This window comes from Cohnella cellulosilytica (genome assembly GCF_042431195.1).
Taxonomy (GTDB): Bacteria; Bacillota; Bacilli; order Paenibacillales; family Paenibacillaceae; genus Cohnella; species Cohnella cellulosilytica.
The window spans coordinates 56054-171396 of record NZ_JBHMDN010000028.1 but is presented as its reverse complement, the minus strand read 5'-3'; the positions used below and the strand labels follow the sequence as shown (position 1 = coordinate 171396).

General features: G+C 57.6%; 116 protein-coding genes and 3 riboswitches (2 of these 119 running past the window's edge). Of the genes, 99 read left to right on the top strand and 17 right to left on the bottom strand.

Going from position 1 to position 115343, the window contains the following annotated elements:
• From spoIIIAF to spo0A, 20 genes are all read left to right on the top strand, one after another.
• Positions 1-696: the 3' portion of a stage III sporulation protein AF gene (gene spoIIIAF / locus ACFFT4_RS20535; protein ID WP_378050685.1), read on the top strand. It extends 51 nt beyond the left edge of the window; the window shows 696 of its 747 coding nt (coding positions 52-747); its start codon lies beyond the left edge, outside the window; its stop codon occupies positions 694-696.
• Between the two features lie 12 nt (positions 697-708).
• Positions 709-1362, top strand: a complete 654-nt coding sequence (gene spoIIIAG / locus ACFFT4_RS20530; RefSeq protein WP_378050684.1) for a stage III sporulation protein AG — start codon at positions 709-711, stop codon at positions 1360-1362.
• 41 nt (positions 1363-1403) lie between these two features.
• On the top strand, positions 1404-2048 hold the full coding sequence (locus ACFFT4_RS20525; RefSeq protein WP_378050683.1) for a SpoIIIAH-like family protein: 645 nt from the start codon (positions 1404-1406) through the stop codon (positions 2046-2048).
• Positions 2049-2289: 241 nt separating this feature from the next.
• On the top strand, positions 2290-2781 hold the full coding sequence (gene accB / locus ACFFT4_RS20520) for an acetyl-CoA carboxylase biotin carboxyl carrier protein (RefSeq protein WP_378050682.1): 492 nt from the start codon (positions 2290-2292) through the stop codon (positions 2779-2781).
• Positions 2782-2800: 19 nt separating this feature from the next.
• Complete coding sequence (accC, locus tag ACFFT4_RS20515; RefSeq protein WP_378050681.1) at positions 2801-4150, top strand: acetyl-CoA carboxylase biotin carboxylase subunit; 1350 nt, start codon at positions 2801-2803, stop codon at positions 4148-4150.
• 147 nt (positions 4151-4297) lie between these two features.
• Complete coding sequence (locus ACFFT4_RS20510; RefSeq protein ID WP_378050680.1) at positions 4298-4705, top strand: Asp23/Gls24 family envelope stress response protein; 408 nt, start codon at positions 4298-4300, stop codon at positions 4703-4705.
• Between the two features lie 155 nt (positions 4706-4860).
• Positions 4861-5424, top strand: a complete 564-nt coding sequence (amaP, locus tag ACFFT4_RS20505) for an alkaline shock response membrane anchor protein AmaP (protein ID WP_378050679.1) — start codon at positions 4861-4863, stop codon at positions 5422-5424.
• 15 nt (positions 5425-5439) lie between these two features.
• Positions 5440-5670 (top strand): DUF2273 domain-containing protein, encoded by a 231-nt coding sequence (locus ACFFT4_RS20500; RefSeq protein WP_094050926.1) that lies wholly within the window; start codon positions 5440-5442, stop codon positions 5668-5670.
• Positions 5671-5761: 91 nt separating this feature from the next.
• Positions 5762-6223: a transcription antitermination factor NusB gene (nusB, locus tag ACFFT4_RS20495; protein ID WP_378050678.1), complete on the top strand. Its 462-nt coding sequence runs from the start codon at positions 5762-5764 to the stop codon at positions 6221-6223.
• On the top strand, positions 6220-7071 hold the full coding sequence (gene folD / locus ACFFT4_RS20490; protein WP_378050677.1) for a bifunctional methylenetetrahydrofolate dehydrogenase/methenyltetrahydrofolate cyclohydrolase FolD: 852 nt from the start codon (positions 6220-6222) through the stop codon (positions 7069-7071). The genes nusB and folD overlap by 4 nt, the downstream gene beginning before the upstream one ends.
• 10 nt (positions 7072-7081) lie before the next feature.
• Positions 7082-8449: an exodeoxyribonuclease VII large subunit gene (xseA, locus tag ACFFT4_RS20485; RefSeq protein ID WP_378050676.1), complete on the top strand. Its 1368-nt coding sequence runs from the start codon at positions 7082-7084 to the stop codon at positions 8447-8449.
• Complete coding sequence (xseB, locus tag ACFFT4_RS20480; protein WP_378050675.1) at positions 8442-8726, top strand: exodeoxyribonuclease VII small subunit; 285 nt, start codon at positions 8442-8444, stop codon at positions 8724-8726. The genes xseA and xseB overlap by 8 nt, the downstream gene beginning before the upstream one ends.
• Before the next feature lie 47 nt (positions 8727-8773).
• A complete protein-coding gene (locus ACFFT4_RS20475; RefSeq protein ID WP_378050674.1) occupies positions 8774-9685 on the top strand; it encodes a polyprenyl synthetase family protein in 912 nt (303 codons plus the stop codon).
• A 180-nt stretch (positions 9686-9865) separates the two neighbouring features.
• Complete coding sequence (gene dxs / locus ACFFT4_RS20470; protein ID WP_378050673.1) at positions 9866-11761, top strand: 1-deoxy-D-xylulose-5-phosphate synthase; 1896 nt, start codon at positions 9866-9868, stop codon at positions 11759-11761.
• Positions 11761-12624: a TlyA family RNA methyltransferase gene (locus ACFFT4_RS20465; RefSeq protein WP_378050672.1), complete on the top strand. Its 864-nt coding sequence runs from the start codon at positions 11761-11763 to the stop codon at positions 12622-12624. Before dxs ends, ACFFT4_RS20465 begins: the two co-directional genes overlap by 1 nt.
• A 185-nt stretch (positions 12625-12809) precedes the next feature.
• The gene (locus ACFFT4_RS20460; protein ID WP_378050671.1) at positions 12810-13277 is read left to right on the top strand and encodes a hypothetical protein; all 468 of its coding nucleotides are present in this window, start codon (positions 12810-12812) and stop codon (positions 13275-13277) included.
• Positions 13274-13723: a transcriptional regulator AhrC/ArgR gene (ahrC, locus tag ACFFT4_RS20455; RefSeq protein ID WP_378050670.1), complete on the top strand. Its 450-nt coding sequence runs from the start codon at positions 13274-13276 to the stop codon at positions 13721-13723. Before ACFFT4_RS20460 ends, ahrC begins: the two co-directional genes overlap by 4 nt.
• 29 nt (positions 13724-13752) lie before the next feature.
• Positions 13753-15438 carry a DNA repair protein RecN gene (recN, locus tag ACFFT4_RS20450; RefSeq protein WP_378050669.1) on the top strand — a complete coding sequence of 562 codons (1686 nt, stop codon included), beginning with the start codon at positions 13753-13755 and terminating at the stop codon, positions 15436-15438.
• A 127-nt stretch (positions 15439-15565) separates the two neighbouring features.
• On the top strand, positions 15566-16897 hold the full coding sequence (gene spoIVB, locus ACFFT4_RS20445; RefSeq protein WP_378050668.1) for a SpoIVB peptidase: 1332 nt from the start codon (positions 15566-15568) through the stop codon (positions 16895-16897).
• A gap of 240 nt (positions 16898-17137) precedes the next feature.
• Positions 17138-17953 carry a sporulation transcription factor Spo0A gene (gene spo0A, locus ACFFT4_RS20440; protein ID WP_378050667.1) on the top strand — a complete coding sequence of 272 codons (816 nt, stop codon included), beginning with the start codon at positions 17138-17140 and terminating at the stop codon, positions 17951-17953.
• Positions 17954-18083: 130 nt separating this feature from the next.
• On the opposite strand, the gene ACFFT4_RS20435 is transcribed toward spo0A, so the two are convergent.
• The 4 genes from ACFFT4_RS20435 to ACFFT4_RS20420 all read right to left on the bottom strand — a co-directional run bounded on the left by ACFFT4_RS20435 (position 18084) and on the right by ACFFT4_RS20420 (position 24083).
• A complete protein-coding gene (locus ACFFT4_RS20435) occupies positions 18084-19112 on the bottom strand; it encodes an iron-hydroxamate ABC transporter substrate-binding protein (protein WP_378050666.1) in 1029 nt (342 codons plus the stop codon).
• Between the two features lie 146 nt (positions 19113-19258).
• Positions 19259-20872, bottom strand: a complete 1614-nt coding sequence (locus ACFFT4_RS20430) for a helix-turn-helix domain-containing protein (RefSeq protein ID WP_378050665.1) — start codon at positions 20870-20872, stop codon at positions 19259-19261.
• 110 nt (positions 20873-20982) lie between these two features.
• Complete coding sequence (locus tag ACFFT4_RS20425) at positions 20983-22242, bottom strand: helix-turn-helix domain-containing protein (RefSeq protein WP_378050664.1); 1260 nt, start codon at positions 22240-22242, stop codon at positions 20983-20985.
• The gene (locus ACFFT4_RS20420; protein WP_378050663.1) at positions 22239-24083 is read right to left on the bottom strand and encodes a sensor histidine kinase; all 1845 of its coding nucleotides are present in this window, start codon (positions 24081-24083) and stop codon (positions 22239-22241) included. The genes ACFFT4_RS20425 and ACFFT4_RS20420 overlap by 4 nt, the downstream gene beginning before the upstream one ends.
• Positions 24084-24362: 279 nt before the next feature.
• On the opposite strand from ACFFT4_RS20420, the gene ACFFT4_RS20415 reads away from it, so the two are divergent.
• From ACFFT4_RS20415 to ACFFT4_RS20375, 9 genes are all read left to right on the top strand, one after another.
• Positions 24363-25682 carry an ABC transporter substrate-binding protein gene (locus ACFFT4_RS20415; RefSeq protein WP_378050662.1) on the top strand — a complete coding sequence of 440 codons (1320 nt, stop codon included), beginning with the start codon at positions 24363-24365 and terminating at the stop codon, positions 25680-25682.
• A 99-nt stretch (positions 25683-25781) separates the two neighbouring features.
• The gene (locus ACFFT4_RS20410) at positions 25782-26654 is read left to right on the top strand and encodes a carbohydrate ABC transporter permease (RefSeq protein ID WP_378050661.1); all 873 of its coding nucleotides are present in this window, start codon (positions 25782-25784) and stop codon (positions 26652-26654) included.
• 22 nt (positions 26655-26676) lie between these two features.
• Positions 26677-27507, top strand: coding sequence for a carbohydrate ABC transporter permease (locus ACFFT4_RS20405; RefSeq protein WP_378050660.1), 831 nt, complete (start codon positions 26677-26679; stop codon positions 27505-27507).
• Positions 27508-27590: 83 nt separating this feature from the next.
• Complete coding sequence (locus ACFFT4_RS20400) at positions 27591-28610, top strand: glycoside hydrolase family 88/105 protein (protein WP_378050699.1); 1020 nt, start codon at positions 27591-27593, stop codon at positions 28608-28610.
• Between the two features lie 2 nt (positions 28611-28612).
• Entirely contained in the window at positions 28613-29761 is a 1149-nt protein-coding gene (locus ACFFT4_RS20395) for an alpha/beta hydrolase (protein WP_378050659.1), read from the top strand.
• A 266-nt stretch (positions 29762-30027) separates the two neighbouring features.
• On the top strand, positions 30028-31203 hold the full coding sequence (locus ACFFT4_RS20390) for a peptidylprolyl isomerase (protein WP_378050658.1): 1176 nt from the start codon (positions 30028-30030) through the stop codon (positions 31201-31203).
• A 213-nt stretch (positions 31204-31416) separates the two neighbouring features.
• Positions 31417-32115, top strand: coding sequence for a response regulator transcription factor (locus ACFFT4_RS20385; protein ID WP_378050657.1), 699 nt, complete (start codon positions 31417-31419; stop codon positions 32113-32115).
• Entirely contained in the window at positions 32105-33238 is a 1134-nt protein-coding gene (locus tag ACFFT4_RS20380) for a sensor histidine kinase (RefSeq protein ID WP_378050656.1), read from the top strand. The genes ACFFT4_RS20385 and ACFFT4_RS20380 overlap by 11 nt, the downstream gene beginning before the upstream one ends.
• Positions 33239-33344: 106 nt before the next feature.
• Positions 33345-33629, top strand: a complete 285-nt coding sequence (locus ACFFT4_RS20375) for a hypothetical protein (protein ID WP_378050655.1) — start codon at positions 33345-33347, stop codon at positions 33627-33629.
• Between the two features lie 29 nt (positions 33630-33658).
• Here the strand turns inward: ACFFT4_RS20375 and ACFFT4_RS20370 are convergent, their stop codons facing one another.
• Positions 33659-34003 carry a DUF2627 family protein gene (locus tag ACFFT4_RS20370; RefSeq protein ID WP_378050654.1) on the bottom strand — a complete coding sequence of 115 codons (345 nt, stop codon included), beginning with the start codon at positions 34001-34003 and terminating at the stop codon, positions 33659-33661.
• A gap of 558 nt (positions 34004-34561) precedes the next feature.
• Positions 34562-35491: a transposase gene (locus ACFFT4_RS20365; RefSeq protein WP_378050653.1), complete on the bottom strand. Its 930-nt coding sequence runs from the start codon at positions 35489-35491 to the stop codon at positions 34562-34564.
• A 627-nt stretch (positions 35492-36118) separates the two neighbouring features.
• On the opposite strand from ACFFT4_RS20365, the gene lpdA reads away from it, so the two are divergent.
• The 5 genes from lpdA to lipB all read left to right on the top strand — a co-directional run bounded on the left by lpdA (position 36119) and on the right by lipB (position 41981).
• A complete protein-coding gene (gene lpdA, locus ACFFT4_RS20360; RefSeq protein WP_378050652.1) occupies positions 36119-37552 on the top strand; it encodes a dihydrolipoyl dehydrogenase in 1434 nt (477 codons plus the stop codon).
• 193 nt (positions 37553-37745) lie between these two features.
• Entirely contained in the window at positions 37746-38774 is a 1029-nt protein-coding gene (locus tag ACFFT4_RS20355; RefSeq protein ID WP_378050651.1) for a thiamine pyrophosphate-dependent dehydrogenase E1 component subunit alpha, read from the top strand.
• Entirely contained in the window at positions 38774-39760 is a 987-nt protein-coding gene (locus ACFFT4_RS20350) for an alpha-ketoacid dehydrogenase subunit beta (RefSeq protein ID WP_378050650.1), read from the top strand. The genes ACFFT4_RS20355 and ACFFT4_RS20350 overlap by 1 nt, the downstream gene beginning before the upstream one ends.
• Positions 39761-39795: 35 nt before the next feature.
• On the top strand, positions 39796-41184 hold the full coding sequence (locus ACFFT4_RS20345; RefSeq protein WP_378050649.1) for a dihydrolipoamide acetyltransferase family protein: 1389 nt from the start codon (positions 39796-39798) through the stop codon (positions 41182-41184).
• A 107-nt stretch (positions 41185-41291) separates the two neighbouring features.
• A complete protein-coding gene (gene lipB, locus ACFFT4_RS20340) occupies positions 41292-41981 on the top strand; it encodes a lipoyl(octanoyl) transferase LipB (RefSeq protein ID WP_378050648.1) in 690 nt (229 codons plus the stop codon).
• Here the strand turns inward: lipB and prli42 are convergent.
• Positions 41956-42048, bottom strand: a complete 93-nt coding sequence (gene prli42, locus ACFFT4_RS20335) for a stressosome-associated protein Prli42 (RefSeq protein WP_378050647.1) — start codon at positions 42046-42048, stop codon at positions 41956-41958. The genes lipB and prli42 overlap by 26 nt on opposite strands.
• 76 nt (positions 42049-42124) lie before the next feature.
• Here prli42 and ACFFT4_RS20330 point away from each other — a divergent pair, with 76 nt between their 5' ends.
• Positions 42125-43255 carry a M20/M25/M40 family metallo-hydrolase gene (locus tag ACFFT4_RS20330; RefSeq protein WP_378050646.1) on the top strand — a complete coding sequence of 377 codons (1131 nt, stop codon included), beginning with the start codon at positions 42125-42127 and terminating at the stop codon, positions 43253-43255.
• Between the two features lie 82 nt (positions 43256-43337).
• Here the strand turns inward: ACFFT4_RS20330 and mciZ are convergent, their stop codons facing one another.
• Positions 43338-43493 (bottom strand): Z-ring formation inhibitor MciZ, encoded by a 156-nt coding sequence (gene mciZ / locus ACFFT4_RS20325; RefSeq protein ID WP_378050645.1) that lies wholly within the window; start codon positions 43491-43493, stop codon positions 43338-43340.
• Positions 43494-43600: 107 nt separating this feature from the next.
• On the opposite strand from mciZ, the gene ACFFT4_RS20320 reads away from it, so the two are divergent.
• The 4 genes from ACFFT4_RS20320 to fur all read left to right on the top strand — a co-directional run bounded on the left by ACFFT4_RS20320 (position 43601) and on the right by fur (position 46639).
• Positions 43601-44170 (top strand): NUDIX domain-containing protein, encoded by a 570-nt coding sequence (locus ACFFT4_RS20320; protein ID WP_378050644.1) that lies wholly within the window; start codon positions 43601-43603, stop codon positions 44168-44170.
• 3 nt (positions 44171-44173) lie between these two features.
• Entirely contained in the window at positions 44174-45382 is a 1209-nt protein-coding gene (locus ACFFT4_RS20315; RefSeq protein WP_378050643.1) for an endonuclease Q family protein, read from the top strand.
• Between the two features lie 69 nt (positions 45383-45451).
• Positions 45452-46111 (top strand): stage II sporulation protein M, encoded by a 660-nt coding sequence (gene spoIIM / locus ACFFT4_RS20310; protein ID WP_378050642.1) that lies wholly within the window; start codon positions 45452-45454, stop codon positions 46109-46111.
• Between the two features lie 72 nt (positions 46112-46183).
• Positions 46184-46639, top strand: a complete 456-nt coding sequence (fur, locus tag ACFFT4_RS20305) for a ferric iron uptake transcriptional regulator (RefSeq protein WP_378050641.1) — start codon at positions 46184-46186, stop codon at positions 46637-46639.
• An 82-nt stretch (positions 46640-46721) separates the two neighbouring features.
• On the opposite strand, the gene ACFFT4_RS20300 is transcribed toward fur, so the two are convergent.
• On the bottom strand, positions 46722-47198 hold the full coding sequence (locus ACFFT4_RS20300) for a glutathione peroxidase (protein ID WP_378050640.1): 477 nt from the start codon (positions 47196-47198) through the stop codon (positions 46722-46724).
• A 170-nt stretch (positions 47199-47368) separates the two neighbouring features.
• Between ACFFT4_RS20300 and ACFFT4_RS20295 the strand changes: the two genes are divergently transcribed.
• Both ACFFT4_RS20295 and ACFFT4_RS20290 read left to right on the top strand, forming a co-directional pair.
• Positions 47369-47854: a MarR family winged helix-turn-helix transcriptional regulator gene (locus ACFFT4_RS20295; protein WP_378050639.1), complete on the top strand. Its 486-nt coding sequence runs from the start codon at positions 47369-47371 to the stop codon at positions 47852-47854.
• Entirely contained in the window at positions 47851-48315 is a 465-nt protein-coding gene (locus tag ACFFT4_RS20290; protein WP_378050638.1) for a glutathione peroxidase, read from the top strand. The genes ACFFT4_RS20295 and ACFFT4_RS20290 overlap by 4 nt, the downstream gene beginning before the upstream one ends.
• A 65-nt stretch (positions 48316-48380) precedes the next feature.
• Here the strand turns inward: ACFFT4_RS20290 and ACFFT4_RS20285 are convergent, their stop codons facing one another.
• Together ACFFT4_RS20285 and ACFFT4_RS20280 are read right to left on the bottom strand one after the other, a co-directional pair.
• The gene (locus ACFFT4_RS20285) at positions 48381-49493 is read right to left on the bottom strand and encodes a response regulator (RefSeq protein WP_378050637.1); all 1113 of its coding nucleotides are present in this window, start codon (positions 49491-49493) and stop codon (positions 48381-48383) included.
• A gap of 114 nt (positions 49494-49607) precedes the next feature.
• On the bottom strand, positions 49608-50729 hold the full coding sequence (locus tag ACFFT4_RS20280; RefSeq protein ID WP_378050636.1) for a S8 family peptidase: 1122 nt from the start codon (positions 50727-50729) through the stop codon (positions 49608-49610).
• Positions 50730-50889: 160 nt separating this feature from the next.
• Here ACFFT4_RS20280 and ald point away from each other — a divergent pair, with 160 nt between their 5' ends.
• The 5 genes from ald to ACFFT4_RS20255 all read left to right on the top strand — a co-directional run bounded on the left by ald (position 50890) and on the right by ACFFT4_RS20255 (position 55370).
• Positions 50890-52014, top strand: coding sequence for an alanine dehydrogenase (ald, locus tag ACFFT4_RS20275; RefSeq protein WP_378050635.1), 1125 nt, complete (start codon positions 50890-50892; stop codon positions 52012-52014).
• 56 nt (positions 52015-52070) lie between these two features.
• Complete coding sequence (locus ACFFT4_RS20270) at positions 52071-52304, top strand: DUF4227 family protein (protein ID WP_378050634.1); 234 nt, start codon at positions 52071-52073, stop codon at positions 52302-52304.
• 93 nt (positions 52305-52397) lie between these two features.
• Entirely contained in the window at positions 52398-53306 is a 909-nt protein-coding gene (locus ACFFT4_RS20265) for a tyrosine recombinase (protein ID WP_378050633.1), read from the top strand.
• A gap of 35 nt (positions 53307-53341) precedes the next feature.
• Positions 53342-54517 (top strand): phosphopentomutase, encoded by a 1176-nt coding sequence (locus ACFFT4_RS20260; protein WP_378050632.1) that lies wholly within the window; start codon positions 53342-53344, stop codon positions 54515-54517.
• Positions 54518-54545: 28 nt separating this feature from the next.
• Positions 54546-55370: a purine-nucleoside phosphorylase gene (locus ACFFT4_RS20255; RefSeq protein WP_378050631.1), complete on the top strand. Its 825-nt coding sequence runs from the start codon at positions 54546-54548 to the stop codon at positions 55368-55370.
• Between the two features lie 59 nt (positions 55371-55429).
• Here the strand turns inward: ACFFT4_RS20255 and ACFFT4_RS20250 are convergent, their stop codons facing one another.
• Complete coding sequence (locus tag ACFFT4_RS20250) at positions 55430-55729, bottom strand: hypothetical protein (protein WP_378050630.1); 300 nt, start codon at positions 55727-55729, stop codon at positions 55430-55432.
• Positions 55730-56023: 294 nt separating this feature from the next.
• Here ACFFT4_RS20250 and ACFFT4_RS20245 point away from each other — a divergent pair, with 294 nt between their 5' ends.
• Together ACFFT4_RS20245 and ACFFT4_RS20240 are read left to right on the top strand one after the other, a co-directional pair.
• Positions 56024-61966, top strand: coding sequence for an SdrD B-like domain-containing protein (locus ACFFT4_RS20245; protein WP_378050629.1), 5943 nt, complete (start codon positions 56024-56026; stop codon positions 61964-61966).
• Between the two features lie 116 nt (positions 61967-62082).
• Positions 62083-62170, top strand: a riboswitch (cyclic di-GMP riboswitch).
• A 34-nt stretch (positions 62171-62204) separates the two neighbouring features.
• Positions 62205-62290: riboswitch (cyclic di-GMP riboswitch) on the top strand.
• A 15-nt stretch (positions 62291-62305) separates the two neighbouring features.
• Positions 62306-63121 (top strand): transglutaminase domain-containing protein, encoded by an 816-nt coding sequence (locus ACFFT4_RS20240; protein WP_378050628.1) that lies wholly within the window; start codon positions 62306-62308, stop codon positions 63119-63121.
• A gap of 76 nt (positions 63122-63197) precedes the next feature.
• Here the strand turns inward: ACFFT4_RS20240 and ACFFT4_RS20235 are convergent, their stop codons facing one another.
• The gene (locus tag ACFFT4_RS20235; RefSeq protein ID WP_378050627.1) at positions 63198-63884 is read right to left on the bottom strand and encodes a class D sortase; all 687 of its coding nucleotides are present in this window, start codon (positions 63882-63884) and stop codon (positions 63198-63200) included.
• A 240-nt stretch (positions 63885-64124) separates the two neighbouring features.
• On the opposite strand from ACFFT4_RS20235, the gene ACFFT4_RS20230 reads away from it, so the two are divergent.
• From ACFFT4_RS20230 to ACFFT4_RS20075, 32 genes are all read left to right on the top strand, one after another.
• On the top strand, positions 64125-65576 hold the full coding sequence (locus tag ACFFT4_RS20230) for a polysaccharide deacetylase family protein (RefSeq protein WP_378050626.1): 1452 nt from the start codon (positions 64125-64127) through the stop codon (positions 65574-65576).
• A gap of 30 nt (positions 65577-65606) precedes the next feature.
• On the top strand, positions 65607-66923 hold the full coding sequence (locus ACFFT4_RS20225; RefSeq protein ID WP_378050625.1) for a nucleotide sugar dehydrogenase: 1317 nt from the start codon (positions 65607-65609) through the stop codon (positions 66921-66923).
• Between the two features lie 29 nt (positions 66924-66952).
• Positions 66953-68833, top strand: a complete 1881-nt coding sequence (locus tag ACFFT4_RS20220) for a glycosyltransferase family 2 protein (RefSeq protein WP_378050624.1) — start codon at positions 66953-66955, stop codon at positions 68831-68833.
• Positions 68834-68872: 39 nt separating this feature from the next.
• Positions 68873-70609: a polysaccharide deacetylase family protein gene (locus ACFFT4_RS20215; RefSeq protein WP_378050623.1), complete on the top strand. Its 1737-nt coding sequence runs from the start codon at positions 68873-68875 to the stop codon at positions 70607-70609.
• 27 nt (positions 70610-70636) lie between these two features.
• Positions 70637-71764, top strand: a complete 1128-nt coding sequence (locus ACFFT4_RS20210; protein WP_378050622.1) for a glycosyl hydrolase family 18 protein — start codon at positions 70637-70639, stop codon at positions 71762-71764.
• A 244-nt stretch (positions 71765-72008) separates the two neighbouring features.
• Entirely contained in the window at positions 72009-73148 is a 1140-nt protein-coding gene (locus tag ACFFT4_RS20205; RefSeq protein WP_378050698.1) for a D-alanyl-D-alanine carboxypeptidase family protein, read from the top strand.
• Between the two features lie 164 nt (positions 73149-73312).
• Positions 73313-73666 (top strand): anti-sigma F factor antagonist, encoded by a 354-nt coding sequence (spoIIAA, locus tag ACFFT4_RS20200; RefSeq protein WP_378050621.1) that lies wholly within the window; start codon positions 73313-73315, stop codon positions 73664-73666.
• Complete coding sequence (spoIIAB, locus tag ACFFT4_RS20195) at positions 73663-74109, top strand: anti-sigma F factor (RefSeq protein WP_378050620.1); 447 nt, start codon at positions 73663-73665, stop codon at positions 74107-74109. Before spoIIAA ends, spoIIAB begins: the two co-directional genes overlap by 4 nt.
• A 24-nt stretch (positions 74110-74133) precedes the next feature.
• The gene (gene sigF / locus ACFFT4_RS20190) at positions 74134-74892 is read left to right on the top strand and encodes an RNA polymerase sporulation sigma factor SigF (protein WP_378050619.1); all 759 of its coding nucleotides are present in this window, start codon (positions 74134-74136) and stop codon (positions 74890-74892) included.
• A 198-nt stretch (positions 74893-75090) separates the two neighbouring features.
• Positions 75091-75741: a stage V sporulation protein AA gene (locus ACFFT4_RS20185; RefSeq protein WP_378050618.1), complete on the top strand. Its 651-nt coding sequence runs from the start codon at positions 75091-75093 to the stop codon at positions 75739-75741.
• Positions 75734-76159, top strand: coding sequence for a stage V sporulation protein AB (locus ACFFT4_RS20180; RefSeq protein ID WP_378050617.1), 426 nt, complete (start codon positions 75734-75736; stop codon positions 76157-76159). Before ACFFT4_RS20185 ends, ACFFT4_RS20180 begins: the two co-directional genes overlap by 8 nt.
• A 14-nt stretch (positions 76160-76173) precedes the next feature.
• Positions 76174-77832, top strand: a complete 1659-nt coding sequence (locus ACFFT4_RS20175; protein ID WP_378050616.1) for a spore germination protein — start codon at positions 76174-76176, stop codon at positions 77830-77832.
• A 256-nt stretch (positions 77833-78088) separates the two neighbouring features.
• Positions 78089-79420 carry a diaminopimelate decarboxylase gene (lysA, locus tag ACFFT4_RS20170; RefSeq protein WP_378050615.1) on the top strand — a complete coding sequence of 444 codons (1332 nt, stop codon included), beginning with the start codon at positions 78089-78091 and terminating at the stop codon, positions 79418-79420.
• A gap of 355 nt (positions 79421-79775) precedes the next feature.
• Positions 79776-79973, top strand: a riboswitch (FMN riboswitch).
• Between the two features lie 265 nt (positions 79974-80238).
• Positions 80239-81405, top strand: coding sequence for a bifunctional diaminohydroxyphosphoribosylaminopyrimidine deaminase/5-amino-6-(5-phosphoribosylamino)uracil reductase RibD (gene ribD / locus ACFFT4_RS20165; RefSeq protein ID WP_378050614.1), 1167 nt, complete (start codon positions 80239-80241; stop codon positions 81403-81405).
• On the top strand, positions 81406-82074 hold the full coding sequence (gene ribE, locus ACFFT4_RS20160; RefSeq protein WP_378050613.1) for a riboflavin synthase: 669 nt from the start codon (positions 81406-81408) through the stop codon (positions 82072-82074).
• A 25-nt stretch (positions 82075-82099) separates the two neighbouring features.
• A complete protein-coding gene (locus tag ACFFT4_RS20155) occupies positions 82100-83329 on the top strand; it encodes a bifunctional 3,4-dihydroxy-2-butanone-4-phosphate synthase/GTP cyclohydrolase II (RefSeq protein ID WP_378050612.1) in 1230 nt (409 codons plus the stop codon).
• A 14-nt stretch (positions 83330-83343) separates the two neighbouring features.
• Entirely contained in the window at positions 83344-83814 is a 471-nt protein-coding gene (gene ribH / locus ACFFT4_RS20150; protein WP_378050611.1) for a 6,7-dimethyl-8-ribityllumazine synthase, read from the top strand.
• A 57-nt stretch (positions 83815-83871) separates the two neighbouring features.
• Entirely contained in the window at positions 83872-84663 is a 792-nt protein-coding gene (locus ACFFT4_RS20145; protein WP_378050610.1) for a segregation and condensation protein A, read from the top strand.
• On the top strand, positions 84632-85249 hold the full coding sequence (gene scpB / locus ACFFT4_RS20140; RefSeq protein ID WP_378050609.1) for an SMC-Scp complex subunit ScpB: 618 nt from the start codon (positions 84632-84634) through the stop codon (positions 85247-85249). Before ACFFT4_RS20145 ends, scpB begins: the two co-directional genes overlap by 32 nt.
• 70 nt (positions 85250-85319) lie before the next feature.
• On the top strand, positions 85320-86012 hold the full coding sequence (locus ACFFT4_RS20135) for a DUF2953 domain-containing protein (RefSeq protein WP_378050608.1): 693 nt from the start codon (positions 85320-85322) through the stop codon (positions 86010-86012).
• Positions 86013-86100: 88 nt separating this feature from the next.
• Positions 86101-86580, top strand: a complete 480-nt coding sequence (gene ytfJ, locus ACFFT4_RS20130) for a GerW family sporulation protein (protein WP_378050607.1) — start codon at positions 86101-86103, stop codon at positions 86578-86580.
• Between the two features lie 165 nt (positions 86581-86745).
• Entirely contained in the window at positions 86746-87936 is a 1191-nt protein-coding gene (locus ACFFT4_RS20125; protein ID WP_378050606.1) for a D-alanyl-D-alanine carboxypeptidase family protein, read from the top strand.
• A 4-nt stretch (positions 87937-87940) separates the two neighbouring features.
• On the top strand, positions 87941-88600 hold the full coding sequence (locus tag ACFFT4_RS20120; protein WP_378050605.1) for a nucleoside recognition domain-containing protein: 660 nt from the start codon (positions 87941-87943) through the stop codon (positions 88598-88600).
• Between the two features lie 5 nt (positions 88601-88605).
• The gene (locus ACFFT4_RS20115) at positions 88606-89145 is read left to right on the top strand and encodes a spore maturation protein (protein ID WP_378050604.1); all 540 of its coding nucleotides are present in this window, start codon (positions 88606-88608) and stop codon (positions 89143-89145) included.
• 19 nt (positions 89146-89164) lie between these two features.
• Entirely contained in the window at positions 89165-89899 is a 735-nt protein-coding gene (locus tag ACFFT4_RS20110; protein ID WP_378050603.1) for a pseudouridine synthase, read from the top strand.
• A gap of 145 nt (positions 89900-90044) precedes the next feature.
• Positions 90045-90431: a hypothetical protein gene (locus ACFFT4_RS20105; protein ID WP_378050602.1), complete on the top strand. Its 387-nt coding sequence runs from the start codon at positions 90045-90047 to the stop codon at positions 90429-90431.
• Positions 90432-90562: 131 nt separating this feature from the next.
• A complete protein-coding gene (locus ACFFT4_RS20100; protein WP_378050601.1) occupies positions 90563-91156 on the top strand; it encodes a class F sortase in 594 nt (197 codons plus the stop codon).
• A 182-nt stretch (positions 91157-91338) separates the two neighbouring features.
• A complete protein-coding gene (locus ACFFT4_RS20095) occupies positions 91339-91872 on the top strand; it encodes a redoxin domain-containing protein (protein ID WP_378050600.1) in 534 nt (177 codons plus the stop codon).
• A 23-nt stretch (positions 91873-91895) separates the two neighbouring features.
• Positions 91896-93611, top strand: coding sequence for a cytochrome c biogenesis protein ResB (gene resB / locus ACFFT4_RS20090; protein ID WP_378050599.1), 1716 nt, complete (start codon positions 91896-91898; stop codon positions 93609-93611).
• A complete protein-coding gene (gene ccsA, locus ACFFT4_RS20085; protein ID WP_378050598.1) occupies positions 93608-94870 on the top strand; it encodes a cytochrome c biogenesis protein CcsA in 1263 nt (420 codons plus the stop codon). The genes resB and ccsA overlap by 4 nt, the downstream gene beginning before the upstream one ends.
• 42 nt (positions 94871-94912) lie before the next feature.
• Positions 94913-95626: a response regulator transcription factor gene (locus ACFFT4_RS20080; protein ID WP_378050597.1), complete on the top strand. Its 714-nt coding sequence runs from the start codon at positions 94913-94915 to the stop codon at positions 95624-95626.
• Positions 95627-95629: 3 nt separating this feature from the next.
• Positions 95630-97078 (top strand): ATP-binding protein, encoded by a 1449-nt coding sequence (locus ACFFT4_RS20075; protein WP_378050596.1) that lies wholly within the window; start codon positions 95630-95632, stop codon positions 97076-97078.
• Between the two features lie 94 nt (positions 97079-97172).
• Here ACFFT4_RS20075 and ACFFT4_RS20070 read toward each other — a convergent pair whose 3' ends face one another.
• Entirely contained in the window at positions 97173-97328 is a 156-nt protein-coding gene (locus ACFFT4_RS20070; RefSeq protein WP_378050595.1) for an IS3 family transposase, read from the bottom strand.
• A gap of 1 nt (position 97329) precedes the next feature.
• On the opposite strand from ACFFT4_RS20070, the gene lepB reads away from it, so the two are divergent.
• Positions 97330-97965, top strand: coding sequence for a signal peptidase I (lepB, locus tag ACFFT4_RS20065; protein WP_378050594.1), 636 nt, complete (start codon positions 97330-97332; stop codon positions 97963-97965).
• 205 nt (positions 97966-98170) lie between these two features.
• Here lepB and serA read toward each other — a convergent pair whose 3' ends face one another.
• Positions 98171-99763 (bottom strand): phosphoglycerate dehydrogenase, encoded by a 1593-nt coding sequence (gene serA, locus ACFFT4_RS20060; protein WP_378050593.1) that lies wholly within the window; start codon positions 99761-99763, stop codon positions 98171-98173.
• A gap of 222 nt (positions 99764-99985) precedes the next feature.
• Positions 99986-100906: a hypothetical protein gene (locus ACFFT4_RS20055; protein WP_378050592.1), complete on the bottom strand. Its 921-nt coding sequence runs from the start codon at positions 100904-100906 to the stop codon at positions 99986-99988.
• A gap of 102 nt (positions 100907-101008) precedes the next feature.
• On the opposite strand from ACFFT4_RS20055, the gene ACFFT4_RS20050 reads away from it, so the two are divergent.
• Positions 101009-101605 (top strand): CPBP family intramembrane glutamic endopeptidase, encoded by a 597-nt coding sequence (locus tag ACFFT4_RS20050; RefSeq protein ID WP_378050591.1) that lies wholly within the window; start codon positions 101009-101011, stop codon positions 101603-101605.
• Complete coding sequence (locus ACFFT4_RS20045) at positions 101602-101901, top strand: hypothetical protein (protein ID WP_378050590.1); 300 nt, start codon at positions 101602-101604, stop codon at positions 101899-101901. The genes ACFFT4_RS20050 and ACFFT4_RS20045 overlap by 4 nt, the downstream gene beginning before the upstream one ends.
• Before the next feature lie 11 nt (positions 101902-101912).
• Here the strand turns inward: ACFFT4_RS20045 and ACFFT4_RS20040 are convergent, their stop codons facing one another.
• The gene (locus ACFFT4_RS20040) at positions 101913-102791 is read right to left on the bottom strand and encodes a polysaccharide deacetylase family protein (protein WP_378050589.1); all 879 of its coding nucleotides are present in this window, start codon (positions 102789-102791) and stop codon (positions 101913-101915) included.
• A gap of 145 nt (positions 102792-102936) precedes the next feature.
• Here ACFFT4_RS20040 and ACFFT4_RS20035 point away from each other — a divergent pair, with 145 nt between their 5' ends.
• The 16 genes from ACFFT4_RS20035 to ACFFT4_RS19960 form a co-directional block, all read left to right on the top strand.
• Positions 102937-103305, top strand: coding sequence for a hypothetical protein (locus ACFFT4_RS20035; protein ID WP_378050588.1), 369 nt, complete (start codon positions 102937-102939; stop codon positions 103303-103305).
• A 190-nt stretch (positions 103306-103495) separates the two neighbouring features.
• A complete protein-coding gene (locus ACFFT4_RS20030; protein ID WP_378050587.1) occupies positions 103496-104095 on the top strand; it encodes a genetic competence negative regulator in 600 nt (199 codons plus the stop codon).
• A 170-nt stretch (positions 104096-104265) separates the two neighbouring features.
• Positions 104266-104961 (top strand): glutamic-type intramembrane protease PrsW, encoded by a 696-nt coding sequence (prsW, locus tag ACFFT4_RS20025; RefSeq protein ID WP_378050586.1) that lies wholly within the window; start codon positions 104266-104268, stop codon positions 104959-104961.
• 55 nt (positions 104962-105016) lie between these two features.
• On the top strand, positions 105017-105175 hold the full coding sequence (locus tag ACFFT4_RS20020) for a hypothetical protein (RefSeq protein WP_378050585.1): 159 nt from the start codon (positions 105017-105019) through the stop codon (positions 105173-105175).
• Positions 105176-105283: 108 nt separating this feature from the next.
• Complete coding sequence (gene ypeB / locus ACFFT4_RS20015; protein ID WP_378050584.1) at positions 105284-106639, top strand: germination protein YpeB; 1356 nt, start codon at positions 105284-105286, stop codon at positions 106637-106639.
• Between the two features lie 319 nt (positions 106640-106958).
• Positions 106959-107609, top strand: a complete 651-nt coding sequence (locus ACFFT4_RS20010) for a flagellar brake protein (protein WP_378050583.1) — start codon at positions 106959-106961, stop codon at positions 107607-107609.
• Positions 107610-107652: 43 nt separating this feature from the next.
• Positions 107653-107856 (top strand): diadenosine tetraphosphatase, encoded by a 204-nt coding sequence (locus tag ACFFT4_RS20005; protein ID WP_378050582.1) that lies wholly within the window; start codon positions 107653-107655, stop codon positions 107854-107856.
• 132 nt (positions 107857-107988) lie between these two features.
• Positions 107989-108693, top strand: coding sequence for a (d)CMP kinase (gene cmk, locus ACFFT4_RS20000; RefSeq protein ID WP_378050581.1), 705 nt, complete (start codon positions 107989-107991; stop codon positions 108691-108693).
• Positions 108694-108696: 3 nt separating this feature from the next.
• Positions 108697-109284, top strand: coding sequence for a lysophospholipid acyltransferase family protein (locus ACFFT4_RS19995; protein WP_378050580.1), 588 nt, complete (start codon positions 108697-108699; stop codon positions 109282-109284).
• 160 nt (positions 109285-109444) lie between these two features.
• A complete protein-coding gene (rpsA, locus tag ACFFT4_RS19990) occupies positions 109445-110668 on the top strand; it encodes a 30S ribosomal protein S1 (protein WP_378050579.1) in 1224 nt (407 codons plus the stop codon).
• Between the two features lie 126 nt (positions 110669-110794).
• On the top strand, positions 110795-111424 hold the full coding sequence (locus ACFFT4_RS19985; RefSeq protein WP_378050578.1) for a hypothetical protein: 630 nt from the start codon (positions 110795-110797) through the stop codon (positions 111422-111424).
• Entirely contained in the window at positions 111424-112341 is a 918-nt protein-coding gene (locus ACFFT4_RS19980; protein ID WP_378050697.1) for a YIEGIA family protein, read from the top strand. Before ACFFT4_RS19985 ends, ACFFT4_RS19980 begins: the two co-directional genes overlap by 1 nt.
• Positions 112334-112513: a capping complex subunit for YIEGIA gene (locus ACFFT4_RS19975; protein WP_378050577.1), complete on the top strand. Its 180-nt coding sequence runs from the start codon at positions 112334-112336 to the stop codon at positions 112511-112513. Before ACFFT4_RS19980 ends, ACFFT4_RS19975 begins: the two co-directional genes overlap by 8 nt.
• A 125-nt stretch (positions 112514-112638) precedes the next feature.
• Positions 112639-113961, top strand: coding sequence for a ribosome biogenesis GTPase Der (der, locus tag ACFFT4_RS19970; RefSeq protein WP_378050576.1), 1323 nt, complete (start codon positions 112639-112641; stop codon positions 113959-113961).
• An 11-nt stretch (positions 113962-113972) separates the two neighbouring features.
• Positions 113973-114590, top strand: coding sequence for a glycerol-3-phosphate 1-O-acyltransferase PlsY (plsY, locus tag ACFFT4_RS19965; protein WP_378050575.1), 618 nt, complete (start codon positions 113973-113975; stop codon positions 114588-114590).
• Positions 114580-115343, top strand: partial view of an NAD(P)H-dependent glycerol-3-phosphate dehydrogenase gene (locus ACFFT4_RS19960; protein WP_378050574.1) — the 5' portion only. 286 nt of this gene lie beyond the right edge of the window; 764 of the gene's 1050 nt are visible here — the first part of the coding sequence; its start codon is at positions 114580-114582; its stop codon lies off the right edge, out of view. The genes plsY and ACFFT4_RS19960 overlap by 11 nt, the downstream gene beginning before the upstream one ends.

Sequence of the window (115343 nt, the reverse complement as noted above, 5' to 3'; positions counted from 1 at the left end):
CTCCTGCTCGCTTCTCTCATCGATCTGCTGCTCCCCAACCGGACGATGCAGCGCTACGTCAGATTGGTCGCCGGACTGTTCATTCTGCTGACGATGGCGACGCCGATCATGCAATGGATCAAGGGGGATTTCGGAAGCCGGCTGGCGGAAGGGCTGCAGGCCGTCGAGCAAGCGCCGGCCGGAGCGGACCGGCAGCTCGCGATGATCGAGGAGGAAGGCGCCAGGCTGCGTGACAGCCGATTGGCCCAAGCGGCCGAGCTGACGGCGGCCAAGCTGGAAACCGAGATCCGCGGCGAGGTGGAGAAAGCGGGCGGTCATCCGGTCCGCCGGGTGAAAGTCGGTTTGGAGAAGGTGTCGGACGGCTCGCTCGCGGTCGCGAAAGTGACGATCGAGTTGGAGCCGGATGGCGCGGAAGCGGCCGGCTCAAGGAGCGGCGGGGAGACGGACGACGGACCGATCCGCGACGTGGCGGTGGAAGCGGTGGCGGACGTCGAGATCGAAGTCGAGGTCGGAGGGAAGCGGGCGACCGGGGATGAACGGACGGTCGCGGAAAGCGCAGCCGAAGAAGACGAGCGGCTCGACCGGGAAACCCGAAAGGGCATCGCCGCGCTCGTCGCGGACCGCTTCGGCATCGCTTCCTCCATCGTCGAAGTCAAGCTGCCGGGCGAGGCGCAAAACGCGCGCCAGGCACAGTAGGAGAGGTGTGATATGGCGAAATGGCTGGAGCGGCTCGAGTCCTACATCGGCGGAGGCTCCGGGGGACCCCGCCGGGTGAAGGCGTTCCGATGGCTCATATTGCTCGGCCTGATCGGCGCGGCCTTGCTGCTCGCGGCGTCCCTGCTCAACATGAAGCCGATCGATCCTTCCAAGGCTCCGGACTATTCTCCCCCGAGGGACGAAGACGTGCCGCAGCAGGAGACGTTCCTTGGCGGAGGAGACGACAAAGGCGTCTCGACGTTCGCCGACATCGAAGCGGAGTTCGAGAGCCGGCTCAAGGGGATGCTGGAAAAAATCGTCGGAGTCGGCACCGTCGATATTCTCGTCACGGTCGATTCCACGGAAGAGACGGTCGTGCAGCTGAACGAGAAGCAGATGCAGGCGATCACGGACGAGACGGACCGCAACGGCGCCAAACGGCACATTACCGACATCTCCAAGGACGGCCAGGTCGTGCTGTACGAAGTTTCGTCGGGCGTCCAGGCGCCGATCGTCGTCAAGAAGATCAAGCCGCGAATCCGCGGGGTGATGATCGTGGCCAAGGGCGCGGAGAACATCACCGTCAAGAAGCTGATCGCGGAAGCCGTGTCGGGCGGACTGGACGTGCCGATCCACCGCATCTCCGTCGTTCCCCGCAAAACGTGACGGATCTATAAAATTACGAAGATTCCGGGAGGAATGGAACAATGAACAACAAACGCCAAACGATCTGGCTCGTGTCGATGCTTAGCCTGATGGTCATTTTGTCCGCCTATTATTTGTTCAGCGAGGACGCCCCGTCGACGAACGACGCCGCCGGCGGCGCGAACCAGGTCATCGAGGACGCCGGCAAGGTGTCGGTAATCGACCCGGACGGCGTCACCGTGCAGCAGGTCGATCAGATGATGGACGAGGCGACGGGAGAAGAGACGGAAGCGACGGGCGCGGACGGCGGAATTTCGTCGGAGGACCAAGAGGTGCTGAAGGGAATCGCCAACGCGACGGGCAACGACCGTCTGGAGCAGATCGCTTACGAGCGGATGAACAAGGTCAGCGAGCGGGCGGAAGCGCTAAGCTCGGTGATCGGCAACACGAAAGCGACCCAGGAGGAAGCGACGGCCGCCGCCGAGGAGCTGGGCCGGCTGGAGGATCTGGACGCCCGGATTACAAGCCTGCAGGAAAAGCTGCTGCAGGACTTCGACAACGCCGTCGTGGACGAAGCCGAGTCCAAATTCAAGATCATCGTGCTCAGCGACAAGCTCGAGAAGAAGCAGGCGATCGAGATTATCGACATGGCGACGAAAGAGCTTAACGTAGGTCCCGACCGGGTCAGCGTCCAATACGTGGAATGATTCGGACGCCGGCGCGGCAAGGAAGGACAGCGGAGGCAGGGCTGCCTCGGAAGCGGATCTCCCGATCCGCCTCCGGGCAGCCTTCTTCGCGCTTGCGGGCCCGGGGGAAAACCCGCGGGAACGCAATGCTCTTTCCATTTCGAACGTTTATGGTATAATAATCCCGTTGCGGGTGCGAACGAGCCTCGTATTCGAATGTGCTTTCTTCAGACGGGGAATCCCGAATCAAGGAGTGACCGAAATGTTTAAGCTGAGCGAAATTAAAGAATTGATCAAATTGGTGGACCAAACGAGCGTGCACGAACTGGAAATCGAAAACGAAGGCGCGCGCCTGTCGATCCGCAAGCCGGGCCGCACCGAAGTTGTTAACGTGCAAGCGCCTTCCTTCCCTACTACATACCTGCCGCAAGCTCCGGTCGCGCATGCCGCGCCGACGGGGCACGCCGCGCCCGCCGAGGAGGCGAAAGCCGCTGCCGAGGCCGACACTTCCAACCTGCACCGAATCGTCTCCCCGATGGTCGGGACGTTCTATCGTTCCCCGTCCCCGGAGGCTCCGCCGTTCGTGAACATCGGAGACAAGGTTTCCGACAAGACGGTCGTATGCATTCTGGAAGCGATGAAGCTGATGAATCCTCTGGAAGCGGAAATCAAAGGAGAAATCGTGGACATTCTCGTGGAGAACGGACAGCTCGTCGAGTTCGGCCAACCGCTGTTCCTAGTAAAGCCGGAATAATCCCGAGGAGGACTTCGCTTTGAAATTCAACAAGATACTGATCGCCAATCGAGGCGAGATCGCGGTGAGAATCATCCGCGCATGCCGCGAGCTGGGCATTACGGCGGTAGCGGTCTATTCCGAAGCCGACAGGGAGTCGCTGCACGTTCGTCTGGCCGACGAAGCTTATTGCATCGGGCCGACCGCGTCCAAGGACAGCTACCTGAACCTGACGAACATTATGAGCGTCGCCACCTTGACCGATTGCGACGCCATTCATCCCGGCTACGGATTTCTTTCGGAAAACGCCGACTTCGCGGAGATCTGCGAATCGTGCAATATAACGTTCATCGGCCCGTCGTCGGATGCGATTAGCCGGATGGGGGACAAGTCGATCGCCAAGCAGACGATGAAGGACGCCGACGTGCCCGTCATTCCCGGCTCCGACGGCCTGCTGGAGGACCTCGACGACGCCGTTCGCGTCGCCCGCGAGATCGGCTATCCGGTCATCATCAAGGCGACGGCCGGAGGCGGCGGACGCGGCATCCGGATCGCGGACAACGAGGAGATGCTGATCCGGGAAATTACGACCGCGCGCCAGGAAGCCGAGAAGGCGTTCGGCAACGCCGGCGTCTATCTGGAGAAGTTCCTGACGGGCATGAAGCACGTCGAGATCCAGATTATCGCCGACAAGCACGGCAACGTGGCGCACCTGGGCGAGCGCGACTGCTCCGTGCAGCGCCGCCGCCAGAAGCTGGTCGAGGAAGCGCCGTGCGCGATCATGACGCCGGAGCTGCGCGAGCGCATGGGTCAAGCTTCCGTTCGCGCGGCGCGCGCCGTGAACTACTCCGGCGCCGGGACGATCGAATATTTGCTCGGGCCGGACGGCAGCTTCTACTTTATGGAGATGAATACCCGCATTCAGGTCGAGCATCCGGTGACGGAGATGATTACCGGGATCGACTTGATCAAGGAAATGATCGCCGTCGCCGAAGGCGAGCCGCTGTCCTTCAAGCAGGAGGACGTGAAGTTCGACGGATGGGCGATCGAATGCCGGATCAACGCGGAGGACCCGGAGCGCAATTTCATGCCATCCGCAGGCCGCGTCGGCTTCTACCTGCCACCGGGCGGTCCGGGCGTGCGGGTGGACAGCGGAGCTTATCCGCAGTACGTCATCTCGCCGCACTACGACTCGATGGTCGCCAAGCTGATCGTATGGGCGCCGACGCGCGAGGAAGCGATCGCCAGAGCGCGGCGGGCCTTGAGCGAATTTATCGTGGAAGGCGTCAAGACGACGATTCCGTTCCATCTGAAGCTGATGAACCATCCGATCTTCAACAAAGGCACGTTCGATATCAAGTTTCTCGAAGAGAACGATATCGGCCTCTGACGGGGGAATTTGCACGCGGATTTGGCACCGTACAAAAAAACGGGCCAAGCGTTTGTCATAATAATCCGGGAATGCTATATTTATAAGTAGTGAAGTCGGACGCTCGGACTTACGCGAATAGGTCCGGATATGGAGGTGGAACTGCGAATGGAAATGATAGCCCCGGATTTCGAGAAGACCGATCTCGGCACGATCGAGATCGCGCCGGAGGTCATCGAGGTGATCGCCGGTTTGGCCACCGTCGAAGTGGACGGCGTCGCCGGCATGAGCGGCGGCTTGTCGTCCGGCATTGCCGAATTGCTCGGACGCAAGAATCTGTCCAAAGGCGTGAAGGTGGAAGTCGGGTCGAGGGAGGCTGCCGTGGACGTATCCATTATCGTCCATTACGGCCACAAGATTCCTGAGATTTCGACCGAAATTCAACGCAACGTCAAACGTTCGATCGAATCGATGACGGGATTAAACGTGATTGAAGTCAACGTACATATTCATGACGTTCACTTCAAGACAAGCGAGAAACCCGAAGAAGAAGAATCCCATGCACGTGTCCGATAACGGCGCGGCCGCACCTGAATTCCGCGGCTTCGCAACAGCTTCGGTCTGCGGATGACGGCCCTCTGACGAGAGTTTCCTGCGGGATGACTCTCGCAGAGGCCTTTTCGCGATCATGGAGCGTATCATTCGATCTGGAAGCAGGGAGGGCTTATTCGTTGATTAAAGTATTGGACAGGCTGCTTCTGTTTGTGTATAGTTTGGCGATCGCCGTCGCGGCGATCGTAGCGATCGCGGTGGCCGGCGGCGGATTTTCCGAGGAATGGCTGAAAGAGGTCGTATCCGACTTTACGGGCGGCGTGCGCGTCGTGCAGATTTCGGTTATTGGAGTGTCGGTTCTGCTGCTGCTCCTCAGCGTTCGCTTCTGGTACGTCGCGCTTCGCAGAGACGGCAATTCCGCTCCTTCGATCAATCAGCGAACGGAGCACGGGGACATTCGCATTTCGGTGGAGACGGTCGAGAACCTCGCGTTGAAGGCCGCGTCGCGGACGCGGGGCGTCAAGGATTTGCGCGCGCGCGTCAGGGTATCGGAAGCCGGACTCGGCATTCTGATCCGGGCGTTCGTGGACGGAGAGGGCTCGATTCCGGCGATGTCGGAGGAAATGCAGCGCACGGTCGCGCAGCAGATCGAGGAAGCGACGGGCATCCCCGTGGCGGAAGTTTCCGTCTTTATCGCGAATGTGACGCAGGCGCCCGCTACCTTTAAGAGCCGCGTGGAATAGAAGGGGGGACCGCCTATGTGGAAAGCTTGGTTGGAAACCTACGGCGGCAGAATCGCAGGCATTGCGGCAGGTCTCTTGTTCGGCATTATTTATTTGATCAGCGGATTTTGGGATATGCTGTTTTGCGCTTTGCTCATTGGCATCGGTTATTGGATTGGCAAACAGAAGGACGAACGGCGCGGCCCGATCTTTCCGCTCGAGAGATTGACGGACTGGGTGTCTGACCGTTGGCCTTGGTCGCGATAATCCCTGCGAATGCACGGGATTTTTTGCGCGTTTACGGAAAAAATTATAGGTTGAATGCAGGGGAACATGGCTGAAACATTCGGGAGGACTCATGAAGCGCAGACTGGCAAGGGAAATCGCGGTACAGAGCCTGTACCAGATCGAAATGAACGGAGTGACCGGGCCCGAAGCCGTCGATACGGTAATGGACGAAGCCCGTCAGGACAATGAAATCGGCACCGACGTGACGGAGCTCGGCAGCATCGACGCCTTCACGAGAGAACTGGTGCAAGGCGTGCAGGACAAGCTGCAGATCATCGATCAGCGCTTGGTCGTCTATTTGACGGGCTGGCAGGTGGACAGGCTGTCGCGCGTCGATCGCCAAATTTTGCGCCTCGCCGTCTACGAGATGCTGTACAGGCAGGACGTGCCGCCTAAAGTCGTCATTAACGAAGCGATCGAGCTGGCCAAGCATTTCGGCCGCGACGAGAACGGCAAGTTCGTTAACGGGGTGCTGGGACGGATGATGAAAGAGAGAGAAGAGAACAAAGCCGAGGAGAGTGACCGGAAGTGAGCGCGCAACTGATCGAGGGCAAAAAAATTTCCGATTCGATTCGCGAGGAGATCAAGCTGGAGGCGGAACGTCTGAAGGCGGAGGGTACGGTTCCTGGGCTCGTCGTCATTCTGGTCGGCGAAGATCCGGCTTCGCAGGTGTATGTCCGCAATAAGGCGAAAGCCTGCGAACAGCTCGGTTATTATTCCGAGGTGGTGCGCTTGCCCGCCGAGACGAGCCAGCAGGAGCTGCTCGAATTGATCGGGCGCTACAATCGCGACGACAAAGTAAACGGCATTCTGGTGCAGCTTCCGCTGCCCAAGCATATCGAGGAGAAAGCCGTCATCGACGCGATCGCGGTGGAGAAGGACGTGGACGGCTTCCATCCGGAGAGCGTCGGCAATCTGATGATCGGCGACGACACGCTGCTGCCTTGCACGCCGGCCGGGGTCATCGAGCTGCTGAAGCGGACCGGCAACGATCCGGCCGGCAAGCATGCCGTCGTGATCGGCCGCAGCAACATCGTCGGCAAGCCGGTAGCGATGCTGCTGCTGCGCGAGCACGCGACGGTGACGATCTGCCATTCCCGGACGCCGAATCTGCCGGAGGTCGCCAGGCAAGCCGATATTCTGGTCGCGGCCGTAGGCGTGCCGAAGCTGGTGAAGAAGGAATGGGTCAAGCCGGGCGCGGTCGTGATCGACGTCGGCGTGAACCGTCTTCCGGACGGCAAGCTGTGCGGGGACGTCGACTTCGACGACGTGCTGGATACGGCCGGCTGGATTACGCCGGTGCCGGGCGGAGTAGGACCGATGACGATTACGATGCTGATGGCCAACACCTTGAAGGCGGCCAGGCGTTCGCGCGGTTAGGGCGATCGGGATGAGGGGAGATCCGGCGCGCGCGTTAACGATTCGCGATATTACCCGACTCATTAAGAGCAAGCTGGAAGGCGACGCCGGGCTGCAGGACGTCTGGCTGCGCGGCGAAATTTCGAATTTCACATTTCATTCCAGCGGCCATATGTATTTCACGCTGAAGGACGAGAACGCCCGGCTTAAATGCATTATGTTCGCATCCTATAATCAGAGGTTGCCTTTCTCGCCGAAGAACGGCATGAAGGTGCTGGCGCGGGGCGGCATATCGGTCTACGAACGCGACGGCCAGTATCAGTTTTACGCGACGGCGATGCAGCCCGACGGCATCGGCAGTCTGTACCTTGCGTTCGAGCAGCTCAAGCGCAAGCTGGAGGCGGAAGGGCTGTTCCATCCGGAAGCGAAGCGGGAGCTGCCTCGCTATCCGCACACAGTCGGCGTCATTACGTCGCCGACGGGAGCCGCCGTCCGGGATATTCTCATTACGCTGGAGCGCCGCAATCCGGGCGTGCACGTGCTGCTGTATCCCGTGGCCGTGCAGGGCACGGGCGCCGCTCCTTCCATCGTCAAGGCGATTCGGACGATGAACGAGCTGGGCGCGGCCGACGTGCTGATCGTCGGGCGGGGAGGCGGCTCGCTGGAGGAGCTGTGGGCCTTTAACGAGGAGGCCGTTGCCCGCGCGATTCGCGATTCCGCGATTCCGATCATCTCCGCCGTCGGCCACGAGACGGACTTTACGATCGCGGATTTCGCCGCCGACTTGCGGGCCGCGACGCCTACGGCCGCCGCCGAGATCGCGGTCCGGCACATCGGCGAGCTGAGGCAGGAGCTGGCCCATATGGAGCAGCGAATGGCCGGAGCGCTCAGAAGCGGGCTTGCAGCGGCGAGAGAGCGATGGCAGCATGCCGCCCGCTCGCCGTACTTCACGCAGCCGCGCCGCAGTCTGCTGGCCCAGGCCGAGCGGCTGGACCGGCTGAAGGAGGCGCTGCGCTACCGGATGGGGACGGAGCAGGGGCGCGCCCAGGAGCGCGCGGCCAGACTCGCGGGCAGGCTGCAGGCGGTTAACCCGCGCCAGCAGGTCGTGCATGCCCGCCAGCGGGTGACGGCTGCGGCGAAAGGGCTGGAGCTGGCGATGAACTCGATCGCGCGGGACAAGTCGAGCCGTTACGGTTCTCTGGTCCGGCAGCTCGACGCGCTCAGCCCGCTTAAGGTTATGGCTCGCGGGTACAGCTTGGCCTACGACGAAGGGGAGAAGAAGCTGATCCGGTCGATTAACGAGGTTCAGCCGGGCGATCTTATCCGTATCCGCGTGACGGACGGGAAGCTGGATTGCCAAATTTGGGGAATACATGGGGAGGAGCAAGCGAATGGCTAACAACGGAGCGGGGAAAGCCGAGGCGGCCGCGACCGGGGAGAGCGGGGCGGCGGAAATGTCGTTCGAGCTGGCCATGGAGAAGCTCGAGACGATTGTCGCCAAGCTGGAAAGCGGCGACGTTCCGCTGGAGACGGCGATCGAGCTGTTCCAGGAAGGCATGACGCTGTCGCGCCTGTGCGGACAGAAGCTGGAGCAGGTCGAGCGCCGCATCGAAATGCTGGTGGAAGGCGATTCCGGTCCGCAGCGCAAGCCGTTTACCGCGAGCAAAGAAGAATAAATTTCGGCGCGCCTGCATACATAGGTTTGGAGCAGAGGGGTTATGACGTGAAGACTTCGGTGGGATTGCATACATATTTGCAGGAGCGGCGCGAGCGGGTAGAGGCCGCGCTGGGCAACGTGTTTCCGGCGGATTGGCCGATTCCCGAACGGCTGCGCGAAGCGATGGATTATTCCTTGCTGGCCGGGGGGAAGAGGCTCCGGCCGATTCTGGCGCTGGCGGCCGCCGAAGCCGTATCGGGCAGGGAGGAGACGTCCTCCATGGCGCTTCCTTTCGCGTGCGCGGTGGAGATGATCCATACGTACTCGCTTATTCACGACGACCTGCCGGCGATGGACGACGACGACTATCGGCGGGGCCGGCTGACGAATCATAAAGTGTTCGGCGAAGCGATGGCGATTCTCGCCGGCGACGGGCTGCTTACGCACGCCTTCCATGTCGCTGCGGGAGCCGCGGAGGCCGGCGTCCCGCCCGAGCGGGTGCTTGCCGTCGTCCGGGACCTGTCCCGCTACGCGGGTCTTCCGGGCATGGTGGGGGGACAGGTGTCGGATATGCTCGGCGAACAGGGAATCACTTCGCTCGAGCAGCTGGAGCACATCCATCTGCACAAGACGAGCGATCTGATCGCCTTCTCGCTCCGGGCCGGCGGGCACGCCGCGGAGGCGGACGAACGGCAGCTCGACGGGCTGGGCCGCTTCGGCCGCAATGTCGGCCTGGCGTTCCAGATTCAGGACGACATTCTCGACCTGGTCGGCACCGAGGATAAGCTGGGCAAGCCGGTCAGGAGCGACGAGCGGCAGCAGAAGGTGACTTACCCGTATTTGCTCGGCCTGGACGAGAGCCGGGTGCGCGTCTCCGAGCTGACGCGGGAAGCGTCCGAAGCGCTGCTGCAGGCGGGGCTGGCCAAGCCGGACCGCCTGCTGGAGATCGCGGATTATTTGCTGAATCGGGACCATTGAAGTCGATTAAAGATTCGAACGAAGAGCCCCGAGCGGGACGAAAGGCGCGACTGTCGCCCTTCGAACCGGGCGGGGCTCGGTTGTTTTCGCGAACGTGCCGTTCGCGCAGGAATTGGGCATTGGTTCCGGGTTATGATATAATGGCTCTAACATTGATGTGGGGAAAGCGGGGAACATGACTTGCTGCTCGAGCATATCGACAGTCCGGATGACTTGAAGAAACTAGCGCTACCCGAGCTTCCTCAGCTGGCGGAAGAAATCCGGCATTTTCTCATTCGGAAGCTGAGCGCGACCGGTGGGCACCTGGCGCCGAACCTCGGCGTAGTTGAGCTGACGCTGGCGCTTCACTATCATTACAACAGCCCGCGCGACAAGTTTATTTTCGATGTCGGGCATCAGGCTTACGTCCACAAGATGCTGACGGGACGGCAGGGCCGCTTCGACACGCTGCGCCAGAAGGACGGGTTGTGCGGTTTCGTGAAACGCAACGAGAGCGAGCATGACGTCTGGGAAGCGGGCCACAGCAGCACTTCTCTGTCCGCGGCGATGGGGATGGCTTTGGCGCGCGATCTGAAGGGCGAATCGAACCGAGTCGTCGCGATTATCGGCGATGGTGCGCTCACGGGCGGGATGGCGCTGGAAGCGCTCAACCATATCGGGCACGAGAAGCGGAACCTGATGGTCGTACTTAACGATAACGAAATGTCCATCGCTCCCAATGTCGGGGCTATCCATAATTATTTGGGCAAGGTCAGAACCGAGAAGATCTACCGCAAAGCGAAAGACGAGCTCGACTGGCTGCTGCGCAAGGTGCCCGCCATCGGCGGCAAGCTGGCCCGCACGGCGGACCGCGTCAAGGACAGCCTGAAATATTTGATCGCGCCGGACGGCATGCTGTTCGAGGAATTCGGCTTGAAGTATTTCGGTCCCGTGGATGGCCACGACGTCAACAAGCTGCTCGAGGCGTTCAAGCAAGCGGACCAGATCGACGGCCCGGTGCTCGTGCACGTCTTGACGACGAAAGGAAAGGGCTATTCCCCGGCGGAGGCCGATTCGCACAAATGGCACGGCATATCGGGAGCGTACAAGATCGAATCCGGCCAGGTGATCAAGCCGGTCGGCTCTCCGATGTATACGGAGGTGTTCGGCAACGCGTTGATCGAGCTGGCGGAGCGCGATTCGCGCATCGTCGCCGTTACGCCCGCGATGCCCGGGGGCTCGGGCCTGCTGAAATTCGCCGAGAGGTTCCCGGATCGGATGTACGACGTCGGGATCGCGGAGCAGCATGCCGGAACGATGTCGGCGGCGCTGGCGATAGAAGGAATGAAGCCCGTTTTCGCCGTGTACTCGACGTTCCTGCAGCGCGCTTACGACCAGGTCGTTCACGATATTTGCCGCCAAAATCTGAACGTCGTCTTCGCGATCGACCGCGCCGGCTTCGTCGGAGCCGACGGAGAGACGCATCAGGGCGCCTACGACATCGCGTTTCTGAGGCATATTCCGAACATGGTCATCATGATGCCCAAGGACGAGAACGAGCTGAGAAATATGCTGCATACGGCGGTGCATTACGACCAAGGCCCGATCGCGGTCCGTTATCCGCGAATCGAGGGCGTCGGCGTCGCGTACGACGAGCAGATGTCTTCGATCGAGATCGGAACGTGGGAGACGGTGCGCGAAGGCGACTACGCCGCCGTGCTGGCGATCGGGCCGATGGTTCAGGTCGCCGAGGAAGCGGCCGATTTGCTCAAGCGGGAAGGTATTAACGTACGTGTCGTCAACGCCCGGTTCGTCAAGCCGCTCGACGGCCAGATGCTGCTGTCTCTGGCCAAGGAGAGGCTGCCGATCATGGTCGTGGAGGAGGGCGCCGTACATGGCGGCCTGGGCAGCGCGGTTCTGGAATTTTACGCGATGCAGGGCGTTCAGCCGGCTTCGGTTCATCTGGCGGGCATCCCGGACGTATTCGTGGAGCATGCGACCGTGAAGGAGCAGCGCGAGGAGGTCGGACTGACGGCCGAAAACCTCGCCCAGCGTCTGGCCTCGCTCTCCGTGCGCAAGCGGCAAAGGGCGACCTGATGGAGAAGACGCAGACGGCCAAGGAGCGGCTCGACCTGCTGCTTCTCGAGCAGGGATACTTCGAGAGCCGCGAGAAAGCGAAAGCCGCCATTATGGCGGGGCTTGTGCTTGTCGGAACGGAACGCGTGGACAAAGCGGGAACGAAGGTTCCGCGCGACGCGGCGATTACCGTCAAAGGCTCGGTGCATCCCTACGTGAGCCGCGGCGGGCTGAAGCTGGAGAAGGCGATCAAGCACTTCGGCCTGGACCTGCAAGGGGCGACGATGCTGGACATCGGCGCATCGACGGGGGGCTTTACGGACTGCGCGCTGCAGAACGGAGCCGAGCTGGTGTACGCGGTGGATGTCGGCTACAACCAGCTGGATTGGGCGCTGCGCCAGGACAAGAGGGTCAAGGTGCTGGAGCGGACCAATTTCCGTCATATGACGGCGGATCGGCTGGAAGGCCCGCAGCCGACTTTCGCGACGATTGACGTTTCCTTTATTTCGCTTAAGCTGATTTTGCCGGTGCTGGCCGAGATTCTCGAGGCCGGAGGGCGGACGATCGCCCTGATCAAGCCGCAGTTCGAAGCCGGACGGGAGCATGTCGGCAAATCGGGCGTCATTCGGGATCCCGCTGTTCACGCGCAAGTGCTAAGGGATGTTCTGGCCGCGGCCGCCGCGCTTGGGTTCGCGCTGCAGGGGCTGACCTTCTCTCCGATTACCGGAGGCGAAGGCAACATCGAATTTCTGGCTTATTGGCGGCTGGAGACCGGTATTCCGGCAGACTCGCCGGCTTCCCCGGCAGCGGCTCCTTCCTTCGCCGAGCTGATCGACGGCACGGTGGAGGAAGCCGGGCGCGCCTTCCGCCGAAGCCCATCATAAGGATTTGTCCGGAAGACCCGGAGCTGCCGAAGAACGGCCTGAGGAATCGATCCGGGCCGCGCGCATCTCCGGGTTTTTGCCTGAATCAAAGAGGAAAACCGACGTGTAATCTCGAAAACAATAACAACGGATACAACTTGTCCAGACAGCTCGGCTCTCCGTAACGGAACGTTCGGGAGGCGGTTATGGATAGCGTCGGAGATTGGCTCATTATGCTCATTGCGGCGGGCGTGATGGGGTGGTGGATCGTCAGAAGAGTGGACCGCTGGCTGCACGAGCCTCCGGACGCGCGTTTGCGCAGGCTGGCGGTCGCAGGGGGCGTCGAAGAGGACGAGCACGTAAGCTTGTTGAAGGAACAGGGATTCCATGTTCTGTCGGGGAAGCACCGCATTCCGCTCGGAGTGTCCGTAGACGACGGGCCGGTCATGCCGACCCGCCTCTATTTCGATTATTTGGCCGAGAAAGAAAATAAATACTATCTGGTGAAGCTCGAACGTCCGAGGCAGCCGATGGAATGGACGGCAAGCGGACTGCGCGAAAGACTGCTCGTCTATGCGCTGCTGTTCCCCGATTGCCACGGCATCGTCCTCGTGCTTCCGCAAGAGCGTCAAATTAAAACGGTACGATTCAAAGTGGAGGCTGGCGAGAAATGAAAGGTCAACGTCAACGCAAAATCCGCGAGTTGATCGGCATAAGGGAAGTCGAGACGCAAGAAGAACTCGTGGAAGCGCTGGGCCTGGAAGGCATGCAGGTGACCCAGGCGACCGTGTCGCGCGATATTAAGGAAATGCAGCTGATCAAAGTCCCGCTCGAGGACGGACGCTACAAATATTCGATGCCCCAGGAACAGCGCTACAATCCGGCCCAGAAGCTGAAACGGGCGCTGCTCGACCATTATTTGGGGGCGGATTCCGCCGAGAACCTTGTCGTTCTGAAATGCTTGCCGGGCACGGCGGGGACGATCGCGGCGCTGATCGACGGCATGGATTGGCCGGAAATCATCGGCACGATCGGAGGAGACGATACGACGCTGATCATTACGAAGACGAAGGACCATGGGGAAGACGTGCTGAAGCGAATCAACGATATCATGCAATAATCAGACTAGCGGGTCCAAGGGGGCTTACTATGCTTCGGGAGTTAACCATTCATAATCTGGCCGTCATCGAGAACGTATCCGTCGCTTTTCACGCCGGATTTCACGTTCTTACGGGAGAGACGGGCGCGGGAAAATCGATCGTGATCGACGCTTTGACTTTGGCGGCCGGAGGAAGGGGCTCCGCCGAAATGATTCGCCACGGCTGCGACAAGGCGGATATCGAAGCGGTATTCGATCTTCCGCCGGCCCATCCGGTATGGGAGACGCTTGAACGGTTAGGTATCGAGTCCGACAGGGACGAAACGCTGCTCATTCGCCGGGAGCTGCTGTCGCACGGCAAATCCTCGGCAAGGATTAACGGTCAGAGCGTCACGCTGACGATGCTGAAGGAAGTGGGCGAGCATCTGGTCAACATCCACGGCCAGCATGAGCATCAATCGCTGCTGAAGACGGAGAAGCATCTGGAATGGCTCGATCTGTTCGCGGGAGAAGACATCCGCGAGGAGAAGGCGGCGTATCGCCAGCTTCACCATCGGTACGTCGGGGTCAGCAGGGAACGGCGCGAGCTGGAGGACAAGTCCAGGCAGGGCATGCAGATGCTCGACTTGTACCGATTTCAGCTGGAGGAGATCGCCTCCGCCCGGTTAAAAGCGGGAGAGGATGAATCGCTTGCCGACGAGCGGAGCAAACTAGCCCATGCGGAGAAGCTTGCGGAAGCGGTCACGGAGGCTTACGACCTTCTATACGGCACGAAAGGGCTGGCAGCGCTGTCGCGCTCGCTGAGCCGTCTGCAGGACATCGTAAAGTTCGACTCCGCGTCGCTCCAGCCGTTGGTGGAGCAGCTTCAGAGCGCGTATTACAGCGCCGAGGACGCGTCTTTTCAGCTTCGCGATTATAAGGAGAACATCGAATTCAATCCCGAGCGCCTCGCGCAGATCGAGCAGCGACTGGACGTCCTGCACGGATTAAAGCGCAAGTACGGCGAGACGATTGAGGATATATTGGTTTATCAGGCCAAAATTCAAGCCGAAACGGAGCAGCTCGACAACCGCGAGGAGCTGCTCGAGAAGCTGACCGCGCAGGAGGCGCAGCTTAGAGAAGAGCTGCAGGAGCGGGCGAAGAAGCTGTCGGAGATCCGCAGAAGCGCCGCCAGGGTGCTGGCCCGGCAGATCGAGCAGGAGCTGGCCGAGCTGCAGATGGAACGCTCGGTGTTCGAGGTTAAGCTGGGCGCGGCGGAGCTGACAAGCACGGGAATCGATACCGCGGAGTTCATCTTGTCGACGAATCCCGGAGAACCGCCCAAGCCGCTGGCGAAAATCGCCTCCGGCGGGGAGATGTCGCGGGTGATGCTGGCGCTGAAGGCGATCTTCGCCCGCATCGACGAAATCCCCGTGCTCGTCTTCGACGAAGTGGACACCGGCGTCAGCGGCCGGGCGGCGCAGGCAATCGCCGAGAAGCTGAGCCTGCTGTCGCGCCATTGCCAGGTGTTCGCCATTACGCATCTGCCTCAGGTGGCGTGCATGGCCGACCATCAATACGAAATCCGCAAGCAGGTGAACGAGCGGTCCCGCACGCATACGTCGGTTCTGGAGCTGTCTCCGGAGCAGAGGATCGAGGAGCTTGCGCGGATGCTCGGCGGAGTGGAAGTAACGGAAAAAACCCGTCATCACGCACAAGAAATGCTTAGCTTGGCGGAGATCCGAAAAAACGCGTAACGACGCGAAAAATCAATCGGGTAGGAAGCTTTTTGAGAACATAAAAGGAGCAAGCCACGGTTACCTTATAGGTACGTTATCGGCGACATACAGAGAGCCGATCCAGACTGTAAGGGAGCGTGAGAACTTGTACCAGCAACACTCCAGGAAACGCCGCCGCATCGGTCTCGTTGTCGTTCTTATGCTGATTATTACCGTGTGCTCGACGCCTTTTCAGCATTTCGCGGAATTTCCGAATCGGGTCAGACTTTTTCAGGGACAGCCGGTATCGTTGCATTACGCGATTCCGGTGCATGCCCAAGTCAGCTTGAACCCGCAGGTGGCCGCCGTAAACGGCAGCCAGGACGCTTCGGTTCAAGTGGATCTCAGACAGCCTTTATCCATTCAACCGAAATCGAGCGGCGAAACTCATCTGCAGATGAAGCTGTTCGGCAAAATCCCGTTCAAGACCGTCCGTCTGCAGGTCATTCCCGATTTGCGGGTCATACCGGGGGGACAGACGATCGGCGTCAAGGTGAAATCCGCGGGCATTATGGTCGTCGGCCATCACTTGGTCACCACGAAGGACAATTCGAAAATGTCTCCGGGCGAAGCGGCCAAGCTCAGATTGGGCGACCTGATCGTGGAAATCAACGGGCATCCTTGCGACGATATTTCCAAGATCGCGGCTTATTCGGAAGAAGCGGGACGCAATGGCGAGCCGCTGAAGCTGTTAGTGCAGAGGGGCAAGGAGAGGTTCCGGACGTCGATTAACCCGGCGTACGACGAAGAGGACAAAGCCTGGCGTCTGGGGCTGTACATTCGGGATTCGGCGGCCGGCGTCGGAACGTTGACCTTCTATGCTCCGGATCAAGGCGTGTACGGCGCGCTCGGGCATGTTATAACGGACATGGATACGCAGACTCCGATTGTTGTCGGCAGCGGCGAAATTTTACAGTCGAGCGTCTCCTCGATCAACAAAAGCCAGAGCGGGGAGCCGGGCGAGAAGAGGGCGCATTTTCTAAAGGAAGGCCGTACGTTGGGCAGCGTGGAGCGCAACACTTCGTTCGGCATTTTCGGCAAGATGAGGCAGCTTCCCGAGCATTCCTACAATCCCGAACCGGTCTCGGTCGCCTTTGCGGAGGAAGTGAAGGAAGGACCCGCGCAGATCCTGACGGTCGTGGAGAAGCAGAAGGTCGAGAAATTCGATATCCAGATCGTCCATGTATCCAAGCAGTCCTCTCCCGCCACGAAAGGCATGGTCATTAAAATTACCGACCCGAAGCTGCTGGAGAGAACCGGAGGCATCGTGCAGGGAATGAGCGGCAGTCCGATCATTCAAAACGGCAAATTAGTCGGCGCGGTCACCCACGTGTTCGTCAACGATCCTTCGTCGGGCTATGGCTGCTTTATCGAATGGATGCTGCAGGACGCGGGAATTATGCTGAATCCGGAACAAACGATCTCTAAGGCGGTTTAACGCCTTAGATTTTGTTTATTCCGCGAAAACCGAACAATTGTCGAAAATGTAAGAAATGAATCGTGTTTTGACGTGTTGTGGCGTAAATGATTAATTATATTCGATTTTCAATAATAAATAAAGAAAAAATTTTTAATCGAGAAGGAATCCGCCAAGGGGATGTCGAAATCGGATTATCAGAGAAACGGTGAGCGTTTTTCGTCAATTTATTCTCGCATAAGAGAAAGGGAGGACCAGACATTGCCACGTATTGAAGTGTTCTTAGCAGACGACAACCGAGAATTTACAAACTTGTTATCAGAGTACATCCAAGAGCAGGATGATATGACGGTCATCGGTGTGGCGTACAACGGAGAAGAGGTCATCCGTCAGCTGGAAGAAACACGAAGAGTACCCGATGTCATGATCCTCGATATTATTATGCCGCACCTGGACGGATTGGGCGTTCTGGAGAAACTGCGGGATATGAATTTGTCGCCGATGCCCAAGATCATTATGCTTACCGCTTTCGGACAAGAGAACATCACGCAGCGTGCGGTTCAACTAGGCGCTTCTTATTACATACTTAAACCGTTCGATATGGATGTTCTGGCCAACCGCATTCGCCAGCTGGCCGGCAATTCCGCGACATCGTCGGTTACGACGTCGAGCATGCCGGGCGGAAGCTCCGGTCGTTCCAATGTCGTACAGATCGGCAAGCCGAAAAATCTCGACGCCAACATTACGAGCATTATCCATGAAATCGGCGTTCCGGCGCACATTAAAGGTTATCAGTATTTGCGCGAAGCGATCACGATGGTCTACAACAACATCGAAATCCTCGGCGCCATCACCAAGACGCTCTACCCGGCTATCGCGGAGAAGTTCAAGACGACGCCTAGCCGCGTCGAACGGGCCATCCGCCATGCGATCGAAGTCGCCTGGACGCGGGGCAACATCGATTCGATCAGCCATCTGTTCGGCTACACGATCAACATCGCGAAGTCGAAGCCGACGAATTCGGAGTTCATCGCGATGGTGGCCGACAAGCTGCGGATCGAGCATAAGGTGAGCTAAAAGACTTGAGGTAAACCATAAAGGGATTCCCTTATTGTAGGCGTTATCCAGCAGCTCTCGAATAAACACCGCCCCCATGCGACGGTCCCGAAACTGTCGACGGAGGGCGGTGTTTTTGTTGGCTTGCCGTTTAGGGCAGCAGCATCTTCACGATCTCGTCCATCTGCTGGCTGATGGCGAGCGGATCGTAGGGCCAGAAGATGTCGGTATCGAGCTTGTGGACCTTGCCGTTTTTGACGGCGGCGATGGATTGCCAGAGGCCGCCGGATTCATCGAAGGACGCGCCGTTGGAGACATCCAGGAAAATGTGGTCTCCGGCGTACTCCGGAATTTTCTCGAGGGAGATTTCCAGCAGATCCTTGTTCTTGTCGATGATCTGCTCCTGGATGATCGACGGGGCCCTTAAGCCGAGATACTTATATAGAGTCAGCCCGCCGCGGTAAATGCCGCTTCCGTAAATGTAGTAGGTTTTATCGAAGGCTCCGACCAAGGAGAAGGTTTCGTTCCCGTTAAGAATGGGACTTAGCTTTTCTTTGGTTTCCTCGGTTTTGCGGTCGAACTCGGCCAGAATTTGTTCGGCTTCGTCCTGCTTGCCGAGCAGCTCCCCGAACAATCGCGTATCCTCGTGGACGTCCCCGATTTTGTCGTACGGAATAACGACGGTCGGAGCGATTTTGCTGAATGGCTCGTACAACGTCGGTTCGACGGTGACGATCAGGTCCGGTTGCAGCGACAGAATTTTTTCGACGGATGCGTTGTCGATGAAGCCCGTATCCTCGATGCCGTCCGTTAACCCGGCGAGATGGGGATACTCGATCTCCCAGCTCGTGCTCCCGATCGGCTTCACGTCGAACATGAGAAAATAGGGGAGAAGCCCCTGAGCGATAATGCGCTGAGGGTGAGCAGGAATTTCCACGTCCCCCATGATGGTGCCGAACGTTCTTGTCGCTTCCCCGGCGGAATTGTCCGTATGGTCTGCCGGGCTCCCGGAAGAGGCCGGGCTCGAAGCCGGAGCTTCCGAAGCCGAGCTTGCGGACGGAGCCGCGCTCGTCGCAGATTCGGACTTGTCCGCTCCGCACGCGGACAACAACAGCATGGCGGCAATACATAGCGCCCATCCCAATCGATAGCGCTTGTCCAACTTAAATTTGAAATACATGGCTTGCGTACCCGCTCCTTTAATTGAGAATGATTCTCTTTATTAACTACCAACTCATTATAGCCAGCAGCCGGAGCGGGCACTATTTCACATTGTCGCGATATTTCCATGGATTTTCGTTGCATTTTAAGGAGGAGGGGTGTTCGCTAAAGCATAGGGGCCGCTTCAACCGCGTCCGCCAGCAGGGGAAGCTGTCTGTCCAGCGTTAATGCGTCATCGGCCCAAAAGGCGGACAGCGGCAGCCGATAGATACGCTTCTTGCGATAAGCTTCAAGCGAAGACCAGACCGGATGATCTTTGATATTCACATAAAACCGGTCGTAAGCGTCCTCGGAATCTCCCACGATGACAAACATATGATCCGCGCAATAATCGGGCAAATCGGCAAGGGGCAAACACAGCATAGTCTCCTTGTCCAACACGTCGCGTTTTATGGAATCGGGGGGAAGCCACCGGAGCGTGCGGTATAAGTTGCAGTTGCCCCGCGCCCCCAGCTGCCAGAGGATGATCTGCTCCGTGCCTCGCAGCTCGTAAAGCGCGACGGATTCAGTCGGAGGAATCAGCGCCTGCATTTGTCGTCTCCAAGCTTGACCACTTGCTTCGAAGTCGGCGATCCATCGTTCCGCGGCTTCCGCCCTGCCCACCACCCCGGCAAGCTGGCGCAGTTGTGCGAACGGATCGACGCCGAACGACGGAAAAAACAGCACGGAAGCCACTCGTTCCAGCTGCTGAAGCTTGCGAGCATTTTGAATCAGCGTGTACTCGGGGATAAGAAGGAGATCGGGACGAAGCGCACTCAGCAGCTCGAGATCCTCGAACTCGAAGCAATCGGCGGTGCCGCCGGCGAGCAGCTCCCGGTGCAGCACGGCCGCCGTATTCCATGGCGCCAGCGAGGCGGCGACCGGCTGAATGCCTACGGCGAGCAGATTGCCGGCCTGCGTCATTGCGGCTACGCGCAGCGGCTCCCGGCGCAGCTGCTGGCGGTATTCGCTCGGCGACAGGCCGCAGTCCTGCTTGAATCGGCGGCTCAAATACAGCCCGCTAAGAAAACCGACCCGGTGGGCGATGGCGTCCAGCGTCATGTCGGAGGATAACAGCAAGATTTTGGCGCGATTGAGTCTGACCTTGGACAGAAAGGCGGAGAAGCTGTATCCGCTGTGCTGTTTAAAGGCCCGCGACAAATGGCTCGTATTAAACCGCCTGTCGCCGGCGACGGCATCCCGGTTCCAGTTACGTTCGCAATGCTTGAGCATCGCATGCATCGTCTCTTCGACCGCTTCCTGCGCGGAGGGACGGCTCAGCGGTTTCGTATTCATCTGCTTGGAAATATGCTGGACGAGCTCTTCGATGCAGCGGTCACAAGCATATTCGTCGAACGGAGACTCCACCTGCAGCCGGATCAATTGCCGAACGATTCCGGGTATGGAAGGCGGCAGCGGCTTCAGGATAAAGCCGTTGTTCGGCAGCTTCGTATAGTCCAGACAGTAAGTTAACGTATCGGTTGTTTTGTTTTGCAGCCGGTAGCTGTGAAAAAAGAGACCGTAAACCGCGCTTGCGCCTTTTCCGACAGGCTCCAGCGTAATGCTGGCCTGCGGCTGCACGTAAAGCAAATGCTTGCCGGTCAAGGCGTGGCGCTTGCGGTTGAAATAAACGTTGGCCCTGCCCTCGGTGTAGAGCAGCAGGGCGCATTCGGTTTTGACCGTAACGGGAGCAGAATTCTGCTTCCATTCCCATATCCGCGCGGACGAGAATTTGTTCATAGCGGCATAAGCTCCTGCATTGTTAATTCTACTATTGTAGCAATTTCGCGGAAAATAAACAGGGCCCCGTGAAAGGGACGATTTTCGCGCAATGCGAAACGGGGCTTCGCTTAACCTCCTCTGTGGGTCTGCTTATACTCCCTGGGGCTTAGCCCGGTGAGCCTCTTGAACGTGTTCGAGAAATAGGAGGCGTCGCCGAAGCCGACCCGCGTTGCGATTTCAAGTACGATATAATCCGTCTCCATCAGCAGTTGCCGGGCCTTATCGATTCTCAGCCGGGTAAGGTAGTCGATCAACGATTCGCCGATTTCTTTCTTGAACAAGCGGCTGAGATAACTGGCGTTCATGTGGAATTGTTCGGCGAGCGATTCCAGCGAAATTTTCTCCTCGTAACAAGCGGCGATGTAATCGACGATTTTGCCGATAACCGCATGCTGCGAGACGGCCTGGCGAAGCTTGGGTGCGTTCTCGGCGGCATCGGCAGCGAGTCGGTCCAGCGCTTGCCGGTACAGGGCAGGCAGCTCCGCGGGGTCGCCGCTCACGTCGCTGAGTCCGATGACAACGGACAAGCCGTTTCCCGATGCGGTCGCCTGCAAGGTCTGCTCGAAATGCGCGCCGGCTGCTTCGAAGCCGGCGTCTCCGCCCTGCTCCCCGAAGCGCGGAATCGCGCACAGGCTCTTGTCGTCCACGTACAGCAGGTACGGGCGGTAGCGTCGAAAAGCAAGCTCGTACAGTCTGGAAACGGCTTGCAAATACCGCATCCGTTCCTCGGCATCCGGCTCCCGCTCCGGGCCGGGAGAGCGGCGCAGCTTGAGCAGCATGATCCGGTAGCGGCCCAGATCAAGTCCGAGATCGGCCGCTCGGGCTTTCAGCTCTCCGGGATCGGAGACGATTCGGCGGATGGCGTCGAGCAGCAGCTTGCCGCGGATTTCGCGGCGGTCGTCGTCGATCTGCCGCTCAAGCCGCTCCACCTTCCGGAATTGCTCCCGTTCCCGCTCGATCAGGGCAATGGCTTTGCGAACCGCCTCCGTTACCTGCTCGAGCGGATTCGATTTGACGATAAAGTCGACGACTCCGTACTTGATGGCCGACTGCGCGTAGGAGAACTGGGCATGACCGGTCAGAATGATCAGCTTGACCCCGGGATGGCGGCTCTGCGCGAATTCCGCCAGCTCGATGCCGCTCATGCCCGGCATGCGGATGTCGGCCAGCACGATGTCGACGGGCAGGGTATTCAGCAGGCTTCTGGCCTGCAAGCCGTTGTCGGCGATCGCGACGATCTCGCAGCCGAGCGAGCTCCAGTCGATGAAGCTTTTCAGGCCGTCGCGGATGATCGGCTCGTCGTCGGCAATCATCACTTTGTAGGTCATCGTTCGTCACCTCTGTCCAGCGGGAGAGTTACCGTTACCCGCGTGCCTTGCCCGATCGCGCTGCGGACGGTCAGCCCGTAATCGTCCCCGTACAAATACCGGATGCGCTTGTGCGTATTGACCAGGCCGATGTTGGAATGGTTCGGCAGCGGCGGAGCGGAGAGAGCGGCGCCGTCCAGATCGAGTACGCGGGCGTCGAAGCCGACTCCGTTGTCCTCGATCTCGAACACGAGCTCTCCGGCTCTCTCCTGCGCGCTGATGCGAAGCAGGCAGCGTCCGATTTTGCTTTCCAGGCCGTGTACGATCGCGTTTTCCACGAGCGGCTGCAGGCACAGCTTCGGGAGGTAGTACTCTTTCACGCGCTCATCGATGCCGCCGCGGTCGATCTCGATTTTATTCCCGAATCTCGCCTGCTGCAAATACAAATAAAAATCGACGTTTTGCAGCTCGCTGCCGACGGTCGTCTTGTCTCCGGGACCGCTGTAGATGGACGATTTCATCAGCTCGCTGAGGGAAGAGACCATGTTGTATACTTCCTCGTCTCCGGACATTTTGGCTTTCCAGCCGATGGACAGCAGCGTATTGAACAGGAAATGCGGATTCATCTGAGCCTGCAGCGATTTCAACTCGGCCTCCTTGATCAGCAGCCGTTTCTGGTACACTTCCTGGATCAAATATTTGATTTGCCTCGTCATTTCGTTGAAAATCCGGCTTAACTTGCTCAGCTCGTATTCCTTGAAATCTTCCATCCGGATGTCGTAGTTGCCTTGCTGCACCGTCTCGATTTTGCGAATCCAGCTCGTAATTTGCCGCGATACCCGGGACGACAGCAGCAGATGAATGACGAGCAGCAGCGAGAAGAACAGCAGGAGCAGCATCAAATAGTTGCGAATGCCGGCAATCAGCTCGGCGAATACTTCGTCCTTCGGAATCGCGATGACGGTCGTCAGCCCGCGGCTGCCGATGTCTCTGGCGGAAGCCAGATAGGTTTCTCCGTCGATGACGATTTCCTCGAAGGCTGCTGTCCGGCTCAGACGAGCGAGCTGCTGGGGTGCGAACCGGCCGAGCAGGCTTTTGTCCGAATGTGAGAGGAAGACGCCGTTCCGATTCATAACGGCTCCGAAAGAACGTTCGGATTGCAGCGCATTGCTGTAAATACGCGACAGCACCTCCTCGTCGATGCCAAGCACGATCATCCCTTTGAACTGCACCCGATAAATATCGTAAAAATCTCGGGCGTAATACAGCATCCCGTTCTCTTCATCTGGAGGGACGAGGCGATTGATCCGTTCGTTCCCCCCGATCAGCGAACGAACCTCGGCCCAGGACAGGCCGACCGTCTGTACCATGCTTTTGTTCCGATCCTCGTTGTTGTACGAGAAATTGTTGTAATAAATGTTGTTGTAATCGTAAAAATAGCTCGTCTCCTCGTCGATGAACACGTAGATGGACTGCAGCAGCTTGCTGTTCCACGGATAGTTGAAGTAGAGGAAGCTCTGCATGCGCAGATCGATCTGCTCGTTGGCCCGAAGCTTGTCTTCTCCTGCCAGCTGCAGCTTATCCACATTGTCCCGGAACAGCGGATCGCTGATCAGATTGAAGTAAGTGTTCTCGATCAAGTCGATCTGCGCGGACAGGTTGAGATAGATATTTTCGCTTAATCGTTCGAATTCCTTGTAATTGTTGTCCGTCAAAATCGAATCGACGACACGGATGAAGTAGAAGCCGATGACCAGCGTCGGGATCATGATCATCAGCAGGGAGAACGTCAGCATTTTCCGCTTCAGCGAATAATTCCAGATGGCATCCCAGAGTCGGACGAGCAAGCGGGCATAGGTCATGATGGAGCGCCTCCGGCAGAAAGGTATAGGCTACAGTATTGGCTGCAAGATCTCCAACTCCTCTATTCAACGGCATAAAACACAAAATCGCAACGAAAAGTAAAAATCCCTCAACTTTATGAAAGCGAGTGCATGCTTTCAGTGCCAAAACGTAAAAATATTGAATGTCCAAGTCAATTCCATCCCTTCTCTTCGGGGGGCGGATCGTTTAACCTGAAACTGTAATCGCTTGCAGGCCTGCCGCGATACTTCATTCGATCACAAAAAGGGGAGCTCATCATGGCACAAACGATACGCTTGCGTTCGCTGCTGACGGCGGCGGCAATGGTTCCGATGCTTGCACTGGCCGCCTGTGGCGGCAATTCCGGCAGTTCCGCCTCGCCCGAGCCGGGCGGAAGCGCGGCTCCGGGGGAAGCAAAGGTATCGATACAAGTATTTACCGAATTCGTCGGTTCCCATCCGTTCGCGCCTTATTGGAAGCAAAGATTGCAGGCGTTCAAGGACGAGCATCCGAATATCGACGTGAAAGTCGAGGAGATCGCCGGAGCGGGCAACAACAGCATGGACGGCAAGCTCAAGGTGCTGATTTCCTCCGGAGAACTGCCGGACGTGTTCCTGACGAACGACAAGGATATGATCGAGATCGCCAAAAACGCCAACCTGCTCACCGATCTCAAGCCGATGCTCGATCAGGACGCGGACTTTAATGGGCAGCTGGATCAGGGCGATTTGGAGGATTGGAACAACGGAACGGAGCATGTGTACGGCATTTCGAGTCACAAAGATTTTTACGGCTATTTCTACAACAAGGAAATGTTCGAGAAAGCAGGCATTACGCCGGCCGGAACGTGGGACGAATTTTTCGCCAATCTCGAGAAGTTGAAGGAGACGGGGGTCGCTCCGCTCTCCCTGGAGACGAAAAACGTGTTCGTATCCAGCAGCATGCTGCTGGCGCTGACCGGCACGCAAAGCGCCGAGGGCAACCGGTTTGCGTTGACCCCTTCGCCGGGCAGCTACGAGACGCCCGAGTTTATCGAAGCGGCCAAACAGTTGCAGAACATGTACATGAACTACACCACGAAGGATGCCATCGGCGGAGATTACGCGGTGGCCCAGAACAACTTCTTTAATGAGAAGACTGCTATTTTCTCCACGGGAACGTGGGACATTTCGCTCATTCGGGACGGCGCGCCGGAAGGCTTCGGAGACAAGGTCGGCGTGGCGATGTTCCCGAACAACGGCATTTTCTCGTTCCCGGCGTACGCGTGGTTCAGCGGCTCCAAAGACGATGCGAAGGCGAAAGCCGCCTACGAGTTCATCAAGCATTTCAATAATAAAGAGGACCAGGGCGTCCGTCTGGAAATGCTGGACTTCATGCCGGTGGATACGAGCATCAACCTGAGCGAATACGAGGTCGATCCGCTGCTGCAGGATTACATCAACATGAGGGACGACGTTCAATATCGGATGATGTCTCCGTGGCGGGTGTATCAATCCAGCGTCTCGGCGATCATTTCGCAGGAGCTGGCCGCATTGGGGACAGGCGCATCCACACCGGAGCAGTTCGCCAAGCGGCTGACGGAAGCGGCCAACAAGTAAGTCCGGCGGCGCTTAACGGGGCTGTCTTCTGAGCGAGGGGGATAACGCCCGCGGGAAGGCGGTCCCGTCGGGACGCCGGGGAGAATGGAGAGAACGCGGATGCACTTACGACAAAAAGGGTGGATATGGACGTTTCTGGCGCCGACGCTGCTGCTGTTTGCCGCGTTTTACGCGTATCCGATCGCCACGGTGGCGATTTCGTCCTTCACGGAATGGCGCCTGGCGTCGGCGATGACGTACGTCGGTCTCGACAATTACAGAAGCCTGCTGACGGACGGGGAGTTCAAGAAGGCGCTGGTGAATACGCTTGTATGGCTGCTGGCGCATTGGACGATCTACGTGGGCATGGGGCTGCTCGTGGCGCTGCTGACCGCGAGGAAGACGCGCTTTTCCCGCTTTGTGAGAACGGTGTATCTGATTCCGAACATGCTGCCGATTGCCGCGGTTGCTTTTCTGTTCTATATCGTGTTCAATCCGGCGATCGGGCCGATCAATGGCCTGCTGGAGCTGGTCGGGCTGGATCAGCTGGCGCTGAACTGGTATCAGGATACGAGAACGGCGTTCTGGACGGTGACGTTCACTTCGGTCATTTACGGGGGCATTTTGACACTGCTTATCTCCGCGGAGCTGGCGTCCATTCCGGGTGAAATTATCGAATCGGCGAAAATGGACGGAGCGGGCGAGCTTCGGACGGTTTTTCATATTACGCTGCCGCTGCTGCGGAACGTGATCGGAACGGCGATGATTTTGACGACGGTGAATGTCCTCAAATCGTTCGAAATCATCTACTTGACGACCGTAGGGGGACCGGGCAACGAGACGATCAATTTGCCGATTCTGATCTACCGGGCGGCGATGAACAACAATCATTTGAGCTATTCCAACACGCTGGGCACGGTTACCATTCTCATCGGCATGATCAGCATACTGATCATTACCCGGGTGTTCAGGATGGGACGGTCCGACTATTGAGACCGGAAGGAGCGCAAGCCAAATGCCGATAGGAAAATATGCGTTGGGATTCATTCGGCGGCTGTTTCTGGCGCTGGTCGTCGTGATTTCCCTTGTGCCGATCTTGTGGACGCTGCTATCCTCTTTCAAATCCAATCAGGAAATATTAACCTCGTCCTTCTCGCTCCCGCGCGCGTTCGGCTTCTCGAACTATACCGGGGCGTTCGGCAATTTGCCGCTGGCGGCTTACTATTCGAACAGCCTGGTGATCTCGGCGGCGTGCATATTGCTGAGTTTGCTGGTATTCAGCATGTCGTCTTACGTGTTCGCGAGATTCCAGTTCCGGCTAAAGGGGCCGCTCTACGCGATGCTGTCGATGTCGCTGCTCATTCCGGTGACGGCGATCATTTTTCCGGTATACGTGTTCGTCAAGGAGATCGGGCTTTATGATACGAAGCTCGGCTTGGTGCTGGTCTATACGGCGCTGGCGATGCCGGTCGTCATCTACATTATGAGAAGCTATTTTCTGACGATTCCGCGGGAGATCGAAGAGGCCGCGTATATCGACGGAGCAGGTTTTCTCGGAACGTTCGCGAAAATCATTTTGCCGCTGTCCGCGCCGGTGATGGCCAGCGCCGCGGTGCTCATTTTCCTGACCGCCTGGAACGATTTCCTGTATGCGCTCATCTTGACGACCGGGGACAGCTCGCGCACCGTCCCGGTGGCGCTGGCCGCTTTCCAGAGCATGTACGGGAGCGATTACGGGCAGCTGTTCGCGGCGTCGATCGTTATCGTGCTGCCGAGCATCGTGCTCTTCCTGCTGCTGCAGCGCAAAATCGAGAGCGCCCTGATCGCGGGAGCGGTAAAAGGATGAGCGGCGGTGAAGAGGCGCGCGGCATTACGGCGACGGGCGGGGGAGCGAAAGGCCGCGACAAGCTTGTTGAAAGGAGCGGAACGATGATTCCCGATTTCGTAAACAAGGAAGCTTTGACCGAACTGATCGACCGGATCGTCGATCGCACGTTCAAAATGGATTTTACTTGGGATTGGCCCGGCGGAGTCGCCTATTTCGGAGTGGCCGAAGCCTACGAGGCGACGGGCAACGCTTCGTATTTGGAGAAGCTTCGCAACTGGGCGGACGAACGGCTGGAGGAAGGGCTGCCGCCCTTTACCGTTAACGCCATGGCGGTCGGCCACCTGCTGTTGACGCTGCATCAGGCGACCGAGGACCGCCGCTATTTGGAGGCGGCAGAGCGGATGGCCGATTATTTGCTGAAGGAAGCGCCCCGGCTGCCGAACGGGGTGTTCGAGCATACGGTCGGCGAAGGGTTCAAATTTCCCCAGCAGGCTTGGGTGGACACGATGATGATGGCCGGATATTTCCTCGTCCGCATCGGCTCGCGGCTGCAGCGAAGCGATTATTTGGAGGAAGGGCTGAGGCAGTATCACGGGCATGAGGAGCTGCTTCAGGACGGCACGACGAATTTGTATTACCACGGCTGGGACGAAGCGAGCCAGAGCCATCTGTCGGCCGTCTTCTGGGCGCGCGGCAATGCCTGGGCGGCGCTTACGATGGCCGGGGCGCTCAAGCATGTCAAGGTGCAGCACCCTTCGTACATGATGATCGACGGCTCGCTGCGCGACCAACTCAGCGCGCTGGTTCGGCTGCAGGACGAGACGGGCCTGTGGCCCACCGTGCTGAACGATCCCGAATCGTATGCGGAGACGTCGGCTTCCGCCGGCATCGCCGCCGCTCTGGCCAGCCGGGGCGCGCTGTATCGCAGACAGACGGAGCGGGCGCTTGCCGGCATCGTCGCCCGCGTGGCCGAGGACGGGACGGTGACCGGAGTGTCGGCGGGAACCGCTGTCATGGACGACGCGGACGGTTATAAGGGCATATCGGTGAAAAGAATCCAGGGCTGGGGACAAGGGCTGACGCTGGCTTTCCTGTCCCGGCTGCTGAAGACGGAGGGATAACGATGGCGGTCAATTTTCCACTGCTGGACGATCCGAGCTTTCGTTTTTTGCGGGAGCCGCTGGAGAATTCGGAGTTCGGACTTTCCTTCCTGCACGGGCGATTCGCGTCGGAGGACTTGTTAAGCTGGCGGGATGAAGCGCGGGCATTTATTGCGCAGCAGCTGCTTGTCGAACAGACGTCCGTGCCGCCGAACGTCGAGTTTGACGAAGAGGAGGATTTCGGCGATTACGTCCGGCGCCGGCTCAGCTTCGATAGCGCGCCGGGCATTCGGGTTTCCGCGTATTTGCTCGTGCCCAAAGGGCTGACGGCTCCCGCGCCGGCGGTCGTCGTGCTGCACGATCACGGCGGCATGCAGTATTGGGGCAAGGAAAAGGTGGTCGAGCACCGCGAGCCGCACCCGGTGCTGGCCCGCTTTATCGACGGCGCGTACGGGGGACGGCCGCCCGCTTCTGAGTTGGCCAAGCGAGGTTATGTCACTCTGGTGGCGGATAATTTGTTTTTCGGGGAGCGCCGTTTCCGAATCGAGGAACTGGCCGAGTTTCACGGCGAGCTGGGCGTCTTCGAGCCCGAATCGGAGGCTTACATTCGTGCCTACAACGAGATCCAGTTCAACCGGATCGAGGCGGAGCTGGCCAAAGCGATCTCTTATTCGGGGGGAACCGCGGCCGGCATTTGCCTGCGGGACGACAGAGCCGCCGTGAGCGTGCTGAGCGCGATGCCGGAAGTCGATCCGCAGCGGATCGGCTGCATCGGCCTGTCGATGGGCGGGCACCGGTCCGGCTGGCTTGGCGCCCTGGACGATCGGATCAAGTGCGCGGTCGTCGTCTGCTGGATGGCGCGGCACCGGGAGATGGTCGCCCGGCGCATCGCCAATATTCACTGGATGTGGAACGTGCCGGGACTGTATCGCGCGATGGATTATCCGGACGTCGTCTCGCTGTGCGCGCCCAAGCCGCTGATGGTCATTCACGGCAAGCGTGATACGCTGTTTCCGGAACGCACAGGCGAGCGGGCGATCGAGCTCGTGGCCGGCGTATACGTCAAAGCGGGCGTGCCCGAACGGTTTACGCCCGCCTTGTACGATTCCGTCCACGAATTCAATGCCGCGATGCAGGCAGATGCATACGCCTGGCTGGACGATCGGCTTTAAATCTGAGCATTGACCTTGCCGAACAAGCGCCAAAACATCGTTCCGCTGTCTGCCGGCCATCGTCGAATGGCCGGACAGATCGGCTTTTCCTGCGTTGTCCCTCCTCGTCTTTCCTCCAACCATTCGAATGCGATTTAATTGCTCACAGCAAGCACGCGCACTCGCCGCAAATTTGGGAAAAAATTTAGGAGCCTTTAAGGTTTATTTCTGAAAATCTGGTATAGTGAATGAATGGTTGTCCATAAAAACGAGGGGGAATTGTGGGAATGAGCGATAACAAAGAAAATGATCTTCAAGATAAGGAAGAACAACCATTAACAAATGAATCGATCGAAAAGGAGCTGGAGGAAACCGCTGCTCCGCATTCGGCGGTCGAGCTGGGTAAGGCGCGCGAGGTAGTCTTGCCGACTGGCGGAGCGCCGGCATTGGCTAACGCGGGAAGCGCGGCTGCGCCGGCTCGCGGGTCCTCCGCCGTCATCGTGCCATGGGCGATCGCGGCGATCGCGATTGTCGTGCTCGTATTCGTCCTGATTCGCAATACGTCGAGCGCCGCGGGCGATGAGACGATTGGGGAAATGGACGGCTATACGATCAAAAAGACGGACATCTACGACGAGGTGAAAAACCGGCTGGGCGAAGATCAATTGGTGGCCCTGATCGACGATATCGCCCAAACGAAGATTATCGAGCTGGAATCGGAGAAAGCCGGCGTTGCGGTGAGCGACGAAGATGTTCAGCGCGAGCTGGAAAACTTCAAAAAGGCTTACGGGTTCGAGACCGACGAAGATATGAACGCCGCTCTGATGCAGGCCGGAATGTCCATGGAGGATCTCAAGGACACGCAAATTTTGCCGAATCTGAAAATCAAGCTGCTCTTCGAGAGCTCGCATCCGGTAACCGAGGATGAGCTGAAGGCGTATTTCGAAGAAAATAAAGATTCCACCTTCGCCACGACTCCGAAAGAAATCAAGGCTTCGCACATTCTGGTGAACACGCAGGAAGAAGCCGAAGCTGTGCTCGCGGAATTGAAGGGCGGCAAGGATTTCGCCGCGCTTGCGAAGGAGAAGTCGCAGGATCCGGGCTCCAAGGATCAGGGCGGGGATCTCGGATTTTTCGGCCGCGGCGTGATGAACCAGCGTTTCGAGACGGCTGCGTTCGCGCTCGCCAAAGGCGAGACGAGCGAGGTCGTAGAAGCGGACAACGGCTTCCACATTATCAAAGTAACCGATATTCAGGAAGCGGTCGTTCCCGAATACGATACGGTGAAACCGGACGTTAAGGAAGCATATTATAGCGAGAAGATGAGCACGGATGCAGTCGCATGGCTTGCCGAGTTGAAGACGGATCGCAACTATAAAAATTTGGTTGCCGCAGATCAGGAAGCTTCGGCCCCGGTGGCCTCGGCTCCGGCAAGTCCGGAAGCTTCGCAGCCAGCGGAATAACGCAACCGGCTAACCCGACAGCCGTCCCTCTCTTACGGAGGGGCGGCTGTTTATTTTATCGATAAGGCCTAAAACTTAAAAATTACCTTAAGCCTTCCTTAAGAAGTGTAAAACCTGCCTTCAACTGCGGACAGGAAGCGGACGAATACGGTATAGTGGGAAGGATAAGACGACGGATTAATTCGCAAGCGAAACAAAGGAGCAGCTGGAAACATGTCCAAATCCATTCTAATCGTCGACGACGACCGCGAAATCGCCAACCTGATCGATATTTATTTGCGCAACGAAGGCTTCGATACCGATCAGGCGCACGATGGAGAGGAAGCTCTGAGCAAGCTGCAAAGCCGGAGCTTTCATTTGCTTGTGCTCGATATTATGATGCCCAAGATGGACGGGATGGAAGTGTGCAGGCGCGTTCGGGAGACCGCGTCGATTCCGATCTTGATGGTGAGCGCCAAAGCGGAGGATATGGACAAAATACTCGGCCTAATGACGGGAGCGGACGATTACGTCGTTAAGCCGTTTAATCCGCTCGAGTTGGTCGTAAGGGTCAAGACGCTGCTCAGACGGGCGTACCAGTACGGAACGCAGGCCGCGTCTGCGGCGGATGAGGACGGCACGATCAAAATCAACGAGCTTACGATCAGCAAAACGACTCATACGGCCGAAGTCGACGGACGGGCGATTCACCTGACCTCGACGGAGTTCGGGATTTTGCATCTGCTGGCGAGCAATCCCGGCCGCGTGTTTTCTGCGGAAGATATTTTTCAGCAGGTGTGGAAAGAAAAATATTTCGAATCGAATAACACCGTCATGGTTCACATTAGCAAACTAAGGGACAAGCTTGAGCAGGAGATGGGACGGAAGCTGATCACGACCGTATGGGGGGTAGGCTATAAAATTGAGATCTAGCATCGCGGCCCGCATGGCGTGGAGACTCCTATGGCAAATCGTGCTCAGCGCAGTTCTTGCGGTCATCACTTGTTATTTGTCCATTATTATTTTGGAGAGAATGACGCGGGACAACGATACTCAGCGCTCGTTTCTGCGCGGTCTGTATTATACGTTTGGCGAGACTCCGCTTATTCTGCTCGGCTGCTTCATTCTGTTTATTATCTATATGGTGCTGCTCAATTGGAGGAGATTCAGCTATTACGACAAGCTGAGTCAGTCCGTCGAGCATATTGCGCTTAAAGGGAATTTCGACGATCAAGTTCCCGTCAAGATGAACAACGAAGTTTCCTTGCTGGCCCATAATGTGAATTTGCTCGTGCTGGAGCTTAAGCGATCGCTGGATGAAGAACGAAAGGCCGAGCAGACGAAGAATGAACTGATCACGAACGTATCGCACGATCTGCGCACGCCGCTGACTTCGATTATCGGGTATCTGGGCCTCATCGAACAAGATCGCTACAGGGACGAAGTAGAGCTGCGTCACTATGTGCAGGTCGCTTACGCCAAGTCGGAACGGCTAAACGTTCTGATCCAGGACCTTTTCGAGTATACCCGAATGAGGCACGACGTCATCCCGCTGAGGCGTCAAGCCTTTAATCTTGTCGAAATGATGAACCAATTGCTTGTCCATTATCGCTTATCGCTGGAAACGGCCAAGGTGACCGGCAAGCTGATCTCTAATGTGACCGAATTGCAGATCGAGGGCGATCCGGATAAGCTGGTTCGCGTGTTCGAGAACCTGCTCATCAACGCGATTAATTACGGAGCGTCCGGGGGGAGAGTGGACATCTACTTGAACAAACTGAACGAAGCCGTGGTCGTAGAGGTCGTCAACTACGGAGAAGCGATCCCCGATGCGGACTTGGCGCATTTGTTCGAGCGCTTCTATCGCGTGGACAAATCGCGGACGGAGCACGAAGGAGGATCGGGGCTGGGGCTGGCCATAGCCAAAGGCATCGTGGATAAGCACGGAGGTACGATTACGGTGACGAGCGACGGCGATAGCACGAATTTCCGCGTACGACTCCCCTTGACGCAGCCTGGTCCGGCGGCGCAAGCTTCTCCCGAGCAGCCGTCTTAAGAGAATCTTATGATTTGCTTTTCAATTGTTTTAAAAGTTTCCTTTACAATATAAAGGGTAATGAAGATAAAAGGACCAGGACGGGGATACGGGGGAAGGTGTCAAGATGATGGACTATAGCAATCGAGTGGAAACTTTGAGGGCGGTCGAAGTGCACTGTTACTCTTTATGCATCCATATTTTGGTCGAAGAGGCGCTGGCTTGGAACGCATGCCGCTTGACGTTGATCGATCTGTTTCAGGACAAGCGATTCGGAAGCTTGGACGAGTCGGAACAAAATCGGCTGGTTCGCATGAAAGCGATCGCAAGGTCGATGGAACTGGCTGCGAGCAGAACGGAAATGAACAAGGGGGAAAAACGAGGCATAGGCTCTGTCACCCTGGGGAGATAGAGCCCGGTTAAATGCAGCGATAAGGCTAATCAATCGGAATTGGCATCCTGAGGAGAGTTGCCGTCATTCGTTTGCGGCGTTCTCTGCGGTCGGGGCGGACGCGGAACTTTCGGCCGAAAACGCGAAGACAAGTAATTATGCTTGCGGTCCCGGAAGAAAATCCAACCCCCGATAAAGCCGATGCCGATCAGAAAAAGGATCGCTCCGCCGATAAACATCCCCCAAGCGAAGTCCGGGGAGCTATTGTTAATATCGCCAATTTTTGCGAAGTAGTCGTATACTGCGTCTTTCATAAGCAAAAAGCCATAGGCGGCCGCAATACCGGGGATAACCAGCATCATTATAGCGATTAGCCGCTGAATAAGCAGTTTCATAGGATGATGAAGTCCTCCTCCTTCCCATCTCCTAATCATACCTACTTTCTAGGGATTTGTCCATGAATGCGTAACCAATCCCTCTTTCCCTCGTCTTTGCGACTATCCCACGTGTTTGTCGCTATTCCGCGTATTTGTCGCTATCCCCGTGACTCAGGCCGATTACCGCTTAAATTTTATTTTTTTGGCTCCCCATTCCTCTCTGTCCTCTATACTCCCGTACTCTTGGATTCCTGTAATCCTGAATTCTCCTGAATTCCTGTACTCTCTTCAATTCCTGTACTTTCCTGAATTTCTCTACTCCTCATATTTAACTCCATTTGCGGGTATCCCCGTGGCTCAGGAAGTGGCTATCCGGCATATAAATTATGATAAATATCACCTATATAAGTATAAAATACGCAAGGAATAGGGTGGGCTGTTTTTTGATGCTAAGCTATCCCCGCCGCTCAGTTCACATGCAAACCTCGTAGCAGCCAGGGTTTCACGTTAGGAAGCCTAGTCTCTTCGGTTAGAATTTGACGCAATAACCTCCGCCTATGCACCAGGACAAAGAAGTTACCCTGTTTGTTGAGATGGATTTCTTGCGGAACGAAGCAATCGGCTCGAACGGCCGTTGGCCGTGGGTTTCGTAAGCTCGGGATAAGTAATCGCGGGAGAGTGAAGACAATCGGCAAGCAATTGGATGTATAGGGTGGAACGACTGCGATTGTAGTAATAACAAAATTGATTAAGGTAAGCTTGCAGATGTTTGGGACCTATGCCCAGAAATACTCTGGCGATCCACCATGTTACGTCGTAACCCATCCAGGCCAGCTTTTTGTTCATGTCGCGTCCATACCTTCGGGTAACGATCGTATTTTTCACGTCGGCAGGGTTTACATGTTCGCGAATAAAAGGGGCCGTATCCGGGCAATCGTATTTGTCTTTTAACGGAGCTTTCGATTGAAGTTTAATAACGATGGGACTCAAAACGCCGTTATTCGAATCGGAGGCGCCGACGAGCAGCGGTTGCTCTTGTTGATGCCAGTCGAAGGAGGGAGTCAGGCGTTTGCAATAAATCGTGTCCGAAACGCGGACAATTCCCGAAAGCAATCGGTTGGATTCCCTTAGAGACATCGCTCGGCGGATTTTATGGCAGATAAGCCAGGCGGTTTTGTAGGTGACGTTGATGGCTTCGGAAAGTTGGCGGGCATTGATGCAACGCGGTTGTGCATGCAAATAGATTGCCTGGAACCAGCGGTGAAGAGGAGTTCGGCTTCTTTCCATGATGGTGCCGGCGATTAAAGAAGTTTGAGTATGGCAGGCCCGGCATTCGTACAGCGGAATTCGGCGGGTAGGAATGAGATAAAACTGCCGGTGATCGCAATGCGGGCAGCGAAAACCGTCGGGCCATTTCAACTCGAATAGAGGGGAGAAGCAATCCGCTTCCTCCTTATAGATGGAGCAAAACTTTTGGAATTTTTCCGCAGCTTCTTTCAGACTCAAAAAAATCTCCTCCCTACCCCAGCGAACTTATGTTCTCTTTTTATTATACCAAACATTTGTTCTTATTTAAATGATTTTTGAATATGAATTGATAATAATTTTTGCGAGAGCGTGGAATGTCGTCGGATGACTCCCGAAATGAGGATGCACAGGCGTTTGACGCTTTCTTTCTGAGTTGCGGGGATACCGGCAAAGCCTGTAGGAAAACAGCAACAAGGCGAGACCATTTGGCGAAATGTGGAAAAAAGGAGGTGCGGGAGGGGGAAACTGATTGAAGGGGATGGTTGAGTGGAAAATTTTGGAATATAGAAGAGGAAAAAAGGGGCGTCTGAGCAAAAGGGATAGCGGAAAAGAGAGGAGGCAGTGGGGAGGTGCAAAGATAAGCTGACGGAAGGGGATAGCGGCAAAAAGAGGGGCGGAGGAGGGTATGCACTAAGACTAACTGACGGAAGGGGATACCGGAAAATAGGAAGGAAAACGAGAGGCGAGGGCGAAAAACGGAGCAAACTGATCGGAGGGGATACCCGCGAATGCGCCGAAAAGGCCGCGGAGGCCGACCGGGTCCTTTGTTCCGTCCGCGAAAAAAAGGTACAATGGGAACGTGAGCTTACATACGGAGGGGAAACTATGCCAATCGAAGTCGATGTCGCCATCTTGGGCGGAGGGCCGGGAGGCTATACGGCTGCGGTGAAGGCGGCGCAAGCCGGACTTAGCGTCGTCGTGATCGAAAAGGACAAGCTGGGAGGGACTTGCCTGCATAGAGGCTGCATTCCTAGCAAGTCTTTGCTGAGAAGCGCGGAAGTATACGCGACAATCGGAGAAGCCGCATCCTATGGAATTCAAATAGCGGAAGGGACCGCTTCGGTGGATTGGGGAGCGGTGCTGAAGCGGAAAGACCATATCGTAGAGCAGCTTCACAAAGGGCTGCAGGCGCTGATGAAGCAGCACAAAATCGAGGTCGTTAACGGGAGCGGCCGCATTATCGGCCCGTCGATTTTTTCGCCGAAAAGCGGTGCGATCGCGGTTGAGCTGGCGGATGGGGAAGCGGAGACGATCGTGCCCAAAAACGTCGTGATTGCAACGGGGTCCCGGCCTCGCAAGCTCGAAGGGCTGGATTACGACGGAGAACGGATCGCGACAAGCGATGAAGCGCTGGCCTGGACGAGCCGTCCGTCTTCGATCCTGATCGTCGGAGGAGGCGTTATAGGAGTCGAGTGGGCGTCGATGCTCAGCGACTTCGGAACGAAGGTGACGATCGTCGAGGCGGCGGAACGGCTGCTCCCGACCGAGGACAAGGACATCGGCTCCGAAATCGCGAAGGCGCTGAAGAAGAGGGGCGTTACGATTCACACGGGTGCCTCGATTCAAGCGGAAAGCTGCCGTATGTCGGAGCAGGGGATCGAAATTCAGGCCGCGACGGCAAGCGGCGAAGCGGTCGCACTCGGCGCCGAGAGGATGCTCGTATCCGTCGGCAGAATCGGCAATGTCGAGACGCTCGGATTGGAGAACACCGATGTCAAGGCGGAGAAAGGCTTTATTAAAGTGAACTCCCAAACGCTGCAGACGGGAGAATCCCATATTTACGCGATCGGAGACTGCATCGGAGGCGTTCAACTGGCGCACGCGGCTATGCACGAGGCGGCGACGGCGATCGAGCATCTGACCGGGAACAAGCCGTCCAGGGCGGCCGATCGCGACGTTCCGCGTTGTATCTATTCCCGCCCGGAGGCGGCCGCGATCGGCTGGACGGAGGAGAACGCAAAAGCGGAAGGCTTCCAGGTGCGGACGGCCAAGCTGCCGTTGCGAATTTTAGGCAAAGCGCTGGTGTACGGGGAGAGCGACGGCTTTGCGAAAGTGGTCGCGGACTCGGCGACGGGGGATCTGCTGGGCGTTCACCTGGTCGGAGCGCATGCGACGGAGCTGATTGCCGAAGCTTCGCTCGCGAAGCTGCTGGATGCGATTCCGTGGGAGATCGGGAGAACGATTCACCCTCATCCGACGCTGTCGGAGGCGATGCAGGAAACGATGCTCGCGCTGGAAGGCAGCGCGGGACATGCCTGATCGCGAGCGATACCAGAAGGCTCAACCCGAAGGATGACGCATCCTTTCGGCGCCGAACAACTATCCGTTACGGAAAATTGTTCGGCGCAGCGGGTTGGGCGTTTCTTTTTGCTTGCGAGGGGAGTATAATAAGAATTAACTCCAAGTATTAAGACCAGGTTATAAAACTAAACCAAAGCAGGAGGACGCGCCCATGATGCATACTGGTTCCGTCCAGCGAACGCTTCGTCACGCCGAGCTTGGCCTCACGGACGAACGCGTAGTCGACATGTACAAGATGATGATGCTAGCCCGCCGTTTCGACGAACGCGGGCAATTGCTGCAACGCGCCGGCAAAGTCAATTTTCATATCTCCGGAATTACTCAAGAACCGTCGCAGGTCGCGATGGGGTTCGCGATGGATCTGGAACACGATTGGTTTCTTCCTTATTATCGGGATTACGGCTTCGTGCTCTCGGTCGGGATGACGGTCAAGGATCTGATGCTGTCGCTGTATGCCAAGGCAGAGGATCCGAATAGCGCAGGCCGCCAGATGCCCGGACACTTTGGGTCCAAGCGGCTTCGCATCGTGACGGGCTCCAGCCCGGTGACGACGCAGGTGCCTCACGCGGCCGGGTTGGCTCTGGCCGCCAAGATGCGGGGAGAGCCGTCCGTGGCGGTCGTCACGTTCGGGGACGGTTCAAGCAATCAAGGCGATTTTCATGAGGGCTGCAATTTCGCCGGAGTTCATCAGCTTCCGGTTATTTTCGTGTGCGAGAACAATCAATACGCCATCTCGATGCCTCTGGCGAAGCAGACGAGGGGGCGGATTTGCGACCGGGCGCTGGGTTACGGATTTCCCGGCGTGCGGGTAGACGGCAACGATACGTTGGAAGTGTACCGGGTGTTCAAGGAGGCGCGCGAACGCGCGGTCGCGGGCGAAGGGCCGACCCTGATCGAGATTATGACGTACCGGGTGACGGCGCACTCGACCTCGGACAACGATCTGGCCTATCGGACCAAGGACGAGGTGGACCTGCACAAGGGCAAGGACGGGCTGCCGGTGTTCAAGCAATATCTGGTCGACGCCGGTTTATGGTCGGAGGAGAAGGAAGCGGCGCTGCAGGCCGAGATCCGCGCAACGATCGACGAAGCGAACGAATATGCGGAGAAAGCGCCGTTCCAACCGACGGAGGATGCTTTCCGTTACGTATACGCAGAGGATAACGGGGAGGGCTACTGATGCCGGTAATCGAATATATCGAAGCGATCAGGCTTGCGATGAAGGAAGAGATGGAGCGGGATAACGACGTTTTCGTCATGGGCGAGGACGTCGGGCTCAAAGGCGGGGTGTTCGGCACGACGAGGGGGCTGCAGCAGCAATTCGGAGAGCTCAGAGCTCTGGATGCCCCGCTCGCGGAATCCGCGATCGCCGGCGTCGCAATCGGAGCGGCGATGGCCGGAATGAAGCCGGTCGCCGAAATGCAGTATTCCGATTTTATGTTTCCCGCGACCAATCAAATCATTTCCGAGGCGGCCAAAATCCGCTACCGTTCGAACAACGACTGGGATTGTCCGATCGTGATCCGCGCGCCGATCGGCGGAGGCGTATTCGGGGGGCTGTACCACTCCCAGTGTCCGGAGTCGGTGTTTTTCGGAACGCCCGGCCTCAAGATCGTCACCCCCGCTACGGCGTACGACGCGAAAGGATTGCTCAAGGCGGCCATTCGCGATCCGGACCCGGTCATTTTCTTCGAAAACAAAAAATGCTACCGGCTGATCTCCGACGAAGTGCCGGAGCATGACTATATCGTTCCGATCGGCAAGGCCAAGGTGATGCGCGAAGGAACCGATCTGACGGTTATCGGCTACAGCATGCCGCTTCATTTCGCGATGCAGGCCGCGGAGGAGCTGTCCCGGGAAAACGGGATCGAAGCCCACATTCTCGACTTGCGGACGATCCAGCCGCTGGACCGCGAAGGCATTCTGGAAGCGGCGGCCAAGACGGGCAAAGTGCTGATCGTGCACGAAGACAATAAGACGGGCGGGGTAGGCGCCGAGGTAGGGGCTCTGATTTCGGAGGAGCTGCTCTACGACCTGGATGCCCCGATCCGCCGTTTGTGCGGCCCGGATGTGCCGGCCATGCCGATCAACCCTCCTGGCGAGAAGCACTTCCTGCTGAACAAGGACAAGCTGAAGGCCGCGATGCTGGAGCTTGCGCGCTATTAAGCCGGTCACCGGATTTGAGAGGGGAATGGTATCAAATGGCTAAAAAGATTGTAGAAGTAATAATGCCCCAGCTCGCGGAATCTCTCGTCTCCGCGACTGTCGACCGCTGGCTTAAGCAGCCGGGCGACATGCTGGACATGTATGAGCCGATCTGCGAACTGATTACCGATAAAGTCAATGCCGAGCTCCCTTCCACTGTAAAAGGAAAGCTCGTTAAGCACCTCATCGGCGCGGGAGAAACGGTGGACGTCGGTGCGGCGATCTGTCTCGTCGAAGTGGAAGCCGATGCCGAGGTTCCGGCCGAGCAGCAAGACGGCGGCGCTTCGGCAACGTCGTCAAACGCGGCAATGGCAACGGCAGCGGCGCCGGGAACGACGTCGACCTCAAGGCCCGCGGCTGCCGCTTTGCCTGCGGCAGGGTTCGACGCCGCGGCTCCGATGCGCCATCGCTATTCCCCGGCCGTTCAGCGGCTGGCAGCCGAGCATGGCATCGATCTGAATCAGGTGAGCGGGACCGGAGAGGGCGGACGCATTACCCGCAAGGACGTGCTGGAGGCGGCATCCGGCAGCGCCGCCACGGGAGCGGCTCAGGCCGCTGCTCCAGTCTCAATGACGGTGCCGATCACGCCGATGGACCCGAAAATTCCGGTGCGTTCCTCGGGAATTCACCTGTCTCAGTCGCCGCGGATTCCTTCGGTCGAGGTGGAGGGGCAGGAGCTGCCCGGCCGCGGCGAATATTTTATCGACGTGACGCCCGTCCGCAACACGATCGCGACCCGAATGCGCCAAAGCGTCAGCGAAATTCCGCACGGCTGGATGATGATCGAGGTCGACGTGACGAATCTCGTCGTGCTTCGCAACAAGCTTAAAGACGAATTCCGCAAGCGCGAAGGCATCAATTTGACCTATATGCCGTTCATGATCAAAGCGGTCGTCAACGCGATCAAAGACTATCCGATCATGAATTCGGTATGGGCCGTGGACAAAATTATCGTGAAGCGCGATATTAACATCTCGCTGTCCGTCGGTACGGAGGATTCGGTCGTGACGCCGGTCATCCGCAACGCGGATCAGAAGAACATTTCCGGGCTCGTGCACGAGATCGACGATCTTGCCCGGCGCACGCGCGACAAGAAGCTTAAGCTGGACGATATTCAAGGCGGTACGTTTACGGTCAACAATACGGGATCGTTCGGATCGATATTGACCCAGCCGATCATCAACTACCCGCAGGCCGCGATCATTACGTTCGAATCGATCGTGAAGCGTCCGGTCGTCATCAACGACATGATCGGCGTTCGCTCGATGGTGAATTTGTGCCTGTCGCTCGACCATCGGATTTTGGACGGCGTCATCTGCGGACGTTTCCTCCAGCGGGTTAAGGAAAATCTGGAGGGTTACAATCTGGAGACGAAAGTATACTAGGAACGGCTGCCCGGCACCCTGCGCATCAGCGCGGCGTGCCGGGTTTTCTTGACCGGTCAGATGAGCTACAATAAGGTAGATGTTGTTCGAGCAGGAGGTTTCGCAGCATGAAAGAACTTAATGTCGAATGGTTGTCCCGATTGAAGTATGGAGAGGCCTGGGAGCTGCAGAAGCGGCTCGTCCGAGAGATTGACCGCCAGGAGCGCGGCGATTCCTTGCTGCTGCTCGAGCACTCGCCGACGTATACGCTCGGCACGGATCGACATCCCGAGCATCTGCTGTACGGGACGGAGGAGCTTGCGCGGCGCGGAATCGAAGTGTTCGAGATCGATCGCGGGGGAGATATTACGTATCACGGGCCCGGGCAATTGGTCGGCTATCCGCTGCTTTATTTGGACGCCGCGGGGCTCGACCTGCACCGATACTTAAGAAACCTGGAAGAAGCGATTATCCGACTGTTGGCCGAATTCGGCATACAAGGCGGAAGGAAGCCGGAGTATACCGGCGTCTGGGTCGGCGACCGGAAGATCGCCGCGATTGGCGTCAAGTTCAACAAGGCCCGTACGCGGCGAGGTTTCGTCACGAGCCACGGCTTCGCTTTTAACGTGAAGAGGAACGTGGAAGAAGACGGCTTTCGGGGCATCGTGCCGTGCGGCATCGCGGAATACGGCGTAACGTCTCTGGAGACGTTAACCGGGACCGAGCTGCAGCTGGAAGAGATCGGAAGACGAATCGTTCCCCGTTTCGCCGAAGTGTTCGGTTACGCGCCTGTTACTGCAGCAGGGATATTCCCATGAGCAAAGTCGTAGCGACCAAGGCGAATAGAGTGACGTAAACGACGATCTTAAACCAGCGTCTGTTCATAAGCGACTTCACATCCTTTCAGTTGGGGCATGTCCATAATCTTATTGTAACGAATACGACTCCGGGAGGAAAGATCATGGTTCAGAAGGATAGAATAGTGGCCGAGTTTATGGAATTGGTGCGCATCGACAGCGAGACGAGACACGAAGCGGAAATCAGCAAGGTGCTCAAGGAAAAATTCGAAGCGCTCGGACTGGAAGTGTCGGAGGACGACGTGGCCGAGCAGATCGGTCACGGAGCGGGAAACCTGTTCGCGTGGCTTCCGGCGTCGGCCGGTCGGGAGACCGTTCCGGCCATTCTGTTCACTTCCCATATGGATACCGTCTCTCCGGGCAAAGGAATTGCTCCCCGCCTGGATGCGGACGGCTATATTCGCAGCGACGGGACGACGATTCTGGGCGCGGACGATAAGGCGGGGCTGGCGGCGATGTTCGAGGCTCTGCGAGTGATTCGGGAGCTGCAGCTGCCGCACGGGGGCATCCAGTTCGTCATTACGACGGGCGAGGAGTCCGGCTTGATCGGATCCCGGGCGATGGACGGCTCGCGGCTGAAAGCCAAATTCGGGTACGCGCTCGATTCCAACGGCGAGATCGGAGCGATTGCGGTATCCGCCCCGACGAATTCGCGCCAATACATTACGATCCGGGGGAAAGCCGCGCATGCGGGCGTTAACCCGGAAGACGGCATCAGCGCCATCCAGGTGGCTTCCAAAGCGGTGTCGCGCATGAAGCTGGGGCGGATCGACAGCGAGACGACGGCCAATATCGGCCGCTTCGAGGGCGGCGGCGAAGTGAATATCGTCGTCGACACGATCAAGATTTACGCGGAGGCTCGCAGCCAGGTGCAGGAGAAAATGGACGCGCAGGTCGAATCGATGCGCCAGGCGGTCGCCAGCGCCGTCGAAGAGTGCGGAGCCGGATTCGATTTCGAGACGGTGACGATCTATCCGGCGTACGCCCACGACGACAGCACGGAAGTCGTCCAGGTCGCGCAAGCGGCGATCAAGGCGATCGGGCTGACGCCGCGCTCGTTCTCCTCCGGAGGCGGGAGCGACGCGAACATGTTTAACGGCAACGGCGTGCCGACCGTTAATCTGGCCGTCGGCTACGAGCACATCCACACGACGAAGGAACAGATCAAAGCGGACGATCTCGCGAAGGCGGCCGAGCTTGTCCTGGCCATCGCGAGCGAGACGCTGAAGCGGTAAGCGCCGCGCAAAAGGGGCAGCGCCTCGGCCTTGCGGCCGCGGGCGCTGCCCTCGTTATTCCGCTCCGCGCGGGGAACCCGGCTTAACGGCTTCGCGGAGGCGCTTGTCTTCCCGCGAGCAGCGCGGCAAGCGGCGTGCCTTCTCCGCGTTGATTCTTCTCCTGGCGAAGCGCATGGCGGATTTCCCAAGCTTTGCCGACGTATTGCAGGCTGTGCGGCGTTACGTATTTTTTCAACATGGGCAGGGCCTCCTCGTATCGGCTGCTCGGCCCGTTCCCGAGGGACGGGCTTCCTATACGTTGAAGGTATGCTCGCGGACACGAGATTAGACTGGGGGAAACGTACAATGAGCGAAAAAAATGAAATCGCCTCTCATCCGTTCTACGAACGGACTTTGGAGACGAAGCCGATTTTCGAGGGCAGAATGATATCCTTGCAAGTGGACACGGTGAGCCTGCCGAACGGGGGAACGGCGACGAGGGAAATCGTGCGGCATCCGGGAGCGGTAGCGGTATTGGCGCTGCTGGACGGCAAGATGCTCGTCGTCGAGCAGTTCCGCAAGCCGCTGGAGAAAGTCCAGGTCGAGATTCCGGCCGGCAAGCTGGATGCGGGAGAGGAGCCCGAAGCGGCCGCGCTTCGCGAGCTGGAGGAGGAGACCGGATATCGGGCGAAAACGATTCGTCACCTCCACTCGTTCTCCACCTCACCCGGTTTTGCCGAGGAGATCGTGCATCTCTATGTGACGGAAGAGCTTGAATCGGGTCAGGTAAACCTGGACGAGGAAGAGTTTCTGACGTGCGAAGCGATTACGCTGGAGCAGGCGCAGGCGTATATTCGGGAAGGACGGATTTGCGACGCCAAGACGCTGCTGGCCGTCTATGCTTGGCGCATGCACGTTCTGACGGGGGCGTTCTGACCGATGGGCGACTCGAAAGCCCCGTCCGACGATCGGCTGTCTCCGTATTTCGCCGACCTGCACGTGCATATCGGCAGATCCCAGGACGGACAACCCGTGAAAATCAGCGGCAGCCGGAACCTGACCTTCCGGCAGATCGCGAAGGAAGCGTCCGAGCGCAAGGGCATCGAGCTCGTCGGCATTATCGACTGCCACTCCCCCGCCGTGCAGAAGGATATTCTCGATTGCCTGCATTCGGGAGAGATGGAGGAGGTGCCCGGCGGGGGCATCCGTTATCGGAATACGACGCTGCTGCTCGGCGCCGAGATGGAGGTCAAGGAAGAGGGGGGCGGGCCGTTTCATCTGCTCGGTTTCTTGCCGTCCTTGCAGGCGATGCAGGAGTGGACGGCCTGGATGACTCCGCGGGTCGCCAACATTCGTCTAAGCACGCAGCGCATTCGCGTAACGGCCAGGGAGCTGCAGGCCGAACTGGTCGCGCGGGGAGGGCTGCTCATTCCGGCCCATATTTTCACGCCGCACAGAGGCTTGCTCGGCTGCTCCGCGGACCGTCTGGCGGACAGGCTCGATCCGGACGGCATCGCGGCGGTGGAGCTCGGACTCAGCGCGGACTCCGATATGGCCGGAACATTGTCCGAGCTCGACCGGTATGCCTTCCTGACCAACTCCGACGCGCATTCCCCCGGAATGATCGGACGGGAGTGCAACGAGCTGTTGCTGTCGACTCCCTCGTTCGAAGAATTCGCCAAGGCGCTCAAGGGCGAGCAGGGCCGGCGCATTTTGGCCAACTACGGGCTGCATCCGGAGCTCGGCAAATATCACGAAACGTCATGCGCCGCCTGCCGTCGCACCGTTCCCGAGACGGAGGAGGAGGTCGCCGTCTGCCCTTATTGCGGCAGCTCGCGGCTTACCCGCGGGGTGTCCGGACGCATTCGCCGCCTGGCGGATCGGGAACGCCCGCTGCAGCCCGAGGGCCGGCCTCCTTACCGGCCGCAGGTGCCGCTGTCCTTCTTTCCCGGCGTCGGCCCGGCCAAGCGGGAGAAGCTGCTCACCGAGGTCGGAACGGAGATGGACATCCTTCACCGGCTCCCTGCGGAAGCGATCGCTTCCGCAGCGGGAGAGAAGATCGCCGAATTGATCGTCCGGGCGAGGGAAGACAAGCTGTCTTTTACGTCCGGCAGCGGCGGCAGCTACGGGAGCATCCGCCAATCATAAACCGGACTTGTCCATCATACAATGAGGCACGGGATGCGTCGCAGATGATGGACAAGGAGGCTGGCCGTCGTGAATTTTCGCTTATGGAATTTGTCGGCTCGCGACAATTTGAATTTATATGTGTTTTTGGGCGTGCTGGTGCTGGTCGGAGCGATCTTCGGAGCGATGCTCGTCCACGCGCTGACGCTGGACCAGCAGCAGGAGCTGGCCGACTCGATCGGCGTCTACTTGGCCAAAGTCGACAAACCCGGCGAGGCGTCGCCCGCCTCGGCGTTCCGGGACAGCTTTCTGTTTTACGGAAAATGGCTGCTGCTGATCTGGTTTCTGGGGCTGTCGGTCATCGGTTTGCCTTTTGTGTTTGTGCTTGATTTTCTGAAAGGCGTCCTGATCGGATTCGCGGCCGCCGTGCTGGCGCAGCAGTTTGCCTGGAACGGGGTGCTGTTTTTCCTGCTCGCGACGGGGCCGCGCAACGCCCTGGTCGTGCCCGCGCTGATGATCGCCAGCTTGTCGGCCGCAAGATTCGCTTATTTCGTCGTGCGGGAGCGGTTATTCCGCCGCAAGGGCCGATTGCTGCCGCCGTTCCTGGCCCATACGGCCGTCGCCGCGGCGATGCTGCTCGTGCTGTGCGTCGCTTCGCTGTACGAGGCTTTCGTATCGCCGAATGTGCTGGACCGAATCGCTCCTTCCGTCTCCGCCCAGGAATTTTCGGCTTTTTCTTCTAAAATGTGATGTGAAGTTTGACTAAATGAATAGGCTCATCCTATAATGAAGGGAAGTGCACCAGCTACCGGAGGGGAAACCATGGAAGCCCGCATCGAAAAAATTAAACAGCAGTTGCAGTCCCAGGGCTATAAGCTGACTCCGCAGCGGGAAGCGACAGTTAGGGTGCTTCTCGAGAATGAAGAGGATCATCTCAGCGCGGAGGACGTGTTTATGCTCGTCAAGGATAAAGCGCCCGAGATCGGTCTGGCGACCGTCTATCGGACGTTAGAGCTCCTGAGCGAGATGCATGTCGTGGAAAAAATAAATTTTGGCGACGGCGTAGCCCGCTACGATCTTCGAACGGACAGCAACAAGCACCACCACCACCATCTCATTTGCGTGAAATGCGGATCTATGTCGGAAATTATGGAAGACTGGCTGGGACCGCTGGAGGAACGACTGGAGAAGGAATACCGTTTCAACGTGCTGGACCACCGATTGGACTTCCAGGGCATCTGCGCCAAGTGTCAAGCAAGCGAATCCGGCGGAGAATAACGACAACAACGGAGAGGCCTCCCTTTGTACAGAAGGAGGCCTCTTTTTCCGTTAATATAGAGCGGTTGGAACGGCAGCAGCTTTAGAGGAGCTTTTGAATATGGGCCTCTATGCGCTCGGGAGTAACGGTCGGGGAGAAACGCTTGACGACTTTGCCGTTGCGGTCGACCAGAAACTTGGTGAAGTTCCACTTGATGTTCTTGAACCCGAGGAAACCCGGAGCCGCTTTCGTCAACTGGCGGTACAGAGGGTGAATGCCGTTTCCCTTCACGTCGATCTTGGCGTATAAAGGGAAGGTAACTCCATGGTTGATCTGGCAATGCTCGGCCAGGGCTTCGCCCTCGAGAGGCTCCTGGTTGGCGAACTGGTTGCTGGGAAAACCGAGGACGGCAAGTCCTTGATCGGCGTAAGCTTCATGAAGCTTCTGCAAGCCGCCGAATTGCGGAGCGAACCCGCATTTGCTGGCCGTGTTGACGATCAGCATGACCTTGCCTTGATGCTCGGACAGCGTCGTTTCTTCTCCTCTTCCGGTTGTTACGGGAATGTCGTATAAAGACATGGCAGAAACCTCCTGGGAATGGCGTCCATTTTATATTGTTATAAATTAAATTGTATACAACTCATTTTAAAAGTCAATGCTTTGACAGGCAAAATCGCAAATGCTATAGTTAGATCGATTTAATTGCATACAATCAATTGCAACGTCTCCGCGGCGGAAAGGAGAAGAGGATGGACAACGAGTCGGCGCTTAAACTGGACAATCAGCTTTGCTTCGCCGTATATGCCTGCGCCAGGGAAATCACGAAGCTGTATCACCCGCTGCTTAAGCAACTGGGGCTTACTTATACGCAGTACATTACGCTTCTCGCGCTGTGGGAAGAGAGGCGGGCGACGGTCAAACGATTGGGCCAGCGGTTGTACCTCGATTCCGGCACGTTGACCCCTCTTCTGAAGAAGCTGGAGCAAATGGGATGGATCACAAGGACGAGAGACCCGCAGGACGAACGCAGCGTGATCGTCGAACTGACGGAGATGGGCGAACGTTTGGAGGAGAAGGCGCGGGAAATCCCCGAGCAGCTGTTCTGCCAGGCCGGGATCGCCCCGGAAGAAGCGAACAGGCTGCGGGGGCAAATCGCGGACATGCTCCGCAGGGTGCAAGGAATGGCGTCTTCGCGAACCGACGCAAACTACGAACAGGGAGGAAACGAACGATGAGCGTTTATGAATTCACGAGCCGCAAAGCAAACGGAGAATCCGTGCCCTTGCGGCAGTACGAAAACAAGGTGCTGCTGATCGTCAATACCGCCAGCGAATGTGGATTTACGCCGCAGTACGCCGACCTGCAAAGCCTGTACGAGGCTTACAAGGACAAAGGGCTTGTCGTACTCGGATTTCCTTGCAATCAATTCGGGGGACAGGAGCCCGGCACTTCAAGCGAAGTCGAGGCGTTCTGCAGCGTGAATTACGGAGTAACCTTCCCTATCATGGAGAAGCTGGACGTGAACGGACCGGACGCCGACCCGCTGTTCGATTATTTGAAATCCGCAACGGACGGCGAGATCAAATGGAACTTCACCAAATTCCTGATCGATCGCGCCGGCAATCCGGTCAAGCTGTACGATTCCTCGGTGAAGCCGCTGGACATCGCTCCGGATATCGACAAGCTGTTGGCGTAATCCCCAAAAAGGCGAGCCTCTTCCGTTGGCGACGGAAGGAGGCTCGCCTTTTCATTAACGGGGGTTTAACGGCCGAACACGGTATCCGCCCACTGGCGAACAGCCAGCGAAGGGGCGATGCCGTATTCTTCGTCAAGCATCGCACAGAGCTTGTCGTACTTGAGCTTGGCCATCTCCAAATCCCCGTTATCGGCGTAAAACTGCATCGCCATAAAGTAAACCTCTTCGGAGAAAGGAAACCTCGTCTCGATCAAATCGTAAACCTCGAGCGTTTCCTTGCGGCAGCCGGCCGCTTTCCACATTTCGCTTAACGCGAGCGCGTGCTTGTACCAGATGTCGCGCAGTCTTTTCCGCTCGTTCTCCGCCCACACGTAATCGGTCTCCGACAAATAATCCCCTTCGTAGCTTTGAAGCCAGGCAAGATGCTCCGCCGCCGTCTCGGGAGAAAGCTCGGGGAGAGACAGGCGTCCCTGTTCCCATTCTTGCACGTCGTAGCGGTTGTTGCCCAAATCCAGATAATAGTCGCTTCCGCTGTTGGTGAGCCGAATGGTCAGCCCGGCGGCTTCGAGCGATTTGCGGATTTGATAGACGGTCGTATACAGCTGCGTAAAAGCTTTCTTATACTCCGTATCCGGCCACAGCAGGTCCAGCAAAATATCTTTGCGAACCGGTTGATTCCGTTTGTACACCATATAGGCGAACAGCTCCTGTGCCCGCACGGTGCGCCAGGAGAACGGCTCGGCCTTTCCGTATTCGATGTTTAATCTTCGGAAGCAGCCGACCGTAGCGACGGAGGGCGCGCTCTCGCGGGGGCGGGAGGACGTTCGCTGCTTCAGTCGTTCCAACGTATGGGCAAGTCTGTCGGCGTTGATCGGCTTGAGCACGTAATCCAGCGCGGCAAGCTCGAACGCCTTGATCGCGTATTCGTGATAGGCGGTAACGAATACGATTTCAATCTCTTCGTTAATCTTGTGAATGCGCTCGGCGGCTTCCAGTCCGGAAATCTCGGGCATGTCGATATCGAGGAAGGCGACATCCGGGCTCAGCTCTCCGATTCGCTGCAGGGCGTCTGCCGCGTTCTGGAACTTTCCCGCGATTTCGATGCCGCCTATTTTCTCCAATTGCCGTTCCAAATCCCTCAGCGCCAGTCCTTCATCGTCTACAAGAATTGCTTTCATAGGGCATGGTTAACTCCTTGATTGGAATGCGAATGCGAGGCCGGTGAGTCGTCGGCAGGCATTAACCGGCCTAACTTTATATATCGGCATTTGGGCGCGTAATAATAAGTCGGTTCAGCGAGTTGCCGGCTCGATTTGCAGAAGTCCGGAGCCGACGGCTCTCTTGCCTCCCGGAATCGCGAGCGCGGCTTTCTTCAGCCTGCGGGCGACTTCGGTGGCGCTGAGCTTGGGGCGCACGCCCCTGAGCAGGGCCGCGGCTCCCGTTACGTGCGGGGCGGACATCGAAGTGCCCGACTCCCTGCGGTACGTGCCGCCCGGCCAAGTGGACAGAATGCTGACGCCCGGAGCGGCGATGTCGATTCCGCGTCCGCGGCTGGAGAAGCTGGCCGGCCGGTTGGCTCGCGTCGTGGCGGCCACCGCGATCGTCTCCGGATAACGGGCGGGCGCGTCGATCTGCGGAAGCGCGGTGCCGCTGTTGCCCGCCGAAGCGACGATAACCGCTCCGCGGCGCCTCGCTTGCCGGATCGCGTTTCTGAGCAGCGCGCTGTCCGCCGAAAGGCCGAAGCTCATGTTCAAAATGCGTATGCCTCTGGACAAGCACCAATCGATGCCTTCGACGATGTCGGAAATAAAACCGGAGCCGTTCTCGTCCAGCACCTTGACGGCATAGAGCTCGACTTTGGGCGCGACCCCGTAAATCCTTTTGCGTCCCGTTGCGGCGGCGATTCCGGCGACATGGGTCCCGTGACCGTTATCGTCGGCGTAAGATTTGCCCGTGATCGTATTCACGCCTCCGGCGATGGCCAGATCGGGATGACGGGCGATGCCGGTGTCGAGAATCGCGATTTTAATCGCTGCCCCGAAGTTTGCGGCCGGCCAGGCCGGAGGAGCCTTGACCCGGTTGACGTTCCAGGTGATGCGGCTTTTGACGACGGCGGACAAGCCCGGCAGGGCAACGCGTCCCAACCCGTGCGCCTTAACTTTGCGATCCCGTTCCACGAGAGCGATGCGCGGATGGCTGCTCAGCTGCTTCCAGCCGGCGCTTTTGTCGCCGTGGCAGCAGATCATCCGCATGGAGTCGACTTGCTTGAGCGGCCGGATGCCCTCCGCCGAAAGCTGCTTAAGGCAGGCGCGGTAATCCTGCGCCCTGCGAAACACGATGTTCCTCCGTTCCGCGCGGGATGCCGGCCGCTTCCGCTTCAACGCGGCGCAGAGCTGTTTAGCCAATAGGTTCATCCAATGACCTCCTGAGCGGATCAAATCCGTACCTTGACCGTATTCTGTAGTAGGGTATGGGAGATTCGCATGCGGGGTGCATGGGGCGGCGCGCACATATTTTCGGAAGCCGGGGAGACCGTAAGGGAGATGAAGGACATTGAGAGCGGGAGGAACGAGCATGATTGTCGGATTGCCCCAAGAAATTAAGAAGCAGGAATACCGCGTCGCGCTTACACCGGCCGGATGCGAGATGATCGTAAGGCAGGGCCACAGCGTCGTCGTGCAGCGGCAAGCGGGCGAAGGGAGCGGATTCGCGGACGAAGAATATGCTGCGGCCGGCGCGCGGCTGGCGGAGACCGCGGAGGACGTATGGGCGAGCGCGGATTTGATCGTGAAGGTGAAGGAGCCGCTGCCGGAAGAGTTCGCGTTATTTCGCGAAAACCAAACGCTGTTCGCTTATTTGCATCTGGCCGCCGCTCCGGATTTGGCCCGGGCGCTCGCGGACCGGAAGGTAACCGCGATCGCTTACGAGACGATCCAGGCGCCGAATGGCAGCCTTCCTCTGCTGACGCCGATGAGCGAGGTGGCCGGCCGAATGTCGGTCCAGGAGGGCGCGAAATATTTGGAGGCGTTCCAGGGCGGGAGAGGCGTGCTGCTTGGCGGCGTGCCGGGTGTTCCCCCGGCGGAGGTCATCATTATCGGCGGAGGCATCGTCGGAACGAACGCGGCCAAGATGGCGCTCGGCCTCGGGGCGGAGGTCGTCGTGCTTGAGAAAAGCGCGGACCGGATGCGCTATCTCGACGACGTATTTCAAGGACGGCTGCGCACGCTTACGAGCAACCCCTACAACATCGCCAATGCCGTCCGCAAAGCGGACCTGCTGATCGGAGCGGTGCTTGTTCCGGGCGCCCGGGCGCCGCGCCTGGTCACCGAAGAAATGGTGCGGACGATGAAAAAAGGCGCCGTCATCGTCGACGTGGCCGTCGACCAAGGCGGTTCTGTCGAGACGATCGACCGCGCGACGACGCACGAGCACCCGACTTACGAAAAGCACGGCGTCGTTCATTACGCGGTCGCCAATATGCCCGGGGCGGTGCCGCGAACTTCGACGCTCGCGCTTACGAACGTTACGATCGATTACATTTTGCAGCTGGCGCGTCTGGGGTTCGAGGATACGGTGAAAAACAATCCGATGCTCGCGCTCGGCGTGAACGCGTACCGCGGCGCGATAACCCATCCCCAGGTGGCCGAGGCCGTAGGATTGCCGTATACGAAGCTGGAAAGCTTGTGGCGGCAGGTATGAACGTCTCTCCTTTTTCATACGGTTGAGTAGGGGCATGGACAAGGGGAGATGAGGGGATGAAAGGTCCGTTGGAGAGATGGTGGGAGCGATTGCAGTTTACGCTCCTCTTTCTGGCGCTCGCCGTCGTCGTTCACGGCTTGTTCGGATGGTTTCACGGCTGGCTCGATCCGAACGATCCGTATAAAGTTCCGGAAGGAAGAGCGTTTAAGGTATTCAAGACAGGGGAAGGAAGCGATCCGGACGTGTCGCCCGGCGATCGTCTTCGGTTGTTTTTTTGGATGGGGGAATAGCGGTTTCGGGAGGAAAAGAGCGGCCGCGCGTTGAAGTAATGGAGGTGGGAATAACGACGGATAGGCGCATGGGGCAAGAGAAAGGAATTCGTCATGGACTTAAAAGACCTGCTGCAAGCTTATCTCGCATATTTGAAGGAGGACAGGGGCGTCGCTCCCGTCACGGAGCAAAGCTATTTGAGCGATTTGTCCGACTTCCTGGGTTTTCTGGACAAGCAGCGCGTCGGGACGGCGGCGGATTTGAGAGCGCGCCATCTGACCGCTTATTTGAACGAGCTGCGGGCGCAGGGCAGAGCCTCGTCGACGATTGCCCGCCGCGTCGCCGCGCTTCGTTCTTTCTGCAAGTTTCTCGTGCTCCGGCGTTACGTCGACGCCGATCCGGCGATTCAATTGGAGACGCCCAGAGCGGAGCCCAAAACGCCCAAGACGATCCGGACCGGAGAGCTGGACGAGCTGCTGGAGCTGCCCGACGTCGGGCAGGCGGCGGGAATCCGGGACAGGGCCATGCTGGAGCTGTTATACGCGACCGGCCTTCGCGTGTCTGAGCTGGCGTCTTTGGATGCGGATCACGTTAGACTGGACATGGGATTTTTGCTATGCTTAGGTTCGGACGGCCGCGAAAGAATGGTGCCCGTGGGCGCCAGCGGAAACCATTGGGTATCGAAATACGTAGAGGAAGTTAGGCCCAAGCTTCTTCGTCCGGAGAAGCGGGAGACCGCGTTGTTTCTTAACCGGCAAGGCTCGCGGCTGACCCGTCAAGGGATTTGGAAAATCCTGAAGGGCTATGCCGACCGGTTGGGCATGGATGCGACTCCGCAAGCGCTCCGCCGCTCGTTCGCCTCGCACTTGCTGGAGAACGGCGCCGATCTGCGCGCGGTACAGGAAATGCTCGGCGTTACCAGCGCGGCTTCGCTGCAGCCTTACTTATCGGCCGCTAAGCCGAGATTGACGGAAGTATACGAACGCAGTCACCCCCGCTCCGGGAGGAAGCCCGGTACATAAAAAGCGACATTGCTAGCGAAAAGAGGAATATGGGCATGGCTTATAAACGGATTGCGGTTATTGTGCTGGACAGCGTAGGCATCGGAGAGCTGCCGGATGCCGGACAATACGGAGACGCAGGGGCGCACACCCTTGGCCATATTATCGAAAGGACACCGGGGCTGGCGCTTCCCAACCTGCGCAAGCTGGGACTGGCCAACATCGCTTCGCTGGGAGCCTGGCAGCCGGAACCCGCCCCAAGCGGATATTACGGGAAGATGGCGGAGGTATCGGTAGGCAAGGACACGATGACCGGGCACTGGGAGCTTGCGGGGCTGCGCATCGACAAGCCTTTCCGTACGTTCCCCGACGGCTTCCCCGCCGCTCTGATTCGGCAATTCGAGGACGAGACGGGAAGGACCGTCATCGGCAACAAGCCGGCATCGGGAACGGAGATTCTCGACGAGCTGGGCGCGGAGCAGATGAGAAGCGGCGCATGGATCGTCTACACGTCGGCGGACAGCGTCTTTCAATTGGCGGCTCACGAGGACGTGATTCCTCTGGAGGAGCTCTACAACGCTTGCCGGGTCGCGCGACGGCTGACGATGAAGGACGAGTTCTCGGTCGGAAGAGTGATCGCGAGACCTTATGTGGGCGCTCCGGGCGCATTCAAGCGGACGCCCAATCGCCACGACTACGCGGTAAAGCCTCCGTATCCGACGGTGCTGAACGCGTTGAAGGCCGGAGGGGTGGAAGTCGTGTCCGTCGGCAAAATCAACGATATTTTTAGCGGCGAAGGAATCGCAAGAACGACTTCGACGAAGAGCAACGCACACGGCATTGAAGTGACGATCAAGGAGCTGCAGCAGGATTTCCGCGGTTTCCTCTTTACGAATCTGGTCGATTTCGACTCGCTGTACGGTCACCGGCGCGATCCGGAAGGATACGGACGGGCGCTGGAGGAATTCGATCGGGCGCTTCCGGACATTATGGCGGCGATGAAGGAAGACGATCTGCTGCTGATCACTGCCGACCACGGCAACGACCCGATTCATGCGGGAACGGATCATACCCGGGAATTCGTGCCGCTGCTGGCGTGGAGTCCGGGCCTGACCGGAGCGGGCGCTCTGGCCGATCGCTCCACCTTCGCCGACGTTGCGGCAACCGTCGCCGCCAACTTCGGCATCGAATTCAAGACGCACGGCTCCAGCTTTCTCGAGTTGTTGAAATAAGCGATGGAATAGAGGAGAGGGTAATCCCATGCAAGCGATAACCAAAACGATGATCGAAGAGGCGGCTGCGTTTATCCGCAGGACGACGGACGTGCGGCCGGAGATCGGCTTGATTCTCGGGTCCGGCCTGGGGGTTCTCGGAGACGAGCTGGAAGACGCGGTTACGATCCCTTACGAGGATATTCCCCATTTTCCGGTTTCAACGGTGGAGGGGCATGCGGGAGAGCTGCTGATCGGCAAGCTGCAGGCTCGCAACGTCATGCTGATGCGCGGCCGGTTCCATATGTACGAAGGTTACGAACCGGAACGTACGGCGCTGCCCGTCCGGGTAATGAAGGCGCTTGGAGTGGAGAAGCTGCTGGTCACGAACGCGGCCGGGGGCATCAACCTCGACTTCGCGGCGGGCAACCTGATGCTCATCTCCGATCATATTAACTTGACGGGGAAAAACCCGCTGATCGGACCTAACGACAACGCGCTGGGCGTTCGGTTCCCGGATATGTCGGAGGCGTACAGCAAAAGACTGCGCGGCATTGCCAAGGAAACGGCCAAGGAGCTCGGCTTCGAGCTGAAGGAGGGCGTTTACGTCGGATTGCTCGGCCCGAATTACGAGACGCCGGCCGAGATTCGCATGCTGCGGACGCTCGGCGCCGACGCGGTGGGCATGTCCACCGTATCCGAAGTGATCGTCGCCCGGCACTCGGGAATCGAGGTGCTCGGCATTTCGTGCATCAGCAACGCAGCCGCGGGCATTCTGGATCAGCCGCTCTCGCACGAAGAAGTCATGGAGACGACGGAGCGCGTGAAGGGACAATTCCTATCGCTTGTCCTCACGGTTCTTCCGAAAATGTAATCCGGCTATCAAAAAAGGAGCTCGCCCTCGGGGGCAGCTCCTTTTATATTGTAGAAAGATTATTTAAGAATATGTCTCTTAAGCACGTGGATGTCATGATCGTGCTGTGTCGACTTGTCCATCAGATAGAGAGTGGAATCGTTATAACGGGTTTGTTCGGTTTCTACTCTCTCCAAATGCTCGTCCATTCTTGTTAATACTTGCTTTATTCCATCGATCTCTTGCTTAACCCCGCCGATTTCCTGCTTCATTCCATTCATCTCTTGCCGCATCTCATGCTGTTCGCTCAGAACCTTCCCCACCATACCGATCAGCTGCCCCATCATATCCTCCAGCCTGGCCAGACGTTCTTCGGACATTGGTAGACCCCTCTCGCTAATGATTTACTTATTTTAGCAAACATGTGTTCGGATGTCAAGACGACTCTTCGGTTGGATTTTTAGTAGGATGGCGGCATTTTTTGTCGACCATTTTTTTTCAGAAGTTGTTCAGTCGGCATTGCTATTATTCAGCTATGTGCTTTTTTTGCATGCGGACAAACCAGGTATCGACTGCAGGATTTGTCGTTTTGTCGTCTGCGCTACGACTTTTCGACGGACATCGAGGACTTCCTCATGTAATTGCAATACTTCTTACGAGAGAGGGATGATTTTGTGAGAGTCAGTAGAGTAAGAGTAAGCAAGACCAGAGCTCGACAAGCCAAGCAGAAGCTGACGATATTCGTCGCGCTCGCGCTGGTGCTTCAGTTAGCGACGCAGTTGTTTGTGGCTCCTTCTTCGCAGGCTGCGGATACTTCCATTCCTGGAATTACGTTCACCAAAGAAGCCTCCAAAACAGAAGTGGAAGTCGGTGAAGAATTCGATTACACGATCAAATATCAGGCCGACGGAGCGACACAGGTTGGCAAAACCTTGGTTGTATCCGATATGGTGCCTTCCGAGTTTGCCGTGGTGGACTCTGATCAGTGGGACCTTGTTTCCGGTTCCAATCTATCGATGGCCCCCTATGAATTAGAGTCCGGTAGTTCTATTCTCGTTAGGTTCACAGTAAAAGCGAAAGCGACCTGTTCCGCGAGTCCGGTCGTTGTAAAAAACACAGCCGAGCTTGCGCTGCAGGATGGCTCGGGTCTTAAAGCGACCGCATCGGCGGACGTGACGATCAAGGCCGACCCGAATGCTGGAGGCCCGGCGTGCGGCGGCGGGACGGATCCGGGAGGTCCTTCCGTTCCACAGACCGTGTATGGACAGTGGGAAGCCTTCAAAGTGGAAGATGTACATATTCCGGGAAGTCCGGCGATAGTTGGCGGAGAGGTTGAGTACAAAGTAGGAATCCGCAGCGTTCAGAGCAATGCCAATGCGGGAGCTCTGCAGAATGTAACGTTTGTGGAGAATTTGCCGTCAGGAATACCTGTGAGCGATTCGACCGTCTACGATGGAAAAATTACACCGGGGTCGCACTCGCCGATCTCCGGCAACTATAATTCAGCGGCGAATACAATCACATGGAGCGGCATTACGCTGGAAGCGGGACAATCGTTTGAAGCGACGATCGTGCTGGACTATCCGGACAATCTGGGGGGGACGAGTCCCGGGAATCGCCAGAACACCGTAAACATTACGTATGATCCCGGTGACGGCCCGATTGACGGCGGAACGTTAACGGCCGGCGGCGAGACCAAAACGGTCACAACCAAGGTGGGGCCTCCGGTTGCCGGAGCGCCCGGTCTGTCCAAGTCCAGGCAGTATGATTATCGTTGGCATGACCAGGATCAGTGGTTTATTATTTCCGGCATCCAGAATGCGGCTAACGGGACGAACAACGTGCCGTTGAAGGATCTTATTTTGGAAGACGCGCTGCCTCCGGATATGAACTACACTTCAATCGCGATTCCGGCCGTTGCCAAGCTGGAATATCTGACGGGAACGATCGGCACTGGTGCTGATGCTGACGAAGGCTGGGTCAATCTTGGAGCCAAATCCGCAGGTACGATACAGATTGGCGAAAACCAGGAGATTGATATCCCGGATAACGAATATCTTAAAGCATTGCGTTGGACGTTTGATAAGCTTGACGTAGGTCAAACGATTGGCGATATTCGCATTAACGGCACCGTGCTGGAAAATAGAAACAACGACAGCACGGCTGTTGCTCATGGCGATACGGTTACCAACACGGCAACGTTGAATTATCAAGCGCCGGGCTCGGCGCCCGGTTATGCGTATGAATCCAAAACTCCGGTAACTGCCCAGACGAACTTTAAAATCAATGCGCCCAAGGCATGGCTGAACGCATCCAAAGAATTAACGCCGCCAGTCGCCAACTATCGTCCGCTCAGCTTAGTTCCGTTTACGCTGACGGTCGGAAACGATATTAGAGCGACCGGGAATTACGTCGATCCTGTCGTGTACGATTTGCTGCCGGTGAATTTCGATTATTACACCGATCCGAAGATCGTAGATGAGGCAGCCGCTCTTGCCGCTTCCTTTACTATTGAGGGCGATATTACGACGCCTAAGCCGACAGCGACAATCGTGGATAAGAACTATAACGGTACCGGTAGAACGCTTGTTAGATGGTCCTGGGCGGATACGGATGGCGTGAAACTGCACCCGGGGCAAGAGTTTAAGATTAAGTATAAGGCCCAGGTAAGAGCGGGAACGCCAATTGGAACCCATTACGAGAATGAATTGTTTATTACGACTAAAGATCCTGACGTACAATTCTGGCACAGCGGGGATACGAATCAGTATGCGCCTGACTCTGCAGGATTGGATGCTTGGAGAAACGCAAACGGACCCATTCACAATCCAACTCTCGAATCGGCAGACTCTGATCCGACCAACGCCTACTTCTGTAAAGCGACAGCAACGATTGAGGTGAAGAAAAGCACCTTCGTTCAATCGACGAAGTGGAACCGCGGCGATCTTGCTCCGATTTTCATGGTGGGCGATGGCAGCGGCTATACGGGCGCGCCGGCCATCCCGGTTCAACCGTTTGACACCGAGCCAGGATTGCCGGACTACACGGAATTCCCATATTACAGTGTAACGTACGAGGGAGGAACGGCTGACTACAAGCTCGTTATTCGAAACAGCGGTAACACGCTGATCAGCAGTGTAGATGTCATCGATATTTTGCCCCATGTCGGGGATAATGCGGTGAGAGTTTCCGGTTCGTATGAAGCCAGAAATTCGAAATGGCGGCCAAACTTGGCGGAGGTCATTTCATCCGGAAACGATCTGATCTTCACTTCCAGTGCAATGAATGGTAGGAAGGTCAAGTACGATTTGAAGACGTATTACAGCAAATCCGTGAATCAGGACACCGTTGTAAATTTTGCGAACGTGACCGGCAGCAGAGAGGGTTGGACTGCCCAAAGCGACTATAATTCCGACGATCTGACCGATATCAAGTCGCTGTACTTCGAAATTTCGAACATTAGAAGCGTCGACAGTCTGGACCATGAAACCCTTGGATTTGCCGCAGGCGATTATATTGTTTTGGACTGGAAGATGGATGCGCCTGTAGGGACGCCGGTTAACGAGATCGCTTGGAACTCCTTCGCGATTCAAGCGACAGAGATAAGCAGCAGCGGCGGAGATAAAATGCTCCCAACTGCGCCGAACAAAGTCGGATTTGTGATCGACCCCGCAAGCACGCATATACCGCTTGGAGAAATTGGAGATTTCGTCTGGTTCGACAGCAATAAAAACGGAATCCAGGACGAGGAATTCAACGGAGACGGCGGACAAGGAGCAGGCATCAACGGAATCACTGTCAATCTGTACAAGGACGGCAACTTCTACAAGTCCAGCAAAACGGGTTACGATATTAACGGCAGACCGGGCTACTATTTGTTCCAAGGTCTTGAAGCAGGCGATTACGTAGTAGAATTCGTACTGCCCGAGCATTATCTGCCGACGATCGCCAATGCCGGAGGAGTTGATCCGAGCAATCGCGAGAACCAGACAGATTCCAACTTGACGACAAAAGGAACCACTGACAGTGCGGGATACACTCCGTATAGAACAGGCACTATTGCTCTTGGGACGGCCGAGAAGAACAGAACAATCGATTTCGGTCTAATCGAGACGAATCCGCCGAGCCCGGATGATGAATTCCCGGCGATCAATGTCGAGAAGACCATCGATAGCGTGGCGCAAGGCACATCTTCCAAAGTGGCTCCGAACAAGGAATATGTGTTGGATGGCAACGAAGTCCATTACAAAATTGAACTGAGCAACGATTCATCCGTGACCATTCATAACATCAAGTTCACAGATGAATTGGACGGAGGCAAATCCGGCTACACGTTTACCAAACTGATCTACGACGGTGAAGAGATCGCAATAAGCGGCAACACCAACAATAGACCGGATATCATTACCGACCTGGATCAACCGAGCATTGTTATTAAAAGCTTGGACAAGAACAAGAGCATCGTTCTGGAAGGCACCTACAACGTCGTGTCCGCCGACATCGACGGAACCGATCTGGTGAACAAGATCGTTGTGAACTACAACGAATCTCCTGACCCGATCGAGGACGAAGTATCGGTTCCTACTGCCGGGGTTAAGGTCGAGAAGACAGCGAGCGCGCTGCAGGTTGCTAAAGATGCTGTAAACATGATGATCGACTATATCGTCAAGATCACGAACATCGGCAGCTACGATCTGACCAATCTCAAGATTAACGACTCGAAGTTCGGATCGATCCCGAATATTCCGTCGCTGCTGGTCGGAGAGACCAAAGAAATTGTATATACCTATCTGGTAAAAGCTTCGGATCAGAGCGGGACCCGGGTTGTTAACCAAGTCGGGGTAGAACCGGACGAAGTGCCCGAGGTTACGGATGAACATGAAATTCCTGTCGTTATCGTTCCGGTAGGTTCTATTGGCAACTACGTCTGGTTTGACGAAAATGAGAATGGTCTGCAGGACGCTAGCGAGAACGGAATCAACGGAATCACAGTGAAATTGTTTAACGATACGGGAGTTCAAATCGCTCAAACATTCACTAGGGATCATGAGGGCAAAAAAGGATTTTATCTGTTCCCAGGTCTGCCGCAGGGTAATTACAAGGTGCAATTCATTATACCTGACGATTATGGCGTAACCACGGCAGAAGCAGATGGAACGGATTCGACCAATGATTCCAATACGACGGATAACGAGGGAATAACCTCTATCATTCCAATCGGCGGCTCCGATCCCGATTCCGTATGGGACGATCTTACGATTGACCTTGGACTGGTTCCGCGCGGAGAGATCGGCAACTATGTGTGGTTGGACCGCAACAGAGACGGCATTCAGAATGATGCGGATTCCGACGGAGTAAACGGTATTGAAGTGGAGCTGTACAAGGATAGCAAATCGGGAACGCCAATCGCGACTGCGATAACCCAAACCAAAGACGGAAAGCCAGGCTACTACCTGTTTGACAACCTGCTGGCCGGTACGTATTATGTGAAATTCATTGTCCCTGTTGATTACACCAAGACTACAGCAGGCGTTGGCGCCGACGACAAGGATTCCGACCCGACAGACAATGACGGTTTCACGGATCAGATTGTGATTGGCGGCGCGCCCGGATCGCCGGATTGGGTAGATCATACGATCGATCTCGGTTTGATTGCGAACGGGGCTATCGGCAACTATGTGTGGTTGGACAGCAATTCCAACGGCAAACAAGATGAAAACCAAAACTATGGCGTAAACGGAATTACGGTCAAATTGTACGATAAGGACAAAAATCCGCTTGCTGAAACAAAAACGAAATCCGACAATTCCGGAAAACCGGGCTACTACCTGTTTGATCACTTGGTAGGTGGGGATTATTACGTTGAATTCCTCATTCCAAGCCGATATAAACTGACGAAAGCAGAGGAAGCCGGAGTAGATCCCGAGCAGGATTCCAACCAACTGACCAAAGGCTTCACCGCCGTGATTACGATTGGCGATGGTGTCGGTCAAGTGTGGGAGGATCTCAGCATTGACGTTGGGTTAATCTACGTCCCAAGCTCCGGAGGAGGCTGGACGCCTGATCCGGGACCGTCGGAGACGCCGCAGCCGACGGAGGAGCCGAAGCCGACCGAGACGCCGGGGCCGACGGAAGATCCGGAGCCTTCGGAGACGCCAGGCCCGTCGGAGACCCCGGGACCTTCCGAGACTCCGCAGCCGAGCAAGCCGATCGAGAAGGTAGAAGAGAAAACGACGAACGAGAAGCCGGTCGAAGGAACAACGGAAGTTCCTAAAGGCGGCAAAGTTAAAGTCGGAGAAGAACCGAAGCATGGCACGGTTACGATCACGCCGGACGGCAAATGGAAATATACGCCGGACAAAGACTACAAAGGCAAAGATTCCTTTACCATCATCGTGATCGATTCGGAAGGCAATGAACAGGAAATTCTCGTCGAGATCGACGTGGACGATGTTCCACTCGGCGGGGTAGACGCCGGAGGCAAGGCTCCGGGCAAAGCATTGCCGAAAACCGGGGAAGACAGCCCGCTGCCGCTGCAAATCGCGGGTCTGGCGCTTATTGCTGCGGGAGTGATCTTCCTGAACCGCAAAAGAATTTCCCTTATCAAGAAAAAATAGAGAATAGAGTAAGAGATAGAGAACAGAGATAAATTCTACTAAACCTGCCAAGATTATTGGCAGGTTTTTCTTGCTTTTTCGACGGAATTTCGCTATAATTTACTTAATTAAAGCAAGCTCGATAACGGCAAACCTGTCGAAAGACAGCGACGCAAAGCTAGAGGGTCTTCCCTTCCCATGGAAGGATGATAGCCAGCTACCGAAAGACTGGGCTTTTTTTGTTTTATTCGGACAAGCTTCACGATAACGGCAAACCTGTCGAAAGGCAGGGACGCAAAGCTAAAGGGCCTTCTCTTCCGCGAGGAATGGCAGCCAGCTACCGAAAGGAGTTTGGGGTTTATGTTTAAACCTGCCAGGTTGCTGTTAACGATTTTCATTCTCTTCGCTGCGGTTCCGACTCTCGCTTTTGCAAGCGCGGGAGCGAACAAAGCGGCATTAGATACGAGCGCATTGACCAAGGGCACGATCGGCATTCGCCTGGCGAGCAAGCCGACTGTGGATATGAAAGCGAAAATATCGAAGAACGGAACCAGCTACACTTACACGCTGAACACGTCCGCGGATGGACAGATCGTATGGCTGCCGCTGCAGATGGGGAACGGGCAATACGAGGTTATGGTGCTCGAGCGAGTTACCGGCAACAAGTATCGTGTGAATCTCACGGAGAAAATCAGCGTAACCGTTAAAAATACGCCCGATGTGTTCTTGAATTCCACCTTATCGATCGCCTGGGAGAACGCGGGCAAGACGCTGGCCAAGACGAAGCAATTGACCAAGAGCGCCGCGACCGACGAACAGAAGGCGAAAGCGATCTACGAATATATCGTTCGCAATGTCAGCTACGACAAAGATTTGGCTCGCAAGATCACCTCGGATTACGTTCCCGACATCGACGGTACGCTCGCTTCGGGCAAAGCCATCTGCTACGGCTACGCCACCTTGTACGCGGCAATGCTGCGCAGCGAGGGCATTCCGGCCAAGCTGGTTATGGGAAAATCGAATTTGGTCGACGAATATCATGCGTGGAACGAGGTTTATCTGAACGGGAAATGGGTCGTCGTCGATACGACGGTGGACGCGGGGTTGAGCAAAGGCGACAAGAAAGCAGCGTTCGCGAAAAAGGCAAGCGACTATGCAGCCGCTAAATATTATTGATTAAACTTCGAAGCGTCCGGAATCGTCAAAGATTCCGGACGCTTTTTTTTTTTTTTTTTGTGTTTGCAGAGAGGCTTCAACCTTGATCTTCAACCCGTTCGGCGCGAACGATGAGGCGGTGCGTCGGATTCACGAGCGGGTCGCATGTGATTAAGGTGAGGGTGGCTTTGTCCCCGTCGTTGTCCAGCACGGACAGGTCGGTTGGAAGCACGACTTTAATGTCGGTCACTTGATAGACGAAGCTGTCGTTTCTCGTACGGATGTCGATCCGGTCGCCGATGTCCACTTCGTTAAGCCGGTTGAACATTCGTCCTTTCGTACGGGCGCGGTGGGCTGCGACGGCCGCGTTGCCGATCTCGCCAAGCGGCGCGGTTTCCGTCATGTGACCGGCTCCGACCTTCATCGTCTGCGTCGTCGCCCCTTCCAGAATCGGCAGCTTCAGCTCGATTTTATCAATTTCGATAATTCCGATCGTCCGCTCATCCATCAGCTCTTCGGGAGTTTCGGACGGCTCGGGTTCTTCCGTTCCTGTCTGCTCCAGGCCTGCGTCAAGTACATGGGAGAGCCGGCTGTACTCGCTTTGAATATCGTAAGAGCGGGCGGGCTCGACGGGTGACAAGGATTGCTCCAATTGCTGCAAAATTCGCTGCTGTTCCCGATCCTGCAAATACTCGCGAACCGTCGGGAAGGCCAGCAGGGCGAGGCCGGCTGCGATCAGAACGTAGGCGGCGATTTTCGTGACGGCTGTTCCGGTTAGTTTCATAGATTTACCATCTGCCTTTACCTGTACAGGGTGCGTTCAACCTGAAATAATAAACTATCGGGCTGAACAAAATCTGTACAACGAGGCAATAAAATTTGCGTTCCTCTCGAAAAAGTTTAGAAATTGTTCAGCAAAGCGTGGTAAAATGATGATGTCTATTTTATTGGTACTTTATACCTATTAACAATAGGTAATTTGCTTCAATTTTTGGAAACGGGATTTAAGAGAGGTTTGATTCTAATGAATAGATCTGTACATAGCCGGATTCGGAGTTGGCTGGGGATCGCGCTGCTTATTGCCATGCTCTCCGCCTTGGCGACGGGATGCGGAATGTTTGGAGAGGAGACCGACGAGCAGAAGCCTTCGCCAGAAGCATCCGTCATCGAGAAATACAGCGGACCGATGAGCAAGGTTCTGCCTTTCGTATATACGGCGAAGAAAGAGCTGTCGCTTACGTTTAACGGAATGAGCGACGACGTTACGATGGACAAGCTGCTGGACGAGCTGGACAAGTACGGCATTACGGCGACTTTTTTTCTACCGGGCATGCGCGTCGCGGAAGAGCCGGACATTGCGAAGAAAATCATAGCCAGGGGACATGAGATCGAGAACAATACGCTAAACCGTCTGGACATGTCCAAGCTCGATTACGGGCAAGTGGACAAGGAAATCCGTCTCAGCAACGAAATTATCGAGAGAGAGACGGGGATCGTTCCGCGATACGTTCGGACGCGTTCGGGCGACTATACCGACGATATCCGATTGGCCGCCGCTCACAACGAAATGGAAGCCGTAGTCGTCTACAGCCTGTTTCTTCACAATTGGCAGGCGGAGAGCGATCAGGAGAAGGAGCTGTACATCAGGAAATATATAACCCGAGGCGGGATTATTTCCATTGATGTCGAAGAGAACAGCTCGCTTATTGAAGATATCGCGTTCGCGGCGAAAGCGGCGGAAGAGGTGGGATACAGCTTCATTCCATTGGGACAGTTGATCGCGGACGGCGGAGAACGGAAGCCGTTGGAGCAAATCGAAGGCTACGACGCCGTCCGGGTCAATCCCGATTACGAGAACGCGAAATACAATTTGATCTACAATGTCGTGACGGACGAGAAAAAAATTGCCCTGACTTTCGACGACTGGGGAACCGACTATACGGTAACTAAAATATTGGATACTCTGGCCCGGTTCAATATTAAGGCAACCTTTTTCCTGCGGGCCAAAGGCACGGAGGGCAATCCGAATTTGGCAAGAGCGATGATCGAGGAAGGACACGATGTAGCGAACCATACCTACACCCACCCCGTCATTACGACGTTAACCCCCGAGCAATTGCAGAAGGATGTCGTTAAAGCCCATCAAGTGATTACGGAAGCGATTCAGCAGAAGCCGACGATGCTGTTCCGGCCGCCTACCGGGGAGATCGACGACAAGAGCGCCAAAATCGTTTCGGCGATCGGATTTCCGAACATTGCATTGTACGATGTAACGACGTTTGACTGGGATGCGAGCAACAGCGCGAAAGATATTGTGAACAAGGTGATGGAGAAGACGGATAAAGGGAGCATTATTCTGCTTCACATGCTCGATGATATTCATACGGTCGAAGCTCTTCCCACAGTCATCGAACGGTTGCAAAAATCGGGTTTCACATTCGTTAAAATGGCGGATTTAATAGGATTGCAGCAATAGACGATTCGGGACTACGGGAGAGAACGGAAAATGCAGGAAATATACGATCGGCTGTTGGATAGGACGGAGCCTATTGCCGTTGTCGGATTGGGGTATGTAGGGCTGCCGCTTGCGCTTGCCTTTGCCCGCAAAGTGAAGGTGATCGGGTTCGACCTGAACGAGAAAAAAATCGCAGGTTACCGGAACGGAATAGACGCGACCGGGGATGTCGGCCATGAAGCGGTAAGAAGCAGCACGGCATCGTTCACCTCGGATATTTCCAGGCTGGAGGAAGCGCGCTTCTATATCGTAGCCGTACCGACGCCGATTGGCAGCGGGAATGTTCCGGACTTGACCTACATCGAGAACGCCAGCCGGATCGTCGGGCGCAAGCTGAGCCGGGGCTCGATCGTAGTCTTCGAATCTACCGTATATCCCGGCGTGACCGAGGAGATTTGCGTACCGATTCTGGAGGCGGAATCCGGCTTGCGCTGCGGGGTGGATTTCAAGGTCGGCTATTCGCCGGAGCGAATCAACCCGGGAGATCAAGTTCATCGTCTGGAAAATATTACGAAAATCGTATCGGGGATGGACGAGGACACGCTTGAGACGATTGCGAGCGTATACGAGCTTGTGATCGAAGCGGGCGTATATCGGGCCGAGAGCATTAAGGTGGCGGAAGCGGCCAAAGTGATCGAGAACGCGCAGCGCGACGTCAACATCGCCTTCATGAACGAGCTGGCGATGCTGTTTAAGCAGATGAACATTTCGACGAGAGCCGTGCTGGAGGCGGCGAGGACGAAGTGGAACTTTCTCCCGTTCGAGCCCGGGCTTGTCGGAGGCCACTGCATCGGCATCGATCCCTATTATTTAACCTATAAAGCCGAAGACACCGGTTACCGGTCGCGCATCATTCTTGCCGCGCGCCATATTAACGACGGGATGGGCAGCTTCGTCGCCCAGAGCATCGTCAAGACGCTGGCCAAGCTGAAAATCGATATTTCCAGCGTCAAAATCGGGTTTCTGGGATTGGCGTACAAGGAAAATTGCTCGGACATCCGCAATACGAAGGTGATCGACGTCATTCGCGAGCTGAACGAATACGACGTAACGCCGCTTGTCGCCGACCCGCTGGTCGATCGCGAGCAGGCGCATGAGGAGTACGGAATCGAACTGACGAACATGGAGCATTTGCAGGGGCTTGACGTTGTCGTCGTCGCCGTGCCGCACAGCGCCTTTGCCGCGATGACCGCAAGGGACTTCAATGTGATGTTCTCCGGAAATCGAACGAAGGTTCTGATTGATATTAAAGGCGCGTTCAACAAAGCGGATTTTGAAAAAGATGGCTTCCATTACTGGAGTCTGTAGCGTCGGTCTCGCGGATTGGAGGCAGTGACATGTGGAAATGGAAAAAGAAGCCGAAGGAGGATGTCGAGGAAATATTGACATCCGCCAAGGGAGATCGGCGAACGTTGGCCTATGTGCCGGACCCGGACAAGCTTCGTGTGGCGACCGATCGCAGAGGGCTCAAGGGCGAGGGGAGCGAATCGCCGCAGCAGGAAGCCAATATGCACGAAAAGCTGCGAATGCTAAGCCTGCGCTATGTGGCGGAATTCGAAGTGCGAGTCACCATGGCCAGACTTCGCAGGGGAAGGTTTCTCAAAGGCCGGTCGGTGGACGTGTCCGCAACCGGCATATTGGTTGCGCTCGACGGGGTCAGACCGGACGCGGTCCGAGTCGGAGGCCGCGCCAGCGTCCGGTTTCGGATTCCTCCGGGAGCGATGCCGGAAGGATTCGAGTCGAACGTCAAAACGCAGGCGACCGTCGTCAGAACGTTCGTCAGGGAGCTGAACGGACGCGAGCAGACGATGGTTGCCTTCGAGTTCGACCAGCCGCTGACCGAATATTTCCAGAAGAAGCGTTGGGGATATTCCGTTTACATGTCCAGCACCTTGCTGCTCTTTACGGCTTTATTCGTAATGCTGATGCGCGCGGAGAGCGTCATTTATTTCAAATACAACTCGCTTTTGTACACCTACAGCATTATCGCCGCGGCTTTCCTGCTGTCGAGATATTTGTTCGGATCGTTATACCGCGACGTACCGGTCAATCCGGTATACACGCCTGGCGTCACGATCATTATCCCCTGCTTTAACGAGGAGCAGTGGATTCATCGTACGATTTTGAGCTGCGTCAATCAGGATTATCCGGTACACAAGCTGGAAGTGATCGTGGTCGACGATCGCTCGACCGACAATTCCGCGCAGAGAATTCAAGAGACGATCGAACTGATTCATAAAGAGGCCGAGCGGTTCGGCACAAGGGACAGAGTGAAGATGCTGCTGCTGGAGGAAAACGGCGGGAAGCGCGTGGCTCTGGTGAAAGGCGTGGAGATGGCCAAGCACGGCCTGGTCGTCTTCGTCGATTCGGACAGCTTCCTCGAGCCGACGGCGATCCGCCATCTCGTCCAGCCGTTCCAGGACCGGAAGGTCGGAGGCGTAGCCGGCAGAACGGACGTGGAAAATAAATTCACGAACTCCATCACCAAACTGCAAACGGTCCGCTACTATATCGCCTTTCGGATCATGAAAGCGGCGGAATCCTGGTTCGACAGCGTGACCTGCCTGTCCGGACCGCTGTCCTGCTACCGCAAGGAACTGGTGCTGAAGCATGCCGACGCGTGGCTGAACCAGAAGTTCTTGGGGCAGCCGGCGACGTTCGGCGACGACCGAAGCATGACCAACTACATTTTACGGACTCACCGAACGACGTACCAGGATAAAGCGATCTGTTCGACGATCGTGCCTTCGGACATGGGCGTATTTTTGAAGCAGCAGATGCGGTGGAAACGTTCCTGGCTGAGAGAATCCCTTCGGGCCTGTCAATTCATATGGCGCAAGGAACCGCTTATGGCGCTGTTTTTCCTGGTGGGGCTGATTGTGCCGATTGCCGCGCCGATCATCGTGATCTACAACCTGATTTACGTCCCGCTGTTTTACCATGTGTTTCCGGGCACCTTCCTGATGGGATTGCTGCTGATGGCGCTGTGCATGAGCTTGGCGCATTTGTTTTTCCGCAAGAGCAGGCTGTGGATATTCGGGATCGTATTCTGTTTGTTCTATGAATTCGTACTGCTGTGGCAGATGCCGGTCGCGTGGGTCACTTTCTGGAAATCTACGTGGGGAACGAGGGAAACCCCGCAGGACGTCGAGGCCAGAAACAAGAAGGAAGCGCGCAAGCAAAAAAGAGCCAACCGGAAATACGGACTGCCGTTCTGACGCGGCGGTCTGCGTTCCGCTGAGTAAGGAGAAGCAAAGATGGGGAACAAGTATCGCGATCGCGCCCTCGACTCGCATAAGAAGAACAGACGCAAAAAGATCAAGACGGCGATTCAGCTGGTCTTGCTAGCGCTCGTCGGATATATTTTGTTTCACGCGCTTGTCGACGTCGAGAGGTACAAGGAGCCCGAGCGGAGCGAATGGACCTCGGACCAAGGCTTTGTCGCGCTGTCCTATTTCGGAGTCAGCCGAACGGGCACGCCCAAGCTGATCTCGAAGCGGGAGCTGGACAAGCAGCTTAAGGCCCTTAAGGATCAAGGCTTTGTCGCCGTTTCCCAGCAGGACGTGCTCGACTACTATCGGGAAGGCAAGAAGCTGCCGGACAAGGCGCTGTTTCTGTCCTTCGAGGACGGACGCAACGATTCGGCTTTGTTCGCCCAGCCGCTGCTGGAGAAATACAATTTCAAAGCGACGTTTCTTTCCTACGCCAACAAGATGGGCAACGGGGAACGCAAGTTTCTGCAGCCGAAAGAAATGAAGAAAATGACCAGGAACGGCTACTGGGAGCTCGGCAGCAACGGCTACAGGCTGGCCTACATCAACATTTTCGACAGCGAAGGCCGCTTCGTCGGCATGAAGGACGAGAGCGAGCTGCGGAACAAAATGAAAATCGATTATTACAATCATTATTTGATGGATTTTCTGCGCGACGAGGAGATGATTCCGACCGAGACGCGGAGCGAGATGGAAGCGCGAATCACCGAGGATTACCGGCTGATGGAAGAGATTTATACCGCGCAGCTCGGCTTCGTGCCGAACGTCTATATGATCATGCATGCCAACGCTTTGGGACAAGGAATGAATCGTCTCGTCACGGCGGCCAACGAAGCGGAAATCAAGCGGATTTTCAAGATGCATTTCAACCGGGACGGCGTCGCCTTTAACGGCAAGAACGGAGACCTTTACGATCTGACCCGGGTTCAGCCGGCTGCCTATTGGTACACCAACCATCTGCTGATGAAAATAGCCGCGGATACCGGTCAACGGATGCAGTTTTTGACCGGGGACGCCAAGCGTGCGAAGGATTGGACGCTGGTCGGCGGAGCGGCGGAGTTTATCGACAATCGCATCGCGCTGACCTCGCTGCCGGCCGCTCCCGGCACGCTTGTGCTCAACGGCAGCGAAGGCTATCGGGACGTGGAGCTTGAAGCGACCTTGACCGGCAACGTTGTCGGGCGGCAGTCGATTTACGTCAGGTACGACCGGGAGCGGAATTCGTTCGTCCGGATTTCGCTGGACAATAACCAGGTGACGGTCGAGCAGAAAAAGGCCGGACAGGACGTTGAGAGACTGGTACAATTGGAACTGGACGAGCCCGATTGGAAGGAAACCGATCTGGCGCTCAACAAGGCGACCGTATATTCGAAGGCGCAAACCTCCGAGCTCGATTTGACCGAAGAGACCCGCTATCCGGTCAATATCGCCGGCAAGAGGAAGCTTGCCATCTCTGTGAGCGGCAGCGAGCTTCGCGTGACGGTGGACGGGAACGTTCAAACGTACGAAAGCCCGATCGACGACGGAATTTCTGCCGGGTCCGTCGCCCTGGAGTCGGAATACAACGTTCAGAACGAACGGGACGATATTTACGACGGCGTCTTCGAAGACGTTCAGATCAAAGGATTGTACAGCAACCGGTATACCGGATTAAACAAATGGGTCAAGGAAATCGAACGTTCGGTCAACAGGGCCGTCGACTGGATGATCGAGACGTTCTAATCGGACGGACAGGAAGGGGGACTATTCTTGAACAGCACTCGCGCGGGCTACGCTCGCAGCCGCCGCCAGCATCGCCATCGCCGCAATCGGACGATTGTCCTCTACGCGTGCGCGGGGGCGCTCGCGCTTTTGGCGGGCTTGACGTATATGTGCAGGCAGGATGTGTTCGGGGCGGCCGTCAAACCCAAAATAACGGAATATAAAACGGAACGTTCGGTATGGCTGGCGGATTGGCGATGGAAAGCCGGCATGGAGCAGCTGGGAACGGTGGTCGGGGGATTGAGCAGCCTGCAGCTGTTCGCCGCTTATTTCGACGAATCCGACCGTCTGCTGTTTACGGATGAATTCCGGCAGGCGCTCCCCGCGGTACGGCAGGAAGCGGAACGAAGCGGCTTGAACAATCTGTTCCTGACGCTGGTCAACGACATCAAGCCTGCCGCCGGCGCGGACATTCAGAAGGACGGCGAGCTGGTGTCGAGGCTGGTTCAGGACTTTGCGAGCCGCAGAAAACATATCAACGAGATTGTCGCCGCTGTCGAGACGTACGGCTTATCCGGCGTCGAGCTGGATTACGAGAGGGTCGGGGAAGCGGATTGGCCGAATTACGCGCAGTTGATCAGAGAGCTGCATACCCGGCTCAGCGGGCAGGGCAAAGAGCTTCGGGTCGTTTTTGAACCGCGCGCGCCGCTGGAACGGCTCGATCTGCCGGAAGGCCCGGTTTATGTGATGATGGCGTACAACCTGTACGGCAGCCACAGCGGGCCGGGGCCGAAGGCGGATGACGCGTTCGTCCGCCAGCTGGCCAAGCGGATGAAGACTTTGTCCGATCGTCCCTACATTGCCTTGTCGACGGGAGGCTTCGATTGGCACGGCGGAACCGGCAATGCCGTCGGAATAACCGAGCGCCAGGCGGCCGAGCTGGCAGGCGGAGCCGCTCCCGCAAGGGACAAAGCCAGCGGCGCGCTGCACTTCGAATATACGGATTCCAGCGGCGCCAGACACGAGGTTTGGTATGCGGACGGCGCGACGCTGGCGCAGTGGATTCGAGCCGCCAAGTCCCAAGGCATCCATAATATTGCCGTCTGGCGGCTGGACGAATTGGGAGAGGAGTCGCTTGAGCAGCTCCGAAGCTCCGGTACCGCAGCAAACGAATAAAACCGCTCGCCGCGAAGCAGAGAAGCGCTCTCTCTTTCGCGGTTTTCGTTTTTTGCGGTCATGCGCCGGGATGGACGCCCCGATGGAATATATTTCTTTCTCGAAGGACAGACTAAGATTACGCTGCAAATGAAAGGCTGAATTCGAGAAAGGAGGGGAGCCACTTTTGGCTTGCAAAGAGACAAGAAGGCTGTCCGGGAGACGTTCCTGCGCCTGGCTGCTGGCCGGGCTGTTAACGGTTGCGCTGATCGCGCCGCCGGCGGTCTCCGCCAAGGAGCCGACGGTTAAGCAGCCGTCCACCGATCTGGCCGCGAACGCCAAGTCCGCGATTCTGATGGATGCGGACAGCGGCACGGTGATTTACGAGAAGAACAGCGCGCTGGCTTTGCCTCCCGCCAGCATCACGAAAATCATGACGATGCTGCTTGTCATGGAGGCGATCGACGAAGGCCGGCTGAAGCTGACCGACAAGGTGACCGCCAGCGAATACGCCGCATCGATGGGCGGCTCCCAGATATTCCTGGAGCCCGGAGAAGAAATGAGCGTCGAGGATATGCTCAAGGGCGTGGCGCTTGCTTCCGGCAACGATGCTTCCGTCGCGCTCGCGGAGAAGCTGGGAGGCAGCGAGCCGCAATTCGTCGCGATGATGAACGAGAAAGCGGCCGAGCTCGGAATGACCCATACGAAGTTCGTCAACTGCAACGGTCTGCCCGCCGAAGGGCATATGTCCTCGGCCCGCGACATCGCCCTCATGTCCAGAGAGCTGCTGAAATACGAGGAGATTACGAAATACACGGGACTGTACCAGGATTATTTGCGCAAAGGGAGTCCCAAGCCCTTCTGGCTTGTCAATACGAACAAGCTGGTTCGCTTCTACAGCGGAGCGGACGGCTTAAAGACGGGATTTACGAGCGAAGCGAAATTTTGCTTGTCGGCGACGGCCCGCCGGGACAATCTGCGCCTGATCGCCGTCGTGATGGGCGAGCCGAATACGAAGACGCGCAACGCGGAAGTGTCGCAGCTGTTCGACTATGCGTTCGCGCAATACACGAACGTTCCGATTTACAAGAAGGGCGATCCGATCGGCACGCTGCCGGTGGAGAAAGGCAAAGTCGCCAAAATTCCGCTGACGGCCAAGCATTCGTACAGCGTTCTGCTGAAGAAGGGCGACGCGGGCAAAGGCATTCGCCACGAGCTTGTGCTCGAGCCCAAGATCAAGGCGCCGATCGCCATCGGGCAGCCAGTCGGCAAGCTGGTCGTCTATCGCGGCGACGACGTCATCACCGAGTTCCAGGTGGAATCTCCCGCGGCGGTCGAACGCGCGGGCTGGTGGACGCTGCTCCGCAGGGCGACCGGTCATCTGTTCTTCTCGAAAGCGGATTGATTCCGGGGGAAAGGCGGCTTGGCGCGGCGAGCGTCGCCGCCTCTTTCGCGCGTTTTGTCGAATCTGGAGGACCAGCTTCTAGTTTTGTCGGGGGGCAGGAATGGGAGAGTCTTCCGTAGAATTGAAGACGAGCAAGCAGGTTGATTGGGGAAGGGGAAATGGAGATGAGCTTGCAGGTCGAGCTGGAGCAGCAGCGCAACGTTTTGATCGTCCGCCTTCGAGGCGAATTGGACCATCATACCGCGGATATCGTCCGGTTCAAAATGGAGGACGCGATCCTGCGCGGACGATGCGATCATGTCGTGCTTAGTCTGAAGGAGCTGCAATTTATGGACAGCTCGGGGCTTGGCGTCATTCTGGGGCGCTACAAGCTGATCAAGAGCCGGGGCGGCAAAATGGTCGTGTGCGACACGCAGCCCGGCGTGAAGAGGTTGTTCGAGCTGTCGGGGCTGTTCAAGATTCTCTCGTTCTATGAATCGGAGCGTACGGCGCTCGCCGGTCTGGAGGTCGTGTCATGAGCGGACATAATCATATGAAGCTATCGTTTGCGAGCCGGTCCGAGAACGAGTCGTTCGCCAGAGTTACGGTCGCGTCCTTCGTCTCGCAGCTGGACCCGACGCTGGAGCAGCTGGACGAAATCAAGACGGTCGTCTCCGAAGCGGTGACCAACGCGATCATTCACGGCTACGACGGCAGAACGGACGGCGTCGTGACCGTGGAAGCGGAGATCGACGGGGATACGGTTTCCCTGCGCGTGAGCGATCAGGGCAAAGGAATCGAAGATCTGGATTTGGCCAGGCAGCCGCTGTTCACTTCGCGCCCGGAGCTTGAGCGTTCCGGAATGGGCTTTACGATCATGGAAAATTTCATGGACGAATTCGACGTTGTCAGCTCGGATGCGGGAGGCACGTCTCTCCGGATGAAAAAGCGGATCGAGTCAAAAAAAGCATTGTTTAACTAAAACCGTGCGGCAGGGGTTGGAGGCATGGAAGCAGAATGGAAACGAACGTCTCCGCCGGCATATTTGGACGACAGCGAAGTGAAACGCCTCATTGCGCTGAGCCAGTCCGGAGATACGACCGCGCGGGACACGCTCGTCAACAGCAATATTCGTCTGGTGTGGTCCGTCGTTCAGCGGTTCGCCAATCGCGGCTACGACAGCGAGGACCTGTTTCAGATCGGCTGCATCGGCTTGCTGAAGTCGGTGGACAAGTTCGATCTGTCCTACGACGTCAAATTTTCGACTTACGCCGTGCCGATGATTATCGGCGAAATCCAGAGATTCCTGAGAGACGACGGCACGTTGAAGGTGAGCCGTTCGCTCAAGGAGATGGCCAACCGCGTCCGCAAAGTCAAGGACGAGCTGTCCAAGAGATACGGCCGCGCGCCGACGATCGGCGAAGTGGCGGAGGAGCTTGGCGTCACGCCGGAGGAAATCGTATTCGCGCAGGAAGCGAACAAGCCTCCGACGTCGATTCACGAGACGGTGTTCGAGAACGACGGCGACCCGATCACGCTGATGGACCAGATCGCGGACGAGACCCAGGAGCGCTGGTTCGACAAGCTGGCGCTGACGGAGGCGATCCAGGCGCTGAGCGACCGGGAGCGGCTGATTATTTATTTGCGGTATTTTCGCGACCAGACGCAATCCGAGGTGGCCGGCCGGCTGGGCATCTCGCAGGTTCAAGTCAGCCGGCTGGAGAAAAAAATACTGCAAAATATTAAAGACCAGATCGCGCTGTGAAGCGCCCTCGCAAAGCTGGACGCCGTCCGGTAAGCGGGGGGCGGTCACGGCGGGCGGACGCCGCCTGCCGGACGCGATCGCAGGGAGACGAATGCCGGAATCCGGCGGGCGTCTCCCTGTTTTTTTTCCAAAAGCGCGGTTAGGCGGACGGCATCCATTCCATACTAAACGAAATGCCGAGAGGGGGAGGGGGTAGCGATGGAGCGTTCGGAGGAGGCGTCCGGGACCGTCTACGTTCGAATGCGAAGAAGGGCCGTCGTGCGGCCCGGAGCCGTCGTTCGCTTGGGAGACGTCGCGAGACTGGTTGCGGATAGGCGGCTCCAGCAGAGGCTTGAGCAGCTTCCGCTGCACAAGGTCGCCGCCGGCGACGGCAATCTGCTGCTGATCGACATGCTGCAGGTCGTCCAGGCGATTCGCGAAGCGGAGCCCGGGACGGTCATCGAGACGTTCGGCGAGCCGCACGTGCTGCTGGAGATTTCTCCGGCGGGCGAGGTCAAGCCGCGCAAGATCATGCTTGTCCTAGCCTGGCTGCTGCTGTTTTTCGGCTCCGGGATGGCGATGATGAACTTCCACGCCGACGTCAACATGCCCGCGGTGCAGCGCAGAATAACCGAATTGATCACCGGCAAGGACGGCGCGCACCCCTGGCTGTTTCAAATTCCGTACTCCCTGGGCGTCGGACTGGGCATGCTGCTGTTTTTCGACCGGCTCTTGCGCAAGCGGCTGAACGACGAGCCCAATCCGCTGGAGGTGGAGATGTTCATGTATCAGGAAAACGTGAACCACTACGTCATTACCGAAGAATATCGCAAAAAACACGAGGACAGGACGGGGAGAGACGGTGCTTGACGCGCTGCGAAGCTTGCTGCTGGGAACCGTAAGCCTGGCGGGCGGCTTTGCCGTCGGGAGCGCCTTCGTCGCGCTGCTGATCGTGCTCGATCTGATTCCCAGGCTCGTGCAGCTGACGAGAGCCCACCGCCGCTCCGCCGTATTCGAATCGGCGATTTTGTTCGGCTCGCTGTACTGGATTTGCGCCGATCTGTTCGAGTGGTCGTTCCGGCTGTCGGCCCGTTATCTGCTCGTGCCGGCGGTGTTTCAAGGGCTGTTCGTCGGCATGTTCGCGGCGGCGTTAACCGAGGTGCTGAACGTCATCCCCATCGTAGCCAAAAGATTAAAGCTGAAACCTTATTTATTGTCGCTGCTGATGGCCATGGTGCTCGGCAAGGTGACGGGCTCCCTCGTCGATTGGCTGTGGCTTCAGCCTTAAGGAGCGTGAACGAGATGGAAACGACCGAGCACGGCAGCATGGATTTAAGCCATGCGGACCGGCCGAGGAACGTTCCGGAGGACCGGGACGGGATCAGGGAGAGAGATAGGGAGAACGAAGGGGACGGCTCCCGAAGGAGCGCCCGCCGGGATCAGGAACGGCGCGACGGGGAAGAACGGCCGATGCCTTCGGCTTCGGAGACGGCGCGCAGGACGCAGGAGCGCATCCCCCAGGATCTCGAGAGCTGGAAGGAGCTGCTGACTGCGACGATCGGTCTGGACAAGAGCTTCGAGGTGCAGGTGCGCGAGATGACGTTCGGGGGCCGGAAGGTGGCGCTGCTGTTTCTTAGCGTGTTCGCCAAGGACGCGTCGCTGACGGAGATTATTAAGCGGCTGACCTATTTGGACCCTGGCAGCGCGCTGGATTCCGATGCGCTGCAGGCTTTTCTGGAATGCTACGTGCCCGCCGTCCAGGTCAAGAAAACCGAATCGTTCCCGCAGATGGTCGACGAAGTGCTGATGGGCAACACGGCGTTCTACGTCGACGGGCAGTCGGCGGCTCTGCTGATCGACGCGAAGACGTTCCCGAGCCGGAATCCCGAGCAGCCGTCGCTGGAGAAGGTCGTAAGGGGCAGCCAGGACGGTTTTACGGAGACGCTGCTGATGAACGTCGCGCTCATCCGGCGGCGGCTTCGCGACCCCAATTTGCGCTTCGAGATTATGAAGGTCGGCCGGCGTACGCAGACCGACGTCTGCATCGGCTACATCGACGATATCGCGAACGTGGAGCTGGTGGAATCGATCCGGGACAAAATCCGGGCGATCGACATCGACGGCCTTCCGCTCGCCGACAAGCAGCTGGAGGAAATGACGGTCAGCAACGACTGGAATCCGTTCCCCCTGGTGAGATACACGGAACGGCCGGACGTCGTGGCGGCTCAGCTGCTCGACGGCAGCGTTACCGTGCTCGTCGATACTTCTCCCAGCGCGATTCTGCTTCCGACTACGTATTTCGACCTGGTCCAGCATGCGGAAGAAAATCGTCAAAACCCGTTTATGGGCTCCTATATGCGGTGGGTGCGGTACTTGGGCATTCTCGCTTCGCTCGTGCTGATGCCCCTGTGGTTTCTGTTCAACGCCAATCCCGGTTTGCGCCCCGACTGGCTGTGGTTTGTCGGAACCGACAAGGCCGGGCAGATTCCGCTCATTCTGCAATTTCTGGTCGCGGAGATCGGCGTCGACCTGCTGCGGCTCGCGGCCGTGCATACGCCCGCGCCGCTCGTGACGGCGATGACCTTGCTGTCGGCGATACTGATCGGGGACATTGCGGTCAAGACCGGACTGTTCGTCAACGAGGTCATTCTGTACATGGCCGTCTCCGCGATTGGAATGTTCGCGACGCCGAGCTACGAGCTGGGCCTGGCGAACCGGATCGTTCGGCTCGGCTTGCTGCTTGCCGTTTTTTTCTTCCAGGAGATCGGATTCGTCGTGCTCGCGACGGCCACGCTGCTGTATCTGGCGTTCAAGAGATCGTTTAACGCGCCCTATCTGTGGCCTTTTCTGCCGTTTAACGCCATCGCGTTCCGCAATATTTTGTTCCGCATGCCGCTTTCGACGAACAAGAAGCGGCTGTCGATCTACCGTGCGAAGAAAAGCCGCAAACAGCCGGCATAACGGCAAGCGAAGGCGAGCGGAGACCGGACTTTCGAAGCGGGGGATGAAAATTTTCCCGTGGAGAGGTCCGGTTTTGCGTCAAGAGGACGGCGAAGGCGTTGCGGCCCGGTCGGCTTGAAAGTTAATGCAAATGTTGTGGCAAATCCTCCATATCCCCTTGACCGTTTTTCCGCTATACTGGATGATAAAGCGCAAAAGCCGGAAGGAGCCAATGCGGGCCGATTCCGAATCATTCGCCAAAGGGGAAATAAGAATTATGTTCTTGCACGGTACCAGCAAAATAAATAGCAAAGGTCATCTCGAAATCGGAGGCTGCGACGTTACGGATTTGGCGAAGCAATTCGGCACTCCGCTGTACATTGTGGACGAGGCGTTGGTGCGCCAGCGGGCGCGGGAGTTTATGGATGCGTTCCGCGCGACGGGCATTCGCCACCAGGTCGCCTACGCTTCCAAGGCGTTCTGCGTCATGGCGATGTGCCGCGTGGCCGAAGAGGAGGGCATGAGCCTCGATGTCGTCTCCGACGGGGAATTGTATACGGCGCTGCAGGCGGGCTTTCCGGCCGAACGGATTCATTTTCACGGCAACAATAAAACGCCGGAGGAAATCTTGATGGCGCTCGAAGCGAACATCGGCTGCTTCGTCGTCGACAACTTTAACGAGCTTGGCCTGCTGAACGCTCTGGCCGGCGAACAGGGCAAGCGCGTGAACGTGCTGCTGCGCATTACGCCGGGGGTGGAAGCCCATACGCACGATTACATCTCGACGGGCCAGCAGGATTCCAAATTCGGCTTCGACCTGGGCAACGGAACGGCGTTCCAGGCGATCGAAACGGCGATCTCCCTGCCCAACCTGAAGGTGCTCGGCGTGCACTCCCATATCGGCTCGCAGATTTTCGAGGTCGAAGGCTTCCGGATGGCGGTCGAGAAAGTATCCGCCTTCGCGGTGGAAATCCGCGACAAGCTTAACCATACCTTTACCGTTCTGAACCTTGGCGGCGGCTTCGGCATCCGTTATGTGGACGGCGATCAGCCGCTGCCGGTCGGCGTGTACGTGCAGGCGATCGCCGACGCGGTGCGCACGACCTGCGAGCAAGCGGGCTTCCCGCTTCCCGAGATCTGGATCGAGCCCGGCCGCAGCATCGTCGGCGACGCGGGAACGACGCTCTATACGATCGGGACAAGCAAAGACATCCCCGGCGTGCGCAAATATATCGCGGTGGACGGCGGCATGACCGACAACCCGCGTCCGGCCTTGTACGAATCCAAATACGAGGCGGTGCTGGCCAACCGTGCCAACGACGCCGCGGAGGAAGTCGTCTCCGTCGCGGGCAAGTGCTGCGAGAGCGGCGACATGCTCATCTGGGACTTGAACCTGCCGGCCGTGCAATCCGGCGACCTGCTCGCCGTATTCTGCACCGGCGCGTACAACTACGCGATGGCGAGCAACTACAACCGCATCCGCCGTCCGGCGGTCGTCTTCGTCAAGGACGGTCAGGCGGATCTGGTCGTCGCCCGCGAGTCTTACGAGAACATCGTCGGCAACGACGTCATTCCGCAGCGTCTGCAGAAGCAAGCGGTCGCGAAATAAATTCGCAGATCGACGGGGCTGTCCCATAAGTAAGGGCGTACAAAATGATCGAAGGTAAAGAAGAAGCATCTATCTCCTGGAGCCTGCCTCATACGTTCTGAAACTACTCTGTTACGGGTTAACCCTTCAAGTTTCAGGATCGTATAGCAGCGGAAGGAGATAGATGCGGCTTACAACATTCCAGCGATCATCTCTCGGTACGCCTTGGTTTATTTATGGGACAGCCCCTTTCTAAGATGCACGGCGGCAGGGCGGAATTCGTTTGCGTCGGCTAATGGCGGATCTCGCGCGATAATTCCAACCCGACTGCTTGCATTTTGGCAGGCGGAGTGATAAACTGACATACAATAAGTTGCTTATCCTTCGGGGCGGGGCGCAATTCCCCACCGACGGTGATCGGCAGCAGCTCGGCCATCGATCGCATCGAAGCCGACTTGCCGCCGTCAGTCCGTGACCCGTCATCGCTTCTTCCGGTCGAACCGGCGGCGGCTTTGCGGTGGACCCGGTGCAAATCCGGGACCGACAGTAACAGTCTGGATGGGAGAAGGAAGCACAGCGGCCGTGCCGCGTCTGATGAAGAGCGTCGTTATTTAGTGGGAATGGGCAATCGGACATTTTTCGGATTTGATTGTTCTTTTTTTCACAATCCTGCGAACACGACGGGTTGTTTCAGTCTGCTTGCGATTCGTTATCAAGCTGCTGTTTCCCTCGCTTTTCAGGACGCGACCTGAAGGCCTGTTTATCGCTGTGCATAACGCCCCCGGGATGAATTTTCCGGGGGCTTTTTTGTTGTTCGACGGCAGGGGAGGAGGAGACCGATGGAGATTCTGAATGACGAATACTATATGCGGCTGGCGCTGAATATGGCGGACGGGGCTTCCGGTCAGACCGGCGTTAACCCCGTGGTCGGCTGCGTCGTCGTCAAGGACGGCCGGATCGTCGGCCTGGGCGCGCATCTGAAGCGGGGCGAAGGCCATGCCGAGGTTCACGCGCTCGATATGGCCGGCGATCAAGCCCGCGGAGCGACCGCTTATGTCACGCTTGAACCGTGCAGCCATTACGGCCGCACGCCGCCCTGCTGCGAGCGGCTGATCGAAGAAGGTGTGTCGCGCGTTGTCGTCGCCGCGTCCGATCCGAATCCGCTCGTGGCCGGGCGGGGGATCGCCAGGCTGCGCGAGGCGGGCATCGAGGTGCTGACCGGCGTGCTGGAGAGCGAGGCCGCCTTGCAGAACGAGGCGTTCAACAAGTTTATCCTCACCGGCTTGCCTTTCGTCACGCTGAAGACGGCCCTGAGCCTGGATGGACGCATCGCCACGCGCACCGGACACAGCCGCTGGATTACGGGAGCGGCGGCCAGGGAGGCGGTCCATACGCTGCGGCACCGGCACGCCGGGATCATGGTCGGTCTGCAGACGGTGCTGGCCGACGATCCGGAGCTGACGACCCGGCTCGACGTTCCGGCGCTGCATCCGACCCGCATCGTCGTCGACTCCGGCCTGAGGCTGCCCTTGACGGCAAGGGTGCTGAACGACGCCGCTCCGACGATCGTTCTGACCACCGTTCAAGCCGACGAGGACAGAGCCGAGCGGCTCAGGGAGCGCGGCGCCGAAGTACTGCGCTGCGGCGACGGAGAGCGCGTCGATCTCGCCGCGGCGATGCGGGAGCTGGGACGGCGCGACATCGGCTCCGTGCTGCTGGAAGGCGGCGGGGTGCTGAACGGCGCCATGCTGCAAGCCGGTCTCGTCGACAAGACGATGCTGATTTATGCACCGATTATCGTCGGCGGCGAAGGGGCGCCTTCCGCGTTCTCTTATGTCGGCCCGGAGGAAATGTCCGCGGCGCTCCGGCTCTCGAGAGTATCGATGCAAAGCTTCGGCGACGACTGGTGCGTCACCGGTTATCCCGACAACCGGGCTGCCGGAGCGGCGGCCGAAGCCGCGGCTGAAGCGGAGCCGAACGGGAGCGCCGCGAAGGAGGGAAGCTAATTGTTTACGGGACTTATCGAAGAAATGGGCGTTCTGCGCTCCGTGCACCGCCGGGGCGAGGCGATGATCTTGGGCGTCTCGGCGGCCAAGGTGCTGGAGGACGTCAAGCTGGGCGACAGCATCTCCGTTAACGGCGTCTGTCTGACCGTAGTGGAGTTCGACCGAACGGGCTTCGCGGTCGACGTCATGCCGGAAACGTACCGCCACACGAACCTGAGCACGCTGAAGCCGGGCGCGCCCTTGAACCTGGAGCGGGCGATGCAGGCCGGCGGCCGCTTCGGCGGACATCTGGTGCAGGGGCACGTCGACGGCACGGGGACGATCCGCGGCCGGACGGCCGAAGCGAACGCCGTCGTGTTCGCGATCGAGCCGGACGATCCGGCCCTGCTGCGCCACGTCGTCCGGCAGGGTTCGGTGACGCTGGATGGCATCAGCCTGACGGTCGTGTCGACGGATCGCGACGCGGGCGTTTTCACGGTATCGATCATTCCTCATACGCTGCGCGAAACGGTGCTGCAGCATAAGCACCCCGGCGACACGCTGAATATCGAGTGCGACATTCTTGGCAAATACGTGGATCATCTGCTGAACTGGCGCGATCAGGAGCCGGCCGCGCGCAAGGCCGGCGGGTTGACGGAAGCGACGCTGCGCGACAACGGATTTATGTGAACAACCTCTGAAAGGAGCGACCACGATGGAACAGCATCATTTTGACCGCATCGACGACGCGATCGAGGATTTGAAGCAAGGGAAGGTCATTATCGTCGTCGACGACGAAGACCGGGAGAACGAAGGGGATCTGATCGCGCTGGCCGACAAGGCGACGCCGGAGATCATCAATTTCATGATCAGGGAGGCCCGGGGGCTGCTCTGCGTTCCGATTACCCAGGAGCGGGCGGAGGCTCTTGACTTGCCCCCGATGGTCAATCACAATACGGATTATCACGGCACGGCGTTCACCGTATCGGTCGATCATGTGTCCACGACAACCGGCATTTCGGCGCACGAGCGTTCGCTGTCGGTGCAGGCGTTGATCGATCCGGCGGCCAAGCCGGGCGACTTCCGCAGGCCGGGCCACATTTTCCCGCTGATCGCAAAAGACGGAGGCGTGCTCAGACGGGCCGGCCATACGGAAGCGGCGATCGATCTGGCGAGAATGAGCGGCTCCGAGCCCGCGGCCGTCATCTGCGAGGTCATCAAGGAAGACGGAACGATGGCCAGGCTGCCGGACCTTCAGACGTTCGCCAAGGAGCACGATCTGAAGCTGATTACGATCAAGGATCTGATTCATTACCGCAACGAGAAGGAGAAGCTGGTCAAGCGGGAAGTTTCGGTCAGGCTGCCGACCGACTTCGGAACGTTCCAGGCGGTCGCTTACTCCAACGAAGTCGATCGCAAGGAGCACGTCGCCTTCGTCAAAGGAGAGATCGACGGCTCCAAGCCGGTGCTCGTGCGCGTGCATTCGGAGTGCCTGACGGGCGACGTGTTCCATTCCCATCGCTGCGATTGCGGCCCGCAGTTGGAAGCGGCGCTCAGGCAGATCAGCGAGGCCGGCAGCGGCGTGCTGCTCTATATGCGGCAGGAGGGCCGGGGCATCGGCCTGATCAATAAATTGCGGGCTTACGAGCTGCAGGAGCAGGGATTGGACACCGTGGACGCGAATATCCAATTGGGATTCGCTCCCGATCTGCGCGACTACGGCATCGGGGCGCAAATTTTGAAGGACCTCGGCATTCGCGACATCCGTCTGCTGACGAACAACCCGCGCAAGATCAAAGGGCTGGAGGGCTACGGCCTGAACGTCGTCGAGCGCGTGCCGATCCAGATGCAGGAGAACGAAGACAATACCGGGTATTTGCATACCAAAAAAGCAAAGCTGGGCCATCTGCTGTCGTTTCAGGGCGAGCCGGATTACAACATTTGAGAGGATGAACGAATATGTCTATCGTATATGAAGGTCACTTGGTATCCAAAGGGTTAAAATATGCCGTCGTCGTCGGAAGATTCAACGAGTTTATTTCGTCCAAGCTGCTCGGCGGGGCGCTTGACGCGCTCAAGCGCCATGGGGCGGAAGACAACGAGGTCGAGATTGCCTGGGTGCCCGGCGCGTTCGAAATTCCGCTGATCGCCCAGAAGCTGGCCGAGAGCGGCAAATACGACGCAGTCATTACGCTGGGCGCGGTTATCCGCGGCTCCACGCCGCACTTCGATTACGTCTGCAACGAAGTCGCCAAGGGCGTAGCCGCCATTTCGCTGAAGACGGGCGTGCCGACGATCTTCGGCGTGCTGACGACCGACAGCATCGAGCAGGCGGTGGAGCGCGCGGGCACGAAGGCCGGCAACAAAGGCTGGGACGCGGCGACGACGGCGATCGAGATGGCGAATTTGACGCGGGCGATCTCGGGCTGATAAGATTTAATTTTAGAGGCAACAGGAACGTGAGCGAAGGCAGGAGGAGAAAGCCGCGTGGCAATGCTGTACAAGCTGGAGACGTTCGAAGGTCCGCTCGATTTGCTGCTTCACCTGATCGACAAGGCGGAAATCGATATTCAGGATATATCGATCAGCGAGATTACCGATCAATATATGGAATATTTGGCGGCCATGCAGGAGCTCGAGCTTGACATTACCAGCGAATTTCTCGTTATGGCGGCGACCCTGCTTTCCATGAAGAGCAGGCAGCTGCTGCCGAAGCCTCCGGTAACGGAAGAGCCTTGGCTGACGGTCGACGAAGACGACGATCTCGACCCGCGGGAGGAACTGATCCGCAAGCTGATCGAATACCGCAAGTTCAAGTCGGTAGCCGGCCAGCTCAGAGAGAAGGAATGGGACCGCAGCCAGGTGTATACGCGCGAGCCCGCCGATCTGACGCCGTTCGAGAAGGCGATCAAAACGAATCCGGTGGAAGGCTTGCATGTGAACGACCTGGTGAGCGCTTTTCAGAAAGCGATGAGGCGTCTGGCCGGAAGAAACCGGGTATCCTCGATTCGCAAGGACGAGATTTCGGTCAAGGATCGGATTCGCGACATTATCCATACGCTCAAGCACCGCTCGACCGAAGGGAAGCTGCTGTTTTCCCAGCTGCTCAGAGAAGAGGACGACCGCGAGGAGATCGTCGTCACCTTCCTGGCGATTCTGGAATTGATGAAGCGGAAATGGGTTTCGTGCCATCAAACCGCGCTGTTCGATGAAATCGTGTTGTCGTGGACGGGGAGAGAAGAGAACGATGAATTACTCGACATTGAAATCGGTACTTGAAGGCTTGCTGTTCGTATCCGGAGACGAAGGGATCAGCGCGAAGACGGCGGCGGAAGTCGTGGAGACGGACGTGGAAGTCGTCGCCGACGTATTCAAGGATTTGCAGAAGGAATTCGTCAAAAAAAACCGCGGCATCCGGATCGCCGAAGTCGCCGGAGGTTATCGCCTCACTACGGTGATCGAACACGCGCCTTATTTCGAGAAATTGGCGTACTCTCCTTCCCGTTCGTCGCTCTCCCAGGCGGCGCTCGAGACGCTGGCGATTATCGCTTACAGGCAGCCGATCACCCGGATCGAGATTGAAGAAATTCGCGGAGTGAAGGCCGATCGGCCGCTCCATCATCTGGTGAACAAGGATTTGATCGAGGAGAAGGGCAGAGCCGACGCGCTCGGACGGCCGATTCTTTACGGAACGACCAAGTCGTTCCTCGATTATTTCGGCCTGGCCAGCATTCAGAGCCTGCCCGAGCCGACGATTTCCGACGGCGACGACGAGCTGGAGGAAAGAACGAAGCTGCTGTTCGACCGCATCGAAGGCCGCCAGCTTTCCTTGGAGGATCTGGACCGCGAGCTGGATACGGACTAAGATTTGGCATAAATCAGGGAATGATCCAAAGCCAGAAGGCCATACTACCCCTAAGAAAGGCGGGGGAGGTATGGCCTTCTGGCTTTGGATCGCCTCGGCGGCCGCAGCGGCGGCACTCGTCGCGGCATCGGTATCGCGAATCAAGGTGCGCGTCCGCTACTCGCGCAGCGGCCAATTGGATCAACTGGTCGTCATCGTACAGGCTTTGTTCGGTCTTTTTCACTATCAGATTTTGCTTCCCTCCATCGTAATTCGCGGCTGGAACGTCGTGTACCGGGAGCAGCGGGAAGGCGGACTGCCGGGCAGGGAAAAGCAGGACAAAGCGAAGCGGCGTTTGGGAAGAAAATCGGTTATGCGGTACATAAGGGCTTATCGATCCGTGCTCGTTTCCACGAAGCGGTTCAAAAGATGGGCGAGACGCACTTTGAAAAAGGTGGAGTGTACAAGGTGGCGGCTCGACTTTCGCGTCGGCACCGGAGACGCGCCGTCTACGGCGGTGCTGACGGGACTGCTGTGGACGGTGTCCGGCTGCGCCTCGGGCGTCGCCAGCCGCTGGGTGACCTTCCGCACCTCCCCGCACGGGGAAGTGGCGCCGAACTATGCCGCAGCCGAGTTCACGGCCGTCTGGGAGGCGGATTTCCGCATTCGGCTGGGAACGTTCGTATGGGCCGTTCTTAAATTGGGCACAAGAACGCTGCGCATCCGCAAGGCGATTCGAGCCTGGCGCAGCTGGCTGACCCCGCCCAACGAAGGCTTGAGCTAACGGAAGATGGCAGGGGAGAGACCAGGGAACGGCGCATAAAGGCGGCGGGGTTTCGGGCAAATTAGGTACACGAAAGGAGGAGTTGAAGATGTCTCAGCATCCGATTAACGGCTTAATGCAGACCGCCATGGAAAATATCAAGGACATGGTGGACGTCAACACGATAGTTGGAGAACCCGTCCAGACGCCGGACGGCAGCGTGATTATGCCGATCTCCAAAGTGGGCTTCGGCTTTGCGGCGGGGGGAAGCGAGTTTTCGACGGACGATATGTCCGGCGATTCCGGGAATCATCGCGGTCAAGACGAGCATAACGCATCGGTCGCCCTTCCGTTCGGGGGAGGCAGCGGCGGAGGCGTGTCGATTACCCCGATCGCCTTCCTGGTCGTCGGCTCGCACGGCGTCAAGGTCGTGCCGCTGGACAATCAGACGCATCTGCTGGAGCGCCTGATCGACGCCGCTCCGGAATGGGTCGACAAGCTCAAGCACGCCTTTATGCGCAATCCGAATTCGACGGAGACGATTCGCACGGTCGAAACGAAAACCTCCGCCGATTCGTCGCTGATGTAAAAGCGGGTCCCCTCTCGGCGTCAGTCTCCGAATTCGGAGGCTGGCGCTTTTAAGGCTGTGCCCGGACGCAATCCTTCCACATACTTTGGGACATGCATACATAAAATGGATTTATGAAGCCCCGCGCCGATCGGCGCGCGGCAGTCACTTCCGAGGAGGATCGGCATGCCGCACTGGATTCGTCTTATCCAAGCCCGACATTTCCCGTTGTTGCTCGTCTGCCTGGCCGTTATCGGGGTTCCGGCCGCCACGGCGGAGGCCAAGTCGCCCGGCCCGCCTTCGAACGGCGCCCAGGCGGCCGCCCTGGCCGATGTCGCGTCGGGGAGAATTCTGTTCAGCCAGCGCGGCGACGAGCCGATGAAGATCGCCAGCCTGACGAAGATTATGACCGCCATCGTCGCTATCGAAGACGGCAATCTGGACGATACGGTGAAGGTGAGCAAGCGGGCCGCGGGGAAGGAAGGCTCGTCGCTTTATTTGAAGGAAGGCGAGACCATCTCGCTGCGCGACGCGCTGTACGGCCTGATGCTGCGCTCCGGCAACGACGCCGCGATGGCCATTGCCGAGCATGTGGGCGGCTCCGTCGAAGGCTTCGCGTTTCTGATGAACAAGAAAGCCGAGGAGCTGGGATTGGAGAACAGCCATTTTATGAACCCGCACGGATTGGACGAGCAGGGGCATTATTCCTCCGCGAACGATCTGGCGAAGCTAACCGTATATGCGCTCCACAACCCGGAGTTTAAGGAAATCGTCAAGACGGAGGTGCGAACCGCGCCCAATCCGAACGATTCCTGGGACTATAAATGGGTCAACAAAAATAAAATGCTGCGGCTGTACGAGGGAGCGGACGGCGTCAAGACGGGTTATACGAAGCAGGCGCTGCGGACGCTGGTCAGCTCCGCGACGCGGGACGGGCAGCAGCTCGTCGCCGTTACGCTCAACGACCGCGAGGATTGGGACGATCACGCCAAGCTGCTCGATTACGGCTTCGCGAGCTTCCCGCTTGCCCGCGTCGTCAAGCAGGGCGATCCGCTGAAGGACTACCCCTACGAGACGGCGGCGGGTTTTGCGTATCCTTTCGCCGAAGGGGAGCGGGAGCGGCTGGAAATCCATCTTGCGCCGCTGAAGCCCGAATCGGTTCCCTATCGGCTCGGCTACCGCGGACAGCTTCGCTTCGTGCTGGACGGCCGTCAGATTGGAGCGGTCGCGCTGGTGGCCGACGCCGAGCGGGAACGGCAGGCGGAGAAGGCGCAGCCGCAGGACGAGCGCCCGACGACGACCTCGGCCGTCGCGCGAACCGGCTTCGGGACCGCGCTGCAAACGGCTCTCAGAGCTCTGCTGCTAGGAGGGACATAAACCTATGGTGAACTGGATCTGGATGGGCATGATCGTGTTCAGCGTCATTTACGGCGCCGCCAACGGCAAGATGGAGAAGGTGGCGGAAGCGGCGTTCGGCGGAGCGCAGACGGGCGTAACCGTCTGCCTTGGCCTGATCAGCATCCTCGTCTTCTGGATGGGACTGATGAGAATCGCCGAGGAGGCCGGGCTCGTGCGCAAGCTGTCGACACTGCTGGCTCCCGTCGTCAGAAGACTGTTTCCCGACGTGCCGGGCGACCACCCGGCAATGGGCTATATTTTATCGAATATGAGCGCGAATTTGCTCGGCTTGGGCAACGCGGCGACGCCGATGGGCATCAAGGCGATGCAGGAGCTCCAGAAGCTCAATCCCGAGCCGACCGTCGCCACGCCGGCGATGTGCACGCTGCTGGCGCTGAATACGGCCAGCATCACGCTCGTGCCGACGACGATCATTGCCATCCGGATGAACTTCGGCGCCGTTCATCCCGCGGACATCGTGGCGCCGACGTTGCTGGCCACCATCATTTCGACCGGCGCCGCCATTCTTGCCGACAGATGGTACCGCCGCAGGAACAAGTTTCCGCCCGCATACCGGGCGAACGGACAAGGCGCCGCGCCCGCCGCCGATCTTCCGCCGGCCGCGGCCTCCGGAGGGGGCTGAGCGCATTGATTTCGATAATCCAGATCGTCTCGACCTGGACGATTCCCGTACTTATCGCTTTTATTCCGCTGTACGCTTCGCTGCGCAAAGTGCCGGTCTACGAGACGTTCGTCGACGGCGCCAAGGACGGCTTCGGAACGGCGATCGGCATCATTCCCCATCTCGTCGGGATGATGACGGCGATCGGCATGTTCCGGGCCTCGGGAGCGCTGGACGCGCTTATCGGCGTGATCCGTCCCGCGCTGGAGTTGATCGGCATTCCGAGCGACGTGCTGCCGCTGGCGCTGCTGCGGCCGATTACCGGCGCCGGCTCGCTCGCCTTCGTGACCGACCTGATCAAGGAGCAGGGCCCCGATTCGTTCGCCGCCAGAGTCGCTTCGGCGATCCAGGGAAGCACCGACACGACGCTGTATGTGCTGACCGTCTACTTCGGAGCCGTAGGCATCCGCAACGCCCGCTACGCGCTCAAGGTCGGGCTGTTCTCAGACCTGGTCGGCTTTTTCGCCGCCGTCGCCGCTTGCTGGTTATTGTTCGGCTTGGTATGATGGGTGAGAGGTGAAAGTCGTGGAGGAAAGATTGCAGAAGGTTCTCGCGAACGCGGGCGTCGCTTCGAGACGCAAATGCGAGGAACTGATTACGGCGGGCAAGGTGACGGTTAACGGCGAAGTCGTGACCGAGCTCGGGGCCAAGGCCGACCCGGCCGCGGACACGATTGCGGTGTCCGGCAAGCCGATCAAGAAGGAAGCGAAAGTGTATGTGATGTTTTATAAACCGAAAGGAGTCATTACGAGCGTCTCGGACCCGAAAGGGCGGAGCGTCGTGACCGACTACCTGAAGGACGTCAAGGAAAGGCTGTATCCGGTCGGACGGCTGGACTACGATTCGGAAGGGCTGCTGCTGCTGACGAACGACGGCGATCTGGCCCACAAGCTTACGCATCCGAGCCATCACGTGCCGAAGACGTATCACGCCACGGTCGAGCGGGTGCCGCACGGCAACGCGCTGGAGAAGCTGGCCAAGGGCATCAAGCTGGACGACGGCATGACCGCCCCGGCGGAAGTCGAGTATCACGATATCGACCCCGACGGGAAATACGCCACGATCGCCATTACGATTCACGAGGGCCGCAATCGCCAGGTCCGGCGCATGTTCGAAGCGATTCGCCATCCGGTGACGAGGCTGAAGCGCATTTCCTTCGGCGGGCTGCAGCTCGGCGGCTTGCAGCGCGGCAAGCATCGCAAGCTGTCGGTGGAGGAACTGGCGAAGCTGCGCGAGATCGCGGATGCGGTTCAAACCTGATTAAATCCGATAGACCCGAACCGTCGAGAGTTGGACTCCGACGGTTTTTTGACGTTTCGGGAGGATTGATTTTCACTATCCTTTTTCAGATCGTCTTCGACAAGAACGTTTTCTCCGTTCCAAGGGCGCAGAGGGCGTTTTTTGCTTGCATTCTTGGAATGATTTTTTCGTCATGCTTTTCGAATTTGGAGGCATCCTGATTCAAGGGGATAAGAACCCCGACAAAAAAACGGGAGGTACAGAAATGAAAAAAATAGCCGTTGCGATTTTATCCGCATCCCTCATCTTCTCGGCAAGCTCGGCCGCTTACGCCGCAGTTCCCGTCGAGAAAAAGCATGAACACAACACGCATCGGGAAAAAGCGCATATGAAGAAAATGCATACCCGCTCCAAACAGGAGCATCGACTGCATGCAAAATCCGATACGCATAAGCTGCACGCCAAGAGCCTTCACTCCAAGAGCTTAAGGGCAAAAGAGATTACCGAAATGCCCAAAACGGGCTTCGGCGGCGCGAGCGAACAAACCGAGTAGGAGACGGGACTGTCCCATAAGTCGGGGCGTACAAGATGATCGATGAGAAAAGAAGGGCGTCAACTTCCGAAAGACGCCCTGATCATCGTTCGGTACGCCTCCGTTTTCTTATGGAAACCCCCTTTACAGCCATGAAAAAAGCGTTATTCGTCATATTGCTGCTGGTCTTGGCCGTCGTGGGCACGAAGGACTCTATAATTCAGCCCCGGAACGATGCGATTTCGCTTCGCAGCCGCGCCGTTCCGCCAATGGAAATTCAGCGCCCTAAGCCGGCTCCGTCCGGAATCGCCCCGGCCAGATTATTCATTCCCGCTCTCGATATTCACGCCGACATCGAAACCGTCCATGTTCTGGACAACGGGCAAATGGGGGTTCCGGAGAGCACGGACAAAGTCGGTTACCTTTCCAACGGAGTGCTGCCCGGCGCGATCGGAAACGCGGTGATGGACGGGCATGTCGACAGCTACGTCGGGCCTGCCGTTTTTTTCTCGCTCAGAACCTTAACGAAGGGCGATATCGTCATCGTCAAGGACGAGCGGGGGAAGGCGATCGAATTCGCGGTGGAAGCCGTGGAAACCTATCCGACGGACGCCGCGCCCATCGGGAAAATATTCGGATCGACGAAGGAGCCGCGTTTGAATTTGATTACTTGCTCGGGCAAGTACAGCCGGAAAAAAAGAGAGCATCTGGAGCGGCTCGTCGTATTCACGAAAAGAATCGGGTAATCGGGGGAGGTTGTCGGCCGCGGCTTGCGGCTGCAGGCGCTCGGGAGCAATTGTACCAATTTTGACAAAGATACTTCCCCAAACCCCGTAAAATCAACTTATACTGGAAGGGGCCGATTGATGCCGGGTAAACAATTCGATACAATGGAATTAACCGAAATTCAGGTGGTGTTGACACGAGAATGGGACGTTATCGGAAACCGGTCCAATATGCGATATTAGCCGTCGTGCTCCTGATCGGAGGATTCGCGATCGGCAATTCTTTGTTTTCGAAAAGCGTTGTCCTTGCGAAAGGCGACAAGCCTCCGAGCTTCCGATTGGCCGACCTGGGCAACCGGGTGCACGATATGAAAGATTACGAGGGCAAGCCTCTTATCATCAATTTCTGGGGAACGTTCTGTCCGCCCTGCCGGAACGAGATGCCCGCCCTGCAGCACCAATACGACAAGTGGAAGGACCAGGGGCTGGAGCTGATCGGCATTAACCTGAGCGAGGACAAGCTGACGGCGGAGAGCTTTATCCGCCAGATCGGCGTCAGCTTTCCGATTCTGCTCGACCAGGACAAGAAGACGGAAAGAAAGTACGGGCTGAAGCAGTACCCGACGACGTTTTTCATCGCCCCGACCGGGGAAATCCAGGAGGTTGTCATCGGCGGAGTGCTGACGGAGGAAGAGATCGACAAGCGAATCGAACGGCTCATTCAGACGAAGTCGTGACGTCAGTCAGGGAGGACTAACCGTTGTTTCAGAATACCAAGTGCGAATGCGGCCATCAGAATCCCGTAGGAACGGTCTTGTGCGAGTCCTGCGGCAAACCTCTCGACGAAGCGCTGCTCCAGGATAAGAACGCGCTGCTGGAGATGAGATACGACGGGGTGGCCCGCAGATCGCAGAAAGCGAATCCGCAGCTCATCGACCGGATCTGGAATTTTTTCTCCTCGGTCAAAATTGCGGTCTACTTAATTGTCATTACGCTGATCGGAGCCGCGTTCGGAACGATTCTTCAGCAGGAGAGCACGATCATCAACCTGACGGAGCGCTCCGAATTCACCGCCTTCTACAAGGAGCAGTACGGCACGTTCGGCGTCGTTTACCATGCGCTCGGATTGTCGAGAACGTACGAATCCTGGTGGTTTATCGGGCTTCTGGTCATGATCGGCACCTCGCTCGTCGTCTGCAGCCTCGATCGGGTGCTGCCGCTCTACCGGGCGCTGTCCAAGCAGCAGATTCGCAAGCACCTGCAGTTCATTAACCGCCAGCATGTCGTCTACTCGGGCGACCTGGCGCAGGATCAGAGCGAGGAACAGTGGCTTGACGGCTTCGCGCAGCAGCTGAAACGCCGACGCTATCGCGTCTGGCGGGAGGACGGGGCGCTGCTGGCGGAGAAAAACCGGTTCAGCCGCTGGGGACCGTACATTAACCATATCGGCCTGATCATCTTCCTGCTGTCCGTGCTCGGCCGGAGCATTCCGGCGTGGCATATGGACCAGTATCTGACCCTCTATGAGGGCGAGACGCGGCAAATTCCGGGAACGAACTATTATTTGAAGAACGACAAGTTCACGATCGACTATTATTCGGACGAAGAGCTGGCGAGCAATCAGAAGGGCACGAAGGTCGCCAAGCTGTACGAGACGAAGGCGCGCCTCTACGAATGCACGGACGCCTGCGACGATCCGACCCGGGAGCCCGTGCTGACCGAGATCAAGCAGCACGATATTCGCGTGAACAGCGCCCTGGCGTACAAGGGGCTGAAAGTTTATCAGAACAGCTTCCAGGAGAAGGTGCGCTTCATATCGGTGCATCCGACGTTAAAGGATACCGCTGGCGACAGCGCCATCGGCGCTTTCGACTTGCGGATGGACCATCCCGACGAGGAATATCGGATCGGGGAGTATACGCTTAAGCTGGTCGATTATTACCCGGATTTCGGTCTGGACGAGCAGACGCGGCCGATGACGAAATCGCGGGACCCGAACAATCCGGCATTCGTATTTCGCATCATGGGCCCGGACGTTCAGGAGAAAGGCGAAGTGTATATTTACTTTCCGATGCCCAGCGAGAAAAGCAAATATTACGAGAGCATTCTGAACGAGAGCTTTAAGCAGCGCGGAGACAGCTCGGGCCGCTTCTCCATTCAGGTGGAGAACCCGATCGTCGACGGGCAGATGAACAATATCGAGTATTCCGCTTACACCACGTACTTGAACATTCGCATGGACAGAGCAATGCCTTACGTGTGGATCGGCGCGGCCATCTCCATGATCGGTCTGATCATGGGCTTTTACTGGCAGCACAGACGGATATGGCTTCGAATTGACGGCGGCAAGCTGTCGCTCGGGGGGCATACCAACAAGAACACATACGGCCTGAGGGCCGACGTTGCCGGAGCGCTGGGCAAAACCGGGATTTCCGTGGACCCCAAGGCGCTCGATAACAGGAGGAATGAACGTTGAAATGGTGGTTGGACTTCAGCAGTAATGCATTTATCGCAGCCTTTTTTCTGTATTGCGCGTCCTTCATCAGCTATGCGATCGCGGTCGGAGGCAAGAAGTGGAGCAACCGCAAGCCGGCGGAGCATACGGCCCGCTGGGGCAAAATCGCCTTCGGGCTCGCGGCCGTCGGCTGGCTGGCCCATCTGACGTTTTTCTTCACCCGCTGGTACGGGGGCGGCCATATTCCGACGAGCAACATGTACGAGTTCATGACGTTCCTCGGCATGGCGATTATGTTCGCGTTTATCGTCATTTACGCGATTTATCGCAACATGATGCTCGGCGCGTTCACGCTGCCGCTTGTCATCATCATTATCGCCTATGCGTCGGTATTCCCGTCCGAGGTTCAGCCTCTTATTCCGCCGCTGCAGAGCATCTGGCTGAAAATCCACGTCACGATGGCCGCGTCCGGCGAAGCGTTCTTCGCGATCGGCTTCGCGGCGGCGCTCGTGCAGCTGATTCGCGTCGTCGACTTCTCCCGCACGGACAAGGCGGGCCGCCGGGCGCAGTTCTGGACGGAGTTTTCGTTGTACGTCATCATCGTGCTGGTCGGCTTTATCGTTGCCGTATTCGCCTTCCGCGGCGCGGGATACGAAGCGAACTTCAAGCAGGAGACGGTGACGATCGACGACGCCGGCAACGCGCTTACGAGCGTAGGCGAGGTGAAATACACCTTGCCGCCGATCGTGGCGCCTTACAACAGCGAGACCGTATCGTTCCAATCGTTCATCGGAATCAAGCAGCCGCTGTTCGAAGCGCCGAGCTGGATGAACGGGGTGAACGCGGGCCGCAAGCTGAACACGGTTATTTGGTCCGTCATCGCGGGCTCGCTGCTGTACGGCCTGCTGCGGCTGATCGCGCGCAAGAAGCTGACGGCGGCGATCAACCCGCATCTGTCGGACATCGATCCGGACGATCTGGAGGAGATCAGCTACCGGGCCATCGCGATCGGCTTCCCCGTGTTTACGCTCGGGGCGCTGATCTTCGCGATGATCTGGGCGGAGATCGCCTGGTCCAGGTTCTGGGGATGGGACCCGAAGGAAGTGTGGGCGCTCATCACCTGGCTGTTCTACAGCGCCTATCTGCATCTGCGCCTGTCGCGGGGCTGGCAGGGAACAAGATCGGCTTGGCTGGCCGTCATCGGCTTCCTCGTCGTCATGTTTACGCTGGTCGGCGTCAACCTCGTCATCGCTGGATTGCATTCGTATGCCGGGGTATAATGGGGCACGTAGAGGTATAAGAGCTGAGAGGAGCGTTGACGCATGAATACGGGAAGTCGAATTTTGGTCGTGGACGACGAGGAGCGCATTCGCCGTTTGCTGAAGATGTATCTGGAAAAAGAGGGCTACGAGATCGAAGAGGCGGAGGACGGGGAGACCGCCCTGCGCAAAGCGCAAGAGGAAGATTTCGATCTGATCGTGCTCGACCTGATGCTTCCCGGGATCGACGGCATCGAAGTGTGCTCCCGCCTGCGCCAGCAGAAGGCGACCCCCGTGCTTATGCTGACGGCCAAGGGCGAGGAGGTCAACCGCGTGCAGGGGTTCGAGGTCGGGGCCGACGATTACGTCGTCAAGCCGTTCAGCCCCCGCGAAGTGATCTTCCGGATCAAGGCGATTCTGCGCCGCGCTTCCGCCACGGCGTTCCTGTCGAAGGAGCTGAATACGAGCAACAACATCGTGTTCCCGCACCTGGTCATCGAGCACGACGCGCACCGGGTAACCGCCAGCGGCCAGGAAGTGAACCTGACGCCGAAGGAGTATGAGCTGCTGCATTACTTGGCCAGCACGCCGGACAAGGTGTTTTCCCGCGAGGAGCTGCTGAAGGACGTTTGGAACTACGATTTCTTCGGCGATTTGCGAACGGTCGATACCCATGTCAAGCGGCTGCGGGAGAAACTCAATCGCGTCTCGGCGGAGGCCGCGGCGATGATTACGACGGTATGGGGCGTAGGGTACAAGCTGGAGGCGACGAAGTAACGGATGGCTATTCTGAGAACCGTTGTCGGCAAAATGTGGCTGACGATCATGGGCCTGGTCGGCGTCGTCATTGTCACCATCGGTTTCTTTTTGCTCGAATATATCGATATCAAGTTTGCCAACCCGGTTATGATCAAGCATTTGTTCATCTACTCCGGTATTGTCGGGTTTCTGCTCACGACCTTTTTCGCCTTTTTCCTGCTGACGAAAATTACGAACCCGCTGCGCGAAATGAAGGACGCGGCCAACCGGGTCGCGCAAGGAGACTATACGACGCGGGTGGCGATTCGTTCTTCCGACGAAATCGGAGAGCTGGCGAATACGTTTAACCAGATGGCCTCCGAGCTGCATACGCTGATCCGGGACATTCAGCACGAGCGGGATCACTTGAGCAGCGTGCTCCGCAGCATGACGGACTCGGTTATCTCCTTCGATTCCGAGGGGGAAGTCATTCTGACGAATCCGCAGGGCCAGCAGCTGCTGGACGATTGGCAGACGGTCGATTGGGCGGAGGAGGACGAGGAGGCGCAGGAGCGGAGCGTCTCGGTTCCCGGGCCGCTGCGCGAGACGTTTCATCATGTTGTCGCAAGCGGGAAGGAAACGACCGTTAAAATCCATGTCAAAAGCGGCGTCTGGTCGGTCGTCATGACGCCGCTCGTCTCCACCGAGTCCGTGCGCGGGGCCGTTGCGGTGCTGCGCGACGTGACGGAGGAGTTCCGCGTCGACAAGATGCGGAAGGATTTCGTCGCCAACGTCTCGCACGAAATCCGTACGCCACTGTCGATGGTTCAAGGCTACAGCGAGGCGTTGATGGACGACATCGCATCCACTCCGGACGAGCGCCGGGAGCTGGTGCAGGTCATTCACGACGAATCGCTGCGCATGGGACGGCTGGTCAAGGATTTGCTCGATCTGGCGAGGATGGAAGCCGGGTACCTGGAAATGAATTTTCAGCCGGTCGACGTTAACGCGCTCGTGTCCCGGGTGTATCGGAAGTTCGCCGCCTTGGCCAAGGAGCGGCAGATCAAGCTGACGAAGTTGGCCGACGATCCGACGCTGACGCTGGAGGCGGGCGACGCGGACCGGCTGGAGCAGGTGCTGACGAACCTGATGGACAACGCGCTGCGGCATACGCCCGCGGGGTCGTCGATCGCGCTGGAGGCCGGACGCCTGGCGGCGGTGAAGGGCGAATGGCTGGAGCTTAAGGTGATCGATCAGGGGCAGGGCATTCCTTACGAAGATTTGCCCTACGTGTTCGAACGCTTCTACAAGGCGGACAAGGCGCGCAAGCGCACCGGGGGAACCGGACTGGGGCTGGCCATCGCCAAAAATCTCATCGTCGCGCACGGCGGAACGATCAGCGTAGCCAGCGAACCGGGCGCGGGCACGACGTTTACGATTTTGCTGCCCGTAAAGTCGGGATTAAGCGGGGATAGCGCAAGGAACGCATAGATGGAAATAATCGTTTTAGCCGGTTATATCTATATCCCCAATAAATAAACTGAAGTGCGCTTCGCCGGGCGAACACTAGAAATAATAAAGATGATTAGGCGGCATTGGCCCTATATTTCATTGGGTTAAGGCCGTTTAGTCGTTTTTGTAGTCGTTTATAGTTATAAAAGTTAATATATTCGTCAATAGCCTGTGTAAGCTCGCATATAAATGTGGTGTTTATGAAATAAAATTTTCTTAACGGAGTCAATATGTGGAGAATAATTATAATTTTTATCGTAGCATTTTCAATTATTGGATGTCAAAATGAAGTTATCCAAGATCCAAACACAGAATCAAAGCTCCAATATATTGAACCCACAGATAGCAATGTTATAGTTCGGATCTTGAATGATGCTATGCTGGGTCTGGAGATTTATTCGGACAAGGATTTGGTAGTAGACACCGAGTACTATCGAAATGGAAATATTCAACGCGGAGATGTGGTTTATTTTTCGTATCCGGAGGATATTTTGTTGCAGTACCCCGCACTTGAGCAGAGACAGATTTTGCGAGTAATAGGTCTAAGAGGCGAAAAAATAAGTATGAAACAGGGACAGATTTTTATTAATGGAAACAAACTTGATACTTTCTATGGAAAGGATATGAACAATGACGGGAAAGATCTGAGGAAAAGGCTCAAGAACCCTGAATTGTCGGACAATGAAAAAGAAAACCTTCAAAATTTGATTCAAATCGTTGAAAGCGAAAATATAAATGAGCAGTTCATTTCCGAGGGAAAGGTTTTTTTGGTGGGAGACAATCGAATGCAAGCAGTGGATAGTATTATTATTGGCCCGATTGCAGAGGAGAATATTATTGGCAAAGTAGTAGGCTACAAAAATTAAATTAAGAAGTCAGTTTTGCGACCTTCGTGATAAAGACCATCGATAAGACACTTGAAAAGCAAAGGGACGTGGATGAGTAATCCTTCATAGCGATGAAGGATTACTCATCCACGTCCCATGCTTATCACGACATGCTGCCATAGATTTGCGCCGCTGCCAGCATGTCACTCCGAGGCGGCAGCACCTCGACAAAGTACTTCAATAATTAATACAAATGAACTTCCTTGGCGTTGTTCAAATCCGGAAGCGCGGAAATTTCGGCCAGCACTTCCTTGGTGACGCCTTTGTCGACGCCCAGCACCATGACGGCTTCGCCGCCGACGATTTTGCGTCCGACCTGCATCGTGGCGATGTTGATGTCTCTCGTGCCGAGCAGCGTGCCTACGCGGCCGATCAGGCCCGGCTTGTCGTCATGCGAGATGAGCAGAATATGGCCTTGCGGCTCGACGTCGACCGGGAACTTGTCGACCTGCGTAATGCGGGGGCCGAAGCCGTTCAGCAGCGTGCCTGCGACGAGACGCTCTTCCTTGTCCGTGCGCAGCGATACGCTCACCTGGTTCGTAAACCCTTTGGTCGCATGGGATTTCGTGACGACGATGTTGACTCCGCGGTTCTTCGCCAGATGCATCGCGTTCACGATGTTGACTTGATCCGAGCCGAGGTGGTAGGCGAGCACGCCTTCCACGACTCTGCGGGTCAGCGGCTGCGTGTCCACGTCCGCCAGCTCGCCGGCGTAGGTAACGGAGATTTCTTTGACCGCACCGTCGGCGATCTGCGCCGCGAAGCTGCCCAGTTTCTTGCCGAGCTGGAAGTACGGCTCCAGCTTGTTCATGACGTCAGCCGGAACCGGCGGCATGTTGACCGCGTTTTTGAACGGCTCGTTGCGCAGAATGTGCAGCAGCTGCTCCGAGACGTCGATGGCGACGTTCTCTTGCGCTTCGATCGTGGAAGCGCCGAGGTGAGGCGTTACGATAATTTTCGGATGCTTGAGGAACGGATGGTCCGGAGCCGGCGGCTCCTCCTCGAACACGTCGAACGCCGCTCCCGCCACCTTGCCCGCGTCGATCGCTTCGACAAGCGCCTGCTCGTCGATGATGCCGCCGCGCGCGCAGTTGACGATGCGCACGCCGGGCTTGATTTTGGCGAATTGGTCCTTGCCGATCATATGCCGGGTTTCCGGCGTAAGCGGAGTATGCACGGTGATGAAGTCCGCTTCTGCGATGATCTCGTCCACCGACGCTTTGCGCACGCCCATCTTGTCCGCGCGCTCTTCGGTCAGGAACGGATCGAAGCCGAGCACGTTCATGCCGAACGCCTTGGCGCGGGCGGCAACCTCGCTGCCGATCCGGCCCATGCCGAGCACGCCAAGCGTCTTGTTGCGCAGCTCGACGCCAACGAACGATTTGCGGTCCCATTCGCCGCCGACCGTCTTCAAGTACGCTTGCGGAATGTGGCGGGCGACGGCCATCATCATGGCGAAGGTGTGCTCGCAGGTCGTAATCGTGTTCCCGTCCGGCGCGTTGATGACGATAATGCCGCGCTTCGTGGCGGCCTCCAGGTCGATGTTGTCGACGCCGACGCCGGCGCGCCCGATTACCTTAAGCTGCTTGGCGGCATTCATGATGCGCTCCGTTACGCGCGTCTGGCTGCGAACGAGCAGGGCGTCGTATTCGCCGATAATGGCGACCAGTTCGTCCTCGCTCAGGCCGGTCTTCTTGTCGATGGCGATGTCGGACGCTTCGACCAGGAGCGAGATGCCCAAATCGCTGATCGGATCCGATACAAGTACTTTAAACATTGTGGAAACCCTCCTTCGAAATATAGAAAACACCCTCAACCGCCGATCCTCCGCTAGGGGCGGATTAACGGTGCGTAGAGGGTGACTCCGCAAGGTCACTGCTTGAACTCTCTTTTTCCGAGCTTGATTCAATTGCCTTTCCTATTTTATAGCAATAGGGCGGACAAATGCAATGGCGAATATGAGACAATTGACGCTGTATAGCGTTAAAGGGCTAAAAAACTATTTTCCCGACGAAAAAAACGGCAATTGAGGAAGCTGTTCGTTCGCGTAAAACCTCGCTTTTACTTCGTTGAAGTAACCGCTCGTCACCGCTTCGGTGCTGATCAGCAAGTCCGCCACGGCGTTGAAGCTTTTGATTTTTCTTTTGTCCGCCTGCCCGGAGACGATGAACTGATCGACCTTGGCGGTCAGATCGTGGGGCAGGTAGTCGGTCAGAACCGCCTGCTCGCTCATATAATCGGAAGAAGCCTTCAGCTTGACGATAAGCGGCAAGCTTTTCCATTGCGCGATCGAGATGACGTCCTGATTCTCGACGCCGGCCGGGATGTCCGCGTTAACGGATTCCGCCCATTTGAGCATCGAGCCGAAGTAATCCTGCTGCGCGCTCAGCGAGAACTTCAGCGCTTCCTTGTAATACGAGTTGGCGTCGATCGCGTCGAGCGTCGCCTGCGCCGAGCCTTCGTTCGCTTTCGCGGCCAGCTCGGCGAAGCCCTCCTCGAACAGCTTCAGGCTTTTCAGGTAGTCCGTCTGCGCTGCCTTTAACTGCGGGGAGATCGGCGCAACATAAACCCCTTTGATTTCGTCGTATTTACGCTTGGCGGATTTGGAGAGCTGCTTGAGCGTCGCCGAGCGATCGGAGGTCGAATCGCCCAACCACTTGTTCCGGGTATCCAGCCAATCGTTATGAAATTCACGATAGGACAAAAATACGGTATGATAGAAGGAAACCAGGTCTTGCTGTTGATAAGCGTTCGGCTCCGGCGAAGCGGCCGCCTCGACGGCCGCCTCGGGTGCGCGGCCCGCCTCGGCGCGGTCGGTGCCGACTTTGACTCCGTAGAAAAAAGCGCCGATCGCGATAACGAGCATGAGCAGGAAGGCTAGGGAGAACATAAGATCAGAACGGTTTAGACGCTTTTCCATCGGTGGCTCCTTTAAATTAACGTTTCTTTGTAGTTGAGTAGTCCTAGTATAGAAAAAATCGTGAAGCTTGAACATACAAAATTTTACATAAATCGAGGAACCATGAGAAAATTCGACATTCGCAACATCAAGATTCGCAAAGTAACGGTCGATCAATTAAATGACCGGATGCTGCTGGCCAATTTGTACTTTACTCAGGCGCTTACCCTTATTATCGGAATCGTGTGGATTTTATTTCAGCGGAGAAACCCTCTGGAGCTGCTTATTTTTCCGCGAACGTACGAATTCGCGCTGTGGGGGGCGGGATTGGCGGCGCTCGTGCTGCTGTTCGACTTGTCCATTTCCCGGTTTGTGCCCGAGGAGGCGTCCGACGACGGGGGGGTTAACGAGCGGATTTTCAGAACCCGGCCGGTATGGCACATCGCGGCGATCTCCTTCGTCGTGGCGGTGTGCGAGGAGCTGCTGTTCCGCGGAGCGATTCAGCATGCGTTCGGCGCTTACTGGACCAGCATTCTGTTTGCGGCGATCCACGTTCGTTACCTGCGCCACTGGATTCCGACCGGAATGGTGTTCGCGATCAGCTACGGGCTGGGCTGGATCATGGACGGGACGGGGACGTTATGGGCGCCGATAACGGCGCATTTCCTGGTGGATTTTATTATGGGATGCATTATACGTTTTCGGAGGGAAGAGAAATGAAGGAAGACCAGGCGTCCTCCTTGTCGGCATGGGACCGCTACGTGTCGGCCAAGAAAGCCGCGTTCGCCGCAGAGGATTCGGGAGAGCCTTTAACGATGGATCAATTGGAGGAGGCGATCGCCCAGGCCGCGGCGAGCGCGGGCATACCGGAGACCGGCATGCCCCCGCGGGCCGAAGTCCATCCCGTCAAACGAAGCCAGCTCTCGAAATGGTTTTATTTGACGTTGGTCGTCCTGTTCGCCCTGCTCGTGGCCGGCTTGCTCTGGTGGGGGCAGCATCAGCAGATTGCCCCGTAGCCGCCCCGGCGTCACAATTCGGTGTCGATCGCGTTCGGGTCGACGAACGAATAGCCTTTGTCTTCGAGCTGCGTCAGCAGGTCGTCCAGCGCTTTGCCCGTCCAAGGCAGCTCGTGCATCAGAATGTTGCTGCCCGGATGCAGCTGCTCCATGACGTTGTCGATGATCGCTTGCGGCCGCTTGTCCTCGGCGACTTTGCCCATATCCCAGTCCAGCGAGCCGTTCGACCAGGTCATGAACAGCAGGCCGTTGTCCTTGGCGACCTGGCGAACGGAATCGTTCGAGGACGCGTGGGGAGGACGGAAGAAAATCGGAGCTTTGCCGGTAAGATCCTTGACGATCTCCTGCACGCTCTCGATCTGCTCCTTGATCTTCGGAGCCGATTCCTTCTTGAGCTCGATGTGGTCCCAGGAATGGTTGCCGATCACCTGGCCGCGCTCGTCGATCTCTTTCAGCAGCTCGGGATTGGCCTTGACCCGATAGCCGTTCACGAAGAAGATCGCTTTGGCGTGGTGCTTGTCCAGCGTATCGAGCAGAGGATCGAGCGTTTCCGGCGCTTTCGGTCCGTCGTCGAACGTCAGCAGCACCACTTTGTTGTCGGTCTTCTCTTTGTCGATGGGGACGATAAAATAATTTTTGTTCATTTTATACGTTTTCTCCGGTTCGGCCTGTTCAGGCTCGGTGCTTTCCTCAGGCTCCCGGGAGGCGGCGGATTCCGTCGGCGGCGCTTCGGACGAAGCGGGCGGAGAGGCGCTCTCGGTCGCGGCGGAGGCCGGCGGGGAAGCCTCGGGGGAAGCGGACGCATCGGGCGTCGAGGCGCCGCTGCAGGCCGAGGTCAGCGCTCCGAGCAGCAGCAGTGAAGTGCAAGTCGCAATCAGTCGTCGATTCATGTTGGAATTCCTCCGTTTGTCGTTCGTTGGCTTGTACGATTGTATCATAAAACGGCCGGGCTTCGACAGCGGCCGCTTTCCTTATTTTGACGAGCATGCGCGGGACGGACGAAGCCACACTAAGAGCAACAAGGAGGTGGCAAGGTTGAAAATAGGGGCTTTCGTAATGGGCGGATTGGCCGGCGCGGCGCTGGCCGTATGGGTTCAGCGCAATCGCAGGATGTCCTCGGCCGCCGCGGCCATGGGAGAGAACGTCAAGAAGCGCATGCTCGGCATGAAGGACGACGCCGTCGAGAAGGCGATGAACATGAAGTTTGCGAGCAGCTTCCGCCGCATCGGCGAGCATCGCGACGAGCATCGTTCCTCGCATGACGAACGTTCCGCTTCGCGCGCCCGCGACGGCGGCGAAGGCGGAATGGAGCAGATCCGCAATCTGATCTCGCAGGACGCCGAAGTCGGCCGGGAGGTCGAGGAAATTTTGAAAGAGAACGGGCATTCGCATCCGCATAATTAAGACAGCCCGTCGATTGCCGACGGCATCGTTCTCCCGCGGGAAGGGGGAACGATGCCGTTTTTTTGTGATTCGAGGGTTTTCCCTAGTGCATTTCCGCCGGAGAAATGATAACATGTTGTCAAGTAAGTTTCATTCACGCATTATATGCTTAATCATAAGCTGTTATCACCGGCAGAAGGAGGATCCTGTCATGAGGATGGAGCGGCTTAGCCAAGACAAGATTCGGATTTTCCTCACGTTCGACGATTTGACGGAGCGCGGGATCCAGAAGGAAGACATGTGGCGCGAAATTCCCAAAGTGCACGAGTTGTTCAGCGAAATGATGGATCAGGCGTACAACGAGCTCGGATTCGACGCGTCTGGGCCGCTTGCCGTAGAAGTGTTCGCCATGCCTGCGCAGGGAATGGTCGTGATCGTCACCCGCGGCAAGCTGGAGCGGGACGCCGAGTCCGCGGGCGAAGACGAAGAGGAAGTATACGAACTCGAAGTGACGCTTGAACAGAGCGAAGCCATCATATATCGCTTCAAGGACATCGAAGACGCGATCGGCGCCTCGAAGACGCTGGCCGGACGGCTGACGGAAGAAGGCAGAATGTACCGCTACCAGAACCAGTGGGTGCTCGTCTTCGACCCCGCCGGTCTGGAGAGCTCGAGCTACCATGCCTTGATCGCCGTGCTTGCGGAGTATGGGGAAGCGACTTCGATTACGCCTGCCGTGCTGGAGGAGTACGGGAAGCTGGTCATCGAATCCAATGCGATTCGGGTATTGGCGGAGCACTTCTCGAACTGATCCGCACGCGGAATATTGGAGCGACGAAGGAGTTGTCGGCGGCTGCCGGCGGCTCTTTTTGTCGTGGCGTGCGTTTTCGCGAAAATTCATCCAAATTCACTAAAAGTTCTTTTTTTACTAGGTTCTTTTTGCTGTTATAATAAAGGGAAGGAAAGGGGGACGACAGCGGAATGCTGCTTGTGTCGGTACTGGCGGCGGCGATTGTGCCCGGCTTCGCGTTATTGGCGTATTTCTACTGGAAGGACCGCTACGACACCGAACCGATCCCGATCGTGCTGAAAATGTTCATGTTCGGCGTGCTGATCGTGCTCCCGATTATGATCGTGCAGAGGAGCCTTGTGCTCTGGTGGGGAGAATCGCCCTTCCTTTATTCCTTTCTTATCTCGTCCGGCGTGGAAGAGTTTTTCAAATGGTTCGTGCTGTATCATATTATTTATAACCATACGGAATTCGACGAGCCTTACGACGGAATCGTGTACGCCGTAGCCGTCTCGCTCGGCTTCGCCACGCTGGAGAACGTGCTGTACGCCTTCCTGCAGCCGGCTACCTTCGGAACGCTGTTCATGCGGGCTTTGCTGCCGGTTTCGGGACATGCCTTGTTCGGCGTGCTGATGGGCTACTCGCTGGGCAAGGCCAAGTTTTCCGTCGGCAAGCGCGTCAAGGTTCATCTGTGGCTGGCTTTGCTCATTCCGGTCGTATGGCACGGGTTTTACGATTTTATGCTGCTTACGTTTCCGCCGACCTGGCTGTGGATGGCCGTTCCGTTCATGTTCCTGCTGTGGTTTATCGGCATGAGAATGGTGAACAGCGCCAACGCGGTGTCTCCGTTCCGCTTTCTTAAGCGGGAGGAAGAGGTTAAATTTTAGCCGATCGGTTCATACTGGAGAAAGGGAATATCCGGTATGAAGGAGAGGATGCCCGATGTCGCAGCGGCTGAAGGTGACCATTCGGTGCAATCGGTGCCATGAAAAATTCGTTTTGCGCGGACGCAGGGAACGGGGAAAGGTAGACACCGGGTTTAAGATGTGTCTGTGCAGCAACGCGGAAGATTTCGAGATCGAAGAGGAAGCGCTCGTATGACGGGGCGGCTTCCTCTTCTTTGCGTTTCGGCGGCCCGCGCATAATGTGAGGCTCATCTTCCCAAAATAACGGCATCACATTTGTGGGAATGAAAGGGGTCGGCTTCGCATGTATGCACGATTGAGTTCCATTATGTTCCCGATCGCGACGCTTCTGTTCGTTGGAGCCATCGTCTGGGGTTATCAGGAGCACCAGGAGAAAAATTCGATTTTGATCAAGGCGGAAAACCAGTATCAGCGCGCGTTTCACGACTTGAGCCACCATATGGGGCGGCTGCACGACCAGCTTGGCGAGACGCTGGCCGTATCCTCGGCGTCCCACGGGATGCAGCGCAAAGGGCTCGTCAACGTCTGGAGATTGACGAGCCAGGCGCAGAACGAGATCAACCAGCTTCCGCTCGCGCTGCTGCCGTTCAACAAGGCCGAGCAATTTCTGTCGCGGATTTCCAACTTTGCTTATCGGACGGCTGTCCGCGATCTGACGAAGCAGCCGCTGTCGTCCGATGAAATGAAGCTGATGAAATCGCTGTACCAGACCTCCGATTCAATTAACCAGGAGTTGGGCAAAGTCCAGGACGCGGTCATTCAGGACCGGCTGCGCTGGATGGACGTGGAGGTCGCGATGGCCAGCGAGAACGGGCCGAACGACAATACGATCATCGACGGCTTCAAGGCGATGGACAAGCAGATGGGCGCTTATCCGGAGTCGGATTGGGGGCCTTCGGCGATGTCGACCGACCGCGAGCTGAGTACGGCCGGACTGGAAGGCAAGCAGATGACGCCGGAGGAGATCAAGCGCAAAGCGCTCGAATTTCTGGGACCGCAGGCCAGGGGCGGCGAAGTCAACGTCAGCGAGGACGGCGGGGAGACGGAAATGGCCGCGTTCACGGTGTCCGTCAAAGGGAGCGAAGGCGCGTCGATCCAGCTCGATTATACGCGCAAGGGCGGACACTTGCTCTGGTTCATGAATCCGCGGGACGTCAAATCGCGTAAAATCAACTTCGATACCGCGCGCAACAAGGGCTCCCAATTTCTGGTCAGGCACGGCTACAAAAACATGACGCCGATCGCGTACGACGAATACGACCACGTCGCCGTGTTCACCTATGCTGGCACGATCGACGGAGTGAAGATTTATCCGGATAAGGTGACGGTGCGGGTGGCGCTGGACAACGGCGAGGTGGTCGGTCTGCAAGCTCGAGATCACGTGTTCGCCCCGAAGCTGCTGACCCCCGGCAAGCCCAAGCTGACGAAGGAACAGGCGCAGAAAGGGCTTAATCCCGATTTCCGAATCGAAAACCACTCGCTGGCCGTTATCGAGAACGACATGCGGGAGCCGACGCTGTGCCATGAGTTCGTGGGCAGAGTAAACGACCACCGCTACCGGATTTATTTGAACGCGGACACCGGGCTGGAGGAAAATATCGAACAGATCGCGGACGCGGAGAAGACGCTTTACCAATGAGCGCGGCGCGACGGGGCTGTCCCGTAAGAACAACGGCTTAAGATGATCGATATGCAAAGAAGGGGGATGCACCTCCTGGAGAATGCCTCATACGCTTCTGAAATCACCGATTAACGGGTTAACCCTTCCCATTTCAGGAGCGTATGGCACCGGAAGGAGGTACATCCCCCTTGCACCTTGTTCATCGATTTTCTTTATCAAGCAGCTTGGTCAGCTTGCGGGACGGCTTCTTCGTCATTCCCGAAATTCCGCGCCCGTGTTATAATATGGCAGTACGCGAACGAATTTTCTCCGAACATGCCTACGTGGAGGGTTATGGGTGCTGCCGAAAATCAATCAAATGATGTACATACAGACCGAATCCGACTCTGATGCCGAGCCCGTGACGCTTCGCTCCCGCGTGGCGGACGAGGACGACTCGAACATTTACATCGAGATTCCCCTGAACGAGAGCAACCGCCGTTTATACAGAACGAGCGTGGGGGAGCGTCTGCAGGTTTATTATTTTACCCAGGACGGAGTCAAGCATCTGTTTGAGACTACCGTCGAGGGGTATCGCAAGGAATCGGTCTCCCTCGTCGCCATCCGCAAGCCCGACCCCGAACAGATCACGAAGGATCAACGACGCCGCTTTCTGCGGGTGGAAACCAATCTGGAGATTGCCGTCAAACTCGGAGACAAGATGCGTTTCGTGGCCGTTACCGAAGATTTGGGCGGAGGGGGAGTGTCCTTCCTCTGCGAGCGCAAATGGCCGCTGGAGCCGAATGTCCTTCTCACTTGTTGGTTATTATTAAACTATAGGGGCGCCTCGATCGCGCACGCCCATTTCGAAGGAGAAGTGGTAAGGGTGCTTCCGATCGAACCGGACAGGCATTTGGTCATGCTGCGGTTTGCGAATATTACCGAATCCGACCAGCAGAAGATCGTTCGTTACTGCTTCGAGCGCCAATTGGAGCTGCGGAGGGAATAACCGGAACGCGTCGCCCCTGAAGCGGATCTGGAGGATTGAGGAAATGGCGGCTGAACGGAAAGGGTCCGAGCCTGCCGATTTTACGGCGTGGTCGGACCGCGCGGAAAGATGGATCGTCGCAGGAATCAAGGCGCTTGTCGTGCTGCTGATCGCGTCCCAATTGGCGTTGCAATTTCCGGGAATCCGGCAGTGGCTGACGACAACGGACCGTACGGAGGGGGTTCCCTACCGGAATCAGTCGCGATGATCGTCTTGTTTTTTTGCATAGAATGAGGCCCTGTGGTATAATTTTCTCGATCCATGCAGGCTCAGCCTGCCTTATTTTTTGAACGCAAGGTTGTTTCTTGTTGTCGGCATGTAGGAGGCTAGTTGTTCGCTCATGAACGAATCTCACATTCATCGGATCAATATCGCGATCGACGGGCCCGCGGGTGCCGGCAAGAGCACGGTGGCCCGCAAGGTGGCAAGCGCCCTTCAATATGTCTACATAGATACGGGAGCGATGTACCGGGCGGTTACGCTGAAGGTGCTTGAATCCGGATTGTCGACGGACGACGATGCGGCTGTCGGCCGCCTGGCGGACGGACTGGACATCGCGCTTCTCCCGGGGGACGAGGCGCAGCAGGTTCGCGTGAACGGCGAGAACGTCACCGCGCTGCTCAGATCGCTGGAGATCAACCGCAACGTTTCTTTCGTGGCCAGGCTGCCGCGGGTTCGCTCGCGAATGGCCGAGCTGCAGCGCCGCATGGCTCAAGGCAAGGGCGTCGTCATGGACGGCAGGGACATCGGCACCCACGTGCTGCCCGATGCCGAATTGAAGGTGTTTCTCACCGCATCCCCGAGAGAACGGGCGACGCGGCGGTTCCGCGAATTGGAGCCGGGAACGGAGATTACGCTGAATCAACTGGAACGGGAAATCGCGGAACGCGACCGGCTCGACCGAGAGAGGGCCATCGCGCCTCTCCTCCAAGCCGCGGACGCCCGCCTGCTGGACTCGACCGGCATGACGGCGGACGAGGTGGCGGAACAAATCGTGCAATGGGGACTTGCCGCGGCACGAACCATTTCGGCGGAGGAGAAGTAGACTATGTTATACCGGATCGCAAGGGCCATTCTCCGGGTCCTGTACGGGCTGCTCTATCGATTGGAGGCCAGGGGAGTCGAGAACATTCCCCGCGAAGGTCCCGTCGTGCTGTGCAGCAATCACAGAAGCTTGCAAGATCCCATCACTTTGGGGGTATGGGTGCCCCGCAAAGTTCATTATATGGCCAAGGAAGAGCTGTTCCGCATTCCGCTCTTCGGATCGTTGATCCGGGCGGTAGGCGCGTTCCCCGTCAAGCGCGGGGGCGTGAGCAAGGAAGCGATTCGCACGGCGATCACGCTGCTGCAAGGCGGCAATGTGATGGGGATTTTCCCGGAAGGCACGCGCAACGAGACGGTCGGCATGGGCAAGCGGGGAGCCGTTACGATGGCGGTCCGCGCCAAAGCGCTCGTCGTACCGGTCGCCTTGGTCGGGAAGTATCGTATTTTCCGCAAGATGTACGCGGTATACGGGGCTCCGATCGATCTGGCGCCTTACGCGGAGCAAGGCACGACCGAAAGCATGGAGGAAGCGACCGAGTTGATCATGTCCCGAATCAAGGAAATGATGAAGACGGGAAGGCCGGCATCCTGACGGATGCATGTTTCTTGCAGGAAACCCTCATACTAAAGGCATTATTTGGTTCTCATGTTTTCGGGTAAGTAAGATTTAAGCGCCGCGCGGCGCGAGTCCGAACAAGTCCGGGCTGCGCGGGTTTAAATAAAGTTGGGGTAGATCCGAGGAGGTAATTTTCATGTCTGAAGAAATCAACGTCCAGGAAACTGCGGCAGATCAGGCGGCGGACAACGTCAGCCAGGACGCACTGGAGAATGTCGTAACCTTGAAGAAAGGGGACACCGTGAAAGGTACGGTGGTCAAAATCGACGACAACCAAGCGTACGTTAGCCTTGGATATAAATACGACGGCGTTATTCCGTTGCGCGAGCTTTCTTCCGTAAGCCTCGATAACGCGGCCGAAGCGGTGCAGATCGGCCAAGAGGTCGAAGCGAAAATCGTCAGCATCAACGACGCCAAGGAATCGCTCGTGCTGTCCAAGCGCCAAGCGGACGCTCCGCGCGCCTGGGATGAGCTGCAAGCGAAGTTCGACGGCGGAGAAGCTTTCGAAGTCGTCGTAACCGACGTCGTCAAGGGCGGTCTCGTCGCCGACGTAGGCGTGCGCGGATTTATTCCGGCATCCATGGTGGAGCGTCACTTCGTCGAGGATTTCAGCTCCTACAAGGGCCGCACGATCAAGGTTAAGGTCAAAGAAATCGACCGCGAGAACAACAAGGTCATTCTGTCCGCCAAAGACGTGCTGGAAGCCGAGTACGAAGAGAAGAAGCAGCAGATCATGAGCGGCCTCGAGCCGGGTCAAGTGCTGGAAGGCAAAGTGCAGCGCCTGACTCCGTTCGGCGCGTTCGTCGACATCGGCGGCATCGACGGCCTCGTGCACGTCTCCGAGATGGCTTGGCAGCATGTCGCCCATCCTGCGGACGTCGTCTCCGAAGGACAGGACGTTAAAGTCAAAGTGCTGAAGGTCGATCCTTCGATCGGCAAAATTTCCTTGAGCATCAAAGCCGCTCAACCGGGTCCTTGGGAATCGGCGGTCGGGAAATTCAACATCGGCGATATCGTCACCGGCGTCGTCAAGCGTCTCGTCAGCTTCGGCGCGTTCGTTGAAATCGCACCGGGCGTAGAAGGACTCGTTCACATTTCGCAAATCGCGCATCGCCATATCGCGACGCCTTACGAAGTGCTGAAGGAAGGCCAGGAAGTCCAGGCGAAGGTGCTCGACTTCAATCCGTCCGAGAAGCGCGTTTCCCTGTCCATCAAGGAAACGGAAGAAGCTCCGGCCCGTCCGGAACGCGAAGCCCGCGCTCCTCGCGCCCCGCGCGAAGAGACGAACCTGCCTCCGGCGGAAAGCATGAGCTTTAACCTCGGAGAGCGCTTCGGCGACAAGCTGAGCAAATTCAAGTAATTTTAGCTTCGATCATCGACGGAGTCCTCCCGCTTGCGGGAGGGCTCCTCTTTGCGTTTTGCAGTTTATGACGGCTGCGGCATTTTCCGGGCCATCCGGCGCATACTACCGAATGGAGGTGGGGAGATGTCTCCGTTATACGGAGCCGCGTTTATGTGGCTGATCGCCGCGATCTTGTGGTGGAGCGGCTGGAGGGAAGAGGCGACGCGGGATTCGCCCAATTGGGCGACAGGCCTTTTCCTGGCGGTATGGCCTCTGGCCTGGCTCGGCCAAGTGCCGCTCGCCGAATCCGCGGCGGTGAACGGAGCCTGGGCGTGGACGCTGCTGTTCGTCGCTCTGCTCGGCTGGCGCATGCCGGCGGCCCGCAAGTGGACCTCCGTCTCCGGCGGGCTGCTGATCGGCTCCATCGCCTTCCTGGCCGGCAGATTGGCCTTGCTTTCTTCCGGGTTCGCCACGGAAGCTTCGGCCTGGGCGATCGCGGCGATCATCGGCTTGCTGGCCGCCCTGCTGCTTCGCTCCGCGTCCGAGCAGGTTCTGGCGATTACGGTCTGCCTCGTTCTGAAGGAAGCCGCCGGCATGCTGCTGCGCGGGCAGGCGGATGCGCCGCCGGATCTGCTGCCGATCGAAAGCCTGCAAGCGTGGTGGATCGCCGTACTCGGCTCCAGGCTGTGGACGGCATGTGTGAAGGCGGCGGGGGAGCTGACGAGAAAATGGGCGATCAGGTCGGGCGGAGGAAGAGGAGGACAACGTTCATGATGCTGGATTGGCTGCATTCCCACAAGGAGCTGACCGCCGTCGCCATGGGGACGACGTTCGGCATGCTGGCCAGAGTTTCGATGCTGAGAAGCGATTACCGTCAGTATCCGGCGTATCCGCACGGCAAGATCATCCACCTGGCGCTCGGGCTGATCGCCGGCGCTCTCGGGGCCGTCGCCGTGCCGGCTTTATTCAATAAGGATTATACGGCGATCACCTTCCTGTCGCTGGCGGCCCAGCAGTTCAGGGAGGTCCGCAGCATGGAGCGCAGCACGCTGACGGCGATCGACGCCCTGGAGCTCGTCCCGCGGGGGGCGGCGTACATCGAAGGAATCGCCGTCGTGTTCGAAGGCCGCAACTACCTGGCGATCGCCGCCGCGCTGCTGACGAGTCTGTTCGCGCAATGGATTCACTGGGGGGCCGGCCTCGCCGCGGGAATCGCGGCCTTGATCGTGTCCCACCTGTTCATGAAGGGCAAGAAAATTTCCCGCATAGCCCGCGTCGAGAGAGCTCCGGTCAAGCTGGAAGGTCCGGACCTGTACGTCGGGGACATCTACATGATGAACGTCGGGCTGGACGAGAACCGGGAAATCATCCGCGAGCAGGGCATCGGGTTTGTCCTGACGCCCAAGAGCGACGACGCCAAGGTGACGATCGCCAATCTCGGGCAGCGGCAGGCGATCCTCCACGACGTGTCGACCCGTCTCGGCGTATATCGGGACGACGGCGACCCGGGCCTGCTGCCGATCGCCAAGCTCGGTCTGCGGACGGGGCAGCTCGGACTTCTCGTGCTGCCGCGGGAGAAGGACGAGGACAAGGTTTACGAGGCGGTCAGCGGCGTCCCGCTGCTGGAGGCGGCCGTGCGCAAGCCGACCAAAGCGAACCGCAAGAGCACGGAGGCGAAGCCGCATGGGTAAAATCGTAGGCATCGTGACGACGAAGCCCGAACAGGTCGGAGGAGGGGCCCCGATCTTTTACGCGAAGGACAGGGAAGCGCTGCAGCAGGTCGCCCATCTGCTGGAGAAAATTCTCGATTGCGCGGCGCACACCCTCCATGAGGACCTGTTCATTATCGTCGAGAGGGAATAGGCGAAAATGGCAATATTCGTTAGCCAAGCCGGGCGATTTTTGGTATGATGTAGGTTGCGATTGTTTCAGATTTCGGCCTTCCCCGCAGCGGGGCGGCCCGGATCTATTGAGGAGTGGAGAACAACATGGCAAGACCGATCATTGCGATCGTAGGGCGACCCAATGTCGGCAAATCTACGATTTTTAACCGGATTATCGGCGACAGATTGGCTATCGTCGAAGACAAGCCGGGCGTTACGAGAGACCGCCTGTACGGAACGGGAGAATGGAACGGGCGGTCCTTTAACCTGATCGATACCGGAGGCATCGAGATCGAGGGAGAGGACAGCTTGCTGCGTTCCGTGCGGATGCAGGCGGAGCTCGCGATCGAAGAGGCCGACGTGATCGTATTTATGGTCGACGCCAAAGCCGGCGTCACGAACGCAGACGAGGAAGTCGCGCAGATCCTGTTCCGGTCGCGCAAGCCGATTGTGCTCGGCGTGAACAAGGTCGACAATTTGCAGCGCATGGACGATATTTACGAGTTTTACTCGCTCGGCTTCGGGGAGCCGCTGCCGCTGTCCGGGGCCCACGGGACCGGCTTCGGAGATTTGCTGGATGCGGCCGTAAGCAAGCTGCCAGTCAAGGAAGAACAGGAATACAACGACGACGTCATCAAGGTTGCGCTGATCGGCCGTCCGAACGTCGGCAAGTCGTCGCTCGTCAACGCGATTCTCGGAGAAGAGCGCGTCATCGTGAGCGACGTCGCGGGCACGACACGCGACGCCATCGATACGCCGTTCGAGAAGGACGGCCAGAAATACGTGCTGATCGATACGGCCGGCATGCGCAAGCGCGGCAAAGTGTACGAGTCGACGGAGAAATACAGCGTCATGCGGGCGATGCAGGCCATCGAGCGGGCGGATGTCGCGCTGGTCGTCATCAACGGAGAAGAAGGCATTATCGAGCAAGACAAGCATATTGCCGGATACGCGCACGAGAACGGCAAAGCCGCCGTTTTCGTCGTGAACAAGTGGGATGTCGTCGAGAAGAACGACAAGACGATGCAGCATTTTACGAACTCGATCCGCGAGCAGTTTCTGTTCATGACGTACGCTCCGGTCGTCTTTCTGTCCGCGCTCACGAAGATGAGGCTGACGAAGCTGTTCCCGGTTATCAATCACGTGGCCGAGCAGCATGCCCTTCGCGTGCCTACGAACGTGCTGAACGACATCATCACCGATGCGATCGCGATCAATCCTCCGCCGACGGACAAGGGGCGCCGGCTGCGGATCAACTACGCGACGCAGATTGCCGTCAAGCCTCCGACGATGCTCATTTTCGTCAACGACCCCGAATTGATGCATTTTTCTTATGAGCGCTATTTGGAGAACAAGATCCGCGCGGCGTTCGCATTCGAGGGCACGCCGCTCAGGCTGTTCACTCGTAAGAAGTCCGATCAGGAATAGGGGAGACGTACGTGTTAAACACGATTATCGCGATTATCGTCAGTTATTTGCTCGGCTCGATTTCATTCAGCATTCTTGCCGCCCGGTGGCTCAAGAAGATCGATATCCGGGACCACGGCAGCGGCAACGCGGGAGCGACGAATACGCTGCGGGTGCTGGGCAAGGGGCCGGCGATCGGCGTCTTCCTGCTCGACATCGCCAAGGGCTCGGCCGGCGTGCTGCTCGGCATGTGGCTCGGCGAAGGGAACGCGGCCGTGGAGGTCGCCTGCGGCCTGGCCGCGATTGCCGGGCACAATTGGCCGATTTATTTTCGCTTTAAGGGCGGCAAGGGCATCGCGACGACGATCGGCGCCCTGGTCGTATGGGCGTTCCTGCCGACGCTTGTCGCCGGCATCGTGGCCATTCTCGTCATCGCGCTGACCCGTTACGTTTCTCTCGGCTCGATGATTTTTGCCGCGCTGCTTCCGCTTCTCGTCTTTCTGTTCGACAAAGACCCCGCGTTTCTGTGGGGCGCGCTCGTCGTGGCCGTGCTGGCGATCTACCGCCACCGCAAAAACATCGTCAAGCTGATCAACGGCACGGAAAACAAACTCGGCGGCGGCAAAAAGGGTGAGCCTCATGGCGCTTAAGAAGGTTGCCGTCCTCGTGGCGGGCAGTTGGGGCACGGCGCTCGCGCGCGTGCTCGCGGACAACGGCCATCGCGTCCAGCTCTGGACGCGCAATCCGGCGCAGGCCGACGAGATCAATCGGCTGCGCCGCAACGAGAAGTTTCTTCCCGGCGCGGAAATTCCGGACGGCATCGCGGCGACGACGGACCTGTCCGCGGCCGTTCGGGACGCCGCGGCGGTGCTGTTCGTGTCCCCGTCCTCGGCGATGCGCGACGTCGCCCGGCAAGCGGCCGCCTTTATTCCGCGGGACGCGCTGGTTGTCCACGCGACCAAAGGCTTCGAAACCGACAGCCTGAAACGGATGTCCACCGTGCTGTCGGAGGAGCTCGGCCGCCCCGAGCAGCAGATTGTCGTGCTGTCGGGACCCAGTCACGCCGAGGAGGTCATTCGGCGGAATCCGACGACGGTTGTTGTCGCGGCGAAGGAGATCGCCTGCGCGGAAGCGGCGCAGGACCTGTTCATGAACGACTCATATTTCCGAGTTTACACGAATCCGGACATCGTCGGGGTCGAGACGGCCGGCGCGATCAAAAATATCATTGCGCTGGGGGCGGGGCTGTCCGACGGCCTCGGCTACGGGGACAACGCGAAGGCCGCGCTGATCACGCGCGGCTTGGCGGAGATCGCCAGGCTGGGCGAGGCGATGGGCGCCCATGCGCTCACGTTCGCCGGGCTGGCCGGCGTCGGGGACTTGATCGTCACCTGCACAAGCCG

Bases quoted from the DNA above. Each gene is read 5' to 3' on its own strand.
- spoIIIAG (WP_378050684.1), top strand. From the start codon at position 709: ATGGCGAAATGGCTGGAGCGGCTCGAGTCCTACATCGGCGGAGGCTCC.
- ACFFT4_RS20525 (WP_378050683.1), top strand. From the start codon at position 1,404: ATGAACAACAAACGCCAAACGATCTGGCTCGTGTCGATGCTTAGCCTG.
- accB (WP_378050682.1), top strand. From the start codon at position 2,290: ATGTTTAAGCTGAGCGAAATTAAAGAATTGATCAAATTGGTGGACCAA.
- ACFFT4_RS20510 (WP_378050680.1), top strand. From the start codon at position 4,298: ATGGAAATGATAGCCCCGGATTTCGAGAAGACCGATCTCGGCACGATC.
- ACFFT4_RS20500 (WP_094050926.1), top strand. From the start codon at position 5,440: ATGTGGAAAGCTTGGTTGGAAACCTACGGCGGCAGAATCGCAGGCATT.
- nusB (WP_378050678.1), top strand. From the start codon at position 5,762: ATGAAGCGCAGACTGGCAAGGGAAATCGCGGTACAGAGCCTGTACCAG.
- xseA (WP_378050676.1), top strand. From the start codon at position 7,082: ATGAGGGGAGATCCGGCGCGCGCGTTAACGATTCGCGATATTACCCGA.
- xseB (WP_378050675.1), top strand. From the start codon at position 8,442: ATGGCTAACAACGGAGCGGGGAAAGCCGAGGCGGCCGCGACCGGGGAG.
- ACFFT4_RS20465 (WP_378050672.1), top strand. From the start codon at position 11,761: ATGGAGAAGACGCAGACGGCCAAGGAGCGGCTCGACCTGCTGCTTCTC.
- ACFFT4_RS20460 (WP_378050671.1), top strand. From the start codon at position 12,810: ATGGATAGCGTCGGAGATTGGCTCATTATGCTCATTGCGGCGGGCGTG.
- ahrC (WP_378050670.1), top strand. From the start codon at position 13,274: ATGAAAGGTCAACGTCAACGCAAAATCCGCGAGTTGATCGGCATAAGG.
- recN (WP_378050669.1), top strand. From the start codon at position 13,753: ATGCTTCGGGAGTTAACCATTCATAATCTGGCCGTCATCGAGAACGTA.
- ACFFT4_RS20435 (WP_378050666.1), bottom strand. From the start codon at position 19,112: ATGTATTTCAAATTTAAGTTGGACAAGCGCTATCGATTGGGATGGGCG.
- ACFFT4_RS20430 (WP_378050665.1), bottom strand. From the start codon at position 20,872: ATGAACAAATTCTCGTCCGCGCGGATATGGGAATGGAAGCAGAATTCT.
- ACFFT4_RS20425 (WP_378050664.1), bottom strand. From the start codon at position 22,242: ATGACCTACAAAGTGATGATTGCCGACGACGAGCCGATCATCCGCGAC.
- ACFFT4_RS20420 (WP_378050663.1), bottom strand. From the start codon at position 24,083: ATGACCTATGCCCGCTTGCTCGTCCGACTCTGGGATGCCATCTGGAAT.
- ACFFT4_RS20415 (WP_378050662.1), top strand. From the start codon at position 24,363: ATGGCACAAACGATACGCTTGCGTTCGCTGCTGACGGCGGCGGCAATG.
- ACFFT4_RS20410 (WP_378050661.1), top strand. From the start codon at position 25,782: ATGCACTTACGACAAAAAGGGTGGATATGGACGTTTCTGGCGCCGACG.
- ACFFT4_RS20405 (WP_378050660.1), top strand. From the start codon at position 26,677: ATGCCGATAGGAAAATATGCGTTGGGATTCATTCGGCGGCTGTTTCTG.
- ACFFT4_RS20400 (WP_378050699.1), top strand. From the start codon at position 27,591: ATGATTCCCGATTTCGTAAACAAGGAAGCTTTGACCGAACTGATCGAC.
- ACFFT4_RS20395 (WP_378050659.1), top strand. From the start codon at position 28,613: ATGGCGGTCAATTTTCCACTGCTGGACGATCCGAGCTTTCGTTTTTTG.
- ACFFT4_RS20390 (WP_378050658.1), top strand. From the start codon at position 30,028: ATGAGCGATAACAAAGAAAATGATCTTCAAGATAAGGAAGAACAACCA.
- ACFFT4_RS20385 (WP_378050657.1), top strand. From the start codon at position 31,417: ATGTCCAAATCCATTCTAATCGTCGACGACGACCGCGAAATCGCCAAC.
- ACFFT4_RS20375 (WP_378050655.1), top strand. From the start codon at position 33,345: ATGATGGACTATAGCAATCGAGTGGAAACTTTGAGGGCGGTCGAAGTG.
- ACFFT4_RS20370 (WP_378050654.1), bottom strand. From the start codon at position 34,003: ATGAAACTGCTTATTCAGCGGCTAATCGCTATAATGATGCTGGTTATC.
- lpdA (WP_378050652.1), top strand. From the start codon at position 36,119: ATGCCAATCGAAGTCGATGTCGCCATCTTGGGCGGAGGGCCGGGAGGC.
- ACFFT4_RS20355 (WP_378050651.1), top strand. From the start codon at position 37,746: ATGATGCATACTGGTTCCGTCCAGCGAACGCTTCGTCACGCCGAGCTT.
- ACFFT4_RS20350 (WP_378050650.1), top strand. From the start codon at position 38,774: ATGCCGGTAATCGAATATATCGAAGCGATCAGGCTTGCGATGAAGGAA.
- ACFFT4_RS20345 (WP_378050649.1), top strand. From the start codon at position 39,796: ATGGCTAAAAAGATTGTAGAAGTAATAATGCCCCAGCTCGCGGAATCT.
- lipB (WP_378050648.1), top strand. From the start codon at position 41,292: ATGAAAGAACTTAATGTCGAATGGTTGTCCCGATTGAAGTATGGAGAG.
- prli42 (WP_378050647.1), bottom strand. From the start codon at position 42,048: ATGAACAGACGCTGGTTTAAGATCGTCGTTTACGTCACTCTATTCGCC.
- ACFFT4_RS20330 (WP_378050646.1), top strand. From the start codon at position 42,125: ATGGTTCAGAAGGATAGAATAGTGGCCGAGTTTATGGAATTGGTGCGC.
- mciZ (WP_378050645.1), bottom strand. From the start codon at position 43,493: ATGTTGAAAAAATACGTAACGCCGCACAGCCTGCAATACGTCGGCAAA.
- ACFFT4_RS20320 (WP_378050644.1), top strand. From the start codon at position 43,601: ATGAGCGAAAAAAATGAAATCGCCTCTCATCCGTTCTACGAACGGACT.
- ACFFT4_RS20315 (WP_378050643.1), top strand. From the start codon at position 44,174: ATGGGCGACTCGAAAGCCCCGTCCGACGATCGGCTGTCTCCGTATTTC.
- fur (WP_378050641.1), top strand. From the start codon at position 46,184: ATGGAAGCCCGCATCGAAAAAATTAAACAGCAGTTGCAGTCCCAGGGC.
- ACFFT4_RS20300 (WP_378050640.1), bottom strand. From the start codon at position 47,198: ATGTCTTTATACGACATTCCCGTAACAACCGGAAGAGGAGAAGAAACG.
- ACFFT4_RS20295 (WP_378050639.1), top strand. From the start codon at position 47,369: ATGGACAACGAGTCGGCGCTTAAACTGGACAATCAGCTTTGCTTCGCC.
- ACFFT4_RS20290 (WP_378050638.1), top strand. From the start codon at position 47,851: ATGAGCGTTTATGAATTCACGAGCCGCAAAGCAAACGGAGAATCCGTG.
- ACFFT4_RS20285 (WP_378050637.1), bottom strand. From the start codon at position 49,493: ATGAAAGCAATTCTTGTAGACGATGAAGGACTGGCGCTGAGGGATTTG.
- ACFFT4_RS20280 (WP_378050636.1), bottom strand. From the start codon at position 50,729: ATGAACCTATTGGCTAAACAGCTCTGCGCCGCGTTGAAGCGGAAGCGG.
- ald (WP_378050635.1), top strand. From the start codon at position 50,890: ATGATTGTCGGATTGCCCCAAGAAATTAAGAAGCAGGAATACCGCGTC.
- ACFFT4_RS20270 (WP_378050634.1), top strand. From the start codon at position 52,071: ATGAAAGGTCCGTTGGAGAGATGGTGGGAGCGATTGCAGTTTACGCTC.
- ACFFT4_RS20265 (WP_378050633.1), top strand. From the start codon at position 52,398: ATGGACTTAAAAGACCTGCTGCAAGCTTATCTCGCATATTTGAAGGAG.
- ACFFT4_RS20260 (WP_378050632.1), top strand. From the start codon at position 53,342: ATGGCTTATAAACGGATTGCGGTTATTGTGCTGGACAGCGTAGGCATC.
- ACFFT4_RS20255 (WP_378050631.1), top strand. From the start codon at position 54,546: ATGCAAGCGATAACCAAAACGATGATCGAAGAGGCGGCTGCGTTTATC.
- ACFFT4_RS20250 (WP_378050630.1), bottom strand. From the start codon at position 55,729: ATGTCCGAAGAACGTCTGGCCAGGCTGGAGGATATGATGGGGCAGCTG.
- ACFFT4_RS20240 (WP_378050628.1), top strand. From the start codon at position 62,306: ATGTTTAAACCTGCCAGGTTGCTGTTAACGATTTTCATTCTCTTCGCT.
- ACFFT4_RS20235 (WP_378050627.1), bottom strand. From the start codon at position 63,884: ATGAAACTAACCGGAACAGCCGTCACGAAAATCGCCGCCTACGTTCTG.
- ACFFT4_RS20230 (WP_378050626.1), top strand. From the start codon at position 64,125: ATGAATAGATCTGTACATAGCCGGATTCGGAGTTGGCTGGGGATCGCG.
- ACFFT4_RS20225 (WP_378050625.1), top strand. From the start codon at position 65,607: ATGCAGGAAATATACGATCGGCTGTTGGATAGGACGGAGCCTATTGCC.
- ACFFT4_RS20220 (WP_378050624.1), top strand. From the start codon at position 66,953: ATGTGGAAATGGAAAAAGAAGCCGAAGGAGGATGTCGAGGAAATATTG.
- ACFFT4_RS20215 (WP_378050623.1), top strand. From the start codon at position 68,873: ATGGGGAACAAGTATCGCGATCGCGCCCTCGACTCGCATAAGAAGAAC.
- spoIIAA (WP_378050621.1), top strand. From the start codon at position 73,313: ATGAGCTTGCAGGTCGAGCTGGAGCAGCAGCGCAACGTTTTGATCGTC.
- spoIIAB (WP_378050620.1), top strand. From the start codon at position 73,663: ATGAGCGGACATAATCATATGAAGCTATCGTTTGCGAGCCGGTCCGAG.
- sigF (WP_378050619.1), top strand. From the start codon at position 74,134: ATGGAAGCAGAATGGAAACGAACGTCTCCGCCGGCATATTTGGACGAC.
- ACFFT4_RS20185 (WP_378050618.1), top strand. From the start codon at position 75,091: ATGGAGCGTTCGGAGGAGGCGTCCGGGACCGTCTACGTTCGAATGCGA.
- ACFFT4_RS20175 (WP_378050616.1), top strand. From the start codon at position 76,174: ATGGAAACGACCGAGCACGGCAGCATGGATTTAAGCCATGCGGACCGG.
- lysA (WP_378050615.1), top strand. From the start codon at position 78,089: ATGTTCTTGCACGGTACCAGCAAAATAAATAGCAAAGGTCATCTCGAA.
- ribD (WP_378050614.1), top strand. From the start codon at position 80,239: ATGGAGATTCTGAATGACGAATACTATATGCGGCTGGCGCTGAATATG.
- ACFFT4_RS20155 (WP_378050612.1), top strand. From the start codon at position 82,100: ATGGAACAGCATCATTTTGACCGCATCGACGACGCGATCGAGGATTTG.
- ribH (WP_378050611.1), top strand. From the start codon at position 83,344: ATGTCTATCGTATATGAAGGTCACTTGGTATCCAAAGGGTTAAAATAT.
- scpB (WP_378050609.1), top strand. From the start codon at position 84,632: ATGAATTACTCGACATTGAAATCGGTACTTGAAGGCTTGCTGTTCGTA.
- ACFFT4_RS20135 (WP_378050608.1), top strand. From the start codon at position 85,320: ATGGCCTTCTGGCTTTGGATCGCCTCGGCGGCCGCAGCGGCGGCACTC.
- ytfJ (WP_378050607.1), top strand. From the start codon at position 86,101: ATGTCTCAGCATCCGATTAACGGCTTAATGCAGACCGCCATGGAAAAT.
- ACFFT4_RS20125 (WP_378050606.1), top strand. From the start codon at position 86,746: ATGCCGCACTGGATTCGTCTTATCCAAGCCCGACATTTCCCGTTGTTG.
- ACFFT4_RS20120 (WP_378050605.1), top strand. From the start codon at position 87,941: ATGGTGAACTGGATCTGGATGGGCATGATCGTGTTCAGCGTCATTTAC.
- ACFFT4_RS20100 (WP_378050601.1), top strand. From the start codon at position 90,563: ATGAAAAAAGCGTTATTCGTCATATTGCTGCTGGTCTTGGCCGTCGTG.
- ACFFT4_RS20095 (WP_378050600.1), top strand. From the start codon at position 91,339: ATGGGACGTTATCGGAAACCGGTCCAATATGCGATATTAGCCGTCGTG.
- ACFFT4_RS20080 (WP_378050597.1), top strand. From the start codon at position 94,913: ATGAATACGGGAAGTCGAATTTTGGTCGTGGACGACGAGGAGCGCATT.
- ACFFT4_RS20075 (WP_378050596.1), top strand. From the start codon at position 95,630: ATGGCTATTCTGAGAACCGTTGTCGGCAAAATGTGGCTGACGATCATG.
- lepB (WP_378050594.1), top strand. From the start codon at position 97,330: ATGTGGAGAATAATTATAATTTTTATCGTAGCATTTTCAATTATTGGA.
- serA (WP_378050593.1), bottom strand. From the start codon at position 99,763: ATGTTTAAAGTACTTGTATCGGATCCGATCAGCGATTTGGGCATCTCG.
- ACFFT4_RS20055 (WP_378050592.1), bottom strand. From the start codon at position 100,906: ATGGAAAAGCGTCTAAACCGTTCTGATCTTATGTTCTCCCTAGCCTTC.
- ACFFT4_RS20050 (WP_378050591.1), top strand. From the start codon at position 101,009: ATGAGAAAATTCGACATTCGCAACATCAAGATTCGCAAAGTAACGGTC.
- ACFFT4_RS20045 (WP_378050590.1), top strand. From the start codon at position 101,602: ATGAAGGAAGACCAGGCGTCCTCCTTGTCGGCATGGGACCGCTACGTG.
- ACFFT4_RS20040 (WP_378050589.1), bottom strand. From the start codon at position 102,791: ATGAATCGACGACTGATTGCGACTTGCACTTCACTGCTGCTGCTCGGA.
- ACFFT4_RS20030 (WP_378050587.1), top strand. From the start codon at position 103,496: ATGAGGATGGAGCGGCTTAGCCAAGACAAGATTCGGATTTTCCTCACG.
- prsW (WP_378050586.1), top strand. From the start codon at position 104,266: ATGCTGCTTGTGTCGGTACTGGCGGCGGCGATTGTGCCCGGCTTCGCG.
- ACFFT4_RS20020 (WP_378050585.1), top strand. From the start codon at position 105,017: ATGTCGCAGCGGCTGAAGGTGACCATTCGGTGCAATCGGTGCCATGAA.
- ypeB (WP_378050584.1), top strand. From the start codon at position 105,284: ATGTATGCACGATTGAGTTCCATTATGTTCCCGATCGCGACGCTTCTG.
- ACFFT4_RS20005 (WP_378050582.1), top strand. From the start codon at position 107,653: ATGGCGGCTGAACGGAAAGGGTCCGAGCCTGCCGATTTTACGGCGTGG.
- cmk (WP_378050581.1), top strand. From the start codon at position 107,989: ATGAACGAATCTCACATTCATCGGATCAATATCGCGATCGACGGGCCC.
- ACFFT4_RS19995 (WP_378050580.1), top strand. From the start codon at position 108,697: ATGTTATACCGGATCGCAAGGGCCATTCTCCGGGTCCTGTACGGGCTG.
- rpsA (WP_378050579.1), top strand. From the start codon at position 109,445: ATGTCTGAAGAAATCAACGTCCAGGAAACTGCGGCAGATCAGGCGGCG.
- ACFFT4_RS19985 (WP_378050578.1), top strand. From the start codon at position 110,795: ATGTCTCCGTTATACGGAGCCGCGTTTATGTGGCTGATCGCCGCGATC.
- ACFFT4_RS19980 (WP_378050697.1), top strand. From the start codon at position 111,424: ATGCTGGATTGGCTGCATTCCCACAAGGAGCTGACCGCCGTCGCCATG.
- ACFFT4_RS19975 (WP_378050577.1), top strand. From the start codon at position 112,334: ATGGGTAAAATCGTAGGCATCGTGACGACGAAGCCCGAACAGGTCGGA.
- der (WP_378050576.1), top strand. From the start codon at position 112,639: ATGGCAAGACCGATCATTGCGATCGTAGGGCGACCCAATGTCGGCAAA.